At 63.7% G+C, this 115,343-nt stretch carries 99 protein-coding genes and 1 riboswitch (1 of these 100 running past the window's edge); of the genes, 64 read left to right on the top strand and 35 right to left on the bottom strand.

The window, feature by feature from the left end:
• From gltA to QEN71_RS11020, 19 genes are all read left to right on the top strand, one after another.
• A protein-coding gene (gltA, locus tag QEN71_RS11110) for a citrate synthase (protein WP_201652747.1) crosses the window boundary here: on the top strand, nucleotides 1-347 show its final stretch. It extends 955 nt beyond the left edge of the window; only the last 347 of its 1,302 coding nucleotides appear in the window; the start codon falls outside the window, past its left edge; the stop codon is at nucleotides 345-347.
• Nucleotides 348-685: 338 nt separating this feature from the next.
• Nucleotides 686-2,965 (top strand): amylo-alpha-1,6-glucosidase, encoded by a 2,280-nt coding sequence (locus QEN71_RS11105; protein ID WP_201652750.1) that lies wholly within the window; start codon nucleotides 686-688, stop codon nucleotides 2,963-2,965.
• A gap of 37 nt (nucleotides 2,966-3,002) precedes the next feature.
• Nucleotides 3,003-3,746 carry a YukJ family protein gene (locus QEN71_RS11100; RefSeq protein ID WP_201652753.1) on the top strand — a complete coding sequence of 248 codons (744 nt, stop codon included), beginning with the start codon at nucleotides 3,003-3,005 and terminating at the stop codon, nucleotides 3,744-3,746.
• A gap of 192 nt (nucleotides 3,747-3,938) precedes the next feature.
• Nucleotides 3,939-4,871, top strand: a complete 933-nt coding sequence (ku, locus tag QEN71_RS11095; RefSeq protein ID WP_201652757.1) for a non-homologous end joining protein Ku — start codon at nucleotides 3,939-3,941, stop codon at nucleotides 4,869-4,871.
• Nucleotides 4,872-4,900: 29 nt separating this feature from the next.
• Entirely contained in the window at nucleotides 4,901-5,707 is an 807-nt protein-coding gene (locus QEN71_RS11090) for a tetratricopeptide repeat protein (RefSeq protein ID WP_201652914.1), read from the top strand.
• Nucleotides 5,708-5,909: 202 nt separating this feature from the next.
• The gene (locus QEN71_RS11085; protein WP_201652760.1) at nucleotides 5,910-6,254 is read left to right on the top strand and encodes a hypothetical protein; all 345 of its coding nucleotides are present in this window, start codon (nucleotides 5,910-5,912) and stop codon (nucleotides 6,252-6,254) included.
• 163 nt (nucleotides 6,255-6,417) lie between these two features.
• A complete protein-coding gene (locus QEN71_RS11080; protein WP_201652763.1) occupies nucleotides 6,418-6,774 on the top strand; it encodes a hypothetical protein in 357 nt (118 codons plus the stop codon).
• Nucleotides 6,775-7,045: 271 nt separating this feature from the next.
• Nucleotides 7,046-7,414 (top strand): hypothetical protein, encoded by a 369-nt coding sequence (locus tag QEN71_RS11075; RefSeq protein WP_201652766.1) that lies wholly within the window; start codon nucleotides 7,046-7,048, stop codon nucleotides 7,412-7,414.
• A gap of 515 nt (nucleotides 7,415-7,929) precedes the next feature.
• The gene (locus tag QEN71_RS11070) at nucleotides 7,930-9,219 is read left to right on the top strand and encodes a quaternary amine ABC transporter ATP-binding protein (RefSeq protein ID WP_201652769.1); all 1,290 of its coding nucleotides are present in this window, start codon (nucleotides 7,930-7,932) and stop codon (nucleotides 9,217-9,219) included.
• Nucleotides 9,216-10,100, top strand: a complete 885-nt coding sequence (locus tag QEN71_RS11065) for an ABC transporter permease (RefSeq protein ID WP_201652772.1) — start codon at nucleotides 9,216-9,218, stop codon at nucleotides 10,098-10,100. Before QEN71_RS11070 ends, QEN71_RS11065 begins: the two co-directional genes overlap by 4 nt.
• Nucleotides 10,101-10,184: 84 nt before the next feature.
• A complete protein-coding gene (locus QEN71_RS11060) occupies nucleotides 10,185-11,066 on the top strand; it encodes a glycine betaine ABC transporter substrate-binding protein (protein ID WP_201652775.1) in 882 nt (293 codons plus the stop codon).
• Between the two features lie 69 nt (nucleotides 11,067-11,135).
• Nucleotides 11,136-12,431, top strand: coding sequence for a serine hydroxymethyltransferase (glyA, locus tag QEN71_RS11055; RefSeq protein ID WP_201652778.1), 1,296 nt, complete (start codon nucleotides 11,136-11,138; stop codon nucleotides 12,429-12,431).
• A gap of 75 nt (nucleotides 12,432-12,506) precedes the next feature.
• Nucleotides 12,507-13,394, top strand: a complete 888-nt coding sequence (locus tag QEN71_RS11050; RefSeq protein ID WP_201652781.1) for a dihydrodipicolinate synthase family protein — start codon at nucleotides 12,507-12,509, stop codon at nucleotides 13,392-13,394.
• A gap of 7 nt (nucleotides 13,395-13,401) precedes the next feature.
• The gene (locus QEN71_RS11045; protein WP_201652784.1) at nucleotides 13,402-14,733 is read left to right on the top strand and encodes an NAD(P)/FAD-dependent oxidoreductase; all 1,332 of its coding nucleotides are present in this window, start codon (nucleotides 13,402-13,404) and stop codon (nucleotides 14,731-14,733) included.
• A 17-nt stretch (nucleotides 14,734-14,750) separates the two neighbouring features.
• Nucleotides 14,751-16,244 (top strand): aldehyde dehydrogenase, encoded by a 1,494-nt coding sequence (locus tag QEN71_RS11040; protein WP_201652787.1) that lies wholly within the window; start codon nucleotides 14,751-14,753, stop codon nucleotides 16,242-16,244.
• 238 nt (nucleotides 16,245-16,482) lie between these two features.
• The gene (locus QEN71_RS11035) at nucleotides 16,483-17,484 is read left to right on the top strand and encodes a LysR substrate-binding domain-containing protein (protein WP_201652790.1); all 1,002 of its coding nucleotides are present in this window, start codon (nucleotides 16,483-16,485) and stop codon (nucleotides 17,482-17,484) included.
• A gap of 28 nt (nucleotides 17,485-17,512) precedes the next feature.
• Nucleotides 17,513-18,604: a GlxA family transcriptional regulator gene (locus QEN71_RS11030; protein WP_201652793.1), complete on the top strand. Its 1,092-nt coding sequence runs from the start codon at nucleotides 17,513-17,515 to the stop codon at nucleotides 18,602-18,604.
• Between the two features lie 12 nt (nucleotides 18,605-18,616).
• Nucleotides 18,617-19,546: a LysR substrate-binding domain-containing protein gene (locus QEN71_RS11025; RefSeq protein ID WP_201652796.1), complete on the top strand. Its 930-nt coding sequence runs from the start codon at nucleotides 18,617-18,619 to the stop codon at nucleotides 19,544-19,546.
• A 143-nt stretch (nucleotides 19,547-19,689) separates the two neighbouring features.
• Nucleotides 19,690-20,946 (top strand): aromatic ring-hydroxylating oxygenase subunit alpha, encoded by a 1,257-nt coding sequence (locus QEN71_RS11020; protein ID WP_201652799.1) that lies wholly within the window; start codon nucleotides 19,690-19,692, stop codon nucleotides 20,944-20,946.
• A 9-nt stretch (nucleotides 20,947-20,955) separates the two neighbouring features.
• Here QEN71_RS11020 and QEN71_RS11015 read toward each other — a convergent pair whose 3' ends face one another.
• On the bottom strand, nucleotides 20,956-21,747 hold the full coding sequence (locus QEN71_RS11015) for a phytanoyl-CoA dioxygenase family protein (RefSeq protein ID WP_201652802.1): 792 nt from the start codon (nucleotides 21,745-21,747) through the stop codon (nucleotides 20,956-20,958).
• 122 nt (nucleotides 21,748-21,869) lie between these two features.
• Here QEN71_RS11015 and QEN71_RS11010 point away from each other — a divergent pair, with 122 nt between their 5' ends.
• The gene (locus QEN71_RS11010; RefSeq protein ID WP_201652805.1) at nucleotides 21,870-22,241 is read left to right on the top strand and encodes a hypothetical protein; all 372 of its coding nucleotides are present in this window, start codon (nucleotides 21,870-21,872) and stop codon (nucleotides 22,239-22,241) included.
• A 106-nt stretch (nucleotides 22,242-22,347) separates the two neighbouring features.
• Here the strand turns inward: QEN71_RS11010 and QEN71_RS11005 are convergent, their stop codons facing one another.
• Nucleotides 22,348-22,584 (bottom strand): hypothetical protein, encoded by a 237-nt coding sequence (locus QEN71_RS11005; RefSeq protein ID WP_201652808.1) that lies wholly within the window; start codon nucleotides 22,582-22,584, stop codon nucleotides 22,348-22,350.
• A gap of 376 nt (nucleotides 22,585-22,960) precedes the next feature.
• Between QEN71_RS11005 and QEN71_RS11000 the strand changes: the two genes are divergently transcribed.
• The 7 genes from QEN71_RS11000 to QEN71_RS10970 all read left to right on the top strand — a co-directional run bounded on the left by QEN71_RS11000 (nucleotide 22,961) and on the right by QEN71_RS10970 (nucleotide 31,406).
• Nucleotides 22,961-23,488 (top strand): HD domain-containing protein, encoded by a 528-nt coding sequence (locus QEN71_RS11000; protein WP_201652811.1) that lies wholly within the window; start codon nucleotides 22,961-22,963, stop codon nucleotides 23,486-23,488.
• Between the two features lie 94 nt (nucleotides 23,489-23,582).
• The gene (locus QEN71_RS10995; RefSeq protein ID WP_201652814.1) at nucleotides 23,583-24,695 is read left to right on the top strand and encodes a metallophosphoesterase family protein; all 1,113 of its coding nucleotides are present in this window, start codon (nucleotides 23,583-23,585) and stop codon (nucleotides 24,693-24,695) included.
• Nucleotides 24,692-27,328, top strand: a complete 2,637-nt coding sequence (locus tag QEN71_RS10990) for an AAA family ATPase (RefSeq protein ID WP_201652817.1) — start codon at nucleotides 24,692-24,694, stop codon at nucleotides 27,326-27,328. The genes QEN71_RS10995 and QEN71_RS10990 overlap by 4 nt, the downstream gene beginning before the upstream one ends.
• Nucleotides 27,329-27,427: 99 nt before the next feature.
• On the top strand, nucleotides 27,428-28,288 hold the full coding sequence (locus tag QEN71_RS10985) for a MurR/RpiR family transcriptional regulator (protein WP_201652820.1): 861 nt from the start codon (nucleotides 27,428-27,430) through the stop codon (nucleotides 28,286-28,288).
• A gap of 120 nt (nucleotides 28,289-28,408) precedes the next feature.
• Nucleotides 28,409-29,449, top strand: coding sequence for a C45 family autoproteolytic acyltransferase/hydolase (locus QEN71_RS10980; RefSeq protein WP_201652823.1), 1,041 nt, complete (start codon nucleotides 28,409-28,411; stop codon nucleotides 29,447-29,449).
• Between the two features lie 34 nt (nucleotides 29,450-29,483).
• The gene (locus QEN71_RS10975) at nucleotides 29,484-30,821 is read left to right on the top strand and encodes an aspartate aminotransferase family protein (protein WP_201652826.1); all 1,338 of its coding nucleotides are present in this window, start codon (nucleotides 29,484-29,486) and stop codon (nucleotides 30,819-30,821) included.
• Between the two features lie 30 nt (nucleotides 30,822-30,851).
• Complete coding sequence (locus QEN71_RS10970) at nucleotides 30,852-31,406, top strand: carboxymuconolactone decarboxylase family protein (protein ID WP_201652829.1); 555 nt, start codon at nucleotides 30,852-30,854, stop codon at nucleotides 31,404-31,406.
• Between the two features lie 120 nt (nucleotides 31,407-31,526).
• Here the strand turns inward: QEN71_RS10970 and QEN71_RS10965 are convergent, their stop codons facing one another.
• Nucleotides 31,527-31,820, bottom strand: a complete 294-nt coding sequence (locus QEN71_RS10965) for a DUF4148 domain-containing protein (RefSeq protein ID WP_201652832.1) — start codon at nucleotides 31,818-31,820, stop codon at nucleotides 31,527-31,529.
• 325 nt (nucleotides 31,821-32,145) lie between these two features.
• Here QEN71_RS10965 and QEN71_RS10960 point away from each other — a divergent pair, with 325 nt between their 5' ends.
• The 5 genes from QEN71_RS10960 (at nucleotide 32,146) to QEN71_RS10940 (ending at nucleotide 36,578) form a co-directional block, all read left to right on the top strand.
• Nucleotides 32,146-32,571, top strand: coding sequence for an OsmC family protein (locus tag QEN71_RS10960; protein WP_028366515.1), 426 nt, complete (start codon nucleotides 32,146-32,148; stop codon nucleotides 32,569-32,571).
• Nucleotides 32,572-32,670: 99 nt separating this feature from the next.
• Complete coding sequence (locus QEN71_RS10955) at nucleotides 32,671-33,507, top strand: isocitrate lyase/PEP mutase family protein (protein WP_201652836.1); 837 nt, start codon at nucleotides 32,671-32,673, stop codon at nucleotides 33,505-33,507.
• An 86-nt stretch (nucleotides 33,508-33,593) separates the two neighbouring features.
• Nucleotides 33,594-34,226 carry a TetR/AcrR family transcriptional regulator gene (locus tag QEN71_RS10950; protein ID WP_201652839.1) on the top strand — a complete coding sequence of 211 codons (633 nt, stop codon included), beginning with the start codon at nucleotides 33,594-33,596 and terminating at the stop codon, nucleotides 34,224-34,226.
• Nucleotides 34,227-34,283: 57 nt separating this feature from the next.
• Nucleotides 34,284-35,762, top strand: coding sequence for an MFS transporter (locus QEN71_RS10945; RefSeq protein ID WP_201652842.1), 1,479 nt, complete (start codon nucleotides 34,284-34,286; stop codon nucleotides 35,760-35,762).
• Nucleotides 35,763-36,296: 534 nt separating this feature from the next.
• Nucleotides 36,297-36,578: a YodC family protein gene (locus QEN71_RS10940; RefSeq protein WP_201652845.1), complete on the top strand. Its 282-nt coding sequence runs from the start codon at nucleotides 36,297-36,299 to the stop codon at nucleotides 36,576-36,578.
• A 94-nt stretch (nucleotides 36,579-36,672) separates the two neighbouring features.
• On the opposite strand, the gene QEN71_RS10935 is transcribed toward QEN71_RS10940, so the two are convergent.
• On the bottom strand, nucleotides 36,673-37,305 hold the full coding sequence (locus QEN71_RS10935) for a LysE family translocator (protein WP_201652848.1): 633 nt from the start codon (nucleotides 37,303-37,305) through the stop codon (nucleotides 36,673-36,675).
• A 40-nt stretch (nucleotides 37,306-37,345) separates the two neighbouring features.
• Nucleotides 37,346-37,454, bottom strand: a riboswitch (ZMP/ZTP riboswitch).
• A gap of 46 nt (nucleotides 37,455-37,500) precedes the next feature.
• Nucleotides 37,501-37,818, bottom strand: a complete 318-nt coding sequence (locus QEN71_RS10930; RefSeq protein ID WP_201652851.1) for a DMT family transporter — start codon at nucleotides 37,816-37,818, stop codon at nucleotides 37,501-37,503.
• A gap of 76 nt (nucleotides 37,819-37,894) precedes the next feature.
• Here QEN71_RS10930 and QEN71_RS10925 point away from each other — a divergent pair, with 76 nt between their 5' ends.
• A complete protein-coding gene (locus QEN71_RS10925) occupies nucleotides 37,895-38,314 on the top strand; it encodes a winged helix-turn-helix transcriptional regulator (protein WP_201652854.1) in 420 nt (139 codons plus the stop codon).
• A gap of 16 nt (nucleotides 38,315-38,330) precedes the next feature.
• Here the strand turns inward: QEN71_RS10925 and QEN71_RS10920 are convergent, their stop codons facing one another.
• Both QEN71_RS10920 and QEN71_RS10915 read right to left on the bottom strand, forming a co-directional pair.
• Nucleotides 38,331-39,485 carry an epoxide hydrolase family protein gene (locus tag QEN71_RS10920; protein ID WP_201652857.1) on the bottom strand — a complete coding sequence of 385 codons (1,155 nt, stop codon included), beginning with the start codon at nucleotides 39,483-39,485 and terminating at the stop codon, nucleotides 38,331-38,333.
• A 36-nt stretch (nucleotides 39,486-39,521) separates the two neighbouring features.
• A complete protein-coding gene (locus QEN71_RS10915; protein WP_201652860.1) occupies nucleotides 39,522-39,830 on the bottom strand; it encodes a superinfection immunity protein in 309 nt (102 codons plus the stop codon).
• Between the two features lie 170 nt (nucleotides 39,831-40,000).
• Between QEN71_RS10915 and QEN71_RS10910 the strand changes: the two genes are divergently transcribed.
• The 3 genes from QEN71_RS10910 (at nucleotide 40,001) to QEN71_RS10900 (ending at nucleotide 44,009) form a co-directional block, all read left to right on the top strand.
• Nucleotides 40,001-41,461 (top strand): M20 family metallopeptidase, encoded by a 1,461-nt coding sequence (locus QEN71_RS10910; protein WP_201652863.1) that lies wholly within the window; start codon nucleotides 40,001-40,003, stop codon nucleotides 41,459-41,461.
• Between the two features lie 100 nt (nucleotides 41,462-41,561).
• On the top strand, nucleotides 41,562-42,668 hold the full coding sequence (locus QEN71_RS10905) for a malate/lactate/ureidoglycolate dehydrogenase (RefSeq protein ID WP_201652866.1): 1,107 nt from the start codon (nucleotides 41,562-41,564) through the stop codon (nucleotides 42,666-42,668).
• A 462-nt stretch (nucleotides 42,669-43,130) separates the two neighbouring features.
• Nucleotides 43,131-44,009, top strand: a complete 879-nt coding sequence (locus tag QEN71_RS10900) for a crotonase/enoyl-CoA hydratase family protein (RefSeq protein WP_201652869.1) — start codon at nucleotides 43,131-43,133, stop codon at nucleotides 44,007-44,009.
• Between the two features lie 239 nt (nucleotides 44,010-44,248).
• Here the strand turns inward: QEN71_RS10900 and pdeR are convergent, their stop codons facing one another.
• The gene (pdeR, locus tag QEN71_RS10895) at nucleotides 44,249-46,252 is read right to left on the bottom strand and encodes a cyclic di-GMP phosphodiesterase (protein WP_201652872.1); all 2,004 of its coding nucleotides are present in this window, start codon (nucleotides 46,250-46,252) and stop codon (nucleotides 44,249-44,251) included.
• Nucleotides 46,253-46,710: 458 nt separating this feature from the next.
• Between pdeR and treA the strand changes: the two genes are divergently transcribed.
• Entirely contained in the window at nucleotides 46,711-48,270 is a 1,560-nt protein-coding gene (gene treA / locus QEN71_RS10890; RefSeq protein WP_290468245.1) for an alpha,alpha-trehalase TreA, read from the top strand.
• 73 nt (nucleotides 48,271-48,343) lie between these two features.
• Here treA and QEN71_RS10885 read toward each other — a convergent pair whose 3' ends face one another.
• On the bottom strand, nucleotides 48,344-52,837 hold the full coding sequence (locus tag QEN71_RS10885; RefSeq protein WP_201652878.1) for a DEAD/DEAH box helicase: 4,494 nt from the start codon (nucleotides 52,835-52,837) through the stop codon (nucleotides 48,344-48,346).
• Nucleotides 52,838-53,166: 329 nt separating this feature from the next.
• Here QEN71_RS10885 and QEN71_RS10880 point away from each other — a divergent pair, with 329 nt between their 5' ends.
• The gene (locus QEN71_RS10880; protein WP_201652881.1) at nucleotides 53,167-54,210 is read left to right on the top strand and encodes an aldo/keto reductase; all 1,044 of its coding nucleotides are present in this window, start codon (nucleotides 53,167-53,169) and stop codon (nucleotides 54,208-54,210) included.
• A gap of 164 nt (nucleotides 54,211-54,374) precedes the next feature.
• On the opposite strand, the gene QEN71_RS10875 is transcribed toward QEN71_RS10880, so the two are convergent.
• From QEN71_RS10875 to QEN71_RS10815, 13 genes are all read right to left on the bottom strand, one after another.
• Nucleotides 54,375-55,514, bottom strand: a complete 1,140-nt coding sequence (locus tag QEN71_RS10875) for an IS481 family transposase (protein ID WP_290468244.1) — start codon at nucleotides 55,512-55,514, stop codon at nucleotides 54,375-54,377.
• A gap of 1,412 nt (nucleotides 55,515-56,926) precedes the next feature.
• Nucleotides 56,927-58,297 carry an exopolysaccharide Pel transporter PelG gene (pelG, locus tag QEN71_RS10870; RefSeq protein ID WP_201649036.1) on the bottom strand — a complete coding sequence of 457 codons (1,371 nt, stop codon included), beginning with the start codon at nucleotides 58,295-58,297 and terminating at the stop codon, nucleotides 56,927-56,929.
• A gap of 16 nt (nucleotides 58,298-58,313) precedes the next feature.
• Nucleotides 58,314-59,897 (bottom strand): GT4 family glycosyltransferase PelF, encoded by a 1,584-nt coding sequence (pelF, locus tag QEN71_RS10865; RefSeq protein WP_201649037.1) that lies wholly within the window; start codon nucleotides 59,895-59,897, stop codon nucleotides 58,314-58,316.
• 10 nt (nucleotides 59,898-59,907) lie between these two features.
• Nucleotides 59,908-61,077: a sugar ABC transporter permease gene (locus QEN71_RS10860; protein WP_201649038.1), complete on the bottom strand. Its 1,170-nt coding sequence runs from the start codon at nucleotides 61,075-61,077 to the stop codon at nucleotides 59,908-59,910.
• On the bottom strand, nucleotides 61,064-62,542 hold the full coding sequence (locus QEN71_RS10855) for a PelD GGDEF domain-containing protein (protein WP_201649039.1): 1,479 nt from the start codon (nucleotides 62,540-62,542) through the stop codon (nucleotides 61,064-61,066). The genes QEN71_RS10860 and QEN71_RS10855 overlap by 14 nt, the downstream gene beginning before the upstream one ends.
• Nucleotides 62,543-62,603: 61 nt before the next feature.
• Nucleotides 62,604-63,155 (bottom strand): penicillin-binding protein activator LpoB, encoded by a 552-nt coding sequence (locus QEN71_RS10850; RefSeq protein ID WP_201649040.1) that lies wholly within the window; start codon nucleotides 63,153-63,155, stop codon nucleotides 62,604-62,606.
• 25 nt (nucleotides 63,156-63,180) lie between these two features.
• The gene (locus tag QEN71_RS10845; protein WP_201649041.1) at nucleotides 63,181-67,071 is read right to left on the bottom strand and encodes a tetratricopeptide repeat protein; all 3,891 of its coding nucleotides are present in this window, start codon (nucleotides 67,069-67,071) and stop codon (nucleotides 63,181-63,183) included.
• A complete protein-coding gene (locus tag QEN71_RS10840; RefSeq protein ID WP_201649042.1) occupies nucleotides 67,046-69,916 on the bottom strand; it encodes a bifunctional glycoside hydrolase 114/ polysaccharide deacetylase family protein in 2,871 nt (956 codons plus the stop codon). Before QEN71_RS10840 ends, QEN71_RS10845 begins: the two co-directional genes overlap by 26 nt.
• A gap of 255 nt (nucleotides 69,917-70,171) precedes the next feature.
• Nucleotides 70,172-71,518: a cation:proton antiporter gene (locus QEN71_RS10835; protein WP_201649043.1), complete on the bottom strand. Its 1,347-nt coding sequence runs from the start codon at nucleotides 71,516-71,518 to the stop codon at nucleotides 70,172-70,174.
• A 22-nt stretch (nucleotides 71,519-71,540) separates the two neighbouring features.
• A complete protein-coding gene (locus QEN71_RS10830; protein WP_201649044.1) occupies nucleotides 71,541-71,975 on the bottom strand; it encodes a DUF3175 domain-containing protein in 435 nt (144 codons plus the stop codon).
• A gap of 110 nt (nucleotides 71,976-72,085) precedes the next feature.
• On the bottom strand, nucleotides 72,086-72,592 hold the full coding sequence (locus QEN71_RS10825) for a PRC-barrel domain-containing protein (RefSeq protein ID WP_201649045.1): 507 nt from the start codon (nucleotides 72,590-72,592) through the stop codon (nucleotides 72,086-72,088).
• A 100-nt stretch (nucleotides 72,593-72,692) separates the two neighbouring features.
• Nucleotides 72,693-72,833 carry a hypothetical protein gene (locus QEN71_RS10820; RefSeq protein ID WP_201649046.1) on the bottom strand — a complete coding sequence of 47 codons (141 nt, stop codon included), beginning with the start codon at nucleotides 72,831-72,833 and terminating at the stop codon, nucleotides 72,693-72,695.
• A 115-nt stretch (nucleotides 72,834-72,948) separates the two neighbouring features.
• Complete coding sequence (locus QEN71_RS10815) at nucleotides 72,949-73,623, bottom strand: HAD family hydrolase (RefSeq protein ID WP_201649047.1); 675 nt, start codon at nucleotides 73,621-73,623, stop codon at nucleotides 72,949-72,951.
• A gap of 357 nt (nucleotides 73,624-73,980) precedes the next feature.
• Here QEN71_RS10815 and QEN71_RS10810 point away from each other — a divergent pair, with 357 nt between their 5' ends.
• The 3 genes from QEN71_RS10810 (at nucleotide 73,981) to QEN71_RS10800 (ending at nucleotide 75,081) form a co-directional block, all read left to right on the top strand.
• The gene (locus QEN71_RS10810; RefSeq protein ID WP_201649048.1) at nucleotides 73,981-74,256 is read left to right on the top strand and encodes a hypothetical protein; all 276 of its coding nucleotides are present in this window, start codon (nucleotides 73,981-73,983) and stop codon (nucleotides 74,254-74,256) included.
• 97 nt (nucleotides 74,257-74,353) lie between these two features.
• Nucleotides 74,354-74,539 carry a hypothetical protein gene (locus QEN71_RS10805; protein ID WP_201649049.1) on the top strand — a complete coding sequence of 62 codons (186 nt, stop codon included), beginning with the start codon at nucleotides 74,354-74,356 and terminating at the stop codon, nucleotides 74,537-74,539.
• Between the two features lie 248 nt (nucleotides 74,540-74,787).
• On the top strand, nucleotides 74,788-75,081 hold the full coding sequence (locus QEN71_RS10800; RefSeq protein WP_201649050.1) for a hypothetical protein: 294 nt from the start codon (nucleotides 74,788-74,790) through the stop codon (nucleotides 75,079-75,081).
• Nucleotides 75,082-75,117: 36 nt separating this feature from the next.
• Here QEN71_RS10800 and QEN71_RS10795 read toward each other — a convergent pair whose 3' ends face one another.
• Nucleotides 75,118-76,323 (bottom strand): DNA topoisomerase IB, encoded by a 1,206-nt coding sequence (locus QEN71_RS10795; RefSeq protein ID WP_201649051.1) that lies wholly within the window; start codon nucleotides 76,321-76,323, stop codon nucleotides 75,118-75,120.
• 148 nt (nucleotides 76,324-76,471) lie between these two features.
• On the opposite strand from QEN71_RS10795, the gene QEN71_RS10790 reads away from it, so the two are divergent.
• From QEN71_RS10790 to QEN71_RS10780, 3 genes are all read left to right on the top strand, one after another.
• A complete protein-coding gene (locus QEN71_RS10790; protein WP_201649052.1) occupies nucleotides 76,472-77,023 on the top strand; it encodes a type 1 glutamine amidotransferase domain-containing protein in 552 nt (183 codons plus the stop codon).
• Nucleotides 77,024-77,093: 70 nt separating this feature from the next.
• Entirely contained in the window at nucleotides 77,094-77,639 is a 546-nt protein-coding gene (locus tag QEN71_RS10785; RefSeq protein WP_201649053.1) for a DUF4142 domain-containing protein, read from the top strand.
• Nucleotides 77,636-77,992, top strand: a complete 357-nt coding sequence (locus QEN71_RS10780; RefSeq protein WP_377790748.1) for a DUF1488 family protein — start codon at nucleotides 77,636-77,638, stop codon at nucleotides 77,990-77,992. The genes QEN71_RS10785 and QEN71_RS10780 overlap by 4 nt, the downstream gene beginning before the upstream one ends.
• Before the next feature lie 60 nt (nucleotides 77,993-78,052).
• Here the strand turns inward: QEN71_RS10780 and QEN71_RS10775 are convergent, their stop codons facing one another.
• Nucleotides 78,053-78,337, bottom strand: a complete 285-nt coding sequence (locus QEN71_RS10775; protein ID WP_201649054.1) for a hypothetical protein — start codon at nucleotides 78,335-78,337, stop codon at nucleotides 78,053-78,055.
• A 319-nt stretch (nucleotides 78,338-78,656) separates the two neighbouring features.
• Between QEN71_RS10775 and QEN71_RS10770 the strand changes: the two genes are divergently transcribed.
• Nucleotides 78,657-79,109: a PA2169 family four-helix-bundle protein gene (locus QEN71_RS10770; protein ID WP_201649055.1), complete on the top strand. Its 453-nt coding sequence runs from the start codon at nucleotides 78,657-78,659 to the stop codon at nucleotides 79,107-79,109.
• A gap of 101 nt (nucleotides 79,110-79,210) precedes the next feature.
• On the opposite strand, the gene QEN71_RS10765 is transcribed toward QEN71_RS10770, so the two are convergent.
• On the bottom strand, nucleotides 79,211-79,549 hold the full coding sequence (locus tag QEN71_RS10765) for a BON domain-containing protein (RefSeq protein WP_201649056.1): 339 nt from the start codon (nucleotides 79,547-79,549) through the stop codon (nucleotides 79,211-79,213).
• A gap of 449 nt (nucleotides 79,550-79,998) precedes the next feature.
• Between QEN71_RS10765 and QEN71_RS10760 the strand changes: the two genes are divergently transcribed.
• Nucleotides 79,999-81,471, top strand: coding sequence for an RNA polymerase factor sigma-54 (locus QEN71_RS10760; RefSeq protein WP_201649057.1), 1,473 nt, complete (start codon nucleotides 79,999-80,001; stop codon nucleotides 81,469-81,471).
• 74 nt (nucleotides 81,472-81,545) lie between these two features.
• Here the strand turns inward: QEN71_RS10760 and QEN71_RS10755 are convergent, their stop codons facing one another.
• The 6 genes from QEN71_RS10755 to QEN71_RS10730 all read right to left on the bottom strand — a co-directional run bounded on the left by QEN71_RS10755 (nucleotide 81,546) and on the right by QEN71_RS10730 (nucleotide 88,453).
• On the bottom strand, nucleotides 81,546-82,715 hold the full coding sequence (locus QEN71_RS10755) for a TIGR03118 family protein (RefSeq protein ID WP_201649058.1): 1,170 nt from the start codon (nucleotides 82,713-82,715) through the stop codon (nucleotides 81,546-81,548).
• Nucleotides 82,716-82,905: 190 nt separating this feature from the next.
• Complete coding sequence (locus QEN71_RS10750; RefSeq protein WP_201649059.1) at nucleotides 82,906-84,030, bottom strand: FUSC family protein; 1,125 nt, start codon at nucleotides 84,028-84,030, stop codon at nucleotides 82,906-82,908.
• Between the two features lie 107 nt (nucleotides 84,031-84,137).
• Entirely contained in the window at nucleotides 84,138-86,468 is a 2,331-nt protein-coding gene (locus tag QEN71_RS10745) for a putative bifunctional diguanylate cyclase/phosphodiesterase (RefSeq protein ID WP_201649060.1), read from the bottom strand.
• 7 nt (nucleotides 86,469-86,475) lie between these two features.
• Nucleotides 86,476-87,105 carry a methylamine utilization protein gene (locus QEN71_RS10740; RefSeq protein WP_223961927.1) on the bottom strand — a complete coding sequence of 210 codons (630 nt, stop codon included), beginning with the start codon at nucleotides 87,103-87,105 and terminating at the stop codon, nucleotides 86,476-86,478.
• Nucleotides 87,102-87,554, bottom strand: a complete 453-nt coding sequence (locus tag QEN71_RS10735; RefSeq protein ID WP_201649061.1) for a group I truncated hemoglobin — start codon at nucleotides 87,552-87,554, stop codon at nucleotides 87,102-87,104. The genes QEN71_RS10740 and QEN71_RS10735 overlap by 4 nt, the downstream gene beginning before the upstream one ends.
• The gene (locus QEN71_RS10730; RefSeq protein WP_201649062.1) at nucleotides 87,554-88,453 is read right to left on the bottom strand and encodes a DUF3034 family protein; all 900 of its coding nucleotides are present in this window, start codon (nucleotides 88,451-88,453) and stop codon (nucleotides 87,554-87,556) included. Before QEN71_RS10730 ends, QEN71_RS10735 begins: the two co-directional genes overlap by 1 nt.
• A 462-nt stretch (nucleotides 88,454-88,915) precedes the next feature.
• Here QEN71_RS10730 and QEN71_RS10725 point away from each other — a divergent pair, with 462 nt between their 5' ends.
• The 4 genes from QEN71_RS10725 to QEN71_RS10710 all read left to right on the top strand — a co-directional run bounded on the left by QEN71_RS10725 (nucleotide 88,916) and on the right by QEN71_RS10710 (nucleotide 95,061).
• The gene (locus QEN71_RS10725) at nucleotides 88,916-90,508 is read left to right on the top strand and encodes an MFS transporter (RefSeq protein WP_201649063.1); all 1,593 of its coding nucleotides are present in this window, start codon (nucleotides 88,916-88,918) and stop codon (nucleotides 90,506-90,508) included.
• A gap of 71 nt (nucleotides 90,509-90,579) precedes the next feature.
• Nucleotides 90,580-92,286, top strand: coding sequence for a VRR-NUC domain-containing protein (locus QEN71_RS10720; RefSeq protein ID WP_201649064.1), 1,707 nt, complete (start codon nucleotides 90,580-90,582; stop codon nucleotides 92,284-92,286).
• The gene (locus QEN71_RS10715) at nucleotides 92,283-94,556 is read left to right on the top strand and encodes an ATP-dependent DNA helicase (protein WP_201649065.1); all 2,274 of its coding nucleotides are present in this window, start codon (nucleotides 92,283-92,285) and stop codon (nucleotides 94,554-94,556) included. The genes QEN71_RS10720 and QEN71_RS10715 overlap by 4 nt, the downstream gene beginning before the upstream one ends.
• 16 nt (nucleotides 94,557-94,572) lie before the next feature.
• Nucleotides 94,573-95,061: an SRPBCC family protein gene (locus QEN71_RS10710; RefSeq protein WP_201649066.1), complete on the top strand. Its 489-nt coding sequence runs from the start codon at nucleotides 94,573-94,575 to the stop codon at nucleotides 95,059-95,061.
• Nucleotides 95,062-95,079: 18 nt separating this feature from the next.
• On the opposite strand, the gene QEN71_RS10705 is transcribed toward QEN71_RS10710, so the two are convergent.
• From QEN71_RS10705 to QEN71_RS10690, 4 genes are all read right to left on the bottom strand, one after another.
• The gene (locus tag QEN71_RS10705) at nucleotides 95,080-97,695 is read right to left on the bottom strand and encodes a mechanosensitive ion channel domain-containing protein (RefSeq protein WP_201649067.1); all 2,616 of its coding nucleotides are present in this window, start codon (nucleotides 97,693-97,695) and stop codon (nucleotides 95,080-95,082) included.
• 215 nt (nucleotides 97,696-97,910) lie between these two features.
• Nucleotides 97,911-98,252 carry an NIPSNAP family protein gene (locus QEN71_RS10700; protein ID WP_201649068.1) on the bottom strand — a complete coding sequence of 114 codons (342 nt, stop codon included), beginning with the start codon at nucleotides 98,250-98,252 and terminating at the stop codon, nucleotides 97,911-97,913.
• 109 nt (nucleotides 98,253-98,361) lie between these two features.
• Nucleotides 98,362-99,972 (bottom strand): DHA2 family efflux MFS transporter permease subunit, encoded by a 1,611-nt coding sequence (locus QEN71_RS10695; protein WP_201649069.1) that lies wholly within the window; start codon nucleotides 99,970-99,972, stop codon nucleotides 98,362-98,364.
• A 131-nt stretch (nucleotides 99,973-100,103) separates the two neighbouring features.
• On the bottom strand, nucleotides 100,104-101,609 hold the full coding sequence (locus QEN71_RS10690) for a sigma-54-dependent transcriptional regulator (RefSeq protein WP_201649070.1): 1,506 nt from the start codon (nucleotides 101,607-101,609) through the stop codon (nucleotides 100,104-100,106).
• A gap of 1,018 nt (nucleotides 101,610-102,627) precedes the next feature.
• On the opposite strand from QEN71_RS10690, the gene QEN71_RS10685 reads away from it, so the two are divergent.
• The 14 genes from QEN71_RS10685 to QEN71_RS10620 all read left to right on the top strand — a co-directional run bounded on the left by QEN71_RS10685 (nucleotide 102,628) and on the right by QEN71_RS10620 (nucleotide 115,287).
• Nucleotides 102,628-102,810, top strand: a complete 183-nt coding sequence (locus tag QEN71_RS10685) for a Flp family type IVb pilin (protein WP_201649071.1) — start codon at nucleotides 102,628-102,630, stop codon at nucleotides 102,808-102,810.
• A 49-nt stretch (nucleotides 102,811-102,859) separates the two neighbouring features.
• Entirely contained in the window at nucleotides 102,860-103,042 is a 183-nt protein-coding gene (locus tag QEN71_RS10680; RefSeq protein ID WP_201649072.1) for a Flp family type IVb pilin, read from the top strand.
• A 109-nt stretch (nucleotides 103,043-103,151) separates the two neighbouring features.
• On the top strand, nucleotides 103,152-103,691 hold the full coding sequence (locus QEN71_RS10675; protein WP_201649073.1) for an A24 family peptidase: 540 nt from the start codon (nucleotides 103,152-103,154) through the stop codon (nucleotides 103,689-103,691).
• Between the two features lie 153 nt (nucleotides 103,692-103,844).
• On the top strand, nucleotides 103,845-104,375 hold the full coding sequence (locus QEN71_RS10670) for a hypothetical protein (RefSeq protein ID WP_201649074.1): 531 nt from the start codon (nucleotides 103,845-103,847) through the stop codon (nucleotides 104,373-104,375).
• 65 nt (nucleotides 104,376-104,440) lie between these two features.
• Nucleotides 104,441-105,280 (top strand): Flp pilus assembly protein CpaB, encoded by an 840-nt coding sequence (gene cpaB, locus QEN71_RS10665; RefSeq protein WP_201649075.1) that lies wholly within the window; start codon nucleotides 104,441-104,443, stop codon nucleotides 105,278-105,280.
• A 118-nt stretch (nucleotides 105,281-105,398) separates the two neighbouring features.
• Nucleotides 105,399-107,507, top strand: a complete 2,109-nt coding sequence (locus QEN71_RS10660) for a type II and III secretion system protein family protein (protein WP_201649076.1) — start codon at nucleotides 105,399-105,401, stop codon at nucleotides 107,505-107,507.
• 38 nt (nucleotides 107,508-107,545) lie between these two features.
• Nucleotides 107,546-107,833, top strand: a complete 288-nt coding sequence (locus tag QEN71_RS10655) for a hypothetical protein (RefSeq protein ID WP_201649077.1) — start codon at nucleotides 107,546-107,548, stop codon at nucleotides 107,831-107,833.
• Between the two features lie 54 nt (nucleotides 107,834-107,887).
• Nucleotides 107,888-109,090, top strand: coding sequence for an AAA family ATPase (locus QEN71_RS10650; protein WP_201649078.1), 1,203 nt, complete (start codon nucleotides 107,888-107,890; stop codon nucleotides 109,088-109,090).
• 51 nt (nucleotides 109,091-109,141) lie between these two features.
• Nucleotides 109,142-110,533: a CpaF family protein gene (locus tag QEN71_RS10645; RefSeq protein ID WP_201649079.1), complete on the top strand. Its 1,392-nt coding sequence runs from the start codon at nucleotides 109,142-109,144 to the stop codon at nucleotides 110,531-110,533.
• A gap of 28 nt (nucleotides 110,534-110,561) precedes the next feature.
• Nucleotides 110,562-111,542 carry a type II secretion system F family protein gene (locus QEN71_RS10640; RefSeq protein WP_201649080.1) on the top strand — a complete coding sequence of 327 codons (981 nt, stop codon included), beginning with the start codon at nucleotides 110,562-110,564 and terminating at the stop codon, nucleotides 111,540-111,542.
• A 48-nt stretch (nucleotides 111,543-111,590) separates the two neighbouring features.
• On the top strand, nucleotides 111,591-112,583 hold the full coding sequence (locus tag QEN71_RS10635; protein WP_201649081.1) for a type II secretion system F family protein: 993 nt from the start codon (nucleotides 111,591-111,593) through the stop codon (nucleotides 112,581-112,583).
• Between the two features lie 33 nt (nucleotides 112,584-112,616).
• Nucleotides 112,617-113,156, top strand: coding sequence for a TadE/TadG family type IV pilus assembly protein (locus QEN71_RS10630; RefSeq protein WP_201649082.1), 540 nt, complete (start codon nucleotides 112,617-112,619; stop codon nucleotides 113,154-113,156).
• Nucleotide 113,157: 1 nt separating this feature from the next.
• Complete coding sequence (locus tag QEN71_RS10625) at nucleotides 113,158-113,802, top strand: TadE/TadG family type IV pilus assembly protein (RefSeq protein ID WP_201649083.1); 645 nt, start codon at nucleotides 113,158-113,160, stop codon at nucleotides 113,800-113,802.
• 51 nt (nucleotides 113,803-113,853) lie between these two features.
• A complete protein-coding gene (locus QEN71_RS10620; protein ID WP_201649084.1) occupies nucleotides 113,854-115,287 on the top strand; it encodes a vWA domain-containing protein in 1,434 nt (477 codons plus the stop codon).
• The last annotated feature ends 56 nt before the right edge of the window (nucleotides 115,288-115,343 follow it).

The following is a 115,343-nucleotide window of genomic DNA, read 5'->3' as shown; positions in this document are numbered from 1 at the left end:
GTGCGAAGCTGATGCGCGAAACCTGCCATGAAGTGCTGAACGAACTGGGCCTGCATGACGACCCGCTGTTCAAGCTCGCGATGGCACTGGAAAAGATCGCGCTGGAAGACGAATACTTCGTGTCGCGCAAGCTATATCCGAACGTCGACTTCTATTCGGGCATCGTGCAACGCGCGCTCGGCATTCCGACCGCGATGTTCACGTGTATCTTCGCGCTCGCGCGCACGGTCGGCTGGATTGCGCAATGGAACGAAATGATCGCCGACCCTGAACAGAAGATCGGCCGTCCGCGTCAGCTGTTCGTCGGCGAAACGCCGCGTGAAGCGAAGCCGATCGCGAAGCGCTAAAGCTTATCTACAGTCAGGCTCGCTTTTGAAGGCCGCTATCCGCGGCATCGTCTGAAGCGCAGGCGCCGCTCCCGCAAGAGGGGAGCGGCGCCTTTTTTATTTGCTGCGACGCGCTGTGATTGGGAAGGATGACGAAGTAATGTGCGCAATCTGCACCCCGCCTGGCAATGAAAACGGTGGCGATCGTCACGACAGCACGACCCGTGCCATGCATCCTTCAGGTTGCCTTTCAATGAAAATTTCATGAAGAATCGGGGCACCGACGGCACTATCCTCTGTCGTAATCGCATGAACCTTCTACAATCACCGAACAAAGCCACTAGCACAGGAGCAAGCTGATGCAGGATCCAGAAGCACTCGGCGGGCTGTCCCATCAGGGCGGCGTGGACTATCGCGGCGAGGAGAGCGACGGCGCATTCATCGCGCCGGAAAACATGAACGTCGCGAGCGCGACCCAGCATGTGCTGAAATCGGGCGGCACGTTCATCGTCAACGATCCCCTGGGCGACGTCACGGGCCGCGACGACGGCCTGTTCGTCAACGATACCCGCGTGCTGTCCCAGCTGCGCCTGACGTTCGGCGGCCGCGCGCCGTCGCTGCTGTCGGGCAGCGTCGGCAGCGACAACACCTCATTCACCGCGCATCTGACCAACCGCCCGCTGCCGCCTCTCGGCGGCGACAGCACCCCGGAAGGCGTGATTCACGTCGAACGCGTGCGCGTGCTGTCGGGCACGGTGATGAACGAAGCGATCGAGCTGACCAACTACGGCACGACGGACGCCGTGGTGCCGCTGTCGATCTCCTTTGCCAGCGACTTCCGCGACATGTTCGAAGTGCGCGGCCTCAAACGCGCGAAGCAGGGCACGGTCGAAACGCCGCGCGTGCACAAGAACGAAGTGCTGCTCGGCTACGTCGGCCTCGACGACGTGGCGCGCCACGTGCGCGTCGCATTCTCGCCGATGCCCGACAAGCTGCTGGCGGACCGCGCCGACTATTCGGTGAAGCTGCCGGCGCAGGCGTGCGTGTCGATCTATCTGTCGGTGGCAGTAGAGGTCGCGGCGCACAAGGGCACGCCCGAGGTCGACGTGCCGCAATCCACCCGTACCGTCACCGAGTTGCACGTGTCGCAGATCGACGCGGCGCGCCCGCGCGTGGGACGCTCGGCCGTGCGTGCGGCGCTCGTCGATGCGCACCTGGTGATGCGCGAGCGGCGCCGCGCGTCGGCGCGCGTGCGCTCGAGCAATCCGCTGTTCAACGCGTGGATCGACCGCTCGCAAGCCGACCTGAATCTGCTGACCACCGATCTCGCCACCGGCCCGTATCCGTATGCGGGCATTCCGTGGTTCTCGACGCCGTTCGGGCGCGATGCCGTGATCACGTCGCTGCAGATGCTGTGGCTGCAGCCGGGTCTCGCGCGCGGCGTGCTGCGTTTTCTGGCCGAGCATCAGGCGAAGGAAGATTCGGCGTTCCGCGACGCCGCCGTCGGCAAGATCATGCACGAGATGCGCCGCAGCGAAATGGCGGCGACGGGCGAGGTGCCGTTCGCGCTGTATTACGGCGGGGTCGACACGACGCCGCTCTTCATCGTGCTGGCGGGCGCCTACGTGGCGCGCACGGGCGACACGCAACTGGTCGACGAACTGTGGCCCGCGCTCGAACTCGCGGCGAAGTGGGTCGCGGGCGTGTGTGACCGCAATGTGTACGGTCTGCTCGATTATCAGCGCGCTTCCGACGGCGGTCTCGCGAACCAGGGCTGGAAGGACAGCCACGATTCCGTGTTCCATGCGGACGGCCGCTTTCCTGAAGGGCCGATTGCGCTTGTCGAAGTGCAGGCCTACGCGAGCGCCGCGTTCGACACGATGGCGCAGTTCGCGATGCTGCGCGGCCAGTCCGACGACGCGGTGCGCTACACGCAGCGCGCCACGGCAATCCGCGCATGCGTCGAAGACAAATACTGGATGGACGATTCGAGCTTCTATGGCATCGCGCTCGACGGCAAGGGCGACCTGTGCCGCGTGCTGGCGTCGAATGCGGGTCATCTGCTGGCGTTCGGGCTGCCGTCGCGCGAACGCGGGGAAGCCGTGGCGCGTGCGCTCGAATCGACGCTCTTCCACACGGGCTGGGGCGTACGGACGCTGGCGGCCGGCCAGCCGCGCTTCAATCCGATGGCGTATCACAACGGCTCGGTCTGGCCGCACGACAACGCGCTGTGCGCGCGCGGGCTCGCGCGCTACGGCGCGAAGGCGGCGGCCGTGCGGCTGCTGCAGGCGCTGTTCCAGGCGGCCGTCAACTTCGACATGCGTCTGCCGGAGCTTTTTTGCGGCTTTCCGCGGCGCCGCGGCGAACAGCCGACGGCTTACCCCGTCGCGTGTCTGCCGCAAGCCTGGGCGGCCGGCTCGCCGTTCATGATGCTGGAAGCATGTCTCGGCATCACGATCGACGCGCAACGGCGCGAAGTGCTGATCGAGCAACCGATGCTGCCGGACGGCATCGACTGGATCGAAATCGGCGATCTGCGCGTCGGCGACGCGTCGGTGTCGATCACGTTCCGGCGCGTGGCGGGCAAGGTCGTGGCGTCAGCGGAGCAGGGCGACGTGCGCGTGATCGCGCTGCTTTGACGTGCGGTTTGCACGATAACTTCGACGGAGCAACGGCTTGGCGCAACAGAACGTTTATGTCGTGTTCAAGGGCACGCTGAAACTCGGCGTGCCTTTTCTCGACGGCTACAAGGGCGATCCGCACTACGTGATCGTCGCCGACGACGCGAACGGCGGCGAGTTCCGCATCGTCACCAACGTGAAGTCCGACAGTTCGCTCACGGGCCCGGCGGGGTATCACGTGCTATATGCATGGAACCAGTATTTCGATCACCCCATGACGGCCGACCTCGCGAAGCTGCCCGCAGGGCTGACGCAGACCGGCTTTCCGAAGCTCGATTACGTGCATGATTCGCGCCTCGTCGATCTGTCGGGCATGCGTCCCATCACGCTCGATACCGCGACCGAGCACAACGACATCAACGCGCTCGTCAACGGGATGCTGCAGCTGGATATGTCGGCGGCGCCCGTCGATTATCTGTATCCCGGCAAGAGCGGCAACGATATGCGGCGCGGCTGGAAGCCGACGAAGAGCGTCACCGTGTACGGCTTCGGCTTCCTGTTCGAGCCGCAGCACGACGGCCTGCACGAAACGCATATGAATCAGGGCAACCCGAAGCCGCAGAAGGGCAGCCGCGTGCGGGATCATTCGTCGGAGAACGGCACGTTTCAGGACGGCGCGGTGATGGTCGAAGTGGATGGGCGCTTCCAGGCGCTGTTCGTCGCATTTCAGACCCAGCTTGTGCCGACGGACAACCGCGGCTGGCCGATTCCCGGCCAGTCTCATCCGATTTTGGGCTGAGATCGGGCTGAGGTCGGTCCGGTCGGACAGCAGCGAGCAGCAATACGCCGCACAGCTTGAACCATGCCAATGCGGTGCTAAGCTTGGCGAAAGCGTTCAGCGTATTTTTCAGGGCGCGTGACGATCCTGCCCGGTGCATCCGGCGGGCAGGAGATCGACGCAGTTCAGGAAGGAACTCATGAGGAGAAGCTCATGGCGGCACGCTCGATTGCATCGTTGTCCCTCTCGTTCGGCCTCGTTTCGATTCCCGTCAAGCTGTACTCCGCGACGGAAAGCTCGTCCGACGTGCGCTTCAACATGCTCGCGCCCGACGGTTCGCGCGTGAAGCAGCAGTACATATCCGAATCGACGGGCGCGGTCGTCGAGCGTTCGTCGATGAAGAAGGGCTACGAGTTCGAGAAGGACCGATTCGTCGTATTTACCGCCGACGAACTGAAAGCGCTGGAAGAAAGCGCGAGCCATGTCGTCGAGATCGTGGCCTTCATTCCCGAAAAATCGGTCGATCCCGTCTACTACGACAAGGCGTACTACATCGCGCCCGACCGCCGTGGCGGCAAGCCGTATAGCCTGCTGCAGCAGGCGCTCGCAGAAAGCGGCCGTTGCGCGCTGGCGAAGTGGGCGTCCAGGGGCAAGACGCGCATCGTGCAGGTGCGGCCTTCCGCCGACGGGCTGGTGTTCCAGCAACTGCTGTTCGCGGACGAAGTGCGCTCGCTGAAAGACCTGAATATCGAGCATGTCGACGTGTCGGCGTCGGAACTCAAGCTCGCGATGCAGATCATCGAGCAGGGCACGGAGGATCATTACGATCCCGCCGCCTACGAGGACGAAGAGAAGAAGCGCATCCTCGCGGCCATCGACCGGAAGATCGAAGGCAAGCAGGTGATCTCGACCGAGCGCGCCGACGCACCCGCTGAAGGCGGCGAAGTGATCGATCTGATGGAAGCATTGCGCGCGAGCCTGCGTGGCGGCGCAAAGGCCAAGCCTGCCACTGCGCCGAAGCGCAAGGCGGCCGAACCCGTCGCTGAGGTTGCGGAGATCGCGCAGGCGCCGCGTGCCCGCAAACCGGCGGCGCGTGCGGCCAAGGCGCCCGCCGAAGCGCCCGCGAAGGTCCGGGCGCGCAAGTGACGCCAGACGACGCGCCGCACAGCCTGACGATGCGCGAATTGCAATCGATGCTCGGCGTCTCGCGGCGCATCATTTCCGGACTCGTCGATGCCGGCTTCGTCACGCCGTCGCGCGGGCCGCGCAATGCGCTGCGGTTCACGTTTCAGGACGTCGTGTTGCTCAGAACGGCGCTGCAATTGCGCGCGTCGAACATTCCGCCGCGCCGGATCATCCAGGCATTGAAGCGGCTGCGCGCCGAACTGCCCGACGAGTTGCCGCTGTCGGGCATCCGCGTGACGGCCGTCGGCAACGATATCGCGGTGAGAACGGGGCCCGCGCAGTGGGACGCGATCACCGGGCAGCAATTGCTCGACTTCGAAATCGCCGAAATCAAGGGGGACGTGGTGTTCCTCGAATCGGCGCCGAAGCCGGAAAACGCCGCGCGCCAGGCCGAAGACTGGTACGACCTGGGCGGGCAGCTGATGAAATCGGACGTGAAGGGCGCGGAGCAGGCGTACCGGAACGCGATCGAGCTGGCGAAGGAACCGTTTTACGCCGCCTATGTCGATCTCGGGGCGCTGCTGTGCGAAACGGAAGCGCGCTGTGACGACGCGCTGCGCGTGTTCGATGATGCGCTGGATCATTTCCCCGACGACGCCGTGCTGCATTTCAATCGCGCGGTCGCGCTGGAAGGGCTCGACCGGCTCGACGAAGCGGAACGCAGTTACGAGCGCTGTCTTGCGCTTGATCCGTCGTATGCCGATGCGCATCACAATCTCGCGATCCTGCTCGAAAATCTCGGCGACAAGCAAGGCCTGTTGCGCCATCTGAACGCCTATCGGCGGCTGACTACCTGACGTTGCGCGGAGTGTGCGCCCGTTAATCGGCGGGTACGCAAACAGGCGTAGACTTGCCCATTACACTCGCCGAGGCGGGTGCAGCGAGGGGTGCAGCGAGGCGCTCGACCGGGCCCCTCGTCTGCCATGCGCGCAGGTTGTTTTCAGTGCAAAAGCACACACGTATTGAAGACTGGACAAACAGAATTGAGGTCCACAACCCATGCTCAAGCCCGAATTCAATGACGCGGACAGCGCGCGTCCCGAACTGCTGTGTTATCTCGTGGCCATCGCGGCGGCGTCGTATGCGCTGACGCAGGAATGGCGCGTCGATCATGTCGTCGAATGCTGCCGACGCTGGCTCGCGAAGAACGACGTGAAGATGTATTGGCTCGACCGCGTCAGGATCGGTCAGCTCGCGCTGAAGATCGCGAGCGAGGATCTGCTGGAGGCGGGCATCGCCGTGCGTCTGTCGAGCGTCAATGCACTCTTTACGAGCGAGATGGAACTGAACGAAGCGAGCACGATGGTGCAGCGAATGATGTCGCTGTGCCAGGAAGCGCTTTGAGCAAAGCGCATAGTCCGGTTGCGCAGCGTTGTACCGGGCGAACACAGTGTTGCAACTTCCATAGCTGATCGCGAGACAGGGCCAATTCATACTTCGGGGTGGTCATGCACTGCATCGTGCAGTGCAAGCAATCAGCCTTGAGGTCGCTGTGAAAACATTCGGAATGAGTCAAGTCCTGTCAGGTCTGAACGATCTGGTCAGGCAACGCGTGAGCGCCGTCGCGCGAAAACGGATCGCGCGCATCGCCGTGTTCGCGCTCGTGCCGCTGCTGACGCAGGCGTGCGCGAGCACCAGTTCCGTCGTGCAGACGGGCGATGCGGGGCGCTTTACGCTCCATGCGTCGGCCGCGGGTGGAAGCGCCGCCTGGGCGAGATCCCACAAGGCCGTCATGCAGAGTGCGAACGATTTCTGCGCGCAACGCGGTGAAGTGCCGAGCGTGGTGTCGGAATCGTCGAAAGGCGTGAGGGCATTGGAAGCGCATGAGGCCGATCTCACGTTCGAATGCCATCCGCGCTTCTGATGCATCAATGCACGAACGCCGTGCATCGGATGCCGGGCACATCGCTCGCTACGCCGTAGAGGGTGCTGTTCGACCCACGCTGTCAACTGCCGCCGCACAACAACTCGTTAGACGAAACGGGAAGCGAAAAGCGCAAGTCACGTCAGTCGCGCTTAAGGATGTGCAGCTATAAAGTGTGATGCAAATGCGATTTGCGCGGCGCTGCTAATCAACGAACTAGAAATGGGTGACCCGGACTCGCGGATCGATGTCTATCTGGAGGTCGCCCATCATGCAATTCATTCCAGGCGTCATGGCGCGCGTTGCCGCGCTGGTTCCTGTCACGTGTGCAACGCTGCTTGCAACGCAGGTTCGCGCTGAATCCACCTGTCCCGACTACGTCGTGCTGCCATCCGGCAGCGCTTTCAATATCGCCAGGCTGATCAAGGATGCCGGCTCGCCGCAAGCCGCGCTCGACAAGGCGCGCTCGGCCGTCGAGCAGGTCAGTTCGAATGGCGGATGCCCGCGCTCCGTCAAACGCGCCGTGTGCGAAGAGACGATGACCGTCGCGAAGAAAGCCATCGCCGCGCTGGAAGGCTGCGTCGGCCCATCCGGTTCGTCCCTTTCCGATGAAAGCGATCGGCGCACCGCGTCGCGATAGCTGCATAGCCACCGCACAGCCCCGTTTACACGCCAAAAAGCGGCCTTTTTACAGCGCAAAAGTGATGGATGAATGTCACCGCCCTGGGACATTCCCTATAAACCATCGTTCGAATAACGAAAGAAAGCGGCTTTCAGACGGCCTCGGCGCATGTCCGAACCGGCCGCAAAGCCGCGCCAGTGCTGGCGCTCAGCCAGTCAGTCCCATCCAGTGACCTTTTCAGTGCACGCTGCACAAATGCCTTGCATTACCAAAGGTATGGATAAGTGCGCACAAAATGTAGATGGATGGACCAATTTGGCTTGCTAATCTGCAATCCATGCACTAAGCACCGATGAGACACCGCTAACACGCACGAATATGCTGGCTTTCGTGTGATCAGTAGTGGCTTGTTCTGGTCGATCGCCGCGCGACGCTTGCTATTGAGTCTTTTCGCCTGTGTTCGACCTTCAGGGCCCGCGCATTCGCAATGTCGCGCGCTTCATTTTCCTGAACTTGCCAGTTGGGATGACAGAATGACCCCAAACCTGACATTTGCGCCCGAGGGCGTACTCCATCCGGGCGCACTCCAGGCGGAAGATGTTTCCGCGATGGCAAAACCCATTGCCGTGTCCGGCACCGATATCCTCAAGGTCAGAAATCTGTCGAAGATTTTCGGACCGAAGCCCGAACGAGCCGTCGAGCTGATCAAGCAAGGCCTGGGACGAAACGAAATCTTCGAGCAGACGGGCAACATGGTCGCCGTCAACGACGTGAGCCTGAGCGTCAAGGCCGGCGAGATCTTCGTCGTGATGGGCCTGTCGGGATCCGGCAAGTCGACGCTCGTGCGCCTGCTGAACCGGCTGATCGAGCCGACGTCGGGCCAGGTGATTCTCGAAGACCGCGACATCGCGCCGATGTCGACGCTGGAGCTGCGCGAAGTGCGCCGCAAGAAAATGGCGATGGTGTTCCAGTCGTTCGCGCTGCTGCCGAACCGCACGGTGCTCGACAACATCGCGTACGGCCTCGAAGTCGCGGGTCTCAAGAAGGCGGACCGCTACGCAGTGGCGCGCAGCGCGCTGACGCGCGTCGGCCTCGGTTCGTATGAAAAGCTGCTGCCGGGCGAACTGTCGGGCGGCATGCAACAGCGCGTCGGCTTGGCCCGCGCGCTCGCCGTGAATCCTTCCGTGCTGCTGATGGACGAAGCGTTCTCCGCACTCGATCCGCTGATCCGCTTCGAAATGCAGAACGAACTGCTGCGGCTTCAAAAGGAAGAGCAGCGCACCATCGTGTTCATTTCGCACGATATCGAAGAAGCCATCAAGATCGGCGGCCGCATCGGCATCATGAAGGACGGTTGCCTGATTCAGGTCGGCACGCCCGCCGAACTCATCCAGTCGCCCGCCGATGCCTATGTGCGCGACTTCTTCCGCAATGTCGACGTGTCGCGTTTCCTGAAGGCGTCGAGCCTGATGACGACGGTCGAACGCGGACTGATTTCGTGCGATATCGGTGCGCCGTGCGAGCGATATCTGAATCAGCTGATCGATAGCGGCGTGGAATGCGGCTACGTGTGCGATGAAGCGGGCCGCTATCAGGGCTGCGTCACGCCGGCATCGCTGCACAAGTCGGGCGCGCATCCTATCCGCGAAGCATTCGTGAGAGACGTGAACGCCGTTCCGCTCGATGCCGATCTGCATCAGCTCGCGACGATCGCGTTGAGCCAGGAACACGACGTACCCGTCACCGACACGATGGGCAAGCTCGCAGGCGTCGTGTCGTGCCGCACGATACTCAAGCAGGTCATGGAACGGAGAGCAGCATGAACTCGTCAGTCATCGGAAAGTTTGCAGAAAACGCCGTCAACTTTCTCTTTCAACATTTCCGCGGCGGCTTCGACGCGTTTTCAGCCGCGCTGGGCGCTGTCGTCAAGCTGCTCGAAGACGGACTCGCCGCCGTGCCGTTCGTCGCGATGCTCGTGATTCTCGTCGCGTTCGCATTGTGGCGGCGCGGCGTGGTGTTCGCGGTGTTCGTCGGCGCGGCGCTGATGGTGATTCACTACATGGGCCTGTGGGCGCAGACGGTGTCGACGCTCGCGCTGGTGATCGCGGCGACGTTCTTCAGTCTCGTGATAGGCGTGCCGCTTGGCATCTGGGGCGCGCGCAACAAGCGCGTGGAAGTGATCCTGCGCTCGCTGCTCGATTTCATGCAGACGATGCCCGCGTTCGTGTATCTGATTCCCGCTGTGATTCTGTTCGGGCTCGGCCGCGTGCCTGCCGTGATCGCCACGATCGTTTTCTCGATGCCGCCCGTCGTGCGTCTCACCACGCTCGGCATTCGTCAGGTGCGTGAGGAACTGCTCGAAGCAGGGCGCTCGTTCGGTAGCACCGATTCGCAACTGCTCTGGAAAATCCAGCTGCCGAATGCATTGCCGTCGATCATGGCCGGTGTGAACCAGACCATCATGATGGCGCTGTCGATGGTCGTGGTCGCGTCGATGATCGGCGCGGGCGGACTCGGCGAGTATGTGCTGAGCGGCATCCAGCGGCTCGATATCGGCATCGGCTTCGAAGGCGGACTGGGCGTCGTGCTGCTGGCGATCGTACTCGACCGTCTCACGGAAAGCTTCGGCCTGAAGGCGAAGAAGAGCAAACGCACGGTGCGCACCGCCAAACCCGCTGCAACGAGCACGGCAGTACGAACCTGATCGACGAGCAACGCTTAAAGACACACGCCACACCGCTATAGCTGTTCATTTTCGACAAATTCCATAATCGTGTAGGAGTACTGTATGAAAACCAATCTGTTCAAGTCGCTGGCAGCGAAGCTGGCTCTGTCGACAGTCGTTGCGATGAGCGCGGGTGCCGGACAAGCCATCGCCGCCGAGCCGATCAAGATGGCCGTGACCAACTGGGCCGACGTGCTGGCCGTTGCGAACGTCGCCAAGTACGCGCTCGAAACGCAACTCAAGCAGCCGGTTCAATTCGTGCAGGCCGATATCGGCATCCAGTACCAGGGCGTGGCACGCGGCGATCTCGACATCATGGTCGGCGGCTGGCTGCCCGTAACGCACGCGACCTACTACGCGCGCTACAAGAACGACATGGAAGACGTCGGCGTAATCTATACGGGTGGCAAGAACGGCTGGGCCGTGCCCGCGTATATCCCTGAGTCGCAGGTTTCGACGATTTCCGATCTCGAGAAGCCGGACGTGAAGAGCAAGCTGAACGGGACGATCCAGGGCATCGAGCCCGGCGGCGGCCTGATGCAGGCATCCGAAAAGGCGATCAAGGCCTACGACCTCGCCGGATACAACCTGCAGTCGTCGAGCGAGGCGGGCATGCTCGCCGGCGTGCAGCGCGCCTATCAGTCGAAGCAGTGGATCGTCGCGACCGTCTGGAGCCCGCACTGGCTGTTCCAGAAGTGGCAAATGCGCTACCTGAAGGATCCGAAGGGCACGCTGGGCGGTGAAGAACAGGTGCACGCATTCGCATCGAAGCAGTTCGCCACCAAGTTCCCGCGCGCCGATGTGTTCTTCAAACACTTCAAGCTGACGCTCGCCGACGTCGAGGCGATCGAGTTCGAAGGCAACAGCACGAACGACTACGCGACGGCCGCGAAGAAATTCGTCGACGCGCATCCGGAAAAGCTCAAGGCCTGGTTGCAGCAGTAAGCCATCGACGAGCCGAACCCGCAGCAAACCGCAACACATGCTTGACACGTCAATACCCGGAGTGACCACGTGAACGAGAACTCGCGCTTTTTTGCAGAAACGCTCCAGAGCCGCGACCCTGTCATCGCATCGGAGATCGCGCTCGAATTGCGCCGCCAGCAGACGCAGATCGAACTGATTGCCTCCGAGAACATCGTCTCGGCGGCGGTGATGGAAGCGCAAGGCACCGTGCTGACCAACAAATACGCCGAGGGCTATCCGTCGAAGCGTTACTACGGCGGCTGCGATCACGTGGACCGTGTTGAAGCGCTTGCCATCGATCGCGTGAAAGCGCTGTTCGAAGCCGAATTCGCCAACGTGCAGCCGCATTCGGGCGCACAGGCGAACGGCGCGGTGATGCTCGCGCTCGTCAAGCCGGGCGACACGGTGATGGGCATGTCGCTCGACGCGGGCGGCCATCTGACGCACGGCGCGCGTCCCGCGCTGTCGGGCAAATGGTTCAACGCCGTGCAGTACGGCGTGAGCCCGCAAACCTATCGCATCGACTACGACCAGGTGCGCAGGCTGGCCGAAGAGCATCGACCGAAGCTGATCATCGCGGGCTACTCGGCGTATCCGCGCGCACTGGATTTCGCCGCGTTCCGCGATATCGCCGATAGCGTCGGCGCACTGCTGATGGTCGACATGGCGCACATCGCGGGCATCGTCGCGGCAGGGCGTCATGAGAATCCGATCCGTTTCGCCGACGTGGTGACATCGACGACCCACAAGACGCTGCGCGGACCGCGCGGCGGCTTCATCCTCACGAACAACGGCGACATCGCGAAGAAGATCAATTCGGCGGTGTTCCCGGGCTTGCAAGGCGGTCCGCTGATGCATGTGATCGCGGGCAAGGCGGTCGCGTTCGGCGAAGCGCTGCGTCCGGAATTCACCGCGTATATCGATCAGGTGCTGCGCAACGCGCGGGCGCTCGGCGACGTGCTGAAGTCGGGCGGCGTGGATCTCGTGACGGGCGGCACCGACAACCATCTGCTGCTCGTCGATCTGCGCTCGAAGCGGTTGACAGGCACGCAGGCCGAGAAAGCGCTGGAACGCGCAGGCATCACGTGCAACAAGAACGGCATTCCGTTCGATACCGAGAACCCGATGGTCACGTCGGGCATTCGCCTGGGCACACCGGCGGGCACGACGCGCGGTTTCGGCACGGCGCAGTTCGAACAGATCGGACAGATGATTCTGGAGGTGTTGTCGGCGCTCGAACGCGAACCGGGCGGCGACGAACAGGTCGAGCGGGCTGTGCGCAGCCGCGTGCGAGATCTGTGCAGCCAGTTCCCCATTTATTCGCACGCCGAGGCGCTCGCGTAAAGCGGCCCGGCGTTTGATCAAGCACGGCGCGTGGATTCGCGCGCCGCAACCTCATCTACTGAAGAGAGAACTGACATGAGCTTCGAGGGAGTACACACCCCGCTGGTCACCCCGTTCAAGGCAGACGGCGAGATCGATCACGATCTGCTCGGCAAGCACGCCGCGAATCTCGCGGGCCGCGTCTCGGGCCTCGGCGTCGGCGGCACGACGGGCGAATACTACGCGCTGAGTTTCGAAGAGCGCGTCCGCACGTTCAACACGGTCGCGGAAGCGGCAGGCGGCAAGACGTATCTGACGGCGGGCATCAACGCGACCACGACGAAAGACGTGATCCGCCTCGGCCAGGAAGCGAAGCGTGCGGGCCTGCCCGCGCTGCTGCTCGCCGCGCCGTACTACGCGCAGCCGACGCAGGACGAATTGCTGAGCCATCTGCTGAAGGTGGACGACAGCCTCGACATGCCCGTCATGCTGTACAACTTCCCGGCGCGCACGGGCACCGACATCGGCGACGAAGTGCTGACGAAGCTGCTCGAACGCAAGAACTTCATCGCGATGAAGGAAAGCACGGGCGATATCTCGCATCTGCATCATCTCGCGACGCATTTCAAGGACCGTCTGGTGCTGAGTTGCGGGATGGACGACCAGGCGCTCGAATTTTTTGTGTGGGGCGCGAAGAGCTGGGTCGGCGGCGCGTCGAACTTCCTGCCCGAAGCACACACGGCGCTGTACGACGCGTGCGTGAAGCAGGGCGATTTCACGAAGGGCCGCGAGCTGATGGCGCAACTGCTGCCCGTGCTCGAACTGCTGGAACGCAGCGGCAAGTTCATCCAGTACGTTCGATACGGCTGCGAACTGGCGGGCACGCCCGTCGGCGCAGCACGTGCGCCGCTCGGCACGCTCGATGAAGAAGAACGCAGCACGTTTGCGAAGCTCGTTCGTCCCCTGTTGCGCAACGCTCAGTAAATCCGGCATGACCTCGAAACTGGAATTCGCGCGGTTTCCCGCCCCCGACGGCGTCAACGGGTGGTGGGAAAGCCTGCCGCCGGCTGCGCCCGCCGTCAGCGTGTCGTCCGAACGACGCTATGACTGGGTCGTTGTCGGCGGCGGCATTACGGGGCTGTGTGCAGCACGACGCCTGGCCGAGCTGGCACCCGATGCGTCGATCGCGATCGTCGAAGCGGATCGCATCGGGCGCACGACGGCAGGGCGCAATTCCGGCTTCTTCGTCGACTTGCCGCACGACATCAGCAGCGAAAGCTATTCGCGCAGCGTCGAAGCGGACAAGGCCGACGTGCGGTTTCAACGGCATGGCATCGACTATGTGCGTTCGATCGTGAAGCAGCATGGCATCGATTGCGACTGGCGCGACGACGGCAAATTTCACGCGTCGGTGAACAAGAAGGGGCATACGGCGCTCGCGCATTTCGCCGACGGTCTGGAGCGCATCGACGAAGCCTTCGAGTGGCTCGATGAAGCGGCCATCGCGAAGGTGACGGGCACGGATTTCTATCAGGGCGCGCTGTTCACGCCCGGTTGCAGCACCGTGCAGCCTGCGGCGCTGATGCGCGGGCTCGCGGCGACCTTGCCTGCGAACGTGCAGGTCTACGAACTCAGCGCCGTCAAGCGGATCGACGATCAGGGCACGGCGAAAGTGCTGAGCTTCGCGAACGGCAAGATCGTCGCGCAGCGCGTGATTCTCTGCACCAACGCGTATGCGGCGACGTTCGGCGGTCATCCGAACGGACTGCTGCCCGTCTACACGTTCGCGTCGATGACGCGCGTGATGAATCCCGACGAAGTGAAGCGGCTGGGCGGCACGCGTTCATGGTCGCTGATTCCCGCCGATCCGATGGGCTCGACCGTGCGGCGTCTCGGCACGGACCGCATCTGCGTGCGCAATCATTTTGCGTTCCGTCCGAACCTCGAAGTGTCGCAAGCCGATCTGGCGAAAGCGAAGAGTCTGCATCAACGATCGTTCGACCGGCGCTTTCCGATGCTCAAGGACGTCGAACTCGAATACACGTGGGGCGGTCCGCTGTGCCTGTCGGCGAACAACGGCGCACTGTTCGGGCGCCGCGACGACGGCGTGTACGAAGCGGTCGGCTGCAACGGCCTCGGGCTGAGCCGCGGTTCGGCGTCGGGCAAATCGATCGCCGAATACGCGCTCGGGCAGACCAGCGATCTCGTGCGCCAGTTGCTGAACCAGCCGCATCCGCGTTCGCTGCCCGTGCGTCCCATCGCTGACGTCGCGGTATCGGCGGCCATCTGGGTCAAGGAATTTTCGGCGGGAGCCGAGCTTTAAATCTGTGAGGACAGGACATGACGACCTATCAGGAATGGCAGCAGAAAGCGCAGGCGTTGTCGCTCGACGGCCGGGCGTTCATCGCCGGACAACGTTGCGCGGCGGCGTCGAACGAAACCTTCCCGACGCTCAATCCGTCGACGGGAAAGGCACTCGCCGACATCGCCCGCTGCGATGCGAAAGATATCGACCGCGCCGTCGTGGCGGCGCGCGATGCGTTCGAATCCGGCGTGTGGTCGAAGGCCGCGCCCGCGCAGCGCAAAGCGGTGCTGCTGCGGCTCGCGCAATTGATCGACGAGAACGCCGACGAACTCGCGCTGCTCGAAGCGCTCGAAGCGGGCAAGCCGATCAGCGAATGCATGGGGCTCGACATTCCCGAGTCGGCCGCGTGCATCCGCTGGCATGCGGAAGTCACCGACAAGCGCTACGACGCGCTGTCGCCGTCGGGCGCGAGCGTCGTGAGCATGATTACGCGCGAGCCGATCGGCGTGGTCGGCGCGGTGCTGCCGTGGAATTTCCCGGCGCTGATGCTCGCGTGGAAGATCGGCCCGGCGCTCTCCGTCGGCAATAGCGTGATCGTGAAGCCCGCCGAACAGACTTCGCTGTCGACGCTGCGTATCGCCGATCTGGCATTGGAAGCGGGCGTGCCGGCAGGCGTGTTCAGCGTCGTGACGGGTTTCGGCGAAAGCGCGGGTCAAGCCCTGGGCCGTCACGCCGACGTCGATCTCGTGGCGTTCACGGGCTCGACGGACACGGGCAAGCGCTTCCTTCACTATTCGGCGGATACGAACCTGAAGCGCGTCGTGCTCGAATGCGGCGGCAAGAATCCCCAGGTCGTGTTGCCCGACGTCGCGAATCTCGATGCCGTTGCCGAGCAGGCCGTCGCCGCCGCATTCTGGAACATGGGCGAGAACTGCAGCGCAGGCTCGCGCATCCTGGTGCCGGCATCGCTGAAAGCGAGTCTGCTCGAAAAGATTCAGGCCGTGCTGGAAGGCTGGAAGACGGGCGATCCGCTCGATCCCGACGTCAAGCTCGGCTCGCTGATCGAACAGAAGCATTACGAAAAAGTGCTCGCGCACATCGAGAAGGCGAACGCGGAGGGCGCGCATCTGGTGTGCGGCGGCAAGGCGACGCGCACGGAGTCGGGCGGCTGGTTCGTCGAGCCGACCATCTTCGACAACGTGACGCCGCAGATGAGCATCGCGCGCGAAGAGGTGTTCGGCCCGGTGGTCTGCATCATCGAATACGCGGATATCGACGAAGCCGTGCAGATCGCCAACGACACCTGCTACGGCCTCGCCGCCTCGCTGTGGACCGACAACGTGAACCACGCCCACAAGATCGCGGCACGTATCCGCGCGGGCACCGTGACGGTAAACTGCTTCGGCGAAGGCGATCTGTCGACGCCGTTCGGCGGATTCAAGCAATCGGGCTTCGGCGGCCGCGACAAGTCCGTCTATGCGCACGACCAGTATTGCGAGCTGAAGACCACCTGGCTGAAGCTCGACTGAAGCAGCGTGACGATACGACCGCCCGCCCGGCCATCGCGCCCGGCGGGCGGTCGTGCTCACGTGCTGCGGCGGACTCGGGTTGTCCGCGCTTGCCTGTTGCCGCGAAGACTCGCACACTATTTTTTTCGCGCGGGCGTTTTCCGCCCGGCGCGCGGCCGACGCACTGTCACGGGGCAGTGCACAGCGCCCGTCCGCTGTCGTTTAGCCAGCGGACGTGTCCGCTTCACAGGTGAAAGCCATGCAAAAGAAACAGATGTTCGCCGACAGATTGCTCGCGCAGATGCCTTCGCTGCGCGCGCTGCGCTGCTTCGTGACGGCGGCCCGCTACGAAAGCTTCACGCAGGCCGCCGAAGTGCTGTGCGTGACACAGGCCGCGATCAGCCGGCAGATCAAGGAACTCGAAGACTCGCTGGAAGTGGCGCTGTTCGAACGGACGGGCCGCCACATCGCGCTGACGGATGCGGGGCGCATTCTGTACAACGCGTCCTATCTGTCGATCATGAACATCGCGGAAGCCGCCGAGGCCGTGCGCCGCACCGACCGGCACGCGCTGACCATCGCCGTCTCGCATACGTTCTCGGCGTTGTGGCTGTCGTTCAGGCTGCCGTCGTTTCGCAAGCGTTTTCCGGAAATGCGCCTGCACGTGATGGTCACCGAGCACTTCATGGAACTCGACGACCTGATGGAGCCCGACATCATCATCACGAAGAATCCGCCGCGCGAGCCGGAGTACGAGATCGAGCCGCTGTTCCATGATGTCGTGTATCCCGTCTGCAGCCCTTCGTTTCACGAGCGGCATTTTCATGGACGTTCGCTGAAACCGCTGGATCTGCTGTCGCATCCGACGCTCAATCTCTCGTTGCTCGGCCGCGCGCAGGTGTGCGAACACGTCGACTGGCGCGTGTGGCGCAACTGGTTTCAGCAGGGCGACGGCTCGGACCGGCTGGTCGAGAACGAACATCTGGAAAGCAACGACTATCGGCTGCTCGTCGCGCAGGCTGAAGCGGGCGAGGGCACGCTGCTCGGCTGGCATCATCTGGTGCATCGCCAGGTCGAACAGGGGCGGCTGCTGCGGCCCGTGCAGGATGCGCTCGAATTCCACGACCGTCACCACTATCTGATCACGCACAAGAACGCGCGGATGAAGCCTGAGTATCAGCAGTTCCGCGAGTGGCTCGGCGAAGAGGTCGGCGCGATGATGGGCGAATGGCGCAGCGTCGAAGTCGAAGCGGCGAAATAGCGTTGCGCGCGTCGAATCAGGCCGTCTCATGTTGAGCCATGTCCATCCTTCCCGAGCCGAAGCGTCGCCGCCATTGCGCTTCGGTATCGTGCTGCTGCCGAACTTCACGTTGACGGCGTTTTCCGGTTTCGTCGATCTGCTCCGTCTTGCCAGCGACGAAGGCGACATGAGCCGGCCCGTGCGCTGTTCGTGGACGATCGTCGGCGAGTCGCTCGTGCCCGTCAGGGCGAGTTGCGGCATTCAGGTCGCGCCGTGGATCACGTTCGACGAAGCAGGCGCGTTCGATTACGTCGTCGTCGTGGGCGGTCTGCTGCATTCGGGGCCGTCCGCGAGCAAGGCCACGTTGCAGTTCATCCAGAACGCCGCGAAGACGTCGGCGACGCTGGTCGGCATCTGCACGGGCGTGTTCGCGCTGATGCGCGCCGACGTGATGGACGGCTACCGGATGTGCGTGAGCTGGTTCCACTACTGGGATTTCGTCGAACGCTTTCCGGGCGTCGACGAGCGGAACCTGGTGGCGGACCGCCTGTTCGTGATCGACCGGCGGCGCATCACCTGTTCGGGCGGGCGTGCGTCGATCGATGTCGCCGCGGCCATTCTGCTGCGCCATGTCGAGGCGACGATCGTGCAGAAGGCGCTGCGCATCATGCTGGTCGACGATGCACAGAAGGGCAACGCGCCGCAGCCGCATCCGCCGGGGCTGGAACCCGCGACGCACCCGAAGGTTCGCCGCGCGATCCTGCTGATGGAACAGCACATCGGGCAGCCGCTGAGTCTCGCCGATCTCGCGCAACGGCTGGAGATGTCGGTCAGGCAACTCGAACGGCTTTTCGCGTCGGAGACGGGCAAGTCGCCGCATGCGTATGGACGGCAGATCCGCATCCGCATGGCGTCGTGGCTGCTCACGAGTTCGGACCGCACGGTCGCCGATATCGCCACGTCGTGCGGCTTCTCCGATGCGTCGCATCTTGGCCGCGAGTTTCGAAAGGAATTCGGCGAATCGCCGAATGCGTACCGTGTCGCGCGGCCGCCGAGCCAGTCGCCGGCGCTGCCACCCAGCGCCAGGCTGGACACGGACGACGGGCACGTTCACGCGGACAACGGAAACGCAGCGATCTGACCAGAGCAAACAATGAAACCGCCCACGCAAGGGACCAAGGGATACCGCCGCCTGATTCCGTCGATGACGGCGCTCGTCGAGTTCGAATCGGTGGCGCGGCTTGGTAGCTTCACCGTCGCGGCGAACGAACTCGGCGTCACGCAGGCGGCCGTCAGCCGCCAGGTCAAATTTCTCGAAGACACGCTCGGCGTGCGGCTGTTTCATCGGCTGCACCGGTCGATCGAACTGACGGAAGAAGGCAAGGCGCTGTATCTCGTCATCGCCGAGTCGATGCAGAAAATTGCCGGCGTGTTCGACCGGCTCACCTCGGGGCCCGTGCAGCAGGAACTGGTGCTGGCCGCGACGTCGGCGTTCTCGCATTTCCGGCTGCTGCCGCGACTCGAATCGATCCGGAACGCGCAGCCGAATCTGCAGCTTCGCCTGTCCACGCAGATGTTCACCGCGGATCTGCGCCACAAGGAGATCGACGTTGCCGTGCGGTTCGGCAACGGACGTTGGGGCGACGGCACGGCAACCCTGCTGTTCGACGAGGAAGTCTTCCCCGTGTGCTCGCCGAAGTGGCTGGCGGCGCGCGGCACGCCCGCCTCGCTGCAGGACGTTGCGGACGCCACGCTGATCGAATCGGACTCGACTTCGGAAGGCTGGATGGGCTGGGAGGAATGGTTCCATGCCGTCGGCCTGCATCCGTTGCGGCTGAACTATGCGCTGCGCTGCAGCCTGTACACGGATGCGATCCAGGCCGCGCGTTACGGGCAGGGCATCGCGCTCGGATGGGGCAGGCTGGTGCACGATCTCGTCGATGCCGGCGAACTCATCCGGTTGCCCGTCGCGTCGCTCAAGACGAACGATGCGTACTTCGTCGTGGTGCCGCACGGACGCACCATCACCCCAGCCGTCGACGGCCTCATCGAGTGGCTTCGACAGGATGCGGCAGCGCAGTAACGCCTGCTCCTGGCGCTCGCATAATCGCAGGTAATGTCAGGCAGAAAATAAAGCACATTGACGCTCTTTTTCGGCAATCCAATACTGGATTCATCGCGGGACCATTTCGAAGTCCCGACATCCCCTGAACGCTGGAGAAGACGATGTCCGAAGTGCAAATCAAAACGCATGGTGAGTTGATCCGCAGCCGTCAATCCGGACATGGCATGCCCGGCGAACTGTTCGGCCGCCAGGACGTCTTCGAAACGGACGTCGACGTGTTTTTTCACAAGCACTGGATTCTCGTCGGCGTGACGGCGGATGTTCCGGAGCCGGGCGATGTGTCCGTCGTCGATATCGGCAAGGCGTCGGTCATCATCGTGCGCGACGACGATGAGAACGTGCGCACGTACCGCAACGTCTGCCGTCATCGCGGCGCGCGCCTGAAGGAAGCAGGCAAGTCGACGGTCGGCATGCTGGTGTGTCCATATCACCAGTGGACTTACGATCTCGACGGCAGCCTGCGTCACGCGTCGCACATGGGAAAGGACTTCGATCCCACCTGCCGCAGCCTCAAGCCCGTGCATACGAAGATCGTCGGCACGCATATTTTCGTGTGCCTCGCCGAGCAGCCGCCCGAAGATATCGTGAAGCTCGAAGAAACGATGCTGCCGCGTTTCGCGCCGTTCGACCTGCAGAACACGAAGATCGCGTTCGAGCAGGAGATCGTCGAACACGGCAACTGGAAGCTCGTCATCGAGAACAACCGCGAGTGCTATCACTGCGCGGCGACGCATCCCGAGCTGACGGCGTCGTTTCTCCCCGAAGACTTCGGCTTCTGCCCGGATAATCTCAGCGACGAGTCGCTGCGCGCGCTGGAAGAATACAAGGAGCGCAACGCAGCCTGTCAGGTGAGCTGGGAGCGCGACGGGTTCGTCTGCGGAACGGTCGAACGGCTCGACGAGGATGCCGTCACGCAGTTCAGGACGCAGCAACTGGTGATCGCCGGCAATGGCGAATCGCAAACGCTCAGCACCAAGGTTGCCAGCACGAAGCTGCTCGGCAATCTGGAGCGGCGCGACCTCGGCGACACGCATCTGTGGACGCACAACTCGTGGACGCACGTGATGAGCGATCACGCCGTGATCAGCTACATCATTCCGCTCGCGCCCGACCGGACGCTGGTGCGCTCGAAGTGGCTGGTCCATGCCGATGCCGTGGAAGGCGTGGACTACCAGGTGTCCGACCTGACGGAAGTGTGGATCGCGACGAACACGCAGGACAAGCATCTCGTCGAAATCACGCACGAAGGCACGCAGGATCCCGCGTATTCACCGGGCGTGTTCTCGCCGTTCACGGAAACCTACGTGGACCAGTTTTCGCGCTGGTATGCGGCGCGACTGAGCGCGCACGGCGTCTGACCGCGCTCGTCAATACGCGAACTTCGTGTAGTGCTCGCGCGTGGCGGCGTCCTCGACGTTGTCCACGCGCGGCATGGTCCGCAAGAGCCGCTTCGCCTTCGCGCTCAGGCTTTGATAAACGCTCTCCGGCACGTCGATCTGCACTTCCGGGCGGAAGTACCAGTTGCGGCTATAGCCGATCACGACCATCGGGCGCGGTGTCTGCGTCAGGTTCGGCGTGCCTCGATGCAATGCGCGTACGTCGCGAATCATTACGTCGCCCAGTTCCATCGTGATCGAATGCAAGGTCGCGCGGCCTGCTTCGTATGCCTTTAGCGCGTCTTCGGAATGCATGCGATGCGTGCCGAATGTCGTTTCGAACGGTCCGTTGTCGGGCGTCACGTCGCAGAGCGGGAAGTTGACCGCGAGCTGGAATGACGGCGTTTCGGGAAAGCCGTCGAAGAGCGCGGGCGTGTCGCGGTGCACGTCCTGATAGTCGGAACCATGAAGCGGCGTATCCGTCGCCAGCTGGCACATCACAGGTTCCTCACCCGCCACGCGCTCGACGATGCCGAGCACATCCGGGTCGGCAAAAATGGCTTCGTCGGCGAACACGCCGGCAAACGGCAGCGTGATGTAGTGGCGATTCGGTCCTCGAACGGCCGTGGCGCTTTCGCGCAGACGCTGTTCGAGAAGGACGTCGAAGGCGTCGCGCCATTGCAGCAACGTGTCGCGAGAAAAGTGCTGACGCAGCACGACCATACCGTCGGTGTCGAACTGTTTGGCAAGCGCGTCCAGCTCGGCAGTCGTATAGCGGCTCATCGGCGTCTCCGGAATCATGGTTGTGTGAACTCCACTGTAATACGTGCAGTCGCAACGAGTGTGCGCGACCTCAGGCCTGGATCATGCTCCGGGCTGCTCATCTGTTCGATGGGGAGCGAAGGATGAGCAATGCACGTAGCACTCAAGGCGCCGTCTACCTCGAAGGCGAAACTCAGGTCACGCTGCTGACGCTGATCGTCGCGCTGCATCTGCTCGTCTACGCGGAAACACGCTGGTGGCTCACGGCGTCGCAGGCGGTCGACGCGATGCGGCGCTGGCATATGACCGATGCGAGCGCGCTCGATGTGATGCGGCGGGTCACGCTGTCGAGCAGAGCGCTGCCGCTTGCGATGCGCCTCGTCGAGTGCCACGCGAGCCTGCGCGATTCGGCGGGTCTGCAGGCAGCCTTTACCGACCAGCTTCAGATCGACAAGGATGCGGATCAATACCGGATCATTCGCCGAGCATGCGAAATGGCGCTGTTGCGCATGTAGCGTCGGCGGGGACGTGTGAAGAAGAAGGAGCGCGAGGCTCCGTAGCGGGATGCGATATCGCAGCCGCGAGCGCGGCTGCGTGTGCTTCTGTGGACTTCAGCTTCGTTCAGCCTTGCGTCAGCGCTTCCTCGGCGGCTTGCCAGTGGTCGGTGACGGCCTTGTCGGTGATGCGCACTTTCGCCAGCAGCGGCACGTAGCCGCGCAGCTTGATCTCGCCGACGGCGAGCGTTTCCGAGCGATAAATCTCCGGCGTGACCTTGGTGCCGTCCTCGAACTCCACGGTATAGCCGTCGATCGGTCCCCAGCGGCCCTTCGGTACAGGTTCTACATAGACGTGCAACATTTGACCTCTCCCTGCGTTATGAACAAGCGTTGGGCGGTTCGCACTGACTCGCCGAACTGTCGCCTCTTGTATAAGAGAGTACCGAACCTGGCGATCATCGCGGGCGCGTGTCGCGCGCCGTGACGAGAATAAAAATCGCATATAAATCAATTGGATATGCGTTTCATTTCGCGATGTGAAGCGGCTTTTTCCGATACGCATTGCCTTCTGGCTGCGATGCAGCACGCAGTTTTGTGACACGAGCCCTGATTTTGCAATGTGAGATTGCGGCCCTGGTTGCTTCGGGAAAAGGACACGGGATGTCCCGGGCGCGCGGTAGGATCTCGACGAACCCAACGAGATCCGACAAGACCCGCGGACACAAGGAAACGCAAACATGAACGTGCTAATCAGGGCGACCGCATTCGCTGCGGACAAGCATCGCAACCAGCGGCGCAAGGACGCCGACGCCTCGCCGTACATCAACCATCCCATCGCCCTTGCCGACGTGCTGGCCAACGAAGGCAATGTCGCCGACGAAGCCGTTCTCGTCGCGGCCTTGCTTCACGACACGATCGAGGACACGGAAACCTCGATGGAAGAACTGGTCGCGCAGTTCGGCCAGGAAGCCGCCGACATCGTCGCGGAAGTCACCGACGACAAGTCCTTGCCGAAGGCGGAACGCAAGCGCTTGCAGGTCGAGCACGCGGCCACCATCAGCGGCAAGGCGAAGCTCGTCAAACTCGCCGACAAGATCTGCAACCTGCGCGATATCGCGGCCTGTCCGCCGGCGGATTGGCCCGTCGAGCGCAAGCGCGAGTATTTCGACTGGGCGAAAGCGGTCGTGGACGGGCTGCGCGGCGTGCATCCCGGACTCGAAGCGGTGTTCGACCGCGCGTTTGCGGCGAAGCCGCCCGCAGCTTGACTATTCGAGAAGTCCTAAAATGCGCCCGTCCCATGGAAAATAGCGGACTCGGGACACGAGCGATAAACGAATAGCGGCAAGAGAGGGCCGGAAATTGAAACTACTGCACACCGCCGACTGGCAGATCGGCACCCAGTTCGGCCAGTTCACGCCGGAAGAAGCCGCGCATCTGACGGAAGCGCGCTTCGACACGGTCCGGCGCATCGCGAGCCTTGCCACGGAACGCGGCATGGACGCGGTGCTGGTCGCCGGCGACGTCTTCGATCAGCAGACGGTCTCCGAAACGGTTATCCGCAGGCTGTTCGGCGCGTTGTCGGGCTATGCCGGGCCGTGGTATCTGCTGCCGGGCAACCACGACGCCGCGCTGGCCGAAAGCGTCTGGACCCGTGCGCAACGCCTCGGTTGCGTGCCGGACAACGCGCATCTGATTCTCGAACCGGGCGTGATCCTGCTGGACGCGCAGCGGGCCGCGCTGCTGTGCGCACCGCTCACGCAGCGCAATACCTACGGAGACACGACCGCGTTCTTCGACCAGTTGGAAACGCCCGAAGGCTATCTTCGAATCGGGCTCGCGCATGGCAGCGTGACGGGCATCCTGCAGGAAGACGTCGATTCGACGAATCCGATCGCGCCGACCCGCGCGCAGACGGCGCGCCTCGACTATCTCGCACTGGGCGACTGGCACGGCGAGTATCGGGTCGAAGAGCGCATCCGCTACGCGGGCACCCACGAGCAGGACCGTTTCCGGAGCAACGAGCCGGGCTACGTGCTCGAAGTCGAACTGCCGGGGCCGGGCGCGATGCCCATCGTGCAGCGCACGCGCGTGAGCAAATACGGGTGGCATCTGCTGAAGCCGCATCTGACGGTGGCAAGCGACGTGACGCAACTGCGCACGCAACTCGAAGCGTTCGGCGAACACGACGTGCTGCGTATCGAAGTGACGGGCGATCTCGCGCTTGCCGACGCCGAAGCGGTGAACGTCGCCATCGAGGAAACCCGCGCGCGCGTGCGCGCACTGCGCGCGACGACCACGGGCGTCAAGGTGCTGCCGACGGACGAAGATCTGGCCGCGCTCGGCGCGCGCAGCGGTTATCTGGCGAAGGTGGTCGAGCGGCTGCGGGCGATCCAGGCCGACGGAGAAGGCGCGGTTGCATCCGAAGCGCTGCTGATGCTCGCGCGATATCAACGTGAAACGGGGGCAGCGTGATTCTCGAAAGCATTACGATCCAGAACTTTCGCAAGCTGACTGACCGCATCGTCATCGATGGACTCGAGTCGGGGCTGAATCTGATCAGCGGCCCGAACGAGGCAGGCAAAAGCACGATCGCCGAGGCCGTGCGCACGGTGTTTCTCGACCGCTACAAGGTGAGCGGGCTCGACGCGCTGATTCCCGCGTCGCGCCCGGACGGTCTGCCGACGGTCGAAGTCGGATTCGACATCGGCGGGACGAAACATCATCTCGTCAAGCAGTTCGTCAAGAAGCAGCGCTGCAATCTGCGCGTCGGCAGCAAGACGTTCGACGGCGACGAAGCGGAAGCGATTCTCGCCGACACGATCGGCTTCACCCGGCCGAAGCAGGGCCTCACCCGCGCGGAGCACGCCGGCATTCCCGGACTGCTGTGGGTGCGCCAGGGGCAAACGGGCGACGTGCGCAAACCGGGCGAACACGCGTCGACGCATGTTCGCGCTGCGCTGACGCAACTCACAGGCGGCGAAACGCCCGGCGGCGACGACGCGCTAATTGCCGCTGTCCAGAAAGATCTCTTTAAGCTGATCACGAGCCAGGCGCGTAAGCCGACGGGCGAACTGGCTTCGGTCGAGAAGGAGATCGAGAGCCTGAAGGCGGACCAGTCGACGCTGGAACAGGCCAACCGCGATTTCGACGAAGACATCGTCCGGCTCGGCAAGCTTCAGCGCGAACACGACAACGGGGAGCGCGAGCGTCCGTGGGAAGCGCTGCGTCAGAAGGCGGCGGCCGCGCTTGCTCGTGCCCAGCAAAACGACGTGCTCAGGCGCGAACACGATGAGGTCGCGCAAAAGCTCAGGTTTGCCGAGACCGAACATCGGTCGCTGGTCGAGCAGGAGCAGTTTGCCGCGAGTGTCGAGGCGTCTGTCGCGACCGACGGGCGCGATCTCGACAAGGCCGAAGCGGTCGCGGCTCAGGCCGAAGCCGCTCACGAGCGTGCGCAAGCTGCCGACGCCGCCGCGCAGAAGGCGAGCGAGCAGGCGCAGCACGCGCATGCGAAGGCGATTGCCGCCGAACTCGCAACGGAAGTCAGGGCGCAGGCGCAAAGCCAGCAGGCGGATATCGCCCGCATCGAGGCCACGCTCGCGCGCGCGACGGAAAGCCACGCTAAGGTGCTCGAGCTGACGCGCGTTGCCGCGAACCTCGAACTCGACGAGAAGAAGATCAGGCGTCTTCAGCAGGTGAGCGAGGAACTCGTTCCGCTGCAGGCTCAAAAGAACGCGGCGCTGACGCGCATCGAATACCGGTTGAGCGCGGCCATCATGGTCGACGGTGCGCCCGTGCAGGGAGATGGCACACTGGTGCTCGACGGGCGCAGGACCATCGGCCTGCCGGGTCTCGGCGAATTGACCATCGTGCCCGGCACGCTCGACCTGTCCGCGCTCGATACGCAGTTGCAGAGTCTCGAAGCCGAACGCGACAAGCTCTTGCTCGCGCTCGGCGTCGACAGCCATGCGCAGGGCGCCGAGCAGCTTTCGCGCTGGAAGTCGGTGTGCATCGAGCGCGACAACCACGCGCAGATGCTCAGAACGCATGCGCCTGACGGCGTCGATGCGCTGCGCGGCGAACTCGAACAGGCGCGCGGCCGTCTGGGCGCGACGCAGGCGAAGCTGGACGCGCTGGAAGACGCGATGGGCGCGATCCCCGTCGCGCAGGCAAAGGACGCCGTCGATACGGCGCGGGTGCAGAGCGAAACGGCGCGCGCCGCGCTGCTGGATGCCGCGACGCTCAAGGCACAGACCGCGGCGAGCGTGACGGGCATTCGCGAGCGTCTGCAGGTCAACGAAGCGCGGCTGAAAGATCCCGCGTTCATCGAAGAACGCAGGCGCCGGCAGGCGGCGCTGGTCGAGAAGAAGTCGTACATCGACGAGTACACGCGCAATCTCGAGGCAGCTGCGCAGCGCCTGAGCGCCGTCAGCCAGGACGATCCGCGCGCCGATGCCGAGCGCTACAACCGTTCGGCCGAGATCGAGCATCAGCAGCATCTCGACCGACAGCGCAACGCGGGTTTGCTGCGCACGCGGCTCGAAACGCTCGGCGGCACGGAACTCGGCGTGCGTCTCGCGCAAACGGCGGCTGCCATCGAGCAGGCCGAGGCGCGGCGCGCGGAACTGCGCATGCGTGCCGACGCGCTGAGTCTGCTGGAGCAGGTGCTGGTCGAAGAGCGCGATACGGCCGTCGCTACCTTGCGCAAACCGCTGACCGACCGCGTCAATCACTACCTGCGGCGCGTGTTCCCGGCGGGCGAGCTGAGCGTTGACGAGTCGCTGTCGCCTGTGGGCCTGATGCGCGGCACGTCCGACGAAGCGTTCGACTCGCTCAGCTACGGCACGCAGGAACAGCTTGGACTGCTGGTGCGTCTCGCGTACGCCGATTTGCTGAAGGACGCGGGCAAGCCGACGCTGCTTCTATTCGACGATGCAATCGTCCATACGGACGAAGAGCGGCGCGAGTCGATCAAGCGCGCATTGCTCGACGCGTCCACACGGCACCAGATTCTGGTGTTCACCTGCCATCCGTCGGCGTGGAGCGATCTGGGTGTGAAGCAGCGGCGTCTGGAGGATATCAAGGCAGCGTCGCGGCTGGCCGTCTGAAACGGGTGTCGGCGCGAGAGGCCGGGCCGACACCCTCATTCGCCCCCATCAAAACCGGGTGATAACATTTGTTGTCATCCTCATCGCCCGGTACACCGTATGCCCGACACCTTCGACCAGCTCGCCACCCTGATTCGCGGGCGCTTCTCGGAACTCAGTCCGCAGTTCCAGATGGGCGCGGCGTTTCTGCTCGATCATCCCGATGAGGTGGCCGTCTCGTCGATGCGCAAGGTCGCCGAGCGCGCGCAGGTGCAACCCGCGTCGCTCGTGCGCCTGTCGCAGCAACTGGGCTTTCCGGGCTGGAACGAATTGCGCGATCTGTTCGTCGCCCGCGTGCGCACGCGTCCCGAGCCGCTGACGAGCCGTGCACGCTCGCTCGTCAAAGGCCACGCGAAAGACGCGCTCGCGCACGATCTGCTCGTCGCGCATCAGCACAACCTCGAAGTAACGGCGGCGCACAACGCGCGCGTCACCATCGAAGCGGCCAAGCTGCTGCGGCGCGCGCCGCACGTGCATGTCGGCGGATTTCGCTCGTGCTATCCCGTCGCGTTCGGTTTCGTCTACGGATACCGGCTGTTTCGCTCGTCGGTCTCGCTGCTGACGGGCGAAGCCGGCACGCTCGAAATGCAGTTGCGCGGCATCGAGCGCGACAGCGCGACCGTCGTCGTCAGCTTCGCGCCGTATTCCGTCGAGGCGGCGCGCGTCGCCGAAGCCGCGCTGGAAAAGGGCAGCAAGCTGATCGCGATCACCGACAGCGCCGTCTCGCCGATCGCGCTGAACGCCGACAAGGCGCTGATCTTCTCGCACGAAAGCCCGTCGTTCTTCCCGTCGCTGGTCGCCGCGACGGCCATCGCCGAATCGCTCGTCGCCCATCTGCTCGCGCTCGAAGGCACGGACGCCGTTCAGCAACTCGAACTCGCCGAGCAGTCGCTGCACGCGAAGGGCGCCTACGTTCCTTAATCACCGCTGACGCGCGCCGTTCTCGACAACAGGCGCGCCGATTTGCGTCTTCTTTGACAACATATGTTGTTGTGCGCTATAAATGCCGCATCGCGTGTTGACTGAAGTTCGAGGTGTCGTGTGGCGAAGCAGGGTTGGGAATTGCATCGGATAGCGGGCGAGCCGTTTGAAATCGGCCGCCAGCTCGGCGAACTGGCGCGGCCGGTTTTCGATGCGTACATGCAGCAGAGCGCCGCGTGGCGCGCGGTGCAGGCGTGGCGCGGTCACGCGTTCGTGCAGCATCTGCGCGATGCGGCGCGCGCGCTTTTTCCCGCTCAACTGGACGAACTCGACGGCATGGCGGCGGGCCTCGGCTGGTCGGCCGAAGACGTTTTCCTATGGAACTGCCGCGGCGAACTCGTGCACGACACGCCGGACGGCTGCACGACCTTCGCCGCCGTGCGCGCCGACGATACGCTCATCGCGCACAACGAGGACGGCGATCCGTTTCTGCTCGGCAAAGGCCTGCTGGTCGACGTTCAGCCGAAGGGCAAGCCCGGCTTCGTCAGCTTCTGTTACCCCGGCTCGCTGCCCGGTCACACGTTCGCGGTGAATCGCGCGGGACTCGTGCAGGCGATCAACAATCTGCGCATCCGTCAGTCCGTGACGGGCGTGCCGCGCATGATCCTGTCGCGCGCGGTGCTCGACGCATCGACGCTCGACGAAGCCGTTCGGCTGCTGCACGACACGCCGCGCGCGAGCGGCTTTCATCACACGCTCGGCGCGGCGGGCGAACGCCGCGTGTTCAGCATCGAAGCGACGGCGCAGCGCTGTTCGATCGAATCCGTCAGGCGTGCGTCGGGTCACGCGAATCACATGATTCATCCCGGTTGCGAAGACGAATCGCAGATCGTCACGGATTCGTCGCGCGACCGGCAGGCGCGCATTGCTTTGCTGCTCGACGAGCGCGGCGCTGACATCGACGGCGACACGCTCGTCGACATGCTGCACGACAAGGCGCCCGCCGGTTTGCCCATCTATCGCGACGACCCGCACGATCCCGACGACGAAAACACGCTCGCGACCGCGCTGTTCCAACTCCGCGACGACGGTATCGCGCTGCGAGTGCACGCGCAGCACGCCGTCGTTTTCGAAACCTTTGTTGCACGCACGGCGGCCTGAGCGCCGCCGCCTTCCGCTCATTCAAGGAGAGCGCATGACAACCGTATTCCATCGCATGCCCAAGCAGACGTTGCCCGTCGCCGTCAAAGGCGAGGGCATCGAGATCGTCGATTCGACGGGCAAGCGTTACATCGACGCATCGGGCGGCGCGGCCGTGTCGTGCCTCGGCCACAGCAACCAGCGCGTGATCGACGCGATCAAGCGACAGGCGCAGGCATTGCCGTACGCGCACACGTCGTTCTTCACGACCGAGCCCGCCGAAGAACTTGCGAGCTATCTGACCGAGCGCGCGCCGCAAGGGCTTGGGCATGTGTATTTCGTGTCGGGCGGATCGGAGGCGATCGAGGCGGCGCTGAAGCTCGCGCGTCAGTATTTCGTCGAACTGGGGCAGCCGCAGCGCCGTCACATCATCGCGCGGCGTCAGAGCTATCACGGCAATACGCTCGGCGCGCTCGCGATCGGCGGCAATGCGTGGCGGCGCGAGCCGTTCCTGCCGCTGCTGATCGACGCGCATCACGTGAGCCCGTGCTATGCGTATCGCGAGCAGCGCGCGGACGAAACGGAAGAGCAGTTCGCGCAGCGTCTCGCCGACGAACTCGAACAGAAGATTCTCGAACTCGGTTCCGACACGGTCGCTGCGTTCGTCGCGGAAACGGTGGTCGGCGCGACGGCGGGCGCGGTGCCGCCCGTGCGCGAGTATTTCCGCAAGATCCGCGCGGTGTGCGACCGCTACGGCGTGCTGCTGATTCTCGATGAAATCATGTCGGGCATGGGCCGCACCGGCCATCTGTACGCGTGTGAGGAAGACGGTGTCACGCCCGATCTGCTGACCATCGCGAAAGGTCTCGGCGCGGGTTATCAGCCGATCGGCGCGACGCTCGTGAGCGACAAAATCTATCAGGCGATCACGGGCGGAACGGGCTTTTTCCAGCACGGCCACACGTACATCGGCCATGCGACGGCATGCGCCGCCGCGCTCGAAGTGCAGCGCGTGATCGCCGACGAGCATCTGCTCGACAACGTGAAAGCACGCGGTGAACAGTTGCGTTCGCTGCTGCGCGAGCACTATGCGCAGCATCCGTCTATCGGCGACGTGCGCGGGCGCGGGCTGTTCGTCGGTGTCGAACTGGTGAAGGACCGCGCGACGAAAACGCCGTTCGATGCGAAACTGAAGCTGCATGCCGCGATCAAGCGCGAGGCGTTCCAGCGCGGCCTGATGGTGTATCCGATGGGCGGCACCGTCGACGGCAAGGTCGGCGATCATGTGCTGCTCGCGCCGCCGTTCATTTGCACCGCAAGCGATATCGAACAGATCGTCAGCCGCCTGACGGATGCGATCGAAGGCGCGCTCGCTGCGTCGGGCGCCGCCTGACCGAATTCACTCACACACGAAGAGCTTCCGATGACCAACCGTCTGCCATCGTTCGACGCCAGCCACGCGACGCCCGAACAGAAAACCGTGCTCGAAGAAATCCTGTCGGGTCCGCGCGGCAATCTGAACGGGCCGTTTCTCGGCTGGATTCATAGTCCCGAACTCGCGCAGCACGCGCAGCGCCTCGGCGCATTCTGCCGCTACAAGACGGGCTTGCCGCTGCGTCTGTCGGAACTGGCGATTCTCGTCACGGCGTCGCGCTGGCAGGCGCAGGCCGAGTGGTTCATCCACTATCCGATTGCAATCGAAGCGGGCGTGCGCGTTGAAGACGCCGAGGCGATCCGCACAGGCAACGTGCCGTCGTTCGCCGATGCCGACGACGCGCTGATCTACGCGTTCGCCACCGAGCTGTACGACGCGAAGCGCGTGTCCGATGCGACGTATGCGAAGACCGTCGAGCGTTTCGGGCATGAAGTGACGATCAATCTCGTCGGGCTGCTCGGCTATTACGCGCTCGTCGCGATGACGTTGAACGTGTTCAACATGCGCGCGCAGGGCCAGGACTCGCTGCCGTTCGCCGAATAAGCGCTTCAGAGAAGGGCAAAAAAGAGAAGGCCCCGGCTGACTTCATGAGTCAGCCGGGGCCTTCGCGCATCTGCAAGCGGCGGTTAATTGAACCACTCGCGCCGGTTTAAGCCAGCGAGCTTAGTTGCCGCGGAACGTCGAGAAAATGCGTTGCTCGACGCTCGGACGCTTGCCCGATTCCGACGTGCCGGCCGTCACGCCGCCGACTTCCGTCGAACCCGACGTTGCGCCGAATTGCGGCTTGGCGGCCGGATACGCGACGTCGTTCTGGTCGAGCGAGCCGTTTTGTTGAGCGGCGACCAGTTCGGCCTGAACCTGCGCGCGCGTCACGGGCGCGTTGCTGGCTTGTGCGAACGACACAGCGGGAACGATCAGAGCGGATGCAACGACAACTGCGGAAAGAAGCGATTTCATGATGACCTCCGAGAACATTTGTTAATCAGTTCGGTTTGAACTCTCTTGTCCGAACCGTTGATGCGAGTGTATTTCCGGAAGGGTGATCAAAAAAGTGGCAGATTGGAGAAAGATTCTTGCGGCGAGTGAAATAATGATCAGGAGCGCGGCTTCACGGCAGTGCCACCGATATCCGCCTATGATGATGCTTCGGTCCACGCCTACGGCCCACGTTTGGCGCAGCACGCGTGACCGGTGCCGAAGCCGCGAATGATCGGGCGAAGACCGCCGCGGCCGGCATCGTCGTTGGGAGCGCGGCAGCACGAACCCGAAACAGGAGAGACGAATGAAGCGCAAGGCATCAGCAGTCTGGCAAGGCGGTCTGCAGGACGGCAAGGGCTCCATCTCCACCGATAGCGGCGTGCTCAAGGACACGCAGTATTCGTTCGCGACGCGTTTCGAGAACGGCATCGGCACGAATCCCGAAGAACTGATCGCGGCGGCGCATGCAGGGTGCTTTTCGATGGCGTTGTCGGCGGAACTCGGCAAGGCCAACATCAAGCCGGAGCGCATCGCGACCACGGCTACCGTCACGCTCGACAAGGACGGCGGCGGCTTCGCGGTGACGGCCTCGCATCTCGACGTCGTCGTGAAGATTCCGGGCGGCGACAAGGCCGCGTTCGACAAGGCCGCCGCCGACGCCAAGGCAGGTTGCCCGATCTCGAAGGTGTTGAACGCGACGATCACGATGGACGCGAAACTCGAAACCTGAGTTCTCGTCACACAGCGCAGTTCTTTCCGCTCTTGCCCGGTCACGCGATCCACCGCCGGGCTGAGCGGCGCATCCGGGATCGACACAAATGGAGCGGCCATGACATCACAAGCAGATAAAGCACAGGCGTTTCGCGCGCTTCACGAAGCGAGCGTGCCGTTCGTCATCCCCAATCCGTGGGACATCGGTTCCGCGCGCCTGCTCGAAGCGCTCGGCTTCAAGGCGCTGGCGACGACGAGCGCGGGTTATGCCTTCTCCATCGGCGTGCCGGATAACGCCGTCGGCCGCGAGCAGATGATCCGTCATCTCGCCGAACTCGCGCCGTCGACGGCGCTGCCTGTCAGCGCGGACCTCGAAAACGGCTTCGGCGACGCGCCGGAGGACGCGGCCGAAACGATCCGCCAGGCGGCTGCGGCGGGCGTCGTAGGCGGCTCGATCGAGGACGCGACGGGCCGCGCCGACAATCCCATTTACGCGCACGACCTCGCCGTCGAGCGCGTGCGCGCGGCCGTCGAAGCCGCGCGTGCACTGCCGTTCCCGTTCACGCTGACGGCGCGCGCGGAAAACTATCTGGCCGGACGCGCCGATCTCGCCGATACGATCCGCCGTCTGCAGGCGTTCCAGGAAGCGGGCGCCGACGTGCTTTACGCGCCGGGCCTCAAGACGCGCGAAGACATTGCGGCCGTCGTCAGTTCCGTCGACCGGCCCGTGAATGTGCTGATGGGCATGGCGGGCATGCCGTTTTCCGTCGACGATCTCGCGGAACTGGGCGTGCGGCGCATCAGTGTAGGCGGGGCGCTGGCGCGCGCGGCGTTGGGCGGGATGCTGCGCGCCGCGAACGAAATGCTCGGACGCGGCACGTTCACCTACACGAACGAAGCAGCGACGACGAAAGAGATTACCGACCTGTTTGCGTCCGTCGGCAAGTCTGTCTGATTGGACGAATGTCGCAGACGAATGCCGTTTGAATGCGTCGGTATTTCGCCTTGAATTCTTGAACGCGCAGTCATAAACTCGGTGGCATGACCGATATCACCGATTCCAGACGCTCGCCCGTTGTAAAAGCGGAAGCTGCGTGTGCGCGCGGCCGTCCGCGTGAATTCGACACGGACGCGGTGCTCGCCGCAGCGAGCAAGGTGTTCTGGCGCCAGGGCTTTCACGCGACGTCCGTCGAAGATCTCTGCAACGCGACGGGCGTGCTGCGCGGCAGCCTGTACGGCGTGTTCGGCGACAAGCACGGCATCATGATGGCCGCGCTCGACCACTACGCGGAAAACGCGGTCAACGGTCTCGTCGAACGTCTGAACGCGAATGTGCCGCCCGAAACCGCGCTGCGCAATGCGCTGTTGCATCACACGCGGGTCACGTCGACGCTGACAGGCTGTTTCATCACGAACAGCACGCTCGAATTGCAGCCCGAAGACGAAGCGCTGCGCGCGAAGATCCAGTCGATCCAGCGGCGCGTCGTCACGTTGCTCGCGGCCGCCGTGATTCGCGGACAGGCGGCGGGCGTGTTCAACGGCGACCTCGACGAAAAAGCCGTCGCCGATTTCCTGCTGTGCGTGACGCAAGGCCTGCGCGTGCTCGGCAAATGCAAGCGCAAGGAAGACGAGCTGAAAGCCGTCGTCGATATCGCCATGCGCGCGCTCGCTTGAAAATTAGCTGAAATTTTTTGTCGAATTTTTGAACGATCAGTCATGAATGAGAGATGCATGAAAGCGTCGGGCGTGAGTGTGCCGTCCGCATCGGGCAAGCATGTCGAAGCACAAGGGCATCAGCGTTTCGAGCGGCAAGGGCTCGCGTTGACCGTATTGTTCGTCGGCGCGTTTCTCGCGCCGCTCGATTACTTCATCGTCAATCTCGCGTTGCCTGCGATTCACACGGGGCTGAATGCCACCGACGCGCAATTGCAACTGATCGTCTCTGCCTACGCGTCGGCGTATGCAGTGCTGCTGATCACGGGCGGTCGACTCGGCGATCTGTTCGGACGGCGGCGCATGTTCATGACGGGCATGGCGGGCTTCGTCGTCGCGTCGGCGCTGTGCGGCTTCGCGCCGAATGGTCATGTGCTCGTGATCGCGCGCATCGTGCAGGGCATGGCGGCTTCTGTGATGGCGCCGCAAGTGCTCGCGACCGTGCGCGCCGTCGTGCCGCTGCATCAGCAGACGCGCGTGATGGGCTTCTATGGTTTCGTGTTCGGACTCGCGTCGATCGTCGGGCAACTGGGCGGCGGGGCGCTGATCACGTATCGGCCGTTCGGCCTCGACTGGCGGGCAATCTTCCTGATCAACATTCCCGTCGGGATTCTGGCGTTCGTCGGCGCGTGGAAGTTCGTGCCTGAGAATCAGCCCGACACGCGCGAGGGCGTCGACCTGAAGGGCGTCGCGTTGCTGTCGCTGGTGTTGCTGCTGCTGATCTACCCGATGACGCACGGCCGCGAAGCCGGCTGGCCGTGGTGGACGTTCGGGATGTTCGCGCTCGCGGTCCCCGCGCTGGCCGCGTTTATCGGAGTCGAGCGTCAGGTCGAGCGCCGCGGCGGCAGTCCGCTCGTCGATCTGCAACTGTTCCGCAACCCGGCTTTCTCGACGGGGCTCGTGATCGCGTTTCTGTTCTATTGCAACAGCGCGTTCTTCCTCACGTACGGTATCTATCTGCAGACAGGGCTGCACTGGACACCGCTGCAATCCGGTCTCGCGATCATGCCGTTCGCGCTCGGCTTCGTCGCCGGGCCGCTGACGTCACCCGCCGTCGTGCGGCAGATCGGCGCGCACGTGCTGACGCTCGGCTTCTCGATGATGGCCGTCGGCTTTTCGATCACAGGCTGGGCCGCGACGCACGCGGCGCTCGGCACGCTGTTCTACGCAGGGCTCGTGCTTGCCGGCGTCGGACAAGGGCTCGTGCTGCCGTCGATCATGCGCATCGTGCTCGGCGAAGTCGAACCGTCGAAGGCAGGGCTCGCGTCCGGTGTCGTGACGTCGACGCTGCAGATCGGCTCGGCATTCGGCACGGCCGCGATCAGCGGTGCGTTCTTCGGCGCGCTGTCGGCGCATGCGTCGGCGGCCGGCTATGCGTATGCGTTCCAGCGCAGTCTCGCGATCAACGCGGTGCTGATGGTGGTCTGCATCGCACTGAGCGTGACGCTCGTCCGGCATCAACAACGCGCTTATCGGCGCACGATCAAAGCGGCTTAGGGAAAATCCCGAGTCACTGCATTTTTGTAATTCGACAGAACAAAAATACGCGTGAAAATCGGCCGATAACGTTTTCACCCATTACAGTCATACCATTTCAGCCATCGTGCATTGCGCATTGCAACTGATATATCCATTCAGCAGTGATGCGCATATTCACAGGTGACAATCGATTATCACGGCTGCAACGCTTTTAATCCGCGTTAACTCGGACGATGTCACCAGTATGACAGCGGCTCGTCAGGTGTATTTACGTATACCCGATGTACCCAGCCTAAACTTCAGCTGGGTCAATGTTGCGCGACAACATGACGCCTTTGCCAGCATACGATTCCCGGACTAAACAATAACGAACGAACGTTCGGTATATATGCGGTTCTATTCCGGTTTTGCTGAAAACGCTTCCAATAAAAAATACTTGCTGACGAAATATTCAATTGTTAATCTTCGTCCACTCTTATTAATTCCGTTGGACCGCGGTGCGTTTATGGCAGTGAATTTTCAGCCAGCCTAATGCTTATAACGGGGACATCCATGCTGACTGCTACTTTCGACGCATTTGAAACGACGCAACAAACGGTGCAAATCAATGTCGGGGACGTGGTGACGCTCAAAGCGGGCGGCTCACGTATGACGGTGACGTATGTCGGGCCGGTTGCCCGTAAAACGGGTGAATGGCTCATTTGCCAATGGTTCGACGACCATGGCGAACTGCGTCAGGAAACGTTCGCGCCAGATGAAGTGCGGCTCCAGCCGCGCTCGATTCCGGCGGGCTCGGTGCATTTGCGCAAATTCGTTCGCATCGTTTCGCCTTGAACGCGACGACGCGCCAGAAGGCGCCTTCGCATGCTTCTTTCTACCCCTTCATGACAGACGCCGGGTGCATCAGCCAGCCCGGCGTCGTGCATTTTTAGCGCCGCGCTTCCGTCGCCATTCTCACGGCGAGACCGGCGAGCACGGTGCCCATTAGCCAGCGCTGAACGACGAGCCACGTCGGCTTGCGCGCGAGAAACACGGCAATCGATCCCGCCGTCATCGCCACCGTCGAGTTGACGGAAATGCTCAATACGATCTGAATCGCGCCGAATATCAGCGATTGCCCGAGCACGCTGCCGTGTTGCGGATCGATGAACTGCGGCAACAGCGACAGATACAGCACCGCGATTTTCGGATTCAGCAGATTCGTGATGAAGCCCATCGTGAAGAGCTTGCGCGGGCTGTCGACGGGCAGGTCGCGTACCTGGAACGGCGAGCGTCCGCCCGGCTTGACTGCCTGCCACGCGAGATATAGCAGATAGAGCGCGCCGCCGAATCGCAGCGTGTCGTACGCGAACGGCACGGCGAGCAGCAGCGCCGTGATGCCGAACGCCGCGCAGAACATATAGACAACGAAGCCGAGCGCGACGCCGCCGAGCGAAATCAGGCCGGCCGTGCGGCCCTGGCAGATCGAGCGCGAGATCAGATAGACCATGTTGGGCCCCGGCGTGAGCGCCATGCCGAGCGCGACGAGGGCGAATGCAAGCAGATGCGAGGTGTGAGGCATTGCGTGAGCTCCGTGTGAAGGAAAACCATTCGAAGAATCGCAGCAAGGCCCAGGCGCGCGGCTTGACGGAATGCCGCTGGTGATGCGGTTCCGGTTCGCGTTTCCCGGTGGTGATCCACCTCGTATGAGCGCCAGTCGCGCGAACCGTGCCATTGTTGCGCTATGCGTCCACACATGCCAGAGACAGAAACGGCCCTAGCCGTCGATACACTTGAGCGCGGCGGCCGCCGCGACGATCAGCACCATGCACGCGATACGCGGCGCCGACACAGGGTCGCCGAACAGCACGATGCCGAGCAACGTGATGCCCAGCGAGCCGATGCCCGTCCACACCACGTACGCGGTGCCCGCGGGCAGATGCTTCATCGCGAGCGTGAGCAGGAAGACGCTCGCGAGGGCAGCCGCCACCCCGCCGACGCTCGGCCACAAGCGCGTCCAGCCATTGGCATACTTGAGCGAAAGGCCCATCAAGATTTCGACGATGCTTGCAGCCAGCAGGATTAACCACGCCATCACTACCTCCATTTGAAGAATGGAGGCAGCGTAGAGGTATAGTCAGTCGCTGCCCATTACGCACCTTCTGGTAACCATGTCATTGCCCGCGCCCGTTCATTCCGCCGACACCGCGAACGCAGCGGAGCACACCGGCAACGTGTTCGACGAAGCCTGTTCGTCGCGGCTCGCGCTCGAACTGATCGCGAGCAAATGGACGCTGCTGATCCTGCCCGCGCTACAGGACGGGCCGATGCGCAACAACGCGCTGCTGCGCAAGATTGGCGGCATTTCGCAGAAGGTGTTGTCGCAGACGTTGCGCGAACTCGAGCGCAACGGGCTCGTGATTCGCGACGTGCGCGGGACGAAGCCGCTGCATGTCGAATACCGGTTGAGCGCGCTGGGTGTGTCGTTGAGCGACGCGCTCGTCACGCTCGACCGATGGGCAGAAACGCATGGCGGCGCGCTCGACGCCGCGCGTGAGCGCTACGACGCGTCGGCGCAGTCGCATCGATAGCGATGCCGTTGAAGCGTCACTTGCGCAGCGGCCGGAAGAACCGCCGTATCTCTTCGGCGAGCAGCGCGGGCTGTTCCATCGCGGCGAAGTGACCGCCGTGCGGCATGTCGGCGAATTGGGTGACGTTGAACACGCGCTCGATCCACGAGGGCGGCGGCTGGCTGATTTCCTTCGGAAAGCGGGCGAAGCCGAGCGGCGGCGTGACGCGCTGACCCGGCTCGAAACGCAGCGGCCGCGCGCGCGTTTCCGCATAGAGCCGCATCGACGAACCAATGGTTTGCGTATGCCAGTACAGCGAGAGATCGGTGAGCAGTTGATCCTTCGAAAACACGCGCTCGACGTCGCCGTCGCAATCGCTCCACGCGCGAAACTTCTCGACGATCCACGCAGCAAGACCCGCAGGCGAATCGTTCAACGCGACGGCTGCCGTGTTCGGCTTCGTCGCGTGCATGTGTGCGTAGGCGCCTTCGCCATCCGCGAATACGGCTTTCGATGCGAGGAAATCGCGCTCTTCCTGCGTGACGGACGGATCGTCGGGCGCGACGCCGGGTGCATACGAACTCGGCAAAAAGTTGAGATGAATGCCGTCGACATGCTGCGCGTGATTCGCGGCCAGCGCGATCGATACGGCCGCGCCCAGGTCGCCGCCTTGCGCGCCGAAGCGTTCGTAGCCGAGACCGCGCATCAGCTCGACCCACAGATCGGCGATCGCGTACACCGACATGCCGGGCTTCGCGGGGCGCTCGGAAAAACCGTAGCCGGGCATCGACGGCACGACGACGTCGAACGCATCGGCGGGATCCGCGCCGAATGATGCGGGATCGCATAGCTGCGGCAGCAGTTCCTCGAACTCGATGAACGAGCCGGGCCAGCCGTGTGTGAGGACGAGCGGGTAGGGCTTCGGACCGATACCGCGCCGGTGCACGAAATGCACGCCGAGACCGCCGACCTGCGCGACGAACTGCGGCGCCTGATTCAGCCGGGCCTCCGTCGCGCGCCAGTCGTAGCTGCGCGCCCAATAATCGACGAGATCGCGCAGATAGTTCAGGTCGGTGCCGAGCGTCCACGGCGCGCTGTCGAATGCATCGGGCCAGCGAGTCTGCTTGAGGCGCGTCCTCAGTGCGTCGAGTTCGAAATCGGCAATCGAAATCTGGAACGGCGTGATTTGCATGGGTTGTGTCCCTTGTCGTTGAGGGTATGCACGACGCTATTTCGGCGGGCGATTGCGCGACTCGCGCATCTGCACGCGTTCACCCAGCATCTTCGTGAAGGTTTTCATGCTGATGACACGCCGCGAACGCACGACGTCGCCTTCCAGGTTGACGGGCGGATTCGGCTGAAACGCCCAGTACAGCGCGACCAGCCAGCCGAACACCGTCCAGCCCATGCAGGCGTTGAACAGCGCGATGGTCAGCATGTCATGGCGCTTGCGGCGATCGGCGACGATGGACGGCAGGAAATACAGCCCCAGCGCGGCCACGGTCGCGACGACCTGAACGATGATGTTGTTGCCCATCGAAGCCTCCCCAGGCGCGTTGCTTATCCGTTCATTGTCGCGCGAACGGGCCGTATCCGCTTGTGGCGTTGAAGGCAGATTGCAAGGCTTCCTCCATGGTTCCCACGTATTCGGCAACGCGGGCCATAGGGTCTATCATGTGCGTTTCGACTGCACCGGATAGGGCCACCATGATCTCCGACGAAACCCAACAGGCTCAAAGGCTGAACCCCGACACACTGCGCGAATTCGTCGATCGCAAATGGAACGATGAGATCGTGCCGGCGCTCACCGACTACATCGCCGTTCCCGCCAAGAGCCCGGCCTTCGATGTCGACTGGGAAAAACACGGCTACATCGAACGCGTCATCACGGAAGCCGCGAAGTGGGCCGAACAGCAGCCCGTGCGCGGACTGAAGCTCGAAATCATCCGTTTGCCGGGACGCACGCCCGTGATCTTCTTCGAATCGCCCGCCACGCGTTCGGGCAGCACGGAAACGATCGTGCTGTACGGCCACCTCGACAAGCAGCCGGAATTCGACGGCTGGCGCAACGACCTCGGTCCGTGGACGCCGAAACTCGAAGACGGCAAGCTCTACGGCCGCGGCGGCGCGGACGATGGTTATGCGATCTACGCGAGCGTCACGGCGCTGGCCGCGCTCGATGCGCAAGGCATCGAACGGCCGCGCTGCGTCGGCCTGATCGAGACCTGCGAAGAGTCGGGCAGCTATGACCTGCTGCCGTATGTCGATGCATTGCGCGAGCGGCTCGGCAAGGTCGGGCTCGTCGTGTGCCTCGATTCGGGCGCGGGCAACTACGACCAGCTGTGGCTGACCACGTCGCTGCGCGGGCTGGTGTCGGGCGATCTCGAAGTGCAGGTGCTCGACGAAGGCATTCACTCGGGCGGCTACGGCGGCATCGCGCCGTCGAGCTTCCGCATCATGCGCCAGATGTTCGAGCGTCTTGAAGACGCCGCCGACGGCACGTTGCTGCCGAAGGGCTTCCATTGCCCGGTGCCGCTGGATCGTCTGAGCGAAGCGGAAGCGACCGCGAAGATTCTCGGCGACGACGTGTGGAAGAAATTGCCGTGGGCCTGCGGCCAGGACGGCGGCCCCGTGCTGCCCACCACCACCGATCCGAAGGAAGCGCTGCTCAATTCGACGTGGCGTCCGTCGCTGTCGGTGACGGGCGCGGCGGGTCTGCCATCGCTCGCCGATGCCGGCAACGTGCTGCGTCCGCGTACGGCGTTCAAGCTGTCGCTGCGTCTGCCGCCGCTCGTCGATGCGGAACATGCGGTGCAGCAGTTGAAGTCGCTGCTCGAATTCGATCCGCCGTACAACGCGAAAGTCACGTTCAAGCCCGACGCGGGCGCCGCGACGGGCTGGAATGCGCCGGAACTCGCGCCGTGGCTCGGTACTGCGCTGAACGACGCGTCGCGTCAGCATTTCGGCGCGGATGTCGCGTTCATTGGGCAGGGCGGCACGATCCCGCTGATGAACGTGCTGAAGGCGGGCTTCCCGACTTCGCAGTTCATGGTGTGCGGCGTGCTCGGACCGAAGTCGAACGCGCACGGTCCGAACGAGTTCCTGCACGTGCCGTACGGCAAGAAGCTGACGGCGTCCGTCGCCGAAGTGATTGCCGCCGCGCCCTGATACGCGCTGCAAGCACTGACGGGCGCTGTCCGTTTAACGGAAGGAACCGCCCGGTTCCTTCCGCTCCATCACGCACGATCCTGATCGAGTCCATCTCCGAATGAACGCTGCCACGACGTCTGCTCCCCGCATTCCTGCCGCCCGTCTGCACGAATATGTGCGCGCCATCTGGGAGCAGGCGGGCAGTTCGGCGCGTGAAGCCCAGCTTGTCGCCGATCACCTCGTTGCCGCCAATCTGACGGGACACGATTCGCATGGCGTCGGCATGATTCCGCGCTATGTCGAGTCGTTGCGCGAACACGAGTTGAAGCTCAACGGCCATGCGAGCGTCGTGAAGGACGTCGGCGCCGTGCTCACGATCGACGGCGGCAAAGGCTTCGGCCAGGTCGTCGCACAGGAAGCGATGGAGCACGGCATCGAGCGCGTGAAGAAGCTCGGCGTGTGCGCCGTCGCGCTGCGCAATGCGCATCACATCGGCCGGATCGGGCATTGGGCCGAGCAGTGCGCGAAAGCGGGCTTCGTGTCGTTCCACTTCGTCAACGTCGCGGGCGATCCGCTCGTCGCGTCATTCGGCGGCGCGGATCGGCGCATCGGCACCAATCCGTTCTGCGCGGCCTTTCCGCGCGCGGGCAAAGCGCCGCTCGTGCTCGACTTCGCGACGAGCGCCGTCGCGTATGGCAAGACGCGCGTCGCCTACAACCAGGGCAAGCAGGTGCCGCCCGGTTCGCTGATCGATCACGAAGGCAAACCGACCGTCGAGCCCAAAGTGATGATGGAAGAACCGTTCGGCGCGCTGATGCCCGTCGGCGGACAGGCGGGCGGTCACAAGGGCTTCGGCCTCGCGGCGATGTGCGAGATTTTCGGCGGCGCGCTGTCGGGCGGCTACACGACGCACGAAGACACGCTGCAAAAAACCAGTGCGATCATCAACTGCATGCTGTCGGTGATCGTCGATCCCGCCGCGTTCGACGCGCCCGACGCCGAAGCCGAAGCAGACGCGTTCGTCGAATGGGTGAAGGCGTCGCCGCTTGTCGCGGGCGCCGAGCGCATTTACGCGCCGGGCGAACCGGAACGCGTGACGCGCGCCGAGCGCGAGGCGAACGGCATTCCCGTCGATCCCGAAACGTGGCGGCAGATTCACGCGGCGGCGCTGAAGGCCGGTCTGTCGCAAGAACAGGCCGACAACTGGTCCGCCCATCTGCGCTGACGCCGGAACGCGCGCTATCGCGACGGTCGTTGCACGCGCATCGACATACGCGCGTCACACAACGCGCCGTTAAAAATCGGCCGGCACGCTCTTTAAACGCCGCTTCAAACGCTCATTTGCCGCGTTTTGCCGCCCGTCGCCGCGAATTTACAAAAATGCAATCGGAATAACCGTGGATTGCGCTTAAAACGTTTGCGATTAATTCGCAAAAATTAAAACAGATATTCTAATTGCTGCTTTGTGCCCTCATTAAAGCGGCTGAAAGAACACCTTTCCGAAGTTTTCCCCTGGTACGCAATCGTTTGCGTAAGCCTTACCTGGCAAGGCGTCTGTCAAATGGGCGTCGCCATAGTTATGACGAACTCGATTCATCTGTTCGTTACCCCTCCCCCGCGGATTCTGGTCTGTTTTAGGCTCGCATTGCTTCACCTCAAGCGTTTAACTCTAAAAGGACCGTTCAAAATGAATCTGCAAAACCATCACGCCTGCCGTCCGTTTCTCGAAGCTGGCAAACTGTCGCAAATCGCTGCGTATTACGAAGAAGAGCGCAACATCATGTGGATGATGTTGCGCGCGCAACCGCGTCCGTGCTTCAACCTCGAACTCGTGCACGACATCCTCGAACTCGCGCGGGCCGCGCGCGAGTCCAACCTGCGCATCGATTTCTGGGTGACGGGCTCGGTCATTCCGACCATGTTCAACGTCGGCGGCGACCTGAGTTTCTTCGCCGAAGCAATCCGCGCCGGGCGTCGCCAGGAACTGATGGCGTACGCGCGCGCGTGCGTCGATTGCGTGCACGCGGCGGCGCGCGGTTTCGACACCGGCGCGATTTCGATTGCGATGGTGGAGGGCACGGCGCTCGGCGGCGGTTTCGAAGCGGCGCTCGCGCACCACTTCGTGCTCGCGCAGACCGACGCGCGCATGGGCTTTCCGGAGATCGCCTTCAACCTGTTCCCGGGCATGGGCGGCTATTCGCTCGTCGCGCGCAAGGCGGGCATGCGGCTCGCGGAAGAACTGATCGGCGGCGGCGAGTCGCATACGGCCGAGTGGTACGAGGCGCGCGGTCTCGTCGACCAGCTGTTCGAACCGGGCGACGCGTACCTCGCGACGCGCACCTTCATCGACACGCTGCGTCCCAAGCTCAACGGCATCCGAGCGATGGTGCGGGCGCGTCAGCGCGTGCTGCAGCTGTCGCGCGCCGAGCTGATGGAAATCACCGAGGATTGGGTGCAGGCGGCTTTCACGATCGAGGAAAAAGACCTCGCGTTCATGGAGCGGCTCGTGATGCTGCAGAATCGCCGGGCAAGCAATCTGCGTCCGGCTGTCGTGAATGCTGCATGAAGGTTGCACGAGCACGAACGGGAAACATGTCTGATTCGCAGAACGCCCCCACGCATTGAAGTCATGCGCTCCGTCTGCACCCGTCAGGTTTTGACGCACCTATCAACGTAGCAAACAGGCAATAAGGCCGACAAGGCCAATAAGGTAATACGCAGCATGCAATCGGTAGTGAGCGCAGTCAGCCGTAAGAGCAGTGGCCAGGCAGAGGGTCTCTCAGGTCGAGCGAACTTTTCGGGGGTTCAGGCGATCAACCGGATCTTCTGCCTGTCATGCAGCCAGCGCTCGAAATCGGCAGCGGGCATCGGTTTGCCGTACAGGTAGCCCTGCACGTATTCGACGCCCAGCCCCTTCATGAACAGTTCTTCTGCCTCAGTCTCGATCCCTTCCGCCACCACCTGAAGTTGCAGCGCCTGCGCGACGGCCACCATCGAGCGCACCAGCGCCTGAGATTTCCGGTCCGCGTTGATCGAACTCACGAAGCTGCGGTCCAGCTTGATGACGTCGAGAGGAATGCGCCCCAGCTGCGACAGCGACGAATAGCCCGTGCCGAAATCGTCGAGATGAACCTGCGCGCCGAGATCGCGGAATTGCGTGATCAGGTCGATGGCAGCCGCTTCGTCTTCGATCAGACAGCTTTCCGTCAATTCGATATCGAGCAGGCAAGGATCGAGTTGCGCGCGCTCCAGCGCCTCGTTGAAATGCGCGACGACGGCCGTATCCACCAGCTGCCGCGCCGACACGTTGATCGCGACGCGCAGCGACAATCCGTGTGCCTTCCATTGCGCAGCCTGTTCGGCTGCCGTCTGCATGACCCAGCGGCCGAGCGGCCCGATGAGCCCCGATTCCTCGGCATAACGGATGAACGCGGCGGGCATGATCTGCCCGCGCTCCGGCGAATTCCAGCGCACCAGCGCCTCGACGCCGTACACGGTGCCCGTCGAGAGCGACAGCTTCGGCTGATAGTGCAGCGTCAGCTGACCTTCTTCGAGCCCACGTCGCAGGTTCGTGTCGAGCCACATGTACTCGGCGACCTTGCGGTTCATCTCCGGCGAGAACACACGATACGTGCGCTTGCCGTCGTCCTTGGCGACGTACATGGCCGTGTCGGCGGCACGGATCAGCGCTTCGAGGCTGTCGCCGTGTTCGGGGAACATCGCGATGCCGATCGAGCAGCCGGTGTACACCTCGACCAGCCCGAGACTGAACGGCGTGCGCAGCCGCTCCAGAATGCGTTGCGCCATCGCTTCCATCGAGGCGACACTCGCGACGGGCGACAGCACGATGAACTCGTCGCCGCCGAGGCGCGCGAGCGTGTCCTCATCGGCGAGGCATTCGCGCACGGCCGACGACACGTCCTGGATCAGCCGGTCGCCGAATACGTGCCCGTAGTGATCGTTGACCTTCTTGAAGTTGTCGAGATCGAGAAACAGAATGCCGAGGGCGTCGCCCGGCGCGGCGCTCTCGATGGCCGCGCGCGTCTTGTCGTGAATCGCGTTGCGGTTGGGCAGGCCCGTCAGGGAATCGGTATTCGCGAGTTCGGACAGACGCTCCTGCGCGTTGCGTTCTTTCGTGATGTCCGTGCCCGAGCAGATCAGAAACTGCTCGTCGACGCCGCTGCCGCTCATCACGAACTTGTTGCGAAAGAGAAAGAGCCGCTCGCCATGCACGGTGCGCACGCGGCGCTCGACTTCATATGCGACGCCTTCCTGGAAGAAGCCGGAGATATTCTGGCTCGACGCCGCGCCCGCTTCCGACGACATGAAGAGCGCCCACACATTGCGCCCGATCACGTCTTCTTCCTTCATGCCCGTGAGTTCTTCGGCGAGCCGGTTGAAGCGCTGGATGCGGCCGGCCCGGTCGACGATCACGACAACGGAATTCACTTCCGACACGACCTGTTCGGCGAACGACAGTCCATGCACGAGATCGCGCGCAACGGATTCCGTGTCTTCGTAGGCGGAAGCCGTGCCGGCCCAGGTGCTGCCATTGAGCTTCTTGCCGACGAGGTGCAGACGCAGCGCTTCGCCGTACAGGCGCACGTCCATCGTCAGATGCGAGGTGACGCCCGTGAGGCGGCGGATCTGCGCGGCTTGCGCGCCGGACAGCGCGATCGCGACCGTGGCCGCGTCGTCTTCCGTTTCGGGCGTCAGTTCGAGCGCATTGCTGTCGCTCGACAGACGCCAGCAGGGACTGCTCGTTCCGAATCGGGCGAAAAGCACCTGATCGTGTTGATCGTCGTTCATGAGTGGTCCACGGGCAAAATTTGCCTCCAGTCGAGCTCCGGATACGAGTACAGCACGCGGCGGCGACGGGTCTGGTTGACTGATTCGCTTCATTGTAACGAAGCGGCCTGACGTACGGCTCCGAATTGATTAACGACCTTCTAAAGAGCTTTCTTTAACCAGAAAGCATATAAAAAAACATGCCTTTGCAGGACCGGCTTCGCAAACGTTCACGCGCGATTGCGTACGTGCGTGCTGTTGTGCGATCCTCGTCTGGCGATACAAAAGCGCGACGGCAGACCAGACCGGTTGTCCACCTTTCCGAGGAGGGAGACATGAGGACGCTGTCGCTGTCGTTTGCGTTTAGGTATATGCGTGACGGTACCGTCGAGACGGATCATTCAACCGCTTTATCTTTTCATTCGACACAGCCTGTAAACAGGCGACGCACGGCGCGCGCCGTTGCGTTATCGGGCTTCATGCTGTTCGCAGGTGCTGCGCCGTTCGCGAGCGCCGATACGCAAGTCGGCGGAACATTGCCGCCGCCGCCCGACAAGTTGTATGGCGACCTGTTCGTTGCCGTGCAAACCCAGCAGGTGTACGACGACCAGAAGACCTTCGTTGACGCGTTGCCCAAAGCCGATCCCGCAACGATCCTGCAGGCGTACGAAGCGCAGAAGAACCAGCCGAATTTTTCGCTGAAGAACTTCGTCGACCAGTACTTCACGCAGCCTTCCGAGCCCATCATCACGCCGCCTCCGAACCAGTCGCTGCGCGATCACATCAACTGGCTATGGCCCGCACTCACGCGCACGACGACGAGCGCACCCGATTACAGCTCGCTGATTCCGATGCCCAAGTCGTATGTCGTGCCGGGCGGGCGCTTTCGCGAAGGCTACTACTGGGACACGTACTTCACGATGCTCGGCTTGCAGGAGTCGGGACGCGAAGATCTCGTCGACAACATGCTCGACAACTTCGCGTACATGATCGACACGTATGGCCACATTCCGAACGGCAACCGCACTTACTATCTGAGCCGCTCGCAGCCGCCGTTCTTTTCGTACATGGTGGAGCTGGCGGCGAAGGTGGAAGGAGGGCGCGTCTATCAGAAGTATTTGCCGCAGATGCGCAAGGAATACGCGTACTGGATGCAGGGCGCGTCGGGCACGAAGCCGGGCGACGCGACGCGCAATGTTGTCGTGCTGCCGGACCGGACCGTGCTCAATCGCTACTGGGATGAACTCGACACGCCGCGCGACGAGTCGTATCTCGAAGACGTGCAGACGGCGCAGAAAGCGACGGGCCGCGCGCCGAACGAGGTCTATCGCGATCTGCGCGCGACGGCGGAAAGCGGTTGGGATTTCAGCTCGCGCTGGTTTGGCGACAACGCGAATCTCACGACCGTTCGCACTACTTCGATCATTCCCGTCGATCTGAACAGCCTGATGTTCCATCTCGAGACGACGATCGCGCGCGGCTGTTCTGAAGCGCGCGACTTCAGTTGTGTCGTGCAGTTCATTGGCAAGGCTGCGAAGCGCGCCGAGGGCATCAACCGATACTTGTGGAATAGCAAGGGCTACTACGGCGACTACGACTGGAAGCTCGCGAAGTCGCGCGACAACCAGACGCCCGCGATGCTCTATCCGCTGTTCGCGGGCGCGGCGTGGCCCGACCGTGCGCACAAGACGGCGAACGTCGTTGCGTCGATACTGCTGAAGCCGGGCGGCCTGACGACCTCGACCTATGAAACAGGCCAGCAATGGGATGCGCCGAACGGCTGGGCGCCGCTGCACTGGATCGCGATCGAAGGGCTCAGGCGTTATGGGCGCAGCGATCTCGCGCAGCAGATCGGCACGCGCTTTCTCGCCGACGTGAAGAACGTCTACGCGAAAGACCAGAAGCTGGTCGAGAAGTATGTCGTCGAAGGGCAGGGGACGGGCGGGGGAGGCGGCGGCGAGTATCCGTTGCAGGACGGCTTCGGCTGGACCAACGGCGTGACGCTCAAGCTGCTCGATCTGTACGCGCCGGGCGAATGACGTACCAGCCTGCGTGTACCCAAGCGGCCGATGCACGAAGGTTGTGCGTGCATCGGCCGCTTGTCAGGCGAGTTTAGTAGCGCCGCGCGAGACGCATGCGCATCAGCTGCTTCGTTTCGCCGTCGGCGTCGTCGGGCAGATTGAATTCGCCCGACACGAGCGATGCGACGGGCACGCCGTCGCGATACAGCACGCGATTGCCCGCGAGGGCGGGCACCTTGTTGCCCGGCAACAGTGTGCCGACGAGATTCAACGGATCGCTGCCCGCGACGCACACAAAAGCACCTTCGTTCGCATGTCGACGCACTTCGCGCAGCAGCGGGATCGCTTCGGGCAGCGCGAACTGTTCGCCTGCGAGACCGTTGACGAAGCGTCCACCGCGCACCTGGCCGCGCGCTTCGAGCCGCTGATACACACGCAGCAGATCGCGCCACGGCGGCAGCCATTCGGCCTCGCGTTCGAGCAGACGCCAGAACACGACGCCATAGCGCCGCAGCAACGTCGTCGCGACGTGCTCCAGTACGTCAGGTTCGAACGAAGCCGAACGGCGGACAGGCGAGGGCACAGAGGCTGAGTCTTCTTCCGCGGCAGCCGCGACGGGCCGACGACGCAACAGCGCCCAGCGTCCCGCATCGTCCATCCCGCCGATCAGCGCGCCCGCGCCGCGCGGACGCCGGCTCGGAAAATACGACGCGTTGCGCTTCGCGACGGGCTTCAGCAGCGCGCGCAAGCCCGCGAAGCTGTCCGAGTTGACGAGGCCCGCCGCGACCAGTTCGCCGAGCGCGTTTTCGAGTTCGACGCGCAGCAGATGCACGTCGCCCGACAGTTCGTCGAAGAACATCGCGCCGTGCTGCGTCAACGTGTCGAACACCATCTGCGCTTTCGGCGACAACTCCGGCTGTTTCGACGTATCGAGCAGTGCGGTCCACACAGGCAACGCGCGCCGTGGCAGCAACACGATAGGCGTGCTGCGCACCGGACCGCTCGCGCCACGCGCACGATCCGTGAGGCGCATCCACACGATCTTGCCTGCACGGCACAGTTCATCGAGCGACGTGATCGAATAGTCCTTCAGACGTGCGGGCAGGATGTCTTCTTCCCACGCGCTCGCGGCCGTCTGAAAACCTTCCAGTTGATCTAGCACGGCGGCAAGCGCATCGCGTCCTTCGCCGCGCGTGTCGGGAGTGAGACGTTGCCACGCAAACAGAAAGCGCATGAAATCGTGCCGCTCGACAGGCTCGATCTCGCGACGCAGGCGTCGCACCGTATAGCGATGGATGCGCGCGAGCAGATGCCGCTCGCACCATTCTTCTTCGAGCGCGCCGGGCGTGAAGCGGCCGCGCATCACGTAGCCTTCCGCTTCGAGCCGCGTGAGCGCCAGCGCGACATTGGAAGCGGGTAGCGCCAGCGCGCGTGCGATCAGCGAGAGCGGCAGTGGTCCGAAGCCAGTGAGCCGCGCGCGCACCACATCGACGAGTGCATCGTCTTCCGTCCACGCATCGTCGAAACCTTTGGGCGCGCGGATCGCCGGTTCGATGTCCGCGTGCGGATAGATCGCGCGCAGCGAAGTCAGGCGTTCGGCGGGCAGCCACAACGCGTCGTACTGGGCGACCTGCATGCGCGTTGCGTGACCTGTCTTCGCCAGTTCGGCGAGCCACGCGGACCAGCCTTCGTTGCGTTGCGCCTCGCTGTCCGTGATGCACGCGAGGCCCGTCAGCGCTTCGTGCATTTCGTCAGTGTTGCGCACTTGCGGCCACGCTTCCTCGCCGACACTCGCGATCGCATCGGCATCGAGCGCGCCGAGATCGTCGGCGGACTCGGGGCCCGTCGTGTAGCGGCGATTCAGCACGGCTTGCGTGCGGCGCTCTTCGATCGGCGCGTCGTCGAGAAACGCGTACGGCTTGGCCGTCAGGATTTCGGCGGCGAGCGGCGACGGTGCGGGCAGATCGCGCGACACGAGTTCGATCTGCCCGCTCTCGATCCGCCGCAGCAGCGCGAGCCACGCTTCCGTGTCCATCGCTTCGTGCAGACAGTCGTCGAGCGTCTGGTCGACGAGAGGATGATGCGGCAACTCGCGCTCGCCAACGATGTTTTCGAGGCACGCAGCCTGATCGGGAAACACGGTGGCGAGCAGATCGTCGCTGCGCATGCGCTGCAACGGCGGCGGCGTTTTGCGACCGCCCGTATAGCGCGGCAACGCGAGCGCCGTCGTCGCGTTCCAGCGCCAGCGCACGCCGAACAGCGGCGCGTCGAGCAATGCCTGGATCAATACGTGCTCGGCCGTCGCGGAGCGCAGATAGCGCCACACTTCATCGAGCGCAAAGCTGTGCGCGCCCGTCAGCGACAGCACGATCGCATCTTCGGTGGCGGCTGCCTGCAACTCGAAATTGAACGTGCGGCAGAATCGCTTGCGCAGCGCGAGTCCCCACGCGCGGTTCACGCGGCTGCCGTACGGCGTGTGAATCACGAGTTGCGTGCCGCCCGATTCGTCGAAGAAGCGCTCCATCACGAGCGTATCGCGGGTCGGCAGTGCGCCGAGTGCCTGACGTGCGCGCGCCAGATACTCGACGATCTGCCGCGCGGCGGGCTCGGGCAAATGCGTGTGTTTCGCGAGCCATTCGATGGCGGGTTCGAGATCGAGCGTGGTGGCCGTTGCCTGCTGTTCGACGAGTGTCGTGACGCTGTCGTGAGGATCGTTGAATGTTTCGGCTTGCGCCGCGACCTTTGCTTCGTCCAGCCGCTGTTCGATTTCCGCACGCAGCCGCGCCACGCCCGCCGACAGTTCATCGCTGCGCCCCGGCGCTTCGCCGAGCCAGAACGGAATGTTCGGCGGCTGGCCTTGCGCATCCTCGACACGCACGCGGCCACTTTCGACGCGCATGATCCGGTACGACGCGTTGCCGAGCTGGAACACATCGCCCGCGAGACTTTCGACCGCGAAGTCTTCGTTCACCGTGCCGATGTTGAGCCCTTGCGGTTCGAGGATCACCGCGTAATCCGCGTTCTCGGGAATCGTGCCGCCCGACGTGACCGCGTATAGCTGTGCGCCGCGCCGGCCGCGCAGCGTGCCGTTGACGGCGTCGCGATGCACGTACGCCGCGCGCGGACCGTGACGGCTCGTGTAGCCTTCGGCGAGCATGCGCAGCACGGCATCGTATTGCTCGCGCTCCAGCGTCGTGTACGGCGAGGCGCGGCGGAACAGATCGAACAGTGCGTCTTCGCTCCATTCGGCATTGCAGACCTCGGCGACGATCTGCTGTGCGAGCACGTCGAGCGGCGCGCGCGGAATATGCAGCAGATCGAGTTCGCCGCGCCGCACGCAATCGAGCAGCGCCGCGCATTCGATCAGATCGTCGCGCGACGCGGGAAAAAGCCGTCCCTTCGGCATGCCGCCCACATGGTGGCCCGAACGTCCGACGCGCTGCAGAAACGGCGCGATCGCGCGCGGCGAACCCATCTGGCAGACGAGATCGACATCGCCGATATCGATGCCCAGTTCCAGCGATGCTGTCGCGATCAGCACGCGCAACTCGCCGCGCTTCAGACGCTGTTCGGCGTCGAAGCGATATTCCTTCGCGAGACTGCCGTGATGCGCGGCGACGGCTTCCTTGCCGAGCCGCTCCGTCAGATGCCGCGCGACGCGTTCGGCCATGCGGCGTGTGTTGACGAACACGAGTGTCGTGCGATGCATCGCGACGAGTTCCGCGAGCCGGTTATAGACGAGTTCCCATGCTTCGTTCGACATGACCGCTTCGAGCGGCACAGGCGGCATCTCTAGCGCGAGATCGCGCTCGCGCACGTGGCCGACATCGACGATCGCGCAATCGGCGGGTACGTCGCTGTCGGGGCTTGCGCCGCCCGCCAGAAAACGCGCGACGGCTTCGATCGGCTTTTGCGTTGCCGACAGACCGATGCGCGGCAGGCGCCGCCCGCACAGCGCGTCGAGCCGTTCGAGCGACAGCGAGAGATGACTGCCGCGCTTGCCGCCCGCCATCGCGTGGATTTCATCGACGATCACCGTGCGTACCGTCGAGAGCATCTTGCGGCCCGACGCCGAGCCGAGCAGCACGTAAAGCGACTCAGGCGTCGTGACGAGAATGTGAGGCGCGCGCTTTTTCAGCGCGTTGCGCTCCTGCTGCGTGGTGTCGCCGGTACGCACGGCGGTGCGGATCTCGGGCACAGGCAGGCCGCGTTCCGCGAGTTCGTTCGCGATGCCTTCGAGCGGCGTTTGCAGATTGATGCGGATATCGTTCGACAGCGCTTTCAGTGGCGACACGTAGACCACGAGCGTTTCGTCGGGCAGCGCGCCGTCGTGCGCGAGGCCGTTGCGCACGAGTTCATCGAGCGCGGCGAGAAAGGCAGTCAGCGTCTTGCCCGAGCCCGTCGGCGCGGCGACGAGCGTGTGCTTGCCGCTGCGGATCAGCGGCCATGCGGCGGCCTGCGCATCCGTCGGCGCGGGGAAGGTCTTGCGGAACCAGCCCGCGACGGCGGGGTGGAACGCGGCCAGCGGATCGGTTGATGAAGGGACGGAGGTCATGACGTCGAAGATGGGGGCGCGGCGCCGCATATCCAAGGCGCGGTCGATGCGGACCCGTGAAAACGTTAGACCCGCTCAGTCTCGCAGGTTTTGCAGGGGCGCGCTGCGCTTCGCTTCCATAACGCAACTACCGGTCTGCCATTTCGGCGCACTTGCGCGTCGCGCATTGCGGTACTTTATGCCGTTCTTTGCTCGCCGGCTTGCAGCGAATGAGGCGGATAGGCCGGATCGGGAAAACATGCAAGCCGCAGCGCGCCACATCGCGCGCGATGCAATGGCAACGCGCCAGCAGCTATCGCGGCCATTGAGTATGCTGGTTGATCCTGCACCGCTTCATCACCTACGTGGAGTCTTGAACCATGCGATACAACCAGCTTGGCCGCACTGGCGTCTTCGTGTCGGAACTGTGCCTCGGCACGATGACATTTGGCGGCACGGGTGGCATCTGGCAGCACATCGGCGATTTGCAGCAGAGCGACGCCGAGCGTCTGATTGGCCGCGCGATCGACGCGGGCATCAATTTCATCGATACGGCTGACGTCTACTCATCGGGCGTTTCCGAGCAGATCACCGGACAGGCGCTGAAGAACCTCAAGGTGCCGCGCGATTCCGTGGTTGTCGCGACGAAGGTCTTCGGCCAGACGGGCGACTTCGCGAATGCGCGCGGCGCGTCGCGTTACCACATCATGGACGGCATCAAGGCGAGCTTGCATCGACTGCAGCTCGATCACGTCGATCTGTACCAGATCCACGGCTTCGATCCTGCGACGCCGATCGAAGAGACGCTGCGCGCGCTCGATACGCTCGTGCAGCATGGACATGTCCGTTATGTCGGCGTATCGAACTGGGCCGCGTGGCAGATCGTGAAGGCGTTGGGCATTTCGGAGCGCCTGGGTCTTGCGCGCTTCGATACGTTGCAGGCGTATTACACGATCGCGGGCCGCGATCTGGAGCGTGAGCTGGTGCCGATGCTGCAGAGCGAGGGCTTGGGGTTGATGGTGTGGAGTCCGTTGGCGGGTGGACTGTTGAGCGGCAAGTACGGACGCGAGCAGCAGGGCGAAGCGGGCAGTCGCCGCACGACGTTCGATTTTCCGCCTGTGAATCGGGATCGGGCGTTTGATTGTGTTGATGTGATGCGCACGATTGCTGATGGGAAGGGTGTTTCTGTTGCGCAGATTGCGCTGGCGTGGTTGCTGCATCAGCGGGCTGTTATGAGTGTCATTGTCGGCGCCAAGCGCGTTGAGCAGCTTGAGGACAATATCGCTGCTTGCGATGTGCAGCTGAGTGGTGATGAGCTTTCCAAGCTCGGTGAGGTTAGTGCTTTGCCTGCTGAATATCCTGGATGGATGCTTGAGCGGCAAGGAGAGCCGCGGCGGGAGCAGATTGCCCAAGGGCGGTTTTGAGGTTTTGGTTTTGGGTTTGGGTTTGGGTTTCGCTGGCATCCGCGGTTTCGTATCGGTCTGCTAGCGTTGCCCCTGTGCGGGGCGGCACCTACTTTTCTTTGCAGCGGTGTACAGACTGGAGACATGGTTGACACCTGTACGGGGACATCGTTGACACCTGATGGTCAGGGTTTGGGAGTCTTCAGGTCAAGTTTTGCGACCCGCTGATGGGCGAACCAGATCTCGATCACCCCGTCTTCCTTCTCGCTCATGCGGGCGGCTACCTGCAGCCCCTTGAGCGCGATCGACAGCTTCAGTTTCTGGCCGCGCAGGCGCACCACGCCGCTGGCATTGACCCGCAACACTTCATCGCCGGGGCCGTATTCGGGCTCGGGCACCCGCTCGGGCATCGCGCGCAGGCTACACGCGTAGCGCGTGATGGGCGTGGCCATCCCGAGTGCCTCGTGCGGACGTTCGACGTTGTACACGTGCCGCCAGCGATCCAGTGCCTGCTGCATGTGCGCATGTGTGCTGAAGGCCTGCCGGTCCAGCACTTCGGCCTTCAGCGTGCGGTGAAACCGTTCGTCCTTACCATTGGTCTGCGGGTGATACGGCCGGCTGTAGCTCACCAGGATGCCCAGCCGGATCAGCCAGACCGCGAGTTCGGTGAGCTGCCCCGGCGCGCTGGGCGAGCCCCACGGCGCGCCGTTGTCGGTGTTGATGCGCGCAGGCAGCCCGTAGCAGCGGAACGCGCGCTCAAGCGCGGCCTGCACGACCTGTGTGGTCGTACGCGAGCAGGCGCTCAGCACGAGGTTGTAGCGCGAGTGATCGTCGATGACCGTCAGCGGCATGCAGCGCCCATCCTTCAGCGTCTGGACGTCGCCCTTGAAGTCCATCTGCCACAGCAGGTTCGGATGCGCGTGCTCGAAGCGCTGCCAGTGCTGGCGCTGCTGCGACGCCTGTTCATCGATGAGCCCGTGGCGGCGCAGGATTTCGGTGATGGTGGCGGGCGCGGGCACCTCTGTCTCGCCCAGATCCCTCAGGCGCCGTTCGATCTTGCGTCCGCCCCAGCCATGTTCGCGACGCAGTTCCAGCACCCGCGCTTCGATGTGTTCAGGTGAGCGCAGGGGGCTGTGGTGCGGGCGTCGGGAGCGGTCGGCCAGCCCGCCGGGGCCTTCGGCCTTGTGACGGTCCAGCCACTTGTAGCCGGTCTGGCGGCTGATCCGGTAGCGCCGGCATAGCTCGCTGAATGACAGGGCCTGTGTGGCGGCCAGGCTGACGAATTCTTCGCGGAGATTCAAGGTGTTTTTTGCTTCCCAGGGCATGGTTGAATCCGGGCGTTTGATTACCCGAAAGTGTCAACCATGTCCCTGTACACCTGTCAGCTATGTCTCCAGTCTGTACACAGCGGCAAAGAAAAGTAGGCAAAAGAAAGCCGCTTTTGAACCTCCAGTGCCCGCCAGGATAGCGCCGCGCCATGCCGCAGTTGAGCCGTCGCGCAGCGACGTCCGCACTCTGTAGAAAGCCCGCAGTCAACCGCGCACGGCGCGAAAACCCCACACAGTCTGGAGCACATATCGCCGCAGCCAGACAGACGGCAAACGCAAAAAAACAAGCCGACCGAATGTGCTCCAGGTGGATGTCAATTTTCGCGCCGCGCGCGCCTGACTGCGGGCTTTCTACGGAGTGTTTGCGTCACTGCGCGACAGCTCAAAGACTGTGTGCCGTGGCGTTATTCTGGCGGGCACCGGAGGTTTGAAGCGGCTTTCTTTTGCCTACTTTTCTTTGCCGCTGCAAAGAAAAGTAGGTGCCGCCCCGCACAGGGGCAACGCATGAAGCACCGATACGAAATCGCGGATGCCAGCGCGCAGCAGAAAAGTGCCAGCCAGGATAGCGCCGCGCCATGCCGCAGTTGAGCCGTTGCGCAGCAACGTCCGCACTCTGTAGAAAGCCCGCAGTCAACCGCGCACGGCGCGAAAACCCCACACAGTCTGGAGCACATATCGCCGCAGCCAGACCGACGGCAAACGAAAAAAACAAGCCGACCGAATGTGCTCCAGGTGGATGTCAAATTTCGCGCCGCGCGCGCCTGGCTGCGGGCTTTCTACGGAGTGTTTGCGTCACTGCGCGACAGCTCAAAGACTGTGTGCCGTGGCGTTATTCTGGCTGGCACCGGAGGTTTGAAGCGGCTTTCTTTTGCCTACTTTTCTTTGCCGCTGCAAAGAAAAGTAGGTGCCGCCCCGCACAGGGGCGACGCGTGAAGCACGGATACGAAATCGCGGATGCCAGCGCGCAGCAGAAAAGTGCCAGCCAGGATAGCGCCGCGCCATGCCGCAGTTGAGCCGTTGCGCAGCGACGTCCGCACTCTGTAGAAAGCCCGCAGTCAACCGCGCACGGCGCGAAAAACCCACACACAGTCTGGAGCACATGCCGCCGCAATCAGACCGACGGCAAACGCAAAAAAACAAGCCGACCGAATGTGCTCCAGGTGGATGTCAACTTTCGCGCCGCGCGTGCTTGACTGCGGGCTTTCTACGGAGTGTTTGCGTCACTGCGCGACAGCTCAAGGACTGTGTGCCGTGGCGTTATTCTGGCGGGCACCGGAGGTTTGAAGCGGCTTTCTTTTGCCTACTTTTCTTTGCCGCTGCAAAGAAAAGTAGGTGCTGCCCCGCACAGGGGCAACGCATGAAGCACAGAAGGCAAAACGCGGATGCCAGCGCGCAGCAGAAAAGCGAAATCACTGCAGCATGAAAGTCTCATACTCCAGAGATTCGAGCTTCTGATCAAGAAGATAAAGACTGACAAGCACAACAACGAGGAGGGAGCCAGCAAACCCATACCCATAAAAACCAGGATTCAACGACAAGGTAATCGCGGTAAGCAAAACATTGAGAACAACAAACAAACCCACAAGAAACATCACAATCTTCCGCTTGTCGAGATAAAAGAACACGTTAATGGTGCCCATAAACACGACTTGCATACTGGCAGCAATCACATCGATATAGAGCAAGGGCAGGTACAAAGTGGAAATCTGCAACCATTGCAGCAGGATAGTGCCAGCAGCAAACAGCATCATGGCCGCGATGGCCTGCACCTTCATGATTTCCCAGATGCCATTCCGCAAAGCCTCGACCATCGCATTCCGCATGCGCTCGATATGCTGCAACGAAGCACCTTCGCGAACAGCGTCATAAAACGCGTCATAGTATTCGACGAAGTCAGTCTCGATCCGCATCAGAAAAACAGCCATCCCAGGAATAATCGCGAGATACGCGAGAAAAACCGGAATGTCATAGATGATGGACGCACGCAACGGCCCAATCACCGGCTGCCCGGTGCCGGGCGAATACCAGAACATGAACTTGTCGGCCCATATCCCGAGGTTGTACAGAAACCCCGTCAGCATCAACGACGGATAGCGATACTCCTTGCGAAACATCTCGAACGAAATGAAATGATCGCTGCGGTAGTCGCGATAGATCAACGCGAGCAGACCCATCAGCAACACCGTCTGCCCGATCACGAAACCCGACAGCAAGCCCGTCAATCCGAACATGTTCAGCGTCAACGCGGCACCCGTCGTCACCGCATAACCGATAAAGAACACGGCAATGATCGACATGTACTGCTTCATGCCCGACAGAAAGATCGTCGCGATCCAGATATTGCCCATCACGACGAAACCTGCAAGCATCAACAGCCGATAAGCCGCCGTCTGCTGCGGAAACAGAAACACCACAGCGCAACCGCCGAGCACAGTCGAAGCAACGGTGACGATAAACATCACCGCATGAAAATTCGGCAGCACGAGATCGCGCCGCTTCTCGAACAGTCGGTCGGACGTGAAGCGTGTGTACGCGAGTTGCAGCGGCCCCGTCAGCACCAGCGACAGCGAAATCAGATACGTGACGGACACCTGAAACTGCGTAATAAGGCCTGTAGGCAGCACGAACGGAATGCTCAGCACGCCGATCAGCAGAATGCCCACAATCGACAACACCCACGGCCCCGCACCGATCAAACCGGCATACGTGTACGCCTGCATCAGCCCCAGCAGCGTATTGCGCCGGAGCATCTTGCGCAGTTCGAAACCAATCCCTGCCATAGTCGTGCGCTCCCGTTCAGTGTGGCATCTGCATCAGATCGGCTTCCGATGCAGGCGGATCGACAATGTCCGTTTGCGATGTGAGCCGCGCATACAGATCGCGATACGAGCCGACCATCTGCTCCTGCGTGTAATAACGCTCGACGCGCGCAATGCCCGCCTGCTGCGCGGTGTGCCAGTTGTTTTCGTCGAGCAGATCGAGCGCCGCTTCGGCGAGTGCGCGCGGATCGGCGATCTGCACCACACGGCCCGCAGCGCCGAGCGCCGCGTCGTCTCCTTCAAGCCCGTAAATCAACTGACGACATGAACCCACATCCGTCGTGACGGACGGCACGCCCGCCGCGAAACCTTCGAGCACGACGAGCGGCAGCGCCTCCGAAATCGAACTGAGCACGAGCACGCCGCATTTCGGCAGCAATTCGTCGATCTTCTGAAAGCCGAGAAACCTCACTTTGTCCTGCAATCCAAGGCTTTCGACGAGCGCATGACATTCGGCCGCATACGAAGGATCTTCGTTTTCCGGACCTGCAATCCACGCTTCCGCTTCGGGCATGCGGCGCACGACGGTCAGCATCGCGCGAATGAAGGTCTTGATGTCCTTGATGGGCACGACGCGGCCGATCAGGCACAGTGTCTTCGGCACACCGCTCGCACGCTGCGCACGCAACGGCGCGAGCTTCGGCAGATTCACGCCGTTCGGAATGTTGGCCGTCTTGTCTTCGGGCGCGCCGTCGAGAATCTGCCGCTGCCGATTGCCTTCGTACAGCGCGATGATGTCTTCTGCCGCGTCGTAGCACACGTGGCCGAGCGTTTCGAAGAAGCGCACCCACAGGTCGCGGAAATAACCGATCTGCGACACGTCGCGCTCGAAGATGCTGCGGTTGTCACGAATCCATTCGCTCTGGAACAGATCGATCTTGCGTTCCTTCGTATAGATGCCGTGCTCCGACACCAGCAAAGGACGCGCGTGCCGATAGCGCGCAAGCGCGCCGAGAAAGCCCGCATAACCCGTCGATACCGTATGGAACATCTTCACGCGCGGCAGGCCCTCGGCGATCTTTGCGAGTTGCCACAGCGGTTTGTGCATGATGCGCACGGTCCAGAAGTAATCGACGAATGAAGGGTCCGTGCAGAACTGCCGATACTGATCGGTCAGATAATTCCACGCTTCCTTCGAATAGAGAAACGCGTCTTCGCCCAATGCGCCGCCGGGCCGCAAGTCCTTCAGCATGTCCTTCAACATGCGGCCCGCTGCGTGACGCATCGCAGGATTACGCAGCGCGTCGTGCAAATGCGCAGAGCGCATGAACGCGGACGCTTCGCCGCGCTGCTTCTGCACGAGCGGCGGCGGGGCGAAATCGTAAAGATAGTGATTCTCCAGATGCACGACGTTATCGGGCAACGTGTACTGCATCTTCGGATAATCCTGCGGCCGGCTGCCGAGAAAGCACAGCGCAAACGAATACTGCGGAAACGCGCGGATGATCTGATTGACCCAGCTCGACACGCCGCCGCTTACATACGGAAACGTGCCTTCGAGCAACAAAGCGATATCGGCCGATTCGGCGTGCGGCAGAGCGGGCGTGTTCGATGACGACATGAGGGTGGCCTCAGATAGAGCGGGGCTGCGCGGCGCCGGGACCGCGCGGTTTCCAGAAGTCGAGCACGGCGGACAGCGTCGGCGTGCTGGCGCGGCTGTCTATTTCGCCAAGCAGCGTGCGCACACGCGCGAAATCGCGGCGCAGGTAGGCGGTTTCTGCGAGCCAGGGCAACATGCGGTCGCGTGGAAAGCCGCAATCGATCGCACGCTGCAACATCGTTTCCGCACCGTCGAGATCGAGCCTCGCGATGGCAAGACGTCCGCGCAGACGCCATAGCGCCGCATCGTTCGGATCATGTTCGAGCGCGGCCGCAGCAAAACCGTCGGCCTGATCGGCGGCATTGCGATACACATCGCCCGTTACGAGGTTTTCGTAAATCAGTTCGCTATACAGCTGCGCGAGTGTTCTGTTCGCGTGCGCGCGCTCGGCGTCGCTCAAGTCAGGATTCAGCTTGCGGTCGAGCTTCGGCCGCTCGACGAGTATCTGCTGCGTCAGCACTTTCTCGCGATTGTCGAGAATGCCGTAGGCGAGCAGACGAATGTCGTCGAGCGGATCGGCGAGCATGCCTTGCAAGAGCGGCGATACGGTGCGCGCGGGCATCGACTGCATCGCGAGCAGTGCGGTCATGCGAAACGATGTGCCCGCTTCGGCGTTCTGCAGTTCGGCCTTCAGACGCGCGCCGCGTCCATACGATACGGTGCCGATCAGATTCGCCGCGAACTCCGGCTCTTCAATGAGAACGACGGGCAGCTGCGCGCGCGGACGCGGCAACGCGGCGCCCACCGCGAGCGCGCCGAGCGAACAGAGTATTCCGCCGATCGGCACCGCGAAGTTCAGACACCACAGCGACGCAAGCATTCCGATGCGCGGCAGACGATAACGTGCGGGCATCATCGTCGCGAGGCCGAGTGCCGTCGCGAGTGCTGCAACGGCCTGCACGAGGAGGCACAGCAACGTGGTCTGCGTGTTCAGCTGCGCGGCGTTGCGCAGCGTCGCGAGATCGGCGTTCACGAGGCCGCCGAGCCACTCCGCGGACGCATCGGGCACGCTGTGCGCCGCGATCATGAACACGCCGATCTGCAACGCGAGGCCGAGCAACACGAGCAGCACGCCGACGAACGTGAGACGCCCGCCCGCTGCCTTGCTGCGATCGACGGTAACGCCGTCAGAAGCGGACATCGCAGCGCTCCAGCAAACGCCGCAATGCGGCGATGGGGTCGTCGGCGGGCACGGCCATCGAATGCACGGCGACGCGCGCCGCTTCGAAATCGACGCCGTACTGCGCGCGCAGATTCTCTTCGATACGCAACAGATAGCCGTCGACGGCACTGTCGCCCGACAACGGCATGAGCGTCAGCACCACGCGGCGCCGTTCGTCGCGCAGCGGCCATTGCACATCGAGCGAACGCCGCGTGCGCAGCACGTGTTCGAACAGCATGTTGCCGCGCTCGTCGTTATGGAACGCGAGCGCGACGATCGACGACTGCACCTGCGTATCGCGTTTCAGATGCACGAGGCGCGCATAGTCGAGCGCGAACGTATGCGGACACGTGGGGAACGCGGCGAGCGTGTCGCGCGTCACGACGGCATGCTGCACGCCGTCCGCATAGAAGTTGCAGAGCACCAGCAGGAACTGCAGGTTGTCACGCGTGAGCGCAAGGAACGGCATGCGTTCGATGGCGAGCACGCCGACGGGATTCTTCTGTGCGTCGATTAACGGCACGACGGCGACGTAGCGGCTGATCGACGCGTCCAGATTCGTCTTCGATTCGACGTGGACCAGCGTGCGCGTGTCGAGCGCTTCGTGCACGAGCGGATCGTCGGGCTCGAAGGCGGAGGGCCCGCCGATCGATGCCGCCACTTCCATCGACGGCTTGCCGCCGCGCCACGCATGCACGCTCGCGCTTTCGATCTGGCAGGCCTGTGCCGCCGCTTCGAGAAACGGCTGCGCGCCGCGCAGATCGACGATGCCATGCTGTGCGTCGGTCGGCTCCTGATTGAGGATCACGGTGCGCAACCGCGCGAGCGAATCGCGCAGCGTCGCGGGCCGGCCGAGCAGATCCTGTTCGAGCCGCTCGTGCGAGATGCGCAGCATGAACTGGTTACGCGTGAGGATCGACAGACGTTCGGCGAGATAGTCGTTAGCGATGCGGCCCTGGCGAAGCCGCGTGATCCAGATGTCACCGAATTGCCCGCACAGCATCGTGAAGACGAAGCCGCCCAAAAAGAAGCTGACGGGGAAGAGCCGCGTACTCGGCGGCGCGATCAACGCATGCGCGAACGACACGGGTCCAGGTGCGCCGCTGTACTCCGGATACATCGCATACCAGGTCGCGAGCAGGATCAGGCCCGAGAACACGCCCGCGATCGATCCATAACGCAGCGCGATCACGAGCGGCACGATCCAGATCCAGCCGAAGCCGCTCCTGATCAGCAACGGATCATCGTGATCGAAGGCCCAGCAGATGGCGACGGCGACCAGCGTCGCGACGATCGTTTCCAGCGCGGCGATTGCGCGCCGATGCGCGGAGCCGCGTGGCGGCGCGATCACGCGCGCCCACCAGGAGCCCGCGCCGACGCTTTGCGCCTGGCGTCTTCGGTGCCGCCCGCGCGGCGCGGCGTGTTCGTTGGCCTGCGTGTTCATGGCGTTCGTCCTGGGAATCGGACCTTGATGTCGATGATAGTCGCGTGCTTCAACCTGTGCCTCAGCGCGCGAGCGGCGACAGCAGATCGCGCTCCAGTTTCTGCGCAACGCCCGACACGGCATCGCGGCTCCAGCCCGTGCGGCTGCCCGTTCCCGTCCACACGACCTTGCCCGTCTGCACGTCGATCACGTCGAACGTGAGGCCGACAGCCGGCTCGCCGTCCACGCCGACCTTGTAGCGCCATTCATTGACGGCGCCCGTCAGCGCATAGCGTGCGTTCTGCTGGCGCGCCCAGTTCAGCGCGTTCTGCTGTGCGTCGGGCTTCGCGGCGTCGAACAGCGTTTCGTCGTCGGCGCTCGCGGGGTAGCGCGACAGATTCGTATAACCGTACGACGCGAGCAGGCTCTGCGCAATCGATCCCGCGCGCTGGCCCGCTTGCGGCGTCTCGGTGTTGTTCGTGATGGGCAGAATCGCGACGCTATCGTTCTTCGCGATCGCGGGCGGCGCGCTGCGATCGACGACGGCGCAGCCCGCGAGCGTGAGCGCCGCCAGCGCAACAGCGGATGCCAATGCCGCCGTCGCGCGTGCGCGAATGTTGCTGCTGTGGTCCATATCGTTCTCCTCCAGAACCCTTCGATTAATACAGATAGCGATAGCGCACGCCGACTTCCTTCACGGACGTCGAATGATTCGACGAGACGCCTTGGTACGCGCCATAAATCAGCATCTGGTCGTGTCCGAACACGCTGCCCACGACGCCGAGTTCGGCCTGTCCCGACCAGCCCGCACGCGAGTCGCGGATCGGGCCGCCTGCGAACATCGGCCGCCATCCCTTCGAATACTGTTCGGGCAGGTCGTCGCCGAACGAGAAGAGCAGGCCGCCTTGCGTGAACGTCTGCGGCATGAACGACGCGGCCGTGAACGGCGTGTTCTCCGGCAGCAGCACGCGCAGGCGCTCGCCCGGCGTGCCCGTCGCGTTGTACTGGCCGTGCGCGAACACGGCGCGGATCGTGTAGTCGGGATAATCGGCCTTGATCTTGTAGCCGATGTTCGCTTCGACGAGACTGCCGTTGCCGAGCGCGGAGCGATCCTGCCCATGAAAACGCGCATATTCGTAACGTGCGCCGCCGAACCAGTGCGGATCGAGCCGATAATTGAAGCCGAGCGTCGCGAGGTCTTTCGTGCCGCCCACTGTCAGCTGCGTCGATTCCGTCGCGGCCTGGTTGTAGCCGAGCGCATAAGTCAGTGTGAGGCGTTGCGTGACGATGTACGTGCCTTCGATGCGCGCCGTCGTGAAGTCTTCGAGCGCATTGCGGCGGCCGAGCGTCACGTGCTCTTCGTCGTATCGACCTTTGTGGCCGTAGATCGCTTCGGCGAGCCGGTCGTGCTTCGGCGCATACGCGAGCTGCGAGCCGTCCACCGTCTGATCGCGCTGCTGATAGCGGAACTGCAGGTTCTGCGAAGGCGTGAGTCGCACGCTGCCCGTCGCCGACTCCTCCGTGAAACGCAGCGAGCCCTGATCGACGTAACGGAACGCGCCCGCCATCGCCTGCGCATTGCTGAGCAACTGCTCGCGCGCCATTGCCTGCATCACTTCGTCGTTGGGCTCGCGCGTGAGCGATTCGAACGCGCTGGTTTGCGCCGCCGACGTGCGGCCCGTAAGCGCCTGTGCATCGACGCGATTCTGCCTTGGCACGAGATCGGGCAGCGTGTCGAGCAGACGCGACAGTTCGTTCACGTCGCCGTCGTTGATCGCGAGTTGCGCTTCGGCATAGATGGGACGCTGGCTTTCGTCGATGTACTGCTTCTCGAGCCACGCGCGCTCCATGTCGGATGCGTCTTCGTTTTGTGCCCACGAAATGGCCGCTTCGCGTGCGATCGACGAATAGAGCCGTTGCTGCTTGCGGATTTCGTCCTGCTTCGCGGGCGGCAACTGGCCGATGTCGCCGAGTTCCGACGCGGCTGGCTCGTCGCTGCCCGTGCCGTTGCGATCCGCGCGCAGCATGTCGATCAGCACGGCGCGCGAGCGGTCGCCGTTCGCATAGAGCTGCGTGAGCGCGACGTAACGTCCGCGCAGATCGTCCTGTTCGGCGGGCGACAACGGCGTTGCATGAGACGGATCGCGGCGGCGTCGCGCCAGTTCGAGCCAGACCTGTTTGCGCACGCGCCACGCTTCGTCGACGCGTCCGTTCAACTCCAGTGCATCGGCGAACGTGAGGCGCCATAGCGGGCTCTGCTTGGCTTCCGCGGCCTGTTTGTGCAGATAGTGCAGCGCCTTGCGCCCATCGCCGATGCGCAGCCATGCTGCGCCATACGCGGGCCAGAGTTGCGGATCGGTTTCGGCATCGCCCGAATAACGACGCAATGCGGCGACCAGCGCGGCGTCCGTGCCGCGCTCGTTCAACACCCAGATATAAGCGGCGCGGGCTTCCGAATTGTTCGGATCGATCGACGCCGCACGTTCGATGTCGCGCAACGCGGCATCGTTCGCACCCGTTTGCCGTTCGTATTCCGCGCGCGCGAGCAGGAACGCCGACGATTGCTCCGCAGCCTTCAACTGCTCGGGCGTGAGCGAAGCGAGCAACGTGCCGATGCGCCCCCACGCATGCGCGCGCTGATAACCATAGAGCGCTTCGGCGAGCATGCGCGGCGGACCGCCATGACGGTATGCATATTCGGCGAGACGGCCCGCGTCCAGAGGCGAATCGCTGAAGACATTCGTCATCACCTCGTAGTCTTGCGCGTCGGCCTTGCCGCTGGCAATGAGTTGCCGATAGCCGAGCCGCGCATCGCGCGCGTTCTGGTTCGAATCAGCGAGCAGCGCATAGAAGCGCCAGAATTCGTCGTTCGATGCGGGCGCGGCGCGCTTTGCTTCGTTCATCGCGGCGAGTGCTGCGTCGAACTGTGTGCGCGTATAGAGCATCGTGCCGATCTTCAAACCATACGCGGCATTCGGGCCGTATTCGCGTTCGAGATCGCGCCACGTGCGCAACGCGAGATCGTCGTCGCCTTTGCGTTCGGCCACTTGCGCGTAACGTTCCATTGCCTCGCGACGCAACGGACCTGCGAAGCGGGACTGCAAGAAGCGCAGCGCCGAGTCGGGATCGGCGATGCGTTCGTACGAGAACACGACGGCATCGAGCAGCTTCAGATTGCCCGGCTGTTCATCTGCCTGATGCAGCGTGACGGCGAGCATCGCCGCATTGTCGTTGAGGCCGGGTGCGAGACGCGCGACCTGCTTCCAGTCGTTGTCGGTGCCGCGCATCTTCGCGATCGCGACGTAATTGGCGAGCGCGATGTCCTGACGACGATTCCACTCGGCGGCCTGCGCGAGACGCTCACGCCATTCGATCGATTGCGGATCGCGATCGACAGCCGATTGCGCGATGCGCTGCGCGTTCGCCACGTCACCGTTCGCGAGGAACACGCGATACGCGAGTTCGTAATCGGAGGCAGTGGCGTCAGGCGTTGGTTCCGATGCGGCGGCGATGCGCACGACACGCACCGCGCGCGTGTCATTTGAAATCTTGTTCAGCGCACGACGCAGCGCCGCTCCACGCGAGACATGCGGCCGATACCACGCCGCACGCAGCCATACGCCTGAACGATCCGCGCTCGCAGGCTGATATAAACCCGAAGCGCGCTGCGCTAAAGGTTGCCGTGGATCGAGCGCCGACATCTTCATCAGCCGCTTCACATACTTTTCCGCGAGATCGGGACGGCCCGCGGCCAGCGCGAGATTCGCGAGAAAGCGCAACGTGTCGGGATCGTCGGCGAGATCGCCGATATGCTGATCGGCGGCCTGCATCGTCGCGGCCATATCGTTGCCCGATTGCAGCGCGCGCAGACCGGCGATGAATGCTGCGCGCTTCTCGTCGCGCGTCGTCGCTTGCGCTTGAGCAGCGAACCACGCATCGGCGGCGGCACGATGCTGCTGGTTGCCGAGCTGCGTTTGCGCAAGCGCAGCGAGCCATTCGCGCGAATGTTCCGGATCGGACTTCGCAAGCAGCGAGTAGTAGCGGGCGGCGAGATCGTTGTCGTTCAGTCCGCGCGCCTGCTGTGCGAGCATTTTCAGTTGCTCGTTGTCCCAACTGTCAGCAAGCGCTTCGTGCAGCAGCGCATCGAGTTCGCGAATGCGCGCGGGCCGCGCCGGATCGTTCGGTTTGAGCGAATAGAGACGCTTCTGTGCAATCGACACGCGAATCGCCAATGCGCTGTGCCGCGCGTTCGCATCGTCGGAACGCGCAAGTCGATCGAGAATGCGCGTCGCATCCGAAATGCGCTGGCCTTTGAGGTACTCGCGTGTCAACTCGGACAGCACTTCGGCATTGTCGGGATCGACGCGTAACCACGCTTCCAGATACGCGATGGTGAGACTGTCAACGTTTGCGCCCGCGAGCAGCCGCGATTCGATTTTCTCGCGCGGAAAGGCGAGCGCGAGCATCACGCCGACCAGCAGGCCGAGCACGAGAATCACAGCGGGCGAGAAGAGCCGCTGGCGGTCAGGTGTCGCAGGCGACGTCGACATGCAGTTGACGATAGTCGTTGGCAGTGCGGGTGACGGGGCGCTTCGTCACGCGGCATGCGCCGGCGTTGGCGAGGCGGAACATCGGCGCGATGTGCGAGCGCAGATCGAACGAAAAGCCGCTGCGTGTGCGCACGAAATGATCGAGCATGCCGTTGGCCTCGGCGAGATAGGGCACATGCCGCGCAGCCGACGCGTCGACTACGGCGAAGCGCGCGATGCCGTCGCCTGTCAGATGCACATACGTGCCGCCCGGTCCCGGCAGATAGCCCGCAACACCCGTCGCAGTCGACATGTCGGGCACCTTGCCGACGGGCAGGCGCACCGTGCGCAGATTCGCTTCGTTGCGCACGACCCAGATGTTGCTGCCAGGCTCGTTATAGATGCTGGTGTCGAGCCAGTCGAGTACCTTGCGCGCGTATTCGGATGTGAAGACGGGCGTGACGGGTTGCTTGAGCACGGCATCGAAGATCTCTTGCAACGCTTTCATCGACGCATACTTCGTGCCGGTGAACATGTGATAGTAGATGTCCATCGGCTTGAAGCGGATCGGCTTGTCGGTCAGCGCGAAGGTTTCGAGCACGCGCGAAAAGCCATAGAACGGCCCATGCCAAAGGTCCGTATAGAGTTCTTCGTTCTGGTTCGGCGCGAAGATCTGGAAGTAGCCGTTCTTCATCACGCCGAGCGGCGCAATCGCGGCCCAGCTCGGAAAGCTCTTCGTGATCAGCGTGTCGCCGCCGTTCAGGTTCAGCACGCCCGCTTCATAAGCGGCCTTGAGAACGGGCGAGGGCACCTGGCAATCGCCGCTCCACAACACCATGCGCACGGGCTTTGAAGCGGGCGCGATGTTGCGGTCGATATAGTCGATCGACCCTTTGATTTCGCGGTCGATGTTGAAGCGGTAGCCCGGAATGTCAATCGAGAGGCCACTGCTGTTCGTCTGGCTGCTGCCTTCTGTCGGCGTGTCGCGCGTGTCGGTGACGCCGAGGCCGGTGACGCGCATCCATTGCAAAGGGTGCGTGTAGGTATGCGTCGCGACTTCGACGTTGGGCAATTCGAAAATCTTTCTGCCGATGCTGCGCAAATGCGGCGCAAAGCTCTTGAACGGGCCTTCGTCGGTGACTTCGCCTTCGATCAGCGACACCGTCGTGGGCATGCCCGAGTCGCGCAACAACTGGTAAAGCATGTCGCCCGAGTATTGCGGCGTGATGTCGGTATTGGGCGGCGTGTAGTTCGTGTACTCGGCGCGCGACGCAAAACCGTCGCCGTCGATATGCGACATCAGCAGACGCCGGCCGTTTTCGGTCGTGGTGTCGGGCACGGGCATGTCGCTGTTCAGATGCAACGCGGCGCGAAGAAATTCAATAGGCTGCGCGACCCAGCGCGCCTGATTGACGGCATCGAGTTCGTACACGCCGAACGGACGCATCGCATAACCGCCCCAAGGCGTGATGCCCGCGCCGTCGATCACGAATTTTCCCGAGCGCAGACGCAGCAGCGAGCGGCTATGCGGACCGACGCGGATCGGCGTGAAATCGCGAGCAAGCGGATGCGGCTTCATTTCGAAGCCCATCATTTTCGGGTCGTACGATTCGACGTCGAGCTTGCCGTTCGAAGGCGCGCCCGCCACTGTTTCGAGGTCGAGTTTCTTCGCGAGTTCGGGGTCCATCTGCGTGCCGAACGTCGTGAACACGGCAATCGGCATCTTCGCGTCGACCTGCGCCGTGAGCCAGTCGCGATAGGCCTTGCTGTTCGGCACCTGGCCTTCGAGCCACAACACGATGCCCGCGTAACGGTCGCGCAGATCGCCTTCCGGCATCGGCTCACGCGCGTCGCGATAGTCGATGCGGTAGCCGAGGTAATTGAGCGGCATCGCGAGAAAGCGTACGCCGGGCGATACGTTCAGGTCCGTGTGCAGCGGCGGATCCTGGATAACGAGAATGCGCCGCTTGACGGGCTCGACAGCACCGACGCCCATCGTCGCGAGCGCGCCGTCCGTCACGTACGGCACGATGCCCTGTGCCTTGATCTTCGCAATCGTGTCTTGCTGGCAAGTATGGTCGGCGGGCGCGCAATAGTCGATCGAGATGACGGGCAGATGATATTGCTCGCGTATCGTCTTCGCCTGGCCTAGCAGCCATGCGCGATCCTGTTCGGGCACTTCGGTATAGCGCTGCTGCGCCTGGTTCCAGCCGCGATACAGCGATTCGAACGCGACTGCATACACGAGATCGTGCACTTGCGGAAGAATCTCGAAGCCGCGATTGAAGATCAGCTTTGCATCGGGATAGCGCGCCTTGATCGCGCGAATCACGTTCGCGAGGCCTTCTATCTGGCGGGCGCGCTCGTCATCCGTCTTCGCGACCAGTTGCCACGAATCCATCGTGTCGAGAAAGAAGCCGCGATAGCCTTTGTCCCACAGCGGCTTGATCACGTGCTCGACAAAGAATGCAGGCCATCCGGGCTGGCTCTGATCAACTACGCGCGAAGCCCACGATTCATTGCGTCCTGCCAGCCAGTTCTTCGGCAAATCCGCGTAGTAGCTGCGCGAAGGCAGCACTTCGCCGACGCTCGCATAAGCGAACCACGTGGTATGCGGCAAGCGATGCGCAAGCGGATCGAAGCCGCTATCGGGTTCGACGACGGCGGCATCGAATGCGGAAAGCATGTCGACGGGCGGTGTCTTGCCGTAGTAGAGCGCAAATGTCGGCTGTGTGACAGCTTGGGGAAGGTCGTCGGCGAAGGCGGTATGAAAAGGCAATGCCAGCGCACAAACCGCCAAGGGAAGCATTCGCATGAATGCGCAAATGAATTCCCTCGAATAACGATGCATGTCGCTTAACGTCATTGACAGAAAGTGTTCTGCTATGAAATGGCAGCTTGATGTTGTGACGTCTTGTTCTGCTCAATTGCGTCAGCGCCTATCATAGACAACATTCAAGTGTGCGCCTAGCCTCATTCTTGCTTAGGAAAATCGCCCTGTCGCAAACGAAGCACGTGTTTTAAAAGTGACGCGCTTTTCTATTCGCATTGCATCACGCATTGTGTTAAAGGGCGAATAAAACGCTTAAAGACGCTTTATCGGCTTTCTCTGATCCGGACATCAGGGATTTCGATTGCGTACCCGGTGATACCAGTTCATCAACGGCGTCGCGCTGACGCCATGCAGGATGACCGATGACGTAATGACAGCGAGCGTCAGCGGAACGAGAGGAAGCACTGCTTGCGTCTGTCCCGCGGGCATCGACTCCAGCGCGAGCGCAAGGTAATAGAAAGACCCGATGCCGCGAATGCCGAACCAGCTCATCAATCTGCGCTGCGCACGCGAAGCGCTCGATCCCAGCAGCGACACTTCCACTGCAAAAGGCCGCACCACGAAGAACAGCACGGCGATCAATACGGCGCTGTGCCACGTGAAGAGCATGGTGCCCGAAGTGACCCATAAAGTAGCCAGTACATTGCCGACGATCATCATCACGGCAACTTCGGCAATACGTTCGAGTTCGATCGTGAAGCCGAGCACCGACTCGGCCATATAGGCGTGCGCTTTTTGCGGATCGGCGGCCGTCGCGACGACGTCTTCCGAATCGACGGTGCCGATCGCTTCGCGCGGCGAACGGCCGCCGCTCGCACGATGTTCGACGCGGCGCATCGCAACGCCTGCTGCAAACACGGCGACGAAGCCGTTGCAATGCGCGAGTTGCGCCGCGCCATACGCGAGGCCGATCAGACCGAGCGCGAAGAAGCCTTCGAGACCGAGCGCCTGCGCATGCCGCGTGCGCAGCCATGCCACCGAGCCCGTCGTTATCCAGCCGAGCCCTCCGCCGATCACGAGACCGCCTGCGATTCCCGCCGCCGCTTCGAGCGCAAAGCGCCAGCCAGGTGAATCGTGGCCGCCCGCCGCGCCGGATGCACACAACGCAAGACCCAGCAATGCAAAGGGCAGTGCGATGCCGTCGTTCAATCCGCCTTCGCCGGAGAGAGAGAAGCGCAACAGGTCGAGATCGTCGGAATCCTGCACCTGCACGTCATGCGCGAGCACGGGATCGGTCGGCGCGAGCATCGCTGCGAGCAAGAGCGACGGACCCCAGTCGAGATCGAGCAGCAGTACGCCGGCGAGCGTCAGCAAAGGAATCGTCAGCAGCATCGCGACGAAGCCGAGCCGAAGCGGCAGCGCCCACATCGGCGCGACGAGCGGCAGGCGCAGACGCAAGCCGATCGCGAATAGCGACACGAGCAGCGCGACTTCGGTGATGGGCCGCAGGATATGCGCGTCGCGCGCGATATCGAGTTGCAGCAGGCCGAGCCCCGACGGACCGAGCGCGAAGCCGATCGCGAGATAGAGCATGGCGGCCGACAACGGCAGGCGTTTGAACGTCGTCGCGGCGACGCCCATGAAGATCAATACGCCGCCGACGATCAGATACCACCAGACAGTCTGTTCGTGCATCAGCACGTGACACGCGGCGTGATCACGGCGCGCGGCCGAATGCTTCGCGCAGCTTGCGCTTGGCCTGCTGCAACGTGTTCTTGCGCGTCTTCGGCAGGTTGCGGCCTGCGCGGTTGATGTAGAAGTTGAGCATCGACATCGCCGACTGGAACGGCGTGCCCTTGCGCCGTTTGCTGTGCGTGGACGAACGCTTCAGCGATTGCGCGATCTCATCGGCGGAACCCGTCTTGAAGATGTCCTTCTCGATGTCCATCGCGTCGCTGGTTTCCATCACATGATGCGACCAGTACTTCGACTTGCTGTTCGACTTGCCATTCGATCGGCTCGAAGCCGCGGAGCGTTCGCGATGCGCGGCCTGTGCCTGCGAGTGCCGTTGACGCGCCGGGCGGCCGCCTTTGGTGCGGGTCGATGCGTGCGCGACGGTCTTCTTGCCGCTGCGTTTTGTCGTGGTAGCCATCATGTTCCCTGTAAAAACGGCATCCGCCCGCTATGCTGACGTCGCGTAGCGGGCGGACGGACTGCAATCGATTTACTTGCGGGACGAGTGCCCGCAATCGCTACGAATCACTACAGCTTGACGCCCCCGGCTTCGGGCGAATCCGACGAGCCGGGTTCCACATCGCCGACGCCGAATTCGTCGTCGCGCCATTCCTTGTTGCCCCAGTACGGTTCGCGTCCATAGAACTGATGGATCGACGTGGCCCATGTGGGATCGGCCATCGACGGCCAATGATCCTTGTCGAAGCCCGGTGCGTTCTTCACGCTCTCGCTCGGCATGTCGAGCAGAAAGCACTTGCGGTCGACATCGAGCGTGAGCGCGCTCCACGGAATCGCCAGCAGCTTGTCGCCGATGCCGAGAAAACCGCCAGTCGACAGCACCGCGTAGGCGACGCGGCCCGAGCGCACGTCGAGCATGATGTCCTTGATCTTGCCGATGTCGTCGCCGTCGGCGCTCAACACCTTGTCGCCGTCGAGCGTGTCGGCCGCCATCACATCCGGCCCCGGACCGCGATGTTGGCCACGGCTCGCGCCGACGATGTTCGCGCCTGCGCCTGTCTGGTTCTGCAACGTCATGATGTTCTCCCTCGGTTCGTACAGCGCTCTTCCAAACGTCTTTCAAACGGTTGTGGCCCAGTTCAAACGAATTCAAGCAACAGCTATTCCTTGTCGTCGCTTAACCGTCTTCCCCAACCTCGGCCGGATCGGGCAGTTCAGGCAAGTCCTTCGACCTGTCGGGCGGTTGCGGCTCGTTGCGGGGAGCGTTGTCGGGATGCGTCTCTGCGTTGTCGTCGTTGGCGTTCTGGTCGCGAGTCATGATGTCGCTCCTGTTCGTGCATGAATGACAGGAACGCTGCACGTGGCGTGCCACGCGGCACGCCATGCAGTTCGAGGGAAGGGGAAAACGGGGAAAAGACGCCGCTGGAGCGGACTCAGGGCCGTGCGGCGATTTCGTCGAGATGTTCGAGCAGATCGGCGGGATCTTCATAGACGCGCAGCGCGCCGGAACGCTCGAGTTCTTCCTGACCGTAGCCGCCCGACAACAGGCCCACACCCAGCGCGCGGCAACGGCGCGCGGCGAGCATGTCCCAGATGCTGTCGCCGACGACGACGGCATGCTCGATCTGCACCTTCAGACGTTGCGCGGCGGCGACGAACAGATCGGGATCGGGCTTCGCGTATTTGACGTCGTCGCGCGTCACGACGACTGTCTTCGACGGATCGACGCCGAGCGCCTCGAGATTGACGGCCGCCGTTTCCATTCGTCCGCTGGTCGCGATCGCCCACGGCGTGCCGCTTTCCGTCAACGCAGCGAGCAATGCCTTCGCGCCGGGCAATGGCCGCACCTGTGCATGCAGTTGCTTGTACGCGCGGGCATGCGCGCGCCGCAGACGCTCGACGCGTTCGGCGCTCATGTCGCCGCCCGTTTCGCGCAACAGCTGATTCGTGAAAAGCCCGCCGCTCATGCCGATCTTGCGATGGATGCGCCACACCGACAACTCGATGCCTTCTTCGTCGAGCGCCTCCTTCCATGCGAGCACATGCTGATACACGCTGTCGACGAGCGTGCCGTCGAGGTCGAACAGAAACGATGTCGAGATACGCATGAAAAAGCTCTCCTTAAAGGATGAGTGAGTGGTGGCGACCAATGCGGCGAAGAGGCGAAGCGCAAGCAAATTCGCTGCAACGCAGGTCCCGCAACGCTTCCGGGCTGCTGCCATATTGCGCCATTTATCGCACGAAAGATTTACGTCCTCTTTGTAATTATCAAACGCCGCGCGGCGATGCATGCCGCAAATGCGCGCAACAAGTCGCCGAAAGACCGCCGAAAAGACCCTTGTCCTGGCCGCAAAACGAGAGCCCGCGCGGCTTTGCAGGGGCACAGCGCTTGCTCGAATTGGTATCGACAGCAGCATGTTTCGCGGTCGTCAGCCGCATTCATTTCACACAGAAGGGGAACGTACATGAAGAACACCAGGACATGGATCGTGGCGGCATTGTTCGCGCTGTCGGGGGGCGCATTTGCTCAGGGTGCCGGCAACGGCGGCGGATCGGCGGGCGGCGGCGGTAATGGCGCCGGTATGAGTTCGTCGGATCAGACGGGGGCAGGGATGGCCGCTTCGGGCACGCATGCGACTTCGAAGGCGCATCACCACAAGAAGACATCGCACACTAAGCCGGCCACCGATACGACCAACATGCCGGGCGCGGACGCGAGCAGCGATACCAAGGGGCAATGACGCCGCAGCAATGACACGACTGCAATGACGCAGCGGTCTATCCGGGTTTGTCCGGCGCTGACACGGCGCCGGACCTGCAACGAAGATGGGAGAACGCATGACGAAGCCAATCTGGAAACACGCAATGCTTGCACTCGCTGTCGCTGCGCTGTCGTTGGGCGCGGCCTGCAAGAAGGCCGACAACGGCGGCGCCGATACGGCAGCGGGGGGCAGCACACCGGCTGCGGCCACGGGCGGCATGGGCGCGAGCGGCACAGCCCCTGCGTCGGGCGCGAGCCAGTGACGACACGGGGTTCGCGTTCGCATCGGCGCAACAGGTCAATGCGAACGCGAATGATGGAATCGATTCGACGCCGCGCTGCTTCATCGAGGACTTGAAGGGCACGGCATGACTGCGGCATGTGGCGATCCGCCCGGCGGACGGCGTAGGGATGAATAGTCCCCAACATCGCGTTCGACTGACGATCCAGCGTTGCGCGGCTGACGATCGGCTGCGGCAACGGACACGGCGCCGCATGTGGAGGTAATGCGATGCGATCGAAAATTCATTATCAGAGCAACATTTGCGGCGGCGATTTTCAGCACGTCAAGGACTGCTTCCACGTATGGAAGGAACAGCCTCTTGTGTACCGGATGAACCAGCACATGTTCGAAGGCAAGCGCGAAGTCAGGCCGCTTGGGGGCGATCGCGTCTTTGAAGATCCCGAAGTCGCGCAACGCACGCTGCTGAACACGTGCGGTCCGAACGACACGTACGCACTCGCCGCGCAGATACACAACGACGAACGCGATATGTGGCTCGTGATGGCCGCCTACGAAGAGTGACACGGCGACGCGTTTTCATGCGGCATCGGCGGCGCATTATCGCGCACTCGTCTGCTTGCGCAGCGCGCGCGATTTTCTGAGCAGCGTCGCGAGCCGCTTGTTTTCGATGTCCTTTTCGAGGTCTTTCCTGACGTCCGCAGCCGCGGACGTCTTGCCGTTTTTGCGCGTGCCGCGGCTGGCGAGGCGGGCGCGCTTTTCCACATGCGCGAGCAGCGCGGCGAACGCGGCCTCGTCGACTCTCATGTGGCGTTTCGCGCGCTGCGGCAGCAACGCCTGCAGTTCGCCCGCTTCGAATGCAGCGATCACTTCGGGATGGATATAGCAGCGCCGGCAAACGGCAGGCGTATTGCGCAACAGCGTCGCCACGTCCTTCACCGTCGCGACGACATGACGGCGCGCATCGGCGGCACTCTCGAACACGAGTTCGCGCAACGCGGCCATTGCGTACACGCTGCCCGCCCACGTGCGATAGTCCTTCGCCGTGAAATCCGCGTGACTCACTTCGCGCAGATAGTCGTTGATATCGGCTGAGCCGACGGTATGACGTGCGCCTTCTTCATCGATGTACTTGAACAGATCGTGGCCCGGCAGTTCCGCGCACTGTCGAATGATGCGTCTCACGCGCGGGTTGTCCACCGTTACGTCGTGTTCGATGCCGCTCTTTCCCGCGAAGCGGAAGCGCACTTCGCCCGCGCGTATCGTGACGTGTTTCTTGCGCAGCGTCGTGAGCCCATACGACTGGTTTTCGCGCGCATATTCGACGCTGCCGATGCGGATCAGCGTCGTATCGAGCAGATGCACGACGGCTGCGATCACCTTTTCGCGCGGCATGCCTTCGCGCGCGAGATCGCGTGCGACGCGTCTGCGTATCGTCGGCAATGCCTGGCCGAACGCGGCCATGCGGCCGAACTTGTCGGCGTCGCGCGTTTCGCGCCATTGCGGGTGATAGCGATACTGCTTGCGGCCGCGCGCGTCGCGCCCCGTCGCCTGAATGTGGCCGCGCGGATCGGGGCAGATCCACACATCGGTGTACGCGGGCGGAATCGCCAGCGCATTGATGCGCGCGATCTCCGCTTCGTCGCCGATACGCTTGCCGTCGAGATCGAAATACACGAACGCGTTGCGCAGCTTCCTGCGCGTGAAGCCGGGCCGCGTATCGTCCGCGTGTCGCAACCCTGCGGGCAAGGTATTCGACAGTCCTTTGGCGATCGCGTCAATTGTGCCGCGTGTCATCGTTTTCATTCGAGTTCTCTGTTCTCTGATACGGCAGCGCCGTGCAATAGCAATGCCAGAACCTTGACCATCCCCGATACGCGATACGCCGTTTTTCGTGGGCATTGAACTTGCTCGTATGTCCAGCATGAACGCCATAGAGCAAGGGAGGACATACATGGCTAATGCACTCGCAGGATGCAAGGTGGCCGTACTGGCCGTCGACGGTTTCGAACAGGCCGAGCTGATCGAGCCGCGCCGCGCGCTCACGGAAGCGGGCGCGACGGCCCACGTAATTTCTGCCAGGGCGGGGAAGATTCAGGGCTTCAGGCATGTGGACAAGGGCGACAGCGTGGATGTCGATGCGACCTTCGACAAGGCCGCACCGAACGATTACGACGCCGTTGTGCTGCCGGGCGGGGTCGTGAACGGCGATGCGATCCGTCTGCTGCCGCAGGCACAAGCGTTCGTGAAGGCCGTCGATCAGGCGAAGAAGCCGATCGCGGTGATCTGCCACGGCACCTGGCTGCCCGTGTCGGCGGGGCTCGTGAAGGGCCGCACGGTGACGAGCTGGCCTAGCCTGCAGGACGACATTCGCAATGCGGGCGGTACGTGGGTCGACAAGGAAGTGGTCGAGGACGGCAACTTCATCACGAGCCGCAAACCCGACGATCTGCCCGCGTTCAACAAGACGCTGATCGCGCAACTGTCGAAGAAGAAAGCGGCCTGATGCAACGCGCGGCAACGCGCGGCAACGCGCGGCAACGCGCGCTGCGCGATCGGAGAACCCGGAGAGACGCATGATCATTCGCCCATTCCGCTCATTGATTCGAGCCTGTGCATTGCCTGTTGCCGTCGCCGTCGCATTTGGCGCGACGGTCTGCGAATCTGCGAGCGCGCAGACGAAGCTCTCGCCGGGCGACACGCAGTTTGCTCAGGATGCGTCGCAAGCGGACGCGACGGAGATCGCGGCGAGCAAGCTCGCGCTTGCGAACTCGTCGAATGCCCAGGTGAAGAAGTTCGCGCAGCAGATGATCGCCGATCACACGAAGCTCGCACGCAGCCTCGATGTCGTCGCGACGCAAAAGGGCCTCGGCAAGCCGCCGGGTGCGGACTCCGCGCTGATCGGCAAACTACAGGGCCTGAAGGGCGACGACTTCGACAAGGTCTATATCGACGAGGTCGCGGTGGGCGGTCACCAGAAAGCCGTCGAACTGTTCCAGAAGGAAAGCGAAAGCGGCACCGATGCGCAGCTGAAGGCAGCGGCGACGCGCGCGCTTCCGACTATCCGTCACCATCTCGCGATGGCCCAGCAACTCGCCAATGCACGCAAGGCTTCGTCATGAACGGGATCATCAAGGTGTTCATGCCGCGTGCGGCGTACGAGGACTCTCTCATGCACATCACATTCACCGATGATGCTCCCGTGTTCGATGGGTCGAGCCTGACCGTGCGCTTCACGGCGTGCGTCGATAGCGAACCCGTTGTGTGCGCGATTTCGGCGGAGGCGCTGGAAGATCACTTCGGCGCGGACTCGCCGCTCGAAGATGTGCTGCTGCGTGCGTTCGAACGCGGCCGCGCGCGTATCCGTTCAGTCTGCGCGGAAGCGCTCGACGAGAACGGTGGCGAAAGCGTGATCTTGCACAGCGGCCTGTTCCGCGTCGAGGGGATGGAGCCGGATCGCAGTCTCAAGAAGTAAAGAGCGATGTCTGAAAACACGCTGCCGCAATGAACTGCGGCAGCCGTGTATCGAGTGGAATCAAACCCAGAGTTTGCCGGCGTGCGGCTTGTCGATACGGTTGATCGGGCGATCGCCGTTGTCGACGGGACGACGCTCGCCGCGCGTCGTGCATGCCGCGCGCAGCAGCGCGTCGTGTTCGTCGTCGCACGATTGCATGCGGCTGCTTTGCGCAGATGTGCTCGTGCCTGCGTGCGTGGGCGCGCTGGTCTGGTCGGACGGCAATGTGTGGACGCGTATCTGCGCTACGACGGCTGACGTGACGATGGCCACGAACAGCAGGCGTTCCGCGCTCCTGATCTTCATGGTGATTCTCCCTTGTCGAATACTGGCCCTCGTTATGTGATGGCCGCGCTTTGTCGAACACTTGTGCGCGCCGATGAGGGTCCAGCCCACACATGCAGCAATAACCATGCCTTTTTTGCAAAACGCGCTGCGCCCTTGCTGGCGTATGGGCTCGTCGTATATCAGGCGGGATGCGAGGAAGCAGCGAGGAAGCAATTACCAGGCGCGATGGCAAAGACGACAACGCATTGAACGACAGGCCGCCATACGACCGGCTTGCGATCGGGCACAACGAGTGCAGAGGGATTGGCATCTCATGCATGAACGAAAGGAGCGACGTATGGCGACGAATGTCATTGCCGTGCTGAACGATCTGATCGAGACATCGAAAGATGGCGAGCGCGGCTTCATGAAAGCGGCCGACGATGTCCACTACGCGAGCATCAAGGAAGCGTTGCTCGAAAGCGCGGATCGCTGCACGCGAGGCGCGCGCGAACTGCAGGACGTCGTGCTGAAACTCGGCGGAAAGCCGGAGAGCGGCGGAAGCATGGCGGGCGCGCTGCATCGCGGATGGCTCGATGTGAAGTCCGCTGTCGGCAACCGCGCGGATCACGCGATTCTCGCCGATTGCGAGAAGGGCGAGGACGCCGCCGAAAAGCGCTTCCACGACGCGCTCGACAAGGACTTGCCCGCAGATGTGCGCGCGGTCGTCGAGCGGCTGTATCACGGCGTCGTGCAGAATCACGACCGCATTCGCGCAATGCGCGATCAGTACGCGGCGATGAAGGCCTGACAAAACAGAAGCGCAAAAGAAAAAGGCCGCCCTCGTCGAGGGCGGTCTTTTCGCTTTCAAACCTGCAGATGAAGACTTGCGAGAGTGCGCGAATGCGCGGTTTATTCAGCCGCGATCTTCAGATGGTTCTTGACACCCTTCACGCCGGACACGTTTTGCACGACGTCCTGCGCGGCCGTCTTGTCTTCGGCCGAAGGCACCGAACCCGACAGCCAGACGATGCCCTTGCGCGTCTTCACGTGGATGTGCGTGGATTTCACGTTCTTCGCGCCGAGCAGTTCGGCCTTGACCTTGGTGGTCACCGTGCCGTCGTCGATGTGCTGACCGACCGACTCGGACGTGGCGGGCGGCGCCGATGCCGTCGTTTGCGCCGTCGCGTTCAGTGCGAATGCCACACATGCGATGCTGCCTGCGGCCTTGAGGAACTGGATGGTTTTCATGGTTTTCTCCTTCTCGGTTGATGACAAGGTTGCGGTCCTGTTGTCCGTCCGGTCGATCGCGGCACGATGCCGCCGATGACCCGACCAAAGACCACTGCCGCCGCGGTTCCGTCTGGTCCGTCGCCGACACGGGACGCGCTGCGCGTCGATCCGCTTCCGTTCCCTTTGCGAAGCGCGCCCCTCGTCGGCGTTCCAGCAAGCGTTATGCCTGGCGCAGACCTCGACGCAGCCGCGCTTCGTTGTCGTTTTCCCGGAATCTGGAAGGGTGCTCCGATGCGCAACGATGCCGTCCGAAGTTCAGAGCGTTTGTAAAATCCGCGCACGGACCCGGCATACGGCGTGCATCCAGAAGAGACAAAGACGAATCAAAACAGACAGTTGTGAAAGCTGGTACGACAGTTGCATAGGTACTGCGCGAAGCTCTGTTGATAATCACAGGAAGAGTCTGTATGCCGCCTACAATCGAATTACGCGCGAAGCAAACGTTCGCGCTCACACCGCGTCTGCAGCAGTCCGTGCGTCTGCTTCAACTGTCGTCGCTCGAGTTTCAGCAGGAACTGCGCAACGCACTCGACACTAATCCCTTCCTTGAATACGATCCGTCCGCTCCGGAAGAAATGTCCGCCAATAAAACGGCAGACGGCACGGGCCCGGACGGCGAAACGCTGCCGGCCGCCGAGCGCGACACGGCGCTAGAAAGCGCGCAGGCCGAACCCGCGACGGAGAGCGCCGCATCGTCGGATGACGGCGGCGACTATTCCGGCGACGCCTATGGTCGTGGTCCTTCGCGCTACAACGGCGATTCCGATGCTGCTGATCCGACGGAATGGGCGCGCGTTCAGCCCACGTTGCATGAGCAGCTGCACGATGCGCTGCGTCTCTACCGCCTCGACGATCGCGATCGCGAAGTCGCGCGCCTCGTGATCGAAGCACTCGATGACGACGGCTATCTGCGCCAGGATCTCGCTGATCTCACCGACATCGTCGATATCGAACCCGCGCTGACGGAAGACGAACTGCTGGTCGCACTGCGTCTCGTACAGACGCTCGACCGTCCGGGACTCGCCGCGCGTTCACTGTCCGAGTGTCTGTCATTGCAGATCGACGCATTGCCCGGCGATACGCCGGGACGCAGCGTCGCGAAGCAGGTGGTCGAGCATCATCTCGACCGGCTCGCGCGTCGTGAGCATGCGGAGTTGCAGAAGCAGATCGGCTGCGATGCGGAAGAGTTGCGTGTGGCCTGCGCGCTCGTGCGCAAGCTCGATCCGAAGCCGGGCAATTCCTACGGGCGCGCCGACGACAACTACATCGTCCCCGACGTGATCGTGCGCAGCGTTCGCAACAAGTGGGTCGTCACGGTCAATCCGGCTGTGCTGCCGCGCGCGCGCATTCATCGCATGTACGCGGAGCTGTTTGCGCAATCGGCGGGTGCGAGCCGTTCTCCGCTCGCGCAGCAGTTGCAGGAAGCGCGCTGGCTGATCCGCAACGCACAGCAGCGCTTCGAGACGATTCAGCGCGTGGCGGAATGCATCGTCGCGCATCAGAAGCCGTTCTTCCAGTACGGCGAGATCGCATTGAAGCCGCTCGTGCTGCGTGACGTCGCTGAAGAACTCGGCCTGCACGAATCGACGATTTCTCGCGCGACAGGCAACAAGTACATGGCAACGCCGCGCGGCATCTTCGAGTTCAAGCATTTCTTCCCGCGAGAACTCGGCACGGAAAGCGGGGGTACATGTTCAGCGGCTGCCGTGCGCGCGCTGCTCAAGGAAATGATCGCGGCAGAGAATACACGCGATCCGCTGTCCGATGTCGCGCTTGCAAAGATGCTCGCGGACCAGGGCGTGCTCGTCGCGCGCCGCACGGTCGCGAAGTATCGCCATCTGATGAAGGTGCCGCCTGCCGAGTTGCGTCGACAGGTTTGATGCGCGTTTTCACGCGATGAAAGAACGGCCGCTTCTGCGGCCGTTCTGTTTTTTGCGCGTGGGAAGTGGATGCGCTACATGCCGATGCTCGATCCGCCGCTCGAACTGGAGCCCGTGCTGGAACCGGACGTCGCGCTTGTGCTGGAAGCCGGATTCAGATCGATTCGCCCGTACACGCCGTCCGCTTCGTCGTTTGGTCCTGCCGCAAAAAAGAGCGTATTCGAAGGCTGATTGCTGAGGTTGTTGCCGAACGCAATACCCCACAAGCCGTTCTGGACGATCGCGCTGCCATTCGATGCCATCACGGGTCCCATCGACTTGCCGCTCGACGCATCGAATGCGTTGAGCGCGCCGTCGCCGAAATTGCCGATCAGGATCGCGCCGCTCAGCGTGCCGAAGTTGCTAGGCGCCTGCGCGATGCCCCACGGTGCATTCAGCGGTGCGCCCGTCGCGAAGTGCTGCTTGAGATTGCCCGCCGTATCGAACACGTCGACCATGCCCTGGCCCGCGCCTGCGACATCGTCGTGTTTGTCGGCGTCCTGCATCGCATACGTCACGAACAGGTTCGAGCCGATCAGCGCAATGCCGAACGGCGCGAAGCCCGCGGGAATCGCGGAGTCCTTGAAGCCGCCGGGCATCGTGACCTTCGTGAAGTTCGTGTCGAACACGTCGATCTTGTTGTTATGAAAGTCGGTCGCATAGAGGAAGTTGTTGCCGTTGTTCGCGGCCAGTGCGAGACCTTTGTACACGGCGCCGCCCGTGCCGTCGTCGTGCATCGTGAACGCGTTGGTCGGGCCGACGGCGGGCGCCCACGCCGCGATCGTGCCGCCTTCGCCCGCGAAGATGAAAGCCGCGATGCCCGACTTGCCGTTTTGCGTCACGGAGAAACTTTGCGTGCCGTTGAAGACGATGCCCGTCGGTGCCGCCGCGCCGTTCGTGCCCGCCGGTATCGTCACGACCAGCGATTGCGGCACGCCGTTGCCGTCATAAAGCGTCGCGAGATTGGTGGCGTTGTCGGCGACCCATACGAAGCCTTTCGGATTGAAGGCGACGCCCCATGCGTTCTTCAGGTTGGGATCGGTGTGAGGCGCGGACACGGCGCCATCCGACACGAGCGCCGTCGCCTTGAACGACGAAGCCGTCGGCGGCGTGTTGTTCGACCCGGAACCGCCTCCGCATGAAACGAGCGTCGCCAGTGCCGCGCCACAGGCTGCGATGCCGAGTACCTCGAATAGAGACTTCATGACCGCACTCCTTGCTTGTCGAAAGGTCGTGACGGTCAGAAAACGAGCACTGCGCGGGTTTTATTCCTCGAATTAGCGGGGTATTTTTTAGCGCGTATGAAGACGCGTTGCGTGCAACGAAGCAGCGCCTGGATTATTCCGTTCTTCTGATTAAAAGAGCCGCTTGTAGAAGTGGACCGCTGCTTTGCAGCTATGCTTCGCGCAACCTCAACGGAAAAATGAACATGGCGGCCAGCAAGCCGAGCACGCCGCCGATCAGCGTTTCCCACGCGCGCGCCGCGAGAAAAGGAATCGAATGCACGCCGCTCACCGCGAGCGTGACGATCAGCGTGAACGCGAACGCGCCGCACGCGATGTCGTAGCGCTCGGGCAGGGCCATCGCGTAGACGATCATCGCGAGCGCCGCCGCGAACCAGATCACGAGCGGCGCATGTTCGGCAATGGGCAGACAGATGAGTGCGAGCGGCACGCCGACCAGCGTGCCGATGATCCGCCGGCGCACGCGCTGCACGGTGCCCGTCGCGGAGCCTGCGACGACGTAGGTGCAGGCCGTGATCGCCCACGCCGACTCTTCGATGCCCATCCACGCATTCAACGCGACCACGACGAGCGCGCCCGCCGCGGCTTGCAATCCCATGACGAACTCGGGCGAAGGGCGTCCCGGCACGGGCGGCGGTCCCGGCGACAACGCGGCGACGACGGCGGGCCGTTCGGCCGGACCGCTGAGAAGTCTCGGCACGATCGACGCAAGCATCGCGATGACGCCTGCAATCGCAATCGTGGGCAGATCGGCGATCACGAGGCCCGCGCCATAGGCCATCAGCTGCCCGATGTAGATCTGCGAGCCAAGCCCCGCGCCGAGCACGCCGAAGCGCTTCAGATAGCCGACCAGAAACGCGCCCGTCACCAGTGTGAGTTCCGGTCCCGCGTGCCCGAGGCCGAGCAGCGGCTGTGCGAGGCACATGTAAAGAGCCGCGCCGAAGGCGGCCGCGGCGCACAGCAACGCGAGATCGCGGCTCGATTCGGGACGCGTCGTTCGCGCTTCCGACACGCTCGCCCACAACGCGAAACCGGCGGCGAGCGTGCCGACGGAGACATTGCGCGGCAAGCCATGCGTGACGTCCTGCAGCGTGCCGAGCGCCGCTGCGAGCCCATACGCCGTCACGAGGCGCAGCCCCTTGATGCGGCGATGCGTGCCGGGATCGACGCGCTCCGCCCAGGCGCTGAGCGCGGCGAACGGCTGTTTCGCGCTCACGTCGCGGCGCGCGGCGGGAGCAGCGGGTTCGTGCTCGACGGGATCGGTGGAGGGTTCCATGGCGCGTGTCGCGAACGCGCGGGCGTTCGTGTTAGCAAACGGATGAGGCGCGGCCTCTGTCTGGAACGGCTACGGAAGTATAGGCAGGAATCCGCGCTGCGCGGCGTTTATGCCTGCTCGGTGGCCTGGCGGATTTCCCAGTCGATCAGCCACGCTTCGAGCCGCGCCGGCGGCAGCGGACGGCTCAGATGGAAGCCTTGCACGAGATCGCAGCGCAGGTCGCGCAGTCGGTCGAGCACGTCCTCGGTTTCGACGCCCTCGGCGACTACCTTAAGGCCCATGTTGTGCGCGAGATCGATCGTCGAACGGACGATGGTCTCGTCGTCCTTGTGCTGCGTCATGCCCATCACGAACGACTTGTCGATCTTCAGTTCGTCGACGGGCATCCGCTTCAGATACGCAAGCGACGAATAGCCCGTGCCGAAGTCGTCGATGGCGAGGCGAATGCCGAGCGCATGCAGACGGTCGAGTGTTTCGATGGCGTGATTGGGGTCGTCCATGATCGCGCTTTCGGTGATCTCGATCCACACCATCTCGGGCGCGACGCCGTGCTTCTTCAGCAGCGCGCTGAACGTATCGGGCAGCGTCGACTGGATCAGTTCGCGCGCCGACACGTTGACCGACACGGCCAGTTCGATGCCCGCCGCCTGCCATGCCGCACACTGGCCGATCGCCTTGTCGGCGACCCAGTGCGAAATCGCCTTGATGTAGCCCGTCTGCTCGGCAAACGGAATGAACTGGTCGGGCGCGACGAAGCCTCGCGTCGGGTGTTCCCAGCGCACGAGCGCTTCCACGTATTTGACCGTGCCCATCATGAGATCGAGCTTCGGCTGATAGTGCAGCATCAGCTGGTCGTGCTCGACGGCCTGGCGCAATTCGCTCATCAGCGACAGACGCTCGGCGCTGTTGTGATCGTGCTTCTCGTCGTAGATCGCGTAGCCGGTGTTCGCGCGTTTCGCGACGTACATCGCGATATCGGCGCGGCGCATCAGCACGTTCATGTCGTTGCCGTGCTGAGGAAACGTGACGATGCCGATACTCGCGCCCACGTCGACGAGTTGCCCTTCGATCGTGATGGGCGCTTCGAGCGTCTTCACGAGATGCTCGGCCACGCGTTGCGCGCCGTCGTTCGCGTCGCCCGGCAACAGCACGGCGAACTCGTCGCCGCCCAGCCGCGCGACGAGATCCGTGCTGCGCAGGTTGTCGCGCAGACGCTTCGCCACTTCGCACAGCAGCAGGTCGCCGATGGGATGTCCCAGCGTGTCGTTCACGTACTTGAAGCGGTCGAGGTCCATCATCATCACGCTGAACGTCGGGGGCGCGATGTGCGTGCCGCTCTGTGTCGCCGCGATGGCTGCCTGTAGACGGTCGTTGAACATCGCGCGATTCGCGAGTCCCGTCAGGCGGTCCATGTAGGCGAGTTCGGTGATGCGCCGCTCGCGTTCGGAAATCGCGCGCTGCATGTGATCGAATGCGTTCGCGAGCTTGCCGAGTTCGTCGTGCGACGAGAGACCGATAGGCTGATCGTAGTCGCCGATTTCCACGCGATGCGAGAAGCGCGTCAGCGCTTCGACGGGCCGCGTCACGCTGCGCGCGGTCAGCATGCTGCCGACGATCGACGCCAGCACGCCGAGCACCGTGATGATCGCGAGCGCCGTTTGCAGCCGGTGGAACGGCGCCATGATGTCCTGCACCGACCGCTGCAGCATGACGGCCGTCTGCTCGACGCCCGATTGCAGCAGCACGACGCGGGTCGCGTAGTTGTCGTCGGCGGTATCGGCGATGCTCGCGTGTGCGTGGCGCGCGTCGGGCAGCGAACTGGCGAGCACGCTCCAGCGTCCGTCGGGCAAGCGGTCGAGGAACGATACGTCGAGCGAAGTCAGGCTCGCGAAATCGCGCGCGGTTTCGTCGTCGATGCGAAAGCCCATCGCGACCCACGCGATCGTCACGGGCGCCTTGACGGGCACGGCGACCACCTGATACAGCTTGCCGTCGATCGTCACGATCGACGACGCATCGCCCTGGCGCGTCGCCGCGCGGATCAGGCTGCGCAGCGGGAAGGGCGCATCGACGTGCGCCGGACCGCGACTGTCGGCTGTCAGTTTGCCGTCGAGATCGGCGAGCATCACGATGTCGGCATCGATGCGGTTGCCGTGATTTTTCAGGGCCGACGCGACGGTGTTTTCGTCGTGCGTCGCGACGGCCTCGCGAAAACCGAAGTCCGCCGCGACGACGGTCGCTGCCTGCGTGAGCTTTTCGCCGTTCGCGCGCAACACCTGGCGGAACACGTTCTCAGCGACGACGAGCTGGCTTTCCGAATTGCTGCGCGCGTTCGCGCCGATCACCGTGCTGATGACGGCATAGCCGGCAAGCTGCACGGCCAGCATCAACAGCACGACGACGATCGCGATACGGGCGCGCAGACTCTGGAATCGCATCGTGTGCTTACTCCGCCTGCGCTGACAGCTTCAGTTTGAATGCGGCCTTTGCGTCAGCGGCCGCCGATATGTTCTGCACAGGCAGCGCGTTCGCATCGGCGAGCCTGTGGTGCCATGCGGTGATCCGGTAGTTGTCGGCGGGCAGGTTGTCGATCGACGCATTGCCGGCCGCGTCCGTCTTCGCGAACCACGGCGTATCGACGACGAGCAGATACGCGACCATTGTGTCGTGGATGTTGCAGCCCATCACGACGAGGCCCGGCTTGTCGAACACAACAGGGTTCGCGGGCACGCCGTGATACAGATGCAGCTCGAACTTCTTCGCGGGCGAAAACGAGTAGACGTCGTGCTCGAAATTGTCCTTGTTCGGAAACGTGATCGCCGTGCCGGTCTGCACGACGGACACGTGCGGCACGAACTGGCGCTTCACCTGATCGATGATGGCCGTCGCGGGTTTCGGAGCGGGCAGTTTGCCGCTTGCGGGCGTCGCGTAGACGATGGCGTCGGGCACGGGCGCGCCCGCCTGATCGACGACGCTCACCTGGACGCTCGCCGCGTTCGCAAACATGGCGTGGCAGCCGAGCACGATGGCGGCAGCCGTGAGCCACCTGTGTGTGGTTTTCGGGTTATTGTTCATTCGCGGTCCTGGATGTCGCGATACATCGGCGCGAGCTTCGCAAGCAGCTTGTTCTGCGCGCGAAACGGCACGCCGTTGTGGTCCATCGCCGTTTGCAGATCTTCGACGAGTGCATTGAACGCGGCTCGGTCGATGTTCTGGCCTTCGTGCGTGCGTTTCATCGGCCTTCCCGTGTACGTGCACGGACCGCCCATCAGTTCGCACAGTTGTTCGCCGAGCTTCTGCTTGATGCGCTTGATGGGCGCGCCGTCGAAATAGGGCAGCGTGCGCGGATCCTTGAGCAGCAGGTCGTAGAAGTCGTCGATGATCTTCGTGAGGCCGGGCTGTCCGCCGAAGGTCTGATAGAGCGAATCGTCGGCGTGAGCGGCGGGCGCGGCGGCGAGCAGAACCGCCACACAGACGGCACCCACGGCACGTTCGATAAGGCGCAAAGAGAGCGTGTGTTTCATCAGAACCCCACTTGCAAGGACGCGTACACGCCGCGCTGGTTGCGGATCGTCGCGATATCGCCGAGCGACAGGTACGCGAGCGTCAGCGAAACATGCTTGGTCGGCGCCCACGCGATGAACGCGTCGTACGCATCCTGTTCGCGCGCGAAGCCGAGGTTGTCGGGCTTGCTGCGGTATTCCGCGCCCACGGCGACGTAGCGCGACAGCAGATACGCGACGGATGCCTCGAACTCCGCGTGGTACGCGTTCGATTTGTCGCCACCGAAGCCGAGCAGACCGAACTGGTTCGCCTTCGTGAAGCGCAGCGTGCCGTTGAGCAGCAGGCTTTGCGCGAGCAGCAGCTTGGTCGCGGACAGATAGAAGTCGGTGCCCGAGTTGCTGGTCGCACCGACCGCTTTGACGATGTCGCCCTGTTCGTTGTGCTTGAACTGGATGCCCGCCGCGACCTGAGGAATCCACGTGTCCTGATCGAGCACGGCGTCGCCGAAGAGGCGCACCTTCACGCCGATCGTGTCCATGTTGAACTTGAAGCCCGAGCCGAGGCCGAGTTGCGCACCGACGTCGCGCGTGTCGAACGACTGGCGCGCAATCGAAAACTCGACGCGGTTCGCGACGGCGGCGAGCGCGCCGTAGCTGGCGAGCGCGTAGTCCTGCGTGCGCACGTAGGTGCCGTACGCGTTCGCACCCACTTGCGAGGCGGTGCCGTAGCCACCGATCACGGCCCACGGCGTGAGGCCGCCGCCCGCCGCGCCTTCGATTTCGGAGACGCCGCCCGTGAGCAGCAGCTTGCCGCCCGTCGACGGAGCGGCGGGTTCATCGGCGTGAGCGGCCGGAGCCTGGAACACAAGTGCCGCGAGCAATGCGCTGGCGAGCGGACCTGCGGGAATTCTGCAACGCATGTCGTCTGATCGAAAGAAGTGCGGTGCGCCGCGCGCGGGCTCGTGGCCGGACATGCGGTGCGATGGATCGCCGTCGCCGGTTGGATGACGGGTGCGTTTTTGTGTCGGCCGCCGCTGCGGGACCGGTCGATCGATCGGCGCAAACGTCGGCTGACTTTCGCTTAACGGCAAGCGCCAATCGCGACTTGAGCGGCAATTACCCGTATTTTCAGAAACCCCTGAATAAGCGGTAGCGCCCTGTTTTGAAAGCATTTTTTTCTGCGCTCGCGGCCTGAGGCCAATTCGCTTCGATCCGGCTGGATTTCGCCGGCAATGGCATCGAGCAAAGGTTTGCGCGAGAAAGTGCCGGCGATGCGCGCCGGTTGGCCTTGCTATTTTCAAACGCGAGTACCACTCTCGTTAGAGCAGGATGCCTGGATGCTGGTCCGCGGCATGCGCGGACGCTTTTCGGTGGAGCACGCCATGAGGTCCGCCATCGTCGCTCACGATCCCGGCCGGCAATTGTTGCCGTTTCGCGAGTCGCTGCTCGCGATGCTGGGCGTCGCCTTCGTCACGATGCTGGTCGCGCTCGACCAGACGATCGTCGGCACCGCGCTGCCGCGCATCGTCGCCGATCTGAAGGGCTTCGACTTCTACGCGTGGGTCGCGACCTCGTACATGCTCGCGTCCGTCATCACCATTCCGATCTTCGGGCGGCTGGGCGATCTGTACGGCCGCAAGCCGTTTCTGATCGCGGCGATCGTGCTGTTCACGCTGGCGTCCGTGCTGTGCGGACTCGCGTCGAGCATGCTGTTCCTGATCGCCGCGCGCGGCTTGCAGGGGATCGGCGGCGGCATCCTGATCGGCACCGTGTTCGCGACGGTCGCCGATCTGTTCCCCGATCCGAAACTGCGGCTGCGCTGGCTCGTGTTCGTCACGTCGTCGTTCGGCATTGCGAACATCGTCGGGCCGACGCTCGGCGGCATGCTCACGCAGATGCAGGGCTGGCGGCTGGTGTTCTTCGTGAACGTGCCCGTCGGCATCGTGTCGCTGATCTTCGTTCTGCTGTTCGTGCCGAAGCTGCGCCACATGAAGACGAGCGGGCCGATCCAGCTCGACTGGCTCGGCGCGTTCGTCGTCGCCGTCACGTTCGGCGCGCTGCAACTGCTGATCGAACTGCTGCCACGAGAAGGCGTCAGCGGCACGACGGTGCTGCTGTTCGTGGTCACGACGGTGTGCGGCCTGACGCTGTACTTCTGGGAAAAGCGCATGGGCTATCCCGTCGTGCCCGTCGACGTGCTGCTCGACCGCAAGCTCGCGCCGCTGTTCGCGATGTCGGTGCTCGGCGGCTTTGCGCTGTTTTCGATGGTGTTCTACGTGCCGCTGCTGTTTCAGGGCGGCTACGCGATGTCGCCGCACGATTCGGGCATGCTGATCACGCCGCTGCTGCTCGGCACGACGGTCGGCAGCGTGCTGAACAACCGCATCGTCACGCGGATCCGGCGCGCGAACGGGCTGATGCATATCGGCTTCGCGCTGTTCGTGATCGGCTGTCTCGCGCTCGTTACGTTCAAGGGCCACGAGCCGCATGTCGTGTGGATGGCGTGCATGGGCGTGAGCGGGCTCGGGCTTGGGCTCGTCGCGACCAATCTGACCATCTGTTCGCAGCAGATCGTCGCGCGCGATCATCTCGGCGCGGTGACGGCGCTGATGCAGTCGCTGCGGATTTTCGGCGGCATGCTCGGCACGGCGATCACGGGCGCGCTGCTCGGGCATCTGTACGCGCAGAGCGTGAACCGCTCGCTCGACTCGTATCAGGCGACGCAATGGCTCAAGTCGTTCGCGAGCCCCGACGTGCTGGTCGATCGCGCGGAGCAGTCGGCGCTGATCGAGCATCTCGTGGCGGCCGGCCATTCCGGCGATCCGATGATGCATATGGCGCGCGACGCGCTGATCGCGTCGATTCACATCGGGCTCGCGGTGGCGGCGCTCGCCGCGTTGATCGGGTTGTGTCTCGCGTGGTTCGTGCCTGCCGTGCAGGTCACGTACGCCGAAACGGAAGTGCGCAGCGCGTGATGGTGCCGCTGGGACCGCCGGGTTTGCTATGATGGCTGTATAAATATACAGCCCTTCAGTGTCCGATAGCCGTGCCGACCGACGCACCCGATCCGTTCTATTACCTGTCGAATTTCGAGCGCGCGCTCGCGTGGATCGCCGAGCGTTACGACGATCTGCTCGACGACAGCGAGCAGGCGTTTCTCGCGGCGTTTCTGCGCGACGGCGCGCGTCTGCCGAAAGCGTCGCGCGCGCTGCTCGTACGCATGTTGATGCGCAAGGGCACGCTGTTTCGCACCGGGCGGCTCGCGTATGCGGAAATCGGTTGTCCCGTGCAGGCGGCCGCGCCGCTCGCCGCGCTCGGCTGGGTCGATGCCGATGCAGGCGTGTCGCTCGACGAACTGTTTGCGCTCGCAACGCGTCCCGAGTTGCAGCGCGCGTTCGCCGCGTCGCCTGAGTTCAAGGGCTTGCGCAAGGCCGAATGGCTCGAAGCGTTGCGTGCCGTGGACCCTGCACACGCGCAGCCCCGGCGGTACACCGAATGGGATAACGCAACGGAAGAAGCCGCGTTGCGCGTGTTCGTCGCGCCGATGTGCGAGCGCTTCCGTTTGATGTTCTTCGGCAATCTGCATCAGGACTGGTCCGAGTTCGTGCTCGCCGATCTCGGCGTGTTCCAGTACGAGCGCGTCGCGTTCGAGTCGTCGTCGCGGGCGTTTCAGCAGCGCGCGGATGTCGACTGTTATCTGGCGCTGCATGCGTGCCGCGAAGCGCTTGAATTGACGGCGGACGAAGCGCTTGATCCGCTACTCGAAGCCGTCGATGCGATCGATACTGAGCACAACGCGTGGCTCGCTTTACGACGCGCGAAGCTGCTGTTCGCGATCGGCCATCATGCGGAGCGGCGGCACGATTGGGATACCGCGTTGCGTGTGTACGAACGCTGCGCGTGGCCGGGCGCGCGGCATCGGCGTATGCGCGTGCTGGAGCGCGCCGGACGCGACGAAGCGGCGCTCGCGCTGGCGCTGCATGCGTCAGCCGCTCCCGAGGACGAAGAAGAACTGCAGCGTCTTGCGCGCATCGTGCCCCGGCTGCAACGGCGGCTCGGTCTTGCCGCGCAAAAAGCCGCCAGTGCGCGTGCCGCGCAGCGTGGCATGCTGGAACTGGCGCGTCCGCTGGAGCCCATCGCCGTCGAATACGCAGTGCGCGACCATCTGTCGACGGAAGACGCGCCCGTGCATTACGTCGAAAACGCGCTGATCAATTCGCTGTTCGGTCTGCTGTGCTGGGAGCCCGTGTTCGCGGCTGTGCCGGGAGCGTTCTTTCACCCGTTCCAGCGCGGTCCCGCCGATCTGCACGCGCCCGACTTCCGCACGCGCCGCGCCGCACAGTTCGACGCATGTCTCGCACAACTCGAAAGCGGCGCTTACCGAGCAACGATTCTGCGGCACTTCGAAACGAAAGCCGGTCTGCAATCGCCGTTCGTGTTCTGGGGCATGCTCACGCTCGAACTGCTGACGCTCGCGCTCGATTGCCTGCCCTCCGCGCATCTGAAGCTGTGGTTCGAACGGCTGCTCGTCGATATTCGCGCGAACCGTTCGGGCTTGCCCGACCTGATCCGCTTCTGGCCGAACGAGCGGCGCTACGAACTGATCGAAGTGAAAGGGCCGGGCGATCGTCTGCAGGACAACCAGATTCGCTGGCTCGCGTACTGCGTGCAGCACGAGATGCCTGTGCGCGTACTCGATGTCCGCTGGAAAGAGAGCATGCTCGCCGGCGAGACCGACGCGGAGGCGGCATGACGTACGTCGTCGCCGTGCGCACGCTCTGCGAGTTCACCGCGCGGCGCGGCGATCTCGATCTGCGCTTCACGCCCGCGCCGTCGGCGCTCGAAGGCATCGCCGGGCATCAGGTCGTAACAGCACGGCGCGCGTCCGGCTACGAAACGGAAATCACGCTGACGGGTTCGCATCACGGGCTGACCGTGCGTGGTCGCGCCGATGGCTACGACCCGGCCCTCAACCGGCTCGAAGAGATCAAGACGCATCGCGGCGACCTCGAACGGATGCCCGCGAATCATCGCGCTTTGCATTGGGCGCAGGCGCTGGTGTATGGGCATCTGCTGTGCGAAGCGCGCGGTCTCGTTGAATTGGATGTCGCGCTTGTCTACTTCGATATCGGCGAGCAGAAGGAAACCGTGCTGACGGAACAGCACACGGCGGCATCGTTGCGTGCATTCTTCGAAGATCAATGCGGGCGCTTCGTCGCGTGGGCCGCGCGCGAGGAAGTGCATCGCGACGCGCGCAACGCCGCGCTGAACGCGCTGCGCTTCCCGTACGGCGAGTTTCGCAGCGGACAGCGCGAGCTTTCCGTCGCCGTGTTCCGCGCGGCGCGCGACGGGCGCTGTCTGATGGCGCAGGCGCCGACGGGCATCGGCAAGACGCTCGGCACGATCTTTCCGCTGTTGAAGGCGTGCGGCGCGGATCATCTCGATCGTGTGTTCTTTCTGACGGCCAAGACGCCGGGCCGCGCGCTCGCGCTCGATGCCATCGAATCGCTGCATCGAAGCGAATCTGTGTTGCCGTTGCGCACGCTCGAACTCGTCGCACGCGATAAAGCCTGCGAGCATCCCGACAAATCGTGCGACGGCGAATCGTGTCCGCTCGCGCGCGGCTTCTACGACCGTTTGCCCGCCGCGCGCGACACGGCCTTGCAGGCGCGCACGCTCGACCGCGCGGCCGTGCGCGAAGCGGCGCTCGCGCATGATGTCTGTCCGTACTATGTCGCACAGGAAATGACGCGCTGGTGCGACGTCGTGATCGGCGACTACAACTACTACTTCGACGGCAGCGCAATGCTGTATGCGCTCACGCAGCTGAACGGCTGGCGCGTGGCCGTGCTCGCCGACGAAGCGCACAATCTGCCCGACCGCGCCCGCCGCATGTACAGCGCGACGCTGGATCAGGCTGCGTTTCGCGGCGCACGTCATATCGTGCCCGCTGCGCTAAAAAAGCCGTTCGACCGTTTGAATCGCGAGTGGAATGCGTTGAATCGCGAGCGCAATGTCGCGTATGAAGTGCTGCCCGATGTGCCTGCGAAGCTGCAGTCGGCGGTGCAGAATCTGATTGCATCGATTGGCGATCAGCTTGCGGAAGCGCCGCATTCCGTCGATGAAAACGCGCTGCGTTTCTATTTCGACGCGCTGCATTTCATGTCGCTCGTCGAGGAGTTCGGCGATCATTCGATCGTCGATGTGACGCTGGAATCGCAGCATGGCGCGTCGCGCGCGAAGCCCGCTACGTCGATCTGTGTACGCAACGTGATTCCCGCGCCATTCCTCAAACCGCGCTATGCAGCGGCGCGCACGACCATCGTGTTTTCGGGCACGCTCAGCCCGCAGCACTTCTATCGCGACATGCTCGGCCTGCCTGACGACACAGGCTGGCTCGACGTCGAGGGGCCGTTCAGGGCGGAGCAGCTGGAGGTGCGTGTTGCGCATCGCGTGTCGACACGCTGGCGCGATCGCGAGCGTTCGCTGGAGCCGATCGTCGATCTGATCGCGCAGCAATATTCCGAGCGTCCCGGCAACTATCTCGGCTTTCTGAGCAGCTTCGACTATTTGCAGCGTGTCGCCGATTCGATGGGCGAGCGGCATCCGCACGTGCCCATCTGGACGCAGGCGCCGCGCATGGACGAAGCGGCGCGCGACGCGTTTCTCGCGCGTTTTGCTGCGGGTGGTGCGGGCGTCGGCTTCGCGGTGCTGGGCGGCGCGTTTTCCGAAGGCATCGATCTCGTCGGCGAGCGGCTGATCGGCGCGTTCATCGCGACGCTCGGCTTGCCGCAGATGAACGACGTCAACGAACAGATGCGCCGCACGTTCGATGCGCAGTTCGGCAACGGCTACGACTACGCGTATCTGTATCCGGGCTTGCAGAAGGTCGTGCAGGCGGCGGGGCGCGTGATCCGCACGGAACGCGACGAGGGCGTCGTGCATCTGATCGACGATCGCTATCAGCGCGCGGATGTCAGGCGGCTGTTGCCGCGCTGGTGGAAGGTGGGAACGACGCAGTGAACAGGGGAGGCAGGCCGTGCACCCGGACGAATACCGCTTCACGACGATCTGGCGCGTCGACGCGCCGTTGCAGGCCGTGTGGGACGCGATCCACGATCCTGCGCGCTGGCCGCAGTGGTGGACATGCGTCGAACGCGTGATCGAAGTGGAGCCGGGCGCGAGCGACGGCGTCGGCGCGCTGCATCGTTATACGTGGAAGGGACGCTTGCCGTACCGCGTCGCGTTCGACATGCGCGTGACGCGCATCGAGCCGCTTGCGGTGCTCGAAGGCGAAGCGTGCGGCGATGTCGAGGGTACGGGGCGCTGGCAGTTCGCGTCGCATGGCAACGTGACGGTCGTGCGCTACGAATGGCGCGTGCGCACGAAGCGCGGCTGGATGAACCTCATGGCGCCGCTCGCGCGCCCGTTCTTCAAATGGAATCACGACTACGTGATGCAGCAGGGCGGCGAAGCGCTCGCCGGTCTGCTCGATGCCAGGCTGCTGGGCATCGAGCATTCGTCGTGATGGAGTGCGCTTGCGTGCCTAGTGTCGCGCGGCCTTCGGCGCGGGCTTGTCCGACTGCGTGTTTTCCTTGGCGTTAGTCGGACGCGGCGGGCCTTGGAGTTCGTCGTCGCCCGCATCGGTTTCCGCGCCGCTGCCGGCCGGATTCGACGAAATCAGCATACTGCGCTGCGGATTCGAGATCTCGATGCCCTTCGCGCGGAACTGATCGAAGATGCGCCGGTTGAATTCGCGCTGCACGCCCCAGCGCGACGTGTCGCGGCACTGGATCTGACCCGCGAGCGTGACGGAGGCGCCATCGACGGCGTCGACACCCCAGAAGCTGAAGTCCGACAGAATCCCCGCCTTGAACTGATCGTCCTCGCGCAACGACGCGCCGATTTCCTTGAGCGTGGCAATCGCGAGATCGACGTCCTGGCCATACGCGATGCTGACGCGCACGGCCGCGTTGCCGAGTCCGCGATTCGTGTTGTTCACCGTCGATACAGAACTGAACGGCACCGTGAAAAGCGAGCCGTCGCCGCCGCGCAGACGCACGGTGCGGATCGACAGATATTCGACCGTGCCCGAGACGCCCGCGAGCGTCACCCAGTCGCCGACCTGCATCGCGTTTTCCATCAGCAGGAAGATGCCCGTGATGAAATCCTGCACGAGCTTCTGCGAACCGAAGCCGAGCGCAACGCCGAAGATGCTCGCGCTCGCGAGCAGCGGTGCCGTGTTCACGCCCAGTTCGCTCAAACCCGTCAGCACGACGACCAGCGCGATCGCGACGAACAGTGCAGTGCGCAGCATCGGCACCAGCGTGCGCAGGCGTGCGGCGCGCACGAGGTCGCCGCTCTTCGTCCATTGCGCAAGGCGCTTTTCGACCGACACGTTCGCGATTTCCCACACGACCAGCGCGACGATCGCGGCCACGCAGATCGTCACGACCGCCGAGGTCAGCCGGTGGCCGATCGCGCCGGGGCGGAAGAACTGCCACACATCGAAGCCCCATACCTGGAACAGCACGAGCGCGCTGATGAAGATCACGAGCGTCGAGACCACGCGCCGGATTAGCGGATAGTAGCGATACGCGTGCTGATGGATCAGCGAGCGGTCCTCGTCGCGTTCCTGCGTGCGGAACACGCGCCCGAGCGCGCCGAACAGCACGATCGACGCGACGCGCGCGGCCACCAGCACGGCCAGCGACAGCCCGCCCAGATGCAGCAGCGTGCGGTAGCCGTTATGCACGTCGAGCGCCCACACGAACCACAGCGCCATCACGATGAACACGGCAACCCATGCCCACATGTCGATGAGACCGTGCGCGAGGATCGTCACGGGACGTTGCGATTCGACCGACGAGTCGATGGTGCGCTCGCGCAGCAGCGCCGAGATGGGCGCGCGGCACTGCAGGATCATGATCGACACCATCACGTGTCCGACCAGCGCGAGCAGCTTGACGAGCGGCAGATGCGCGGCGTCGCTGAGGCCGAGCGCGGTCGCGATCTCGATCAGCGCGCCGCCCGCGCCGATCACGCTGACCACACGGATCACCCAGCGCTGCATGAAGAGCGCCCAGCTATCGGGCAGGCGCAACAGACGCAGTCCCGGCGCATCGGGTTGCAGGAAAAAGCCCGCGGCGATCACGATCGCGCGGCAGATCACGTACAGGTCGATCAGACCGTTGAGCGCCGAGTCCTGGATCGTGCCGTCGTCGGTGAAGAACGACATCAGCGCGCTCGCGGCGGCAACGAACACGACGAGCGGCAGCATCCGCAGACACAACTGGAGCGCAGCGCTCGGCAGACGTTGCAGCGTGGTCCAGTGATGCTCCGCCTGGCGCTTGCTGCGCGCTTCCTTTTGCTGGTTGTCGGGTGTTTCGGATTTGTCGGGTGTCGCCGCCTGGGCGTCGGATGAGGCCGACGAAGAAGCAGGCGGCGTCGACATCGATACGGCGGGTTTTGCAGGCGCTGGAACTGCTGCGGCGGCATCCGGCTGGACGGTCGCGGTGGCGGCTGTATCGGCGGCTGTGGCAGCAGCAGTATCGGCAGCCGCTTCGCGCGCCTTGTCGCGTGCCTCACGCGCTTCGCGGCGCGCGATGATCGCGGCGCGCGCACGGCGCAGCAGCCGCCGCGCCAGCCATTCGAGCGCGATCGCGGGCAGCAGCGTGCCGATGAGTGCGAGCAGCACGCCGAACACTTTCCCACGCTCGTGCGGATCGGATAGCTGCACGTTCCACCAGTAGCGCGCCGACGACGTATCGAGCAGCACGGCGATCGAGCGCTTGAGCGTCATGCCGCCCTGCTTGAACCAGTGCGCGCCCTGGCGCACCAGCTGCGACGCGAGCCCGTTCGACTTGAACGCGGTCGTCGCGCTCGCGCCCGATGCGCTGTCGGTGGCGGCCGCCGCCGATGCGCCCGAGGCCGGCGCGGCAGGCGTCGCGAGGACGCCCGCGGCGGCGATCGCGGTGAGCGTGTCTTCGATCTGCGCGCGTTTTTTGGGGTCGTTGAGCACCTGCAGCGCCTGGCGGGCCTGTTCGGGTGTCAGCGTGACAGTGGTGGCGGACGCGCCCGACGCACTCGTCGTGGCCGTCACGGCGGAGAAGGCGGGCGCGCAGAAGAGCGCGAGCAGACAGATCAGGAGGAGTTTGCGCATGTAGGGCCGGTGGGCGGCGGCGATGCGCGTACGGCTTGACGCGATGCGGCGCCGGGAGCCACCACGTTTCGACTGAAAATAAAACGACTCCGGCAACGCACCATAAGTTCCGCAAAGGGCGCAATCAGGCCATCCAGCACGCATCATCGGCGTGCGATGCGCGTATTTTCATGCGGATGCGCAACGTGGAGCGTGACGTGCGCCCAGCAGCGAAGTCAGCCGCGAACGGCCTGCGCCGGCTTGCCGAGCGTCCCTTCGACGACTTCCGTGAACGTCCGTTCTTCGCGCAGGATAAAGCGCTTCGCCTGCGCCATGCGGAAGTTCTCGACCGATGCGGGATCCGTGCGCAGCCGCGCGCGATACGCCTCGTACGCGGCGAGGCTGTCGAACGCAATCAGGCCCCACGCGATGTCGTTCGTGCCTTCGTGCGGCAGGAAATAGCCGAGCAGATGGCCGCCGCAGCGCGGGATGATTTCTCCCCAGTTCTCGGCGTATTGCCGGAACGCGTCGCGCTGGAACGGATCGATCTGATAGCGGATGAAACAGGTGATCGTCATGTCGGGCTTCCTTCTCGTGTGGGATGGATGACGGTCAGTATCTGCGACCCGGTGCGCGCGATGTTTCAGGCTTGCACGAAGTGTCGATGTGTTCTGGCTGCAAAATGCATCAGCGATGCTGTCCGCGTATCGTCATCGCCGCGCAGGCCGCGCCCAGCAACGCGCATAGCGCCGACACCAGCGCGACGGCGCGCAGACCTGCATCGATCGCATCGGATTGCGCATCGACAATACGCGTGGGCACGGCATGCGCGCCCACCATCGTGTCGGGCGCGAGCAGTTGGCCCGCGCGATGCAGATCGGTCGGAATATGCAGTTGCGCGAGCCGCTCGGACAGCGCCGCGTCGTGCGACCAGACGAACACGATGCCGAGCACCGCAATGGCGAGCAGACTCGCGATCCGCGCGACCGCATTGTTGATGCCCGACGCGACGCCCGTGCGCGCGGCAGTGACGGACGTCATCACCGTGGTCGTCAGCGGCGCGACGGTGATGGTCATGCCGAGGCCGAGCACGGCGAGCGCAGGGAAGTAGCTCGTCCAGTAGTGCGCGCGGTCCATGTCGAGCCAGCCCGGCAGCGCGAGCAGCGCGAAGCCCGCTGCCGCGATCACGGGGCCCGCCGTCAGCAACGCGCGCGGGCCGAAGCGTGCGGCGAGACCGCCCGTGAAACGCGACAGCACGCCGATCACGACAGGTACGGGCAGCAGCGCCGCGCCCGCTTCCGTCGCCGTGTAGCCGTGCGCGCGGATCAGCGTGAACGGCAGGAAAAACAGCGCGCCGCCGAGCCCGAAATACAGCAGCAGCGTGACGAGGTTCGCGCCGCTGAAATCTCGCGAATGAAACACATCGAGCGGCATCATCGGGTCGGCGCTGCGTGCCTCGATTGCGACGAATGCACCGCACAGCACCAGCCCGCCGGCGATCGCGCCGAGCACGGTTTCATCGTCGAAACCATGCGACGACGCGAGCGTGAGCCCATATGTGAGCGCGCCGAGTCCCACTGCGGCCGTCAGCGCGCCCGCCCAGTCGAGCCGCTGCGACGCGCTCGTATCGCGGCTGTTGGGCACCGACGGCAGCGCGAGCGCAATCGTGAGCACCGCGATGGGCACGTTGAGATAGAAGATCGCGCGCCACGAAAACGCATCGACGAGCCAGCCGCCCGCGACCGGCCCGAGCGCCGATGTGATCGCGCCGAAGCCGGCCCAGGTGCCGATCGCGTGGCCGCGCTCGCGCTCGTCGAACACCGCGCCGATGATCGCGAGACTGCTCGGCACCAGCAGCGCGGCCCCCGCGCCTTGTGCGGCACGCGCGGCGATCAGCGCGCCGGATGCCGGCGCGAGCCCGCAGGCCGCCGATGCCGCCGTGAACAGCACGATGCCCGCGACGAACACCGTGCGCCGCCCGAGCTTGTCGCCCAGCGCGCCGCCGACGAGCACCAGCGAGCCGAGCAGCAGCAGATACGCATTGACGACCCATTGCATCGCCGCGACGCTCGCGCCGAGTTCGGTCTGGATGGACGGCAAGGCGACGTTGACAACAGAGCCGTCGATGAACGCCATGCTGGAGCCGAGGATCGTCGCGGCGAGGGCGAGGCGCTTGTGGCGGCAAGGAAGCGCGTCAGCTGTGTGCGCACGGATCGCGAGATCGTCGCAGGGGCTGGCCTGGGCGGGAAAGGCATGCGGCGGGTGGCGCTTGCCGTCGAGAGAAGCGTGGTCGGACATGAGCGGCGTCGGCTCCATTGCAGTGCGTTCGACAATGCAATGGACACATTACGCGAGCAGCCGTTCAGCGTGTGGCTGAACGGCTGGTTTCGCCGCGTCGGGCTACGGGAAGAATGGCGGCAAAAAGCCGCCTAGTCCGCCGATACCGCTGCGACGGCGCGCGTCCGGTGTGTGCCCGCCTCGTCGTCGTCGGTGCTGTCGGGGTTGTCCGAACCGGACGAGCCGTCCGCGCCGTCGGTGCGTCCTTCGCCGGTGCCGCGCCTCGTCGGGCGCATGGGGTTCGCGTCGGGCGTCATGCGGTTCGCGTTCATCAACCGGTAGAGCGTCGCGCGCGACACGCCTAGCTCCGACGCCGCGCCCGACAGATTGTGCCCGTGCCGCCGCAGCGCCTCTTCGATCGCCTCGATTTCCGCCTGCGTGCGGATTTCCGCGAGCGTCCGCGTGCGCGGGCTCGACACTTCCGGCAAGCCGAGATCGCCTTCCGTGATGAAGCGGCCTTCGGCCATCACGACGGCGCGCCGCACGCAGTTGATCAGCTCGCGCACGTTGCCCGGCCAGTCGTAATTCGACAGCGCGACCACCGCGCCGCTCGAGAAGCCGCGAATCTTGTGCGTGCCGTCCTGCCGATACATGCTGAGCGCATAGTCGGCGAGCAGTCGGATGTCGCTGCCGCGTTCGCGCAGCGGCGGTTCGTCGAGCCGCAGCACGCATAGACGGTGATACAGGTCGGCGCGGAACCGGCCGTCTTTCACGGCGGCTTCGAGGTTCACGTGCGTCGCCGAAATGACGCGCACGTCGACCTTGATGGGCGTATTGCCGCCCAGGCGCTCGATCGTGCCTTCCTGCAGGAAGCGCAGCAGCACGGCCTGGCATTCGTGCGGCATATCGCCGATTTCGTCGAGGAACAGCGTGCCGCTGTTCGCATGTTCGATCCGGCCGATCTTGCGTTGCAGCGCGCCCGTGAACGCGCCGCGCTCATGGCCGAACAGTTCGGCCTGCAACAACGTGGGCGGGATCGCCGCGCAATTGATCGCGACGAACGCCTGCTGCGCGCGCGTCGAGCCGTCGTGCACGGCGCGCGCCGTCAGTTCCTTGCCCGTGCCCGATTCGCCCGCGATGAACACGGGCGCGTCGGTCTGCGCGCATTTCTCGATCCGCCGATACAGCTTCTGCATCGGCTCGCAATGGCCGACCATGCCGTGCGCGCCGAGCGACGGCTGCGGCCGGAAGCTCGCGCGCCGCAGATTCGACAGGCCGTGCGCGTGGCCGAGCGCGAAGATCAGCCGGTCGTTCAGACAGGGCGCGGTGACGAAGTCGAAGCAGTAATCGAGGATGAAGCGGCTTGTGAGTTCGTCGGTGGCCTGGCCCGGCGCGATCTGCGCGATCCAGTTCGCTTCGCCGTGACGCATGCAGGCTTCGAACGCCGATAGCTGCTGCGCCGTCACGTCGTCGGGCAGCGTGACGAGACCGACCTTGATGTCGCCGCGATCGAGCAGCTTTTCGGCGGCCGCCGTGTTGCGGGCGTGCACGACCTGCCATCCGGCGTCGGCGAGGAAGGCTGCGAGCGCTTCATCGGGCGTCGATGCCACACAAAGCACGGTGCGGTCGGAAGCGCCGGTTGTGCAAGTGGTATTCATGTTACCCCCGGGGGTTGGACGTTGCCCTTGTGCATCGCTCATGATGCCTCAAGGCCAGTGATCCTTGTACTACGGCAAAACAGTTGGTCTATTGAGGGTTCGTCTCGGCGAACCGGCGCGTTTTTCGTTTTTTCTACATGCGGGTCATGCGCGCCGCAATGTCGTGTGTGCTCGTGCCGTGTATCGATGATTCGCAAACCGAATCTATCGTCGCACGAATGACGGATTCAAAACAAAGATAAATGAAAGGGTAGTGGCTTTGTATAAGCGTAAATCTGGATGCAGAGGGACGCATCGGGCAATTTCTACCGACGCTTAAAAGATCTTCAACGCGCTCCAGTTCCCCACGGTCGCGACGCGCCGAATCGCTGAACGCCTTGTTTATCAAGGCTGAGCGGGATTTCAGGGCGCACAGCCGCGCAAGTCTCAACTCTGCGACACATTTGACAATCGCTCCGCGACACCCTGCGGCACGAGCCTCGAACCGGTAGTTCTGACCGGAATCCCGCATTCATCGGCCTCTCCAGCCCGATCCAAAGAATTTTCTACGGCCTCGAAGCCACTGTGCGGTCGAGCGAACACGCAGATTTCGCATCGAAAGGACGTTACGGGTTCGCAACATCGCGTGCTGCGGGCCACTGAAAAACGGTGAGCTTCGGCAGCGGGATCACGGCGCGACAAGGGTTTGCGCCCGCATGGCATAGCCGTTGCGATATGGCTGTCACACAAAACGCCGCAGCCGGAAAGCATCACTCAAGGAAGTCTCCGGCAGCGGCACAGGACTTCGCAGTCGCGGCCGGGGTTTGCCAGATGCGACTGTGGGGGCGGCGGAGCCAAGGGGGGCGGACGTCGGCAGAAAGTGGCGCGAATGGTTCGTACGACGTACGACCATTCGCGACCATGACGACACCTTCGACGGCACAAGCCAGATGTACTCCGTCCAGACGGACGGGTTTTGCCGGACGGCGCGCACGGGGCGCAATGTCCATGTGACATCTCACTCTCTACGGGGGACACCATGAAGCAAGCAATCCAACAATTCCTGCGCGAAGAAGACGGCGTGTCGGCGATCGAATACGGCCTGCTGGCCGGGCTGATCGCAGTGGCCATCATCACGACGGTCGGGCTGATCGGCACCAACCTCAACCGCGTCTTCGGCTACATCAAGGACAAGCTCGTCGGCATCACGCAGCCGGCCTGATCCTGAGCACGTCGCGTTCGAAACCATTCGACTTTCTACGGGGCACACGATGAAAAACGCAATCCAGAACTTTCTGCGCGAAGAAGACGGCGTATCGGCAATTGAATACGGGCTGCTCGCCGGTTTGATCGCGGTGGCGATCATCACGACGGTCGGGCTGATCGGTACCAATCTCGATCGCGTGTTCGGCTACGTCAAGGACAAGCTGGTCGGCATCACGCAACCGGCCTGATCCTGCTGTATCGCGTTCGCATCATCCTGACCGCCGCCAGCCTCGACGCCCCATCCTTTCGAGGCGGGCAGCGGCCACCACGAAGTCGGTTCAACCAACGGAGTTTTCGATGAACGGCGTGCCTTTTCCGGTTGGTCCATGCGTGCTGTCGCTGGTCGCGATCGCAGCGATCTACGACCTTCACGCACGGCGCATCCCGAACTGGCTGGTCGTCATCGGCCTCGGCGTGGGGCTCGTCGTGCAGTGCGCGCTGCAAGGCGCAATCGACGGGATAGAGGCGTGGCTGGGCGGCGCGCTCGCGGGCGGCGCCGTGCTGTTGCCCGGCTATCTGCTGCGGATGATGGGCGCGGGCGATGTGAAGTTGATGGCGGCAGCCGGTTGTTTCTGCGGCGCGGGCGGTGCGTTCGAAGCGGCGCTGATGGTGTGTGTGGTCGGCGGCGTGTGGGCGCTGGTCGAGATGCTGCGGCATCGGCAGATGCGCGCGGGGTTGCACAACATGGCCGCCGTGCTGATCGACGTATCGATGCCGGCGAGCGGCGGGCCGCGCGAAGGCGAGGCAACGCGAACGAGACGGCCAACGGCAGGCACGCTGCCATACGGGGTGGCCATCGCGGTCGGCACGATGCTCTCGCTGTTTGCGAGCGTGTGACGCGACGACAAAAAGAAGCAACGAGGACGGGGAAGCAGGCGAATCAGGGCAGGACGACAAAAACAGCATCGGGCGAACGGCGGACAGCAGGCGAAGACAGCCGTCACTCGAGAAGACAACGAATAAAACGAAGCAGCACAGAGCGCAGCCGCAGTGAAGAAAGATAGCAGCGAGCCTTCGCAGAAGGGTTTGAAGCAGAACCAGCAACGGGGTGTGGACGCGGGGTCGTCCACCTGGAAAGAGCCTTCGCACGAAGGCGGGCCGGATACGGGGGAAGTGATGAAGACGAACGATTCAGGCCGCACGACGGCCTTCGCATGGGGGAGCCGTTCCGCAGCGGCGGAAAACGGTGCCGACAACAAGGTCGACAACAAGGCCGACAACAAAGCCGGCATCACGGAGTCCGCGTCCACCGCGTACGCACTGTACTACGTGGACGCGGCGCCGGAACTGCGCCGCACGACCGATCCCGCGATCCATCTGCGCCAGCGCGCGCTGCTCGCACCGGCGGGGCGCCGTCAACGCGAGCAGGTGCTGCTGGATCTCGTCGTCGCGCAGTGGGTGGCGCAGCGCCGCGAACAGGCAGCGCAGCTGTCGACGGCAGCGCTGCACGCAGCAGATCGCGACGAAGCCGAAGCCGAAGCATACAGCCCGCAGTTTCGCGATCCCCGACTGCACGACTGACAGCTCAATTCCGCAACACGATCCCTAAGTGCGCCGTCGCCGACGGCGAGAGTCAGGAGAACGACATGAAGAACGCTCGCGCGTTGGTGATGTTGCTCGTCGCGACGGCGGCCGGTCTTGCGGCCGTGGTGTTCGCGGCGCGCTGGATGGTGCAGCAGACGTCGACATCGACGACCAAGGTGGTGATCGCATCCGCCGACATGAGTCTCGGCCAGCGCGTCTCGCCCGACATGCTCAAGGTGTCCGACTGGCCCGCGGGCAGCGTGCCGCCCGGCACGTTCAACGACGTGAAGAAGCTCGAAGGCCGCGTGCTGAAGGCGAGCCTGTCGCGCGGCGAACCCGTGCTCGAGGCGAAGCTCTCGCCCGTCGGCACGCTCGGCGGCCTGTCGGCTGTCATCAACGAAGGCAAGCGCGCGATCACGGTGCGCGTCAACGACGTGATCGGCGTCGCGGGCTTCGCGCTGCCGGGCAACTACGTCGACATTCTCGTCAACACCGAGAAGGACAACCGCGAAGGCGGCGGCACGATGGGACGCGACCAGAACATCTCGAAGATCGTGCTCGAAAAGATTCTCGTGCTCGCCGTCGCCCAGGAAGCGGGCCGCGACGAAACCAAGCCGAAAGTAGTCGATGCCGTGACGCTTGAAGTCACGCCCGAGCAGGCGGAGAAGATCGACCTTGCGCGCAGCATCGGTTCGCTGTCGCTCGTGTTGCGCAACCAGGTCGATCCGCAGGACGCGACGACGGCCGGCGCGACCAAGGCCACGCTGCTGAAGATTCCCGTCGCTGTACCGGCCGCGCCCGCACCCGCTCCGAAGCCGGTGGTGCGCAAGGTCGTCGCGCGGGCGCCGTCGAACTGCGTGAGCGTGATCGACGGATCGCAGCCGAGACAGGAATGTTTTTGAGCGGCATGCACTGACAGAGACCGGAACACAGACCGAAGCAGGGACCGAAGCAGAGACGCAGACGCGCAAGCGCAAGCCGTGACGAGACCAGACCACGGCGCCAATACGGGGGAAGGACATGAACGCCAGAGATAGCCAGCGCGCGCACGCCAGATGCGAGCGCGCCACGAAGCAAGCCGCGCAGCCGACGCTTAATGACACGCATTCGGGCACGCAAACCGGCACGCACGCCGCACCTTTCTCGCGCCGCGCGCGTCTGCTTCAGGCGAGCGTCGGCGCAGCGATGGGCGCGTGCCTGTGGGCGCTGCCTGCCGCGCAGGCAGTGAGCCAGGAAGCGCCGCTGCCGATGACGATGGCGTCGAATGGCGGCGCCGTGCATCTGACGATCGGCATGAGCGGGGCCGGGCAGGCCGCCGCCGCGGGCGTGTCGCAGGGCGGCAAGGGGCCGAACTGCACGGGCGCGATCGCCGATCATCAGACGGTGACGATTCCCGTCGGCAAGTCGACGATGGTCAACGTGCGCGAGTCGGTAAAGACGCGCACGGTCGGCAATCCGTCGATCGTGCAGGCGATGCTCGTGTCGCCGCAAACGCTCTATCTGCTCGGCAGCGACGTCGGCACGACCAACATGATCGTGCAGGGCCGCAGCGGCTCGTGCACGATCATCGATGTCTCCGTCGGCGCGGATCCCGGCGGCCTGCAGCAGACGCTCGCCGTGCTGATGCCTGAAGAAACGGGCGTGCAGGTCAAGGCGGCCGCCGACACGCTCGTGCTGACGGGCACCGTGTCCGACTCGGTGAAGGCCGAGCGCATCGTCGAACTGGCGCGCGCGTATGTCACGCGTCCGACTTCGCCGCTGCCCGCCGCCGTGCCCGCCAACGCAGGCGGTGCACAAGGCGGCGCAATGATTCCCGCCGTGCTCAAGCCGGCCGGCGCATCGGGCAACGGCAACAACGAGCGCATCGTCAACATGATGCACGTGGCCGCGCCGCAGCAGGTGATGCTCGAAGTGAAGGTGGCCGAAGTATCCAAGACGCTGATCGACCAGCTCGGCATGGCCGCGAACATCCAGGGCGGCACGGGCAGCTGGAGCTTCGGCCTGCTCGCCGATTTCCTGTCGGGCGGCATGGGCGCGCTGATCGGCTCGAAGGCGAACAACAAGCCGCTCAACTTCGCGTTCGACGCGCAGAAGACCGACCAGCTCGTCAAGGTGCTCGCCGAACCGAACCTGATGGCGATCAGCGGCCAGGAAGCGAGCTTCCTCGCGGGCGGCAAGGTGTTCATCCCCGTGCCGCAGAGCAACGGCCTCGCGGGCTCGACGATCATCCTGCAGGAAGAGACCTTCGGCGTCGGTCTCACGTTCACGCCGACCGTGCTCGACAACGGCCGCATCAACCTGAAGGTGTCGCCGGAAGTGTCGGAACTGTCGCCGACGGGCGTCGCCGTGACGGCGGGCACGATCAACACGACAGCCGTGCTGCCCCTCATCACGACGCGCCGCGCGTCCACGACGCTGCAGGTGTACGACGGCCAGAGCTTCGCGATCGGCGGTCTGATGAAGAGCAACGTGACGGGCACGCTCAAGGGCTTGCCGGGACTCGGCGAAGTGCCCGTGCTCGGCGCGCTGTTCCGCAGCACCAACTTCCAGGAAGACAAGACGGAACTCGTGTTCGTCGTGACGCCGCGCCTCGCGAAACCGCTGCCGCAGAACTATCCGCTGCCGACCGATCACTTCGGCAAGGTGACGGAAGCGGGCGTGTTCTTCACGGGCAACATGGAAGGCAAGAAGCCGCAAGCACCTGTGGAACCCACTCAGCCGTCGACGGGCGCTGCATTGCCCAGCACGATGCCGGGTAACGCGATTCCGTCGCCGATCCCCGTCAAGGGCGGTGCGATCGCGACGACAGGTTCGGCCGCTCCTGTGGTGCTGACGCCCGTCATCACGTCGCAAGGCACGACGGCGCCGACGCCCGTGCCGGCGCCCGAACGCACGCAGCCGGTATCGGACGCGATCCGTGCGCCCGCCACGCCGCGCGCACCCGACAGCGGCGATGGCAGCGACGGCACCGCGCCCATCACCCGGGTCGAACCGGTCGACGTGCACACGGCAGCCGTGCAGACCGCGAGCGTGAGCGCGCAGCCGCTGGCGGAAGCCGCGCAGACATCCGCTGCTCAACCCGCTGCGCAGCAGGCCCGCGAAAGCAGCGGCAACCAGCGCACCCAATAAGCTTCCCAAAAAGCGCCAACGAACTCCTGGAGACCGACATGAAAACCATCCAGACATTGATCCGCGCGTCGCTGTGCGCGGCGGCGAGCGTGACGCTCGCGGGCTGCCTGACCTCGACGCCGCAGTGGGACGCGACGTTCGGCAGTTCCGTCTCGCAGCTGAAGGAAATGCAGACGCTCAATCCGAACGCGAGCATGAACACCGACCCGGTGGCGGGTGTCGACGGCGCGACGGCCTCGGCGATCCAGAAGAACTACGCGAAGTCGTTCACGACGCCGCCGCCGCCCATCAACGTGTTCGCGGTCGGTCTGCCCGGCTCGAACTGACGCGCACGCGCCACCGACTCAATCCACGACAAGCCCCGCACGCGGAGACTGAACATGATCGACATCCTCCTCATCTCATCGGGTCCGGACCGCTCGCAGAAAATCGAGCAGTTGCTGGAAGGATGCGGCATCGCGCATCGCGTGCGGGCTCAGCACGGCTCGGTGCGGCAACTGCGCGCGCACGCCGCGGCCATCAAGTCGGCGGATCTGCTGATCGTCGACGATGTCGATCTCGAGCCGCAAGACATGGCGTCGATCGAAGAGACGCTTGCGCACGTGCCGCAGCTGAACTGCATGCTGGTGACGCCCGCGCCGTCGACGGCGCTGCTGATGGCGGCGATGCGCGCGGGCGTGCGTCACGTGCTGCCCTGGCCGCTCGACGCACAGGCTTTCGCGGCCGAGCTGTCGCATGTGTGGAGCAAGAAGACGGCGGGCGCGCGGCGCGAAGGGCGCGTGGTTTCGCTGACGTCGTGCAAGGGCGGCACGGGCACGACCTTCATCGCAATGAATCTCGCACATGCACTCGCGACACAACGCGGCAAGCGCGTGCTGCTCGTCGACGCGAACCAGCAGTTCGCCGACGCGAGTCTGCTGGTGGCCGACCAGACGCCTGCCGCGACGCTCGCCGATCTGTGCGCGCAGGTCGACCGGCTCGACAACGCGTTTTTCGATGCCTGCGTAATGCACGTGAACGACAACCTCGACGTGCTGGCGGGCGCGGGCGATCCGATCCGTGCAGGCGATCTGCGTCCTGCGCAACTCGAACGCGTGCTCGCGCTCGCGCGCTCCCAGTACGACGCCGTGATCGTCGATCTCGGACTCGGCATCAATCCGCTCGCGATTCACGTGCTCGATCAAAGCGACCGCATCTGCATGCTGGTGCGCCAGAGCGTGCTGTATCTGCGCGCGGGCCGCCGCATGCTCGACATCTTTCACGAACTCGGCTACGCGACGGGCAAGGTCAGCGTGCTCGTGAACCAGTACGACAAGCACGCGCCCGTCAATCTGCAGGCATTTGAACAGAGCTTCGGGATGAGCGTCGCGCATCGTTTCGCGCGCGACGACAAGCATGCGGGCACGGCGCTCGATCAGGGACTGCCCATCATGAGCGTTGCCAGGGGCAGCGCGCTCGCGCAGGACATCGTGGCCTTCGCGCATGTGCTGTCGCCCGCGCCGCAGAAAGAGAAGAAGGGCGGTCTCGCGCGTCTGTTCGCGTCGAAACCGCGCGACGTGCCGCAGCTGAAGACGGGTCACTGACCGGTCAGCAAATCACCGCGCGCCACCACACAGCAACGGGGGATTCTCATCATGTCATTGCGCGATCAACTGAGATTGCAGAGCGTGTCGATCAACGGCGCAATCAGCGGCGCCGCTGCGCCCGATACGGCAGCAACGGGCAACACCGCCGAAAGCATGGCCGCGCGGCGCGCGTATCAGGCGCTGAAGATGAACGTGCACGAGAAGATCATCGACCGTGTCGAACTCGACAAGCTGCAGCGCCTCACGCCCGAGCAGATCCGCCGCGAACTGGCGCAACTGGTCGAACGCATCGTCGACGAAGACAAGATTCCGATGAACGAGATCGAACGCCGGCGTCTCGCGCAGGACGTGCACGACGAAATGTTCGGTCTCGGTCCGCTCGAACCGCTGCTCGCCGATCCGACCGTGTCGGACATTCTCGTGAACACGTCGCAGCATGTGTACGTGGAACGGCGCGGCAAGCTCGAACACACCGACATCACGTTCTTCGACGACGCGCATCTGATGAAGATCATCGAGCGCATCGTGTCGCGTGTGGGGCGGCGCATCGACGAATCGACGCCGATGGTCGACGCGCGCCTGCCCGACGGCTCGCGCGTCAACGCGATCATTCCGCCTTCCGCGATCGACGGGCCGCTCGTGTCGATTCGCCGCTTCGCCGTGAATCCGTTGAAAGTGGACGACATGGTGAAGAACCAGACCTTCACGCCCGCGATGGCGCAACTGCTCGAAGCGCTCATCAAGGCGAAGCTCAACGTGCTGATTTCGGGCGGCACGGGCAGCGGCAAGACGACCATGCTCAATCTGCTGTCGGGCTTCATTCCCGGCGACGAGCGCATCGTCACGATCGAAGACGCCGCGGAACTGCAACTGCGCCAGGAACACGTGCTGCGGCTCGAAACGCGGCCGCCGAATATCGAAGGCAAAGGCGAAATCTCGCAGCGCTCGCTGGTGAAGAACGCGCTGCGGATGCGGCCCGACCGCATCGTGCTCGGCGAAGTGCGCGGCGCGGAAGCGCTCGACATGCTGCACGCGATGAACACGGGCCACGAAGGATCGATGGCGACGCTGCACGCGAACACGCCGCGCGACGCGATCACGCGCCTCGAAAACATGGTCGGCATGGCAGGTCTGTCGATGCCGATCAAGGCGATGCGCCAGCAGATCGCGTCGGCGATCACGGTGGTCGTGCAGGCGTCGCGTCTCACGGATGGCCGCCGCAAGCTGATGAGCATCCAGGAAATCACCGGGATGGAAGGAGAGGTCATCAACATGCAGGAGATTTTCACGTTCAGGCGCACGGGCGTCGCGGAAGACGGCACAGTCAAGGGCTACTTCTGCGCGACGGGCGTGCGGCCCAAGTTCGCCGACCGGCTTGCCGCGTTCGGTCTCGCGTTGCCGGATCAGATGTTCGATCCGGCGCGGCGCTACGAAGTCTGAACGCTCATCGACGCTCAAGGAGACGGACATGGATACGACATTGCTGGCGTTCGCGGTGCTCGGCTTCGTCGCGATCGTGCTGATGATCGAGGGCGTGTACCTCTACTGGAACAGCCGCCATGGCCCCGCCGTCAAGCGGATGGACGCGCGGATCCGCGCGATGTCGGCGGGCGGCCACGTGAGCGACGAGCAGATGTCGATTCTCAAGCAGCGCCTGCTGAGCGAATCGCCGACGCTCACGCGCATGCTGATGCGCATGCCGCGCGTGCATCTGCTCGATCTGTATCTGCAGCAGTCGGGGCTGTCGTGGTCGGTGGGACGCTTCGTCGGCTATTCGACCATGTCCGGCTGCGTCGGACTGGTGCTGGGCATGGGCGGCATGAATCTGCCGTTCGCCGTCGCGCTGGCCGTCGCGGGCGCCGCCGCGCTGCTGCCGCTCGTGTATCTGCGCGGCAAGCGCGCGAAGCGCATCGTGCGCCTCGAACGTCAGTTGCCCGATGCCGCCGATCTGATCGCCCGCGCATTGCGCGCCGGACACTCGTTTCCCGCTGCGCTCGGCATGGTCGCCGACGAGCTGCCGAATCCGCTCGGCGGCGAATTCCGCATCGCGTTCGACGAGATCAACTACGGCGTGTCGATGAACGATGCGCTGATGAACCTCGTGAGCCGCGTGCCCGTCGACGACGTGCGCTACTTCGTGATCGCCGTGCTGATCCAGCGCGAGGCGGGCGGCAACCTCGCGGAGATTCTCGGCAACATCGCCAGCATCATCCGCGACCGGCTCAAGCTGCTCGCGAAAGTGCGCGTGCTGTCGGCGGAAGGGCGGCTGTCGGCATGGATTCTCGGCGTGCTGCCGTTCATCGTGCTGGGCGCGCTGTCGGTGCTGAATCCCGGCTACTGCAAGGTGTTCTGGGAAGACGAGACGGGCCAGAAGATCGCGGCCGTCGCGCTGACGATGATGCTGTTCGGCATGTTGTGGCTGCGCAGGACCGTGCGCATCCGCGTATAGCCGCGCAATCGAAAACAACGAAAACGACGCAAAAAAAACGGGGAAATCATGGAAACCGAACAGATTCTCGTGCTGGCCGCGATGTTCGCGATCGTGTTCGGCGCGGCGTGGAAGGCGATGTCGCTGCTGCGTCCCGATCCGCTGAAGCGGCGTATCGACGGCATCGCGGCTTCTTCATCGGCAGGCATGGCGGGCATGCAGGATATGCAGGGCATGCAAGGCGCACCCGCTTCGGCCGATGAAGACAACCCCGGCTGGATGGAAACCGTTGCGAAGGTCTCGCATCACGTCGCGCGGCTTTCTCTGCCGAAGGACGACTGGGACAAGTCCGCGCTGCGGCGCCGCTTTGCGAACGCAGGGCTGCGCAGCGACGGCGCGCCCGCGATCTACTTCGCTGCGAAGACACTGCTCGCGCTCGGTCTGCCCGCGCTCGTGCTGGTCGGCATCACGCTGCTGGCGGGCCCGGACGCGCAGAAATTCCTGCTGATGGGCACGCTCTCGGCGGCGGCGTTGGGCTTCTATCTGCCGAATGTTGTGCTGAGCCGTCTCGTCGAGGCGCGTCAGCGCACGCTCTTCGAAGACCTGCCCGATGCGCTCGATCTGATGACCGTGTGTGTCGAAGCCGGGCTCGGGATCGACGCGGCGATGCAGCGCGTCGCCGAAGAGATCGGCGTGAAGAGCCACGCGCTCAAGGAAGAATTCGAACTCATGCTGCTCGAACTGCGTGCGGGTTCGGCGCGCGACAAGGCGCTGCGCAATCTCGCGCTGCGCACGGGCGTCGAGGACATCGACACGCTCACGTCGATGCTGATCCAGGCCGACCGTTTCGGCACGAGCGTCGGCGATTCGCTGCGCGTGTTCATCGACGCGCTGCGCACCAAGCGGCGGCTGCGCGCCGAGGAACAGGCCGCGAAGATCGCGCTGAAGCTGCTGTTTCCGCTGATGTTCTGCATCTTCCCCACGCTGATCATCGTGCTGATCGGGCCCGCGGCGATGCAGGTCGCGCACCAGCTGCTGCCCACGATGAGCGGCATGCACTGAACCGACCACCGAACCGACGCCAGGAGCGACACGATGAAAACCAGCCGTGCTCATCCGTCAATGCCCTCATGCAGGCCGACGCGCAGCGGCCGCGCGCGCGGGCGCCGCCTGCAGGCCGGCGTCGCCGCGCTCGAATTCGCGCTGATCGCGCCCGTGCTGTTCTTTCTGCTGTGCATGGCGCTGGATCTCGGCGTCGCGCTGTGGGTGAACCTGACGATGCAATACGCGGTGCGCGAAGGCGCGCGTTACGCCGTCACAGGACAGACAGGCATGGATCCGAACTCGTCGAGTCCGCAGCGCTATCTCGCCGTGATCCAGGAGATCAGGGATCAGTCGATGGGACTGTACCCGCTCGTCAATCCGAGCTACGCGATCACGGTCAACAGCGGCAAGACGCAGAGCTATGCGGGCGATTCGAGCTATCAGTCGAACATGTTCGGCAATCCCGGCGACATCGTCGTGCTGCAACTCAACTGCGCGTGGCCGATGCTTACGCCGATGATCCGCTCGTTCTTTCCCGGCGGCTTCTTCAACTTCAGCGTCGCGGCGACCATGCGCAACGAGGGCTTCTGACATGAAGACGAGACCACGGCTCAAAGGCGGAATAAGCGCACGCCGCAGGACGCGGGGCATCGTCAGCATCGAGTTCGCGCTGCTGCTGCCGCTGCTGCTCGGCATCGCGCTGCCGCTCTACGACATCGCGCGCAACGTGCAGGCGCAGATGATCCTCATCAACGTCAGTCGCGAAGGCGCGAATCTCGCGTCGCGCGCCGCGGCCACGTATCCGATGCAGACGATCATGTCGTCGCTCGCGGCCACCACGCCGCCGCTCAGCATGAGCGGCAGCGGCATGATCTACATCACGCAGATCATGGGCTCGACCGGCTGCGATTCGAAGGGCAACGGCTGCACGGGCACGGTCGTCGCGCAATGGAAATGGACGGGCGGCGGCGACAGCGGTGCGGCCAGCAAGATCTGGAACTGCTCGACGGCGGGCACGTCGTGGGCGACGGACGGCAGCGGATCGTGCAACGGACTCGGCGGCAAGACGCCACCGCAGCCGGTCGATCTGCTCAAGGGCAAGCTCTCCGACGGCCAGATCGCGTACGCGGTCGAAGCGTTCTATGTGCAGCCGCCGCTGGTCGGCGCGATCAATCTCGGCGGCGGCATCACGACGCCCGCGCTGTCGCCGAATCTGTATTCGATGAGCGTGTTCTGAAGCGCCGGCAGCGTGGCTGCACGAAGCACGGGGGAAGCGATGAAAAAAGCGATGAAGACCTTGAAAAGAACGATGCGTGCGCAGAAGCGCCAGCAGGGTTCGGTGAGCATTCTCGTCGCGCTGTCGCTGGCGGCGCTGCTCGGCGTTGCCGGTCTCGCGATCGACGCGGGGATGGGCTACATGATCAAGGCGCGGCTGGACTCAGCCGTCGACGGCGCGCTGATCGCGGCGGGCCAGGCCGTCACGCGCGGCGCGAGCCAGGCCGAGCAGATCAGCAACGCGACCACGGCTGCGAACGCGTTTTTTGCGGCGAACTATCCGACGGGCTTTCTCGGTTCGACGGCGACGCTGAGCGCGCCGTCGGTCAAGATCGACAAAGGCACTGTGACGATCGATCTCGCCGCGCAGGCCTCCGTGCCGCTCACGCTGATGCAGATCCAGGGTTTCAAGGTGCTCAACGTCGCGACTACGGGCGAAGCGATCCGGCGCGATCTCGACCTGTCGTTCGTGATCGACGTGACGAGTTCGATGAGCGACACGACGACTCAGGCAGCGGTGCGCTCGGGATCGACGGGCTTTCTCAACAACTTCAACACGTCGACCGACCGCGTTTCGCTGATGCACTTCGCGACGGGCACGGTCGTCGACGTGCCGTTCAAGAGCGACCAGACGCGCGGCTTCGACCGCACGACGATGACGACGAAGATCAACGGCTATAGCTTCGGCGGCAACACGGCATCCGTGGATGCGATCTGGAACGCGAAATACCAGCTCGATCACGTGATCACGCAGCCGTCGAGTCTGCGCGTGATCGTGTTTTTCTCGGACGGGGCGCCGAACAGTTTTGCGGCGAACTTCACCAAGGGCGCGACGACGACCTGCGCGACGGGCGGCTACACGATCGTGTCCAGCGACAGCCCGCCGACCTCGACCTCGTCGAACAATAACCCCGGCGCGTTCAACAACATGTCCGTGCAGAACCAGCAGGCCAGCTGTCACGACCCCTACGCCGACAACGTGACCAGCATGCCCGCGACCTATGACGTCCACGCCGCATCCGATGCCAGCTCGACGCTGCCGATCACGCCGGCATCGCCCATCGCAGGCACGCTGACGCGTCCCGTCACGAGCAGCATGCCGAACGTCGCCTCGTCCAGTTCGAAACTCGCCAACATGCTGATCAAGTATCAGAACGTGAACAACGCGTCGCGCAACCTGATGGAAATGATGGCCGCCAAGGCGCGCGCGGAAGGCATCTATGTGTTCGCGCTCGGCTACGGTCCATCGCTGCTGACGAAGACGGGCGCGGGCAGCGGCGAGGTCGGCCAGGACATTCTGAAGTGCATCGCCAATGTCGCCGATGGTCCGAGCCGCTGTTACGACTCGAAGCAGCCTGTCGGCGTGTATTGCTACGCGGCGACGATCAACGACATCAAGCCGTGTTACGCGCAACTCGCATCGGCCATTCTGCGTATCGCGAAGTAAGCGGCGAAGTAAGCAGGCAGTACGTCCGCGCGCCCTGAAGTGCGCGCGAAATAAAG

It is taken from the genome of Paraburkholderia sabiae (assembly GCF_030412785.1).
GTDB classification, from domain to species: domain Bacteria; phylum Pseudomonadota; class Gammaproteobacteria; order Burkholderiales; family Burkholderiaceae; genus Paraburkholderia; species Paraburkholderia sabiae.
This window is presented reverse-complemented; position numbering and strand designations above follow the sequence as displayed.

Bases quoted from the DNA above. Each gene is read 5' to 3' on its own strand.
- QEN71_RS10785 (WP_201649053.1), top strand. From the start codon at position 77,094: ATGATCATTCGCCCATTCCGCTCATTGATTCGAGCCTGTGCATTGCCT.
- QEN71_RS10655 (WP_201649077.1), top strand. From the start codon at position 107,546: ATGAAAACCATCCAGACATTGATCCGCGCGTCGCTGTGCGCGGCGGCG.
- QEN71_RS10935 (WP_201652848.1), bottom strand. From the start codon at position 37,305: ATGCCTCACACCTCGCATCTGCTTGCATTCGCCCTCGTCGCGCTCGGC.
- QEN71_RS10745 (WP_201649060.1), bottom strand. From the start codon at position 86,468: ATGCGATTCCAGAGTCTGCGCGCCCGTATCGCGATCGTCGTCGTGCTG.
- QEN71_RS10965 (WP_201652832.1), bottom strand. From the start codon at position 31,820: ATGAAATCGCTTCTTTCCGCAGTTGTCGTTGCATCCGCTCTGATCGTT.
- QEN71_RS10985 (WP_201652820.1), top strand. From the start codon at position 27,428: ATGCCCGACACCTTCGACCAGCTCGCCACCCTGATTCGCGGGCGCTTC.
- QEN71_RS10910 (WP_201652863.1), top strand. From the start codon at position 40,001: ATGATCTCCGACGAAACCCAACAGGCTCAAAGGCTGAACCCCGACACA.
- ku (WP_201652757.1), top strand. From the start codon at position 3,939: ATGGCGGCACGCTCGATTGCATCGTTGTCCCTCTCGTTCGGCCTCGTT.
- pelF (WP_201649037.1), bottom strand. From the start codon at position 59,897: ATGTCGTCATCGAACACGCCCGCTCTGCCGCACGCCGAATCGGCCGAT.
- QEN71_RS10660 (WP_201649076.1), top strand. From the start codon at position 105,399: ATGAACGCCAGAGATAGCCAGCGCGCGCACGCCAGATGCGAGCGCGCC.
- QEN71_RS10795 (WP_201649051.1), bottom strand. From the start codon at position 76,323: ATGAAAACGATGACACGCGGCACAATTGACGCGATCGCCAAAGGACTG.
- QEN71_RS11025 (WP_201652796.1), top strand. From the start codon at position 18,617: ATGAAACCGCCCACGCAAGGGACCAAGGGATACCGCCGCCTGATTCCG.
- treA (WP_290468245.1), top strand. From the start codon at position 46,711: ATGCTGTTCGCAGGTGCTGCGCCGTTCGCGAGCGCCGATACGCAAGTC.
- QEN71_RS10750 (WP_201649059.1), bottom strand. From the start codon at position 84,030: ATGGAACCCTCCACCGATCCCGTCGAGCACGAACCCGCTGCTCCCGCC.
- QEN71_RS10975 (WP_201652826.1), top strand. From the start codon at position 29,484: ATGACAACCGTATTCCATCGCATGCCCAAGCAGACGTTGCCCGTCGCC.
- QEN71_RS10930 (WP_201652851.1), bottom strand. From the start codon at position 37,818: ATGGCGTGGTTAATCCTGCTGGCTGCAAGCATCGTCGAAATCTTGATG.
- QEN71_RS10700 (WP_201649068.1), bottom strand. From the start codon at position 98,252: ATGACGATCACCTGTTTCATCCGCTATCAGATCGATCCGTTCCAGCGC.
- QEN71_RS11070 (WP_201652769.1), top strand. From the start codon at position 7,930: ATGACCCCAAACCTGACATTTGCGCCCGAGGGCGTACTCCATCCGGGC.
- QEN71_RS10835 (WP_201649043.1), bottom strand. From the start codon at position 71,518: ATGCACGAACAGACTGTCTGGTGGTATCTGATCGTCGGCGGCGTATTG.
- QEN71_RS10830 (WP_201649044.1), bottom strand. From the start codon at position 71,975: ATGGCTACCACGACAAAACGCAGCGGCAAGAAGACCGTCGCGCACGCA.
- QEN71_RS10630 (WP_201649082.1), top strand. From the start codon at position 112,617: ATGAAAACCAGCCGTGCTCATCCGTCAATGCCCTCATGCAGGCCGACG.
- QEN71_RS10820 (WP_201649046.1), bottom strand. From the start codon at position 72,833: ATGACTCGCGACCAGAACGCCAACGACGACAACGCAGAGACGCATCCC.
- QEN71_RS10970 (WP_201652829.1), top strand. From the start codon at position 30,852: ATGACCAACCGTCTGCCATCGTTCGACGCCAGCCACGCGACGCCCGAA.
- QEN71_RS10650 (WP_201649078.1), top strand. From the start codon at position 107,888: ATGATCGACATCCTCCTCATCTCATCGGGTCCGGACCGCTCGCAGAAA.
- QEN71_RS11035 (WP_201652790.1), top strand. From the start codon at position 16,483: ATGCAAAAGAAACAGATGTTCGCCGACAGATTGCTCGCGCAGATGCCT.
- QEN71_RS10815 (WP_201649047.1), bottom strand. From the start codon at position 73,623: ATGCGTATCTCGACATCGTTTCTGTTCGACCTCGACGGCACGCTCGTC.
- QEN71_RS10755 (WP_201649058.1), bottom strand. From the start codon at position 82,715: ATGAAGTCTCTATTCGAGGTACTCGGCATCGCAGCCTGTGGCGCGGCA.
- QEN71_RS10680 (WP_201649072.1), top strand. From the start codon at position 102,860: ATGAAAAACGCAATCCAGAACTTTCTGCGCGAAGAAGACGGCGTATCG.
- QEN71_RS11075 (WP_201652766.1), top strand. From the start codon at position 7,046: ATGCAATTCATTCCAGGCGTCATGGCGCGCGTTGCCGCGCTGGTTCCT.
- QEN71_RS11045 (WP_201652784.1), top strand. From the start codon at position 13,402: ATGACCTCGAAACTGGAATTCGCGCGGTTTCCCGCCCCCGACGGCGTC.
- QEN71_RS10760 (WP_201649057.1), top strand. From the start codon at position 79,999: ATGCCGCCTACAATCGAATTACGCGCGAAGCAAACGTTCGCGCTCACA.
- QEN71_RS11050 (WP_201652781.1), top strand. From the start codon at position 12,507: ATGAGCTTCGAGGGAGTACACACCCCGCTGGTCACCCCGTTCAAGGCA.
- QEN71_RS10740 (WP_223961927.1), bottom strand. From the start codon at position 87,105: ATGAACAATAACCCGAAAACCACACACAGGTGGCTCACGGCTGCCGCC.
- QEN71_RS10825 (WP_201649045.1), bottom strand. From the start codon at position 72,592: ATGACGTTGCAGAACCAGACAGGCGCAGGCGCGAACATCGTCGGCGCG.
- QEN71_RS11005 (WP_201652808.1), bottom strand. From the start codon at position 22,584: ATGTTGCACGTCTATGTAGAACCTGTACCGAAGGGCCGCTGGGGACCG.
- QEN71_RS11040 (WP_201652787.1), top strand. From the start codon at position 14,751: ATGACGACCTATCAGGAATGGCAGCAGAAAGCGCAGGCGTTGTCGCTC.
- QEN71_RS10775 (WP_201649054.1), bottom strand. From the start codon at position 78,337: ATGAAGATCAGGAGCGCGGAACGCCTGCTGTTCGTGGCCATCGTCACG.
- QEN71_RS10920 (WP_201652857.1), bottom strand. From the start codon at position 39,485: ATGCAAATCACGCCGTTCCAGATTTCGATTGCCGATTTCGAACTCGAC.
- QEN71_RS10875 (WP_290468244.1), bottom strand. From the start codon at position 55,514: ATGCCCTGGGAAGCAAAAAACACCTTGAATCTCCGCGAAGAATTCGTC.
- QEN71_RS10765 (WP_201649056.1), bottom strand. From the start codon at position 79,549: ATGAAAACCATCCAGTTCCTCAAGGCCGCAGGCAGCATCGCATGTGTG.
- QEN71_RS10730 (WP_201649062.1), bottom strand. From the start codon at position 88,453: ATGCGTTGCAGAATTCCCGCAGGTCCGCTCGCCAGCGCATTGCTCGCG.
- QEN71_RS10625 (WP_201649083.1), top strand. From the start codon at position 113,158: ATGAAGACGAGACCACGGCTCAAAGGCGGAATAAGCGCACGCCGCAGG.
- QEN71_RS10805 (WP_201649049.1), top strand. From the start codon at position 74,354: ATGACGAAGCCAATCTGGAAACACGCAATGCTTGCACTCGCTGTCGCT.
- QEN71_RS10925 (WP_201652854.1), top strand. From the start codon at position 37,895: ATGTCATTGCCCGCGCCCGTTCATTCCGCCGACACCGCGAACGCAGCG.
- QEN71_RS10645 (WP_201649079.1), top strand. From the start codon at position 109,142: ATGTCATTGCGCGATCAACTGAGATTGCAGAGCGTGTCGATCAACGGC.
- QEN71_RS10940 (WP_201652845.1), top strand. From the start codon at position 36,297: ATGCTGACTGCTACTTTCGACGCATTTGAAACGACGCAACAAACGGTG.
- QEN71_RS10685 (WP_201649071.1), top strand. From the start codon at position 102,628: ATGAAGCAAGCAATCCAACAATTCCTGCGCGAAGAAGACGGCGTGTCG.
- QEN71_RS10735 (WP_201649061.1), bottom strand. From the start codon at position 87,554: ATGAAACACACGCTCTCTTTGCGCCTTATCGAACGTGCCGTGGGTGCC.
- QEN71_RS10675 (WP_201649073.1), top strand. From the start codon at position 103,152: ATGAACGGCGTGCCTTTTCCGGTTGGTCCATGCGTGCTGTCGCTGGTC.
- QEN71_RS11010 (WP_201652805.1), top strand. From the start codon at position 21,870: ATGAGCAATGCACGTAGCACTCAAGGCGCCGTCTACCTCGAAGGCGAA.
- QEN71_RS11065 (WP_201652772.1), top strand. From the start codon at position 9,216: ATGAACTCGTCAGTCATCGGAAAGTTTGCAGAAAACGCCGTCAACTTT.
- QEN71_RS10770 (WP_201649055.1), top strand. From the start codon at position 78,657: ATGGCGACGAATGTCATTGCCGTGCTGAACGATCTGATCGAGACATCG.
- QEN71_RS10900 (WP_201652869.1), top strand. From the start codon at position 43,131: ATGAATCTGCAAAACCATCACGCCTGCCGTCCGTTTCTCGAAGCTGGC.
- QEN71_RS10955 (WP_201652836.1), top strand. From the start codon at position 32,671: ATGACATCACAAGCAGATAAAGCACAGGCGTTTCGCGCGCTTCACGAA.
- QEN71_RS10905 (WP_201652866.1), top strand. From the start codon at position 41,562: ATGAACGCTGCCACGACGTCTGCTCCCCGCATTCCTGCCGCCCGTCTG.
- QEN71_RS11085 (WP_201652760.1), top strand. From the start codon at position 5,910: ATGCTCAAGCCCGAATTCAATGACGCGGACAGCGCGCGTCCCGAACTG.
- QEN71_RS10640 (WP_201649080.1), top strand. From the start codon at position 110,562: ATGGATACGACATTGCTGGCGTTCGCGGTGCTCGGCTTCGTCGCGATC.
- QEN71_RS10860 (WP_201649038.1), bottom strand. From the start codon at position 61,077: ATGTCCGCTTCTGACGGCGTTACCGTCGATCGCAGCAAGGCAGCGGGC.
- QEN71_RS11030 (WP_201652793.1), top strand. From the start codon at position 17,513: ATGTTGAGCCATGTCCATCCTTCCCGAGCCGAAGCGTCGCCGCCATTG.
- QEN71_RS10810 (WP_201649048.1), top strand. From the start codon at position 73,981: ATGAAGAACACCAGGACATGGATCGTGGCGGCATTGTTCGCGCTGTCG.
- QEN71_RS10800 (WP_201649050.1), top strand. From the start codon at position 74,788: ATGCGATCGAAAATTCATTATCAGAGCAACATTTGCGGCGGCGATTTT.
- QEN71_RS10945 (WP_201652842.1), top strand. From the start codon at position 34,284: ATGAAAGCGTCGGGCGTGAGTGTGCCGTCCGCATCGGGCAAGCATGTC.
- QEN71_RS10690 (WP_201649070.1), bottom strand. From the start codon at position 101,609: ATGAATACCACTTGCACAACCGGCGCTTCCGACCGCACCGTGCTTTGT.
- pelG (WP_201649036.1), bottom strand. From the start codon at position 58,297: ATGGCAGGGATTGGTTTCGAACTGCGCAAGATGCTCCGGCGCAATACG.
- QEN71_RS11060 (WP_201652775.1), top strand. From the start codon at position 10,185: ATGAAAACCAATCTGTTCAAGTCGCTGGCAGCGAAGCTGGCTCTGTCG.
- QEN71_RS10715 (WP_201649065.1), top strand. From the start codon at position 92,283: ATGACGTACGTCGTCGCCGTGCGCACGCTCTGCGAGTTCACCGCGCGG.
- QEN71_RS10840 (WP_201649042.1), bottom strand. From the start codon at position 69,916: ATGACGTTAAGCGACATGCATCGTTATTCGAGGGAATTCATTTGCGCA.
- QEN71_RS11105 (WP_201652750.1), top strand. From the start codon at position 686: ATGCAGGATCCAGAAGCACTCGGCGGGCTGTCCCATCAGGGCGGCGTG.
- QEN71_RS10635 (WP_201649081.1), top strand. From the start codon at position 111,591: ATGGAAACCGAACAGATTCTCGTGCTGGCCGCGATGTTCGCGATCGTG.
- cpaB (WP_201649075.1), top strand. From the start codon at position 104,441: ATGAAGAACGCTCGCGCGTTGGTGATGTTGCTCGTCGCGACGGCGGCC.
- QEN71_RS10850 (WP_201649040.1), bottom strand. From the start codon at position 63,155: ATGGACCACAGCAGCAACATTCGCGCACGCGCGACGGCGGCATTGGCA.
- QEN71_RS10695 (WP_201649069.1), bottom strand. From the start codon at position 99,972: ATGTCCGACCACGCTTCTCTCGACGGCAAGCGCCACCCGCCGCATGCC.
- QEN71_RS10845 (WP_201649041.1), bottom strand. From the start codon at position 67,071: ATGTCGACGTCGCCTGCGACACCTGACCGCCAGCGGCTCTTCTCGCCC.
- QEN71_RS10790 (WP_201649052.1), top strand. From the start codon at position 76,472: ATGGCTAATGCACTCGCAGGATGCAAGGTGGCCGTACTGGCCGTCGAC.
- QEN71_RS10725 (WP_201649063.1), top strand. From the start codon at position 88,916: ATGAGGTCCGCCATCGTCGCTCACGATCCCGGCCGGCAATTGTTGCCG.
- QEN71_RS11090 (WP_201652914.1), top strand. From the start codon at position 4,901: ATGCGCGAATTGCAATCGATGCTCGGCGTCTCGCGGCGCATCATTTCC.
- QEN71_RS10950 (WP_201652839.1), top strand. From the start codon at position 33,594: ATGACCGATATCACCGATTCCAGACGCTCGCCCGTTGTAAAAGCGGAA.
- pdeR (WP_201652872.1), bottom strand. From the start codon at position 46,252: ATGAACGACGATCAACACGATCAGGTGCTTTTCGCCCGATTCGGAACG.
- QEN71_RS10705 (WP_201649067.1), bottom strand. From the start codon at position 97,695: ATGCGCAAACTCCTCCTGATCTGTCTGCTCGCGCTCTTCTGCGCGCCC.
- QEN71_RS11020 (WP_201652799.1), top strand. From the start codon at position 19,690: ATGTCCGAAGTGCAAATCAAAACGCATGGTGAGTTGATCCGCAGCCGT.
- QEN71_RS10880 (WP_201652881.1), top strand. From the start codon at position 53,167: ATGCGATACAACCAGCTTGGCCGCACTGGCGTCTTCGTGTCGGAACTG.
- QEN71_RS10885 (WP_201652878.1), bottom strand. From the start codon at position 52,837: ATGCGGCGCCGCGCCCCCATCTTCGACGTCATGACCTCCGTCCCTTCA.
- QEN71_RS10855 (WP_201649039.1), bottom strand. From the start codon at position 62,542: ATGAACACGCAGGCCAACGAACACGCCGCGCCGCGCGGGCGGCACCGA.
- QEN71_RS10960 (WP_028366515.1), top strand. From the start codon at position 32,146: ATGAAGCGCAAGGCATCAGCAGTCTGGCAAGGCGGTCTGCAGGACGGC.
- QEN71_RS11000 (WP_201652811.1), top strand. From the start codon at position 22,961: ATGAACGTGCTAATCAGGGCGACCGCATTCGCTGCGGACAAGCATCGC.
- QEN71_RS10620 (WP_201649084.1), top strand. From the start codon at position 113,854: ATGAAGACCTTGAAAAGAACGATGCGTGCGCAGAAGCGCCAGCAGGGT.
- QEN71_RS10780 (WP_377790748.1), top strand. From the start codon at position 77,636: ATGAACGGGATCATCAAGGTGTTCATGCCGCGTGCGGCGTACGAGGAC.
- QEN71_RS11015 (WP_201652802.1), bottom strand. From the start codon at position 21,747: ATGAGCCGCTATACGACTGCCGAGCTGGACGCGCTTGCCAAACAGTTC.
- QEN71_RS10915 (WP_201652860.1), bottom strand. From the start codon at position 39,830: ATGGGCAACAACATCATCGTTCAGGTCGTCGCGACCGTGGCCGCGCTG.
- QEN71_RS11080 (WP_201652763.1), top strand. From the start codon at position 6,418: ATGAGTCAAGTCCTGTCAGGTCTGAACGATCTGGTCAGGCAACGCGTG.